General features: G+C 57.9%; 80 protein-coding genes and 1 pseudogene. 37 read left to right on the plus strand and 44 right to left on the minus strand.

Annotated elements, in window-relative coordinates:
* The coding region (locus tag LA5095_RS30440; protein ID WP_144436227.1) for an SRPBCC family protein at window positions 1–214 on the minus strand (214 nt) is incomplete at its 3' end.
* A 185-nt stretch (window positions 215–399) separates the two neighbouring features.
* On the opposite strand from LA5095_RS30440, the gene LA5095_RS30445 reads away from it, so the two are divergent.
* Both LA5095_RS30445 and LA5095_RS30450 read left to right on the plus strand, forming a co-directional pair.
* Window positions 400–1,596: an FIST N-terminal domain-containing protein gene (locus LA5095_RS30445; protein WP_055391801.1), complete on the plus strand. Its 1,197-nt coding sequence runs from the start codon at window positions 400–402 to the stop codon at window positions 1,594–1,596.
* Window positions 1,593–2,945 carry an ATP-binding response regulator gene (locus LA5095_RS30450; protein ID WP_055391740.1) on the plus strand — a complete coding sequence of 451 codons (1,353 nt, stop codon included), beginning with the start codon at window positions 1,593–1,595 and terminating at the stop codon, window positions 2,943–2,945. Before LA5095_RS30445 ends, LA5095_RS30450 begins: the two co-directional genes overlap by 4 nt.
* Before the next feature lie 17 nt (window positions 2,946–2,962).
* Here the strand turns inward: LA5095_RS30450 and LA5095_RS30455 are convergent, their stop codons facing one another.
* The gene (locus tag LA5095_RS30455) at window positions 2,963–3,691 is read right to left on the minus strand and encodes a response regulator transcription factor (protein ID WP_055391741.1); all 729 of its coding nucleotides are present in this window, start codon (window positions 3,689–3,691) and stop codon (window positions 2,963–2,965) included.
* A gap of 395 nt (window positions 3,692–4,086) precedes the next feature.
* Here LA5095_RS30455 and LA5095_RS30460 point away from each other — a divergent pair, with 395 nt between their 5' ends.
* Window positions 4,087–4,905: a CE1 family esterase gene (locus tag LA5095_RS30460; protein ID WP_055391742.1), complete on the plus strand. Its 819-nt coding sequence runs from the start codon at window positions 4,087–4,089 to the stop codon at window positions 4,903–4,905.
* 94 nt (window positions 4,906–4,999) lie between these two features.
* Here LA5095_RS30460 and LA5095_RS30465 read toward each other — a convergent pair whose 3' ends face one another.
* Genes LA5095_RS30465 through LA5095_RS30475 form a run of 3 tightly spaced genes read right to left on the minus strand, consistent with a single transcriptional unit; the run spans window position 5,000 to window position 7,874 of the window.
* Entirely contained in the window at window positions 5,000–6,313 is a 1,314-nt protein-coding gene (locus LA5095_RS30465; RefSeq protein WP_055391743.1) for a TRAP transporter large permease, read from the minus strand.
* On the minus strand, window positions 6,306–6,848 hold the full coding sequence (locus LA5095_RS30470) for a TRAP transporter small permease (protein ID WP_144436228.1): 543 nt from the start codon (window positions 6,846–6,848) through the stop codon (window positions 6,306–6,308). Before LA5095_RS30470 ends, LA5095_RS30465 begins: the two co-directional genes overlap by 8 nt.
* A 9-nt stretch (window positions 6,849–6,857) precedes the next feature.
* Complete coding sequence (locus LA5095_RS30475; protein ID WP_055391744.1) at window positions 6,858–7,874, minus strand: TRAP transporter substrate-binding protein; 1,017 nt, start codon at window positions 7,872–7,874, stop codon at window positions 6,858–6,860.
* A gap of 399 nt (window positions 7,875–8,273) precedes the next feature.
* On the opposite strand from LA5095_RS30475, the gene LA5095_RS30480 reads away from it, so the two are divergent.
* Window positions 8,274–8,696, plus strand: a complete 423-nt coding sequence (locus LA5095_RS30480; RefSeq protein WP_306362580.1) for an acyl-CoA thioesterase — start codon at window positions 8,274–8,276, stop codon at window positions 8,694–8,696.
* A gap of 5 nt (window positions 8,697–8,701) precedes the next feature.
* Here the strand turns inward: LA5095_RS30480 and LA5095_RS30485 are convergent, their stop codons facing one another.
* The 8 genes from LA5095_RS30485 to LA5095_RS30520 are packed head-to-tail and all read right to left on the minus strand — an operon-like array spanning window position 8,702 to window position 16,991.
* On the minus strand, window positions 8,702–9,427 hold the full coding sequence (locus LA5095_RS30485) for an SDR family NAD(P)-dependent oxidoreductase (RefSeq protein ID WP_055391745.1): 726 nt from the start codon (window positions 9,425–9,427) through the stop codon (window positions 8,702–8,704).
* The gene (locus LA5095_RS30490; protein ID WP_055391746.1) at window positions 9,424–10,197 is read right to left on the minus strand and encodes a cyclase family protein; all 774 of its coding nucleotides are present in this window, start codon (window positions 10,195–10,197) and stop codon (window positions 9,424–9,426) included. Before LA5095_RS30490 ends, LA5095_RS30485 begins: the two co-directional genes overlap by 4 nt.
* Window positions 10,194–11,450 carry an SDR family NAD(P)-dependent oxidoreductase gene (locus tag LA5095_RS30495; RefSeq protein ID WP_055391804.1) on the minus strand — a complete coding sequence of 419 codons (1,257 nt, stop codon included), beginning with the start codon at window positions 11,448–11,450 and terminating at the stop codon, window positions 10,194–10,196. The genes LA5095_RS30490 and LA5095_RS30495 overlap by 4 nt, the downstream gene beginning before the upstream one ends.
* Window positions 11,447–12,622 (minus strand): thiolase family protein, encoded by a 1,176-nt coding sequence (locus LA5095_RS30500; RefSeq protein ID WP_055391747.1) that lies wholly within the window; start codon window positions 12,620–12,622, stop codon window positions 11,447–11,449. Before LA5095_RS30500 ends, LA5095_RS30495 begins: the two co-directional genes overlap by 4 nt.
* Window positions 12,622–14,235, minus strand: a complete 1,614-nt coding sequence (locus tag LA5095_RS30505) for an AMP-binding protein (RefSeq protein ID WP_055391748.1) — start codon at window positions 14,233–14,235, stop codon at window positions 12,622–12,624. Before LA5095_RS30505 ends, LA5095_RS30500 begins: the two co-directional genes overlap by 1 nt.
* Window positions 14,232–14,705, minus strand: a complete 474-nt coding sequence (locus tag LA5095_RS30510) for an aromatic-ring-hydroxylating dioxygenase subunit beta (RefSeq protein ID WP_055391749.1) — start codon at window positions 14,703–14,705, stop codon at window positions 14,232–14,234. The genes LA5095_RS30505 and LA5095_RS30510 overlap by 4 nt, the downstream gene beginning before the upstream one ends.
* A complete protein-coding gene (locus tag LA5095_RS30515; protein ID WP_055391750.1) occupies window positions 14,705–16,015 on the minus strand; it encodes an aromatic ring-hydroxylating dioxygenase subunit alpha in 1,311 nt (436 codons plus the stop codon). The genes LA5095_RS30510 and LA5095_RS30515 overlap by 1 nt, the downstream gene beginning before the upstream one ends.
* Before the next feature lie 43 nt (window positions 16,016–16,058).
* Window positions 16,059–16,991, minus strand: coding sequence for a PDR/VanB family oxidoreductase (locus tag LA5095_RS30520; protein ID WP_055391805.1), 933 nt, complete (start codon window positions 16,989–16,991; stop codon window positions 16,059–16,061).
* A gap of 328 nt (window positions 16,992–17,319) precedes the next feature.
* On the opposite strand from LA5095_RS30520, the gene LA5095_RS30525 reads away from it, so the two are divergent.
* The gene (locus LA5095_RS30525; protein WP_350197147.1) at window positions 17,320–17,778 is read left to right on the plus strand and encodes a MarR family winged helix-turn-helix transcriptional regulator; all 459 of its coding nucleotides are present in this window, start codon (window positions 17,320–17,322) and stop codon (window positions 17,776–17,778) included.
* Window positions 17,779–17,860: 82 nt separating this feature from the next.
* On the opposite strand, the gene LA5095_RS30530 is transcribed toward LA5095_RS30525, so the two are convergent.
* Window positions 17,861–18,811 carry a LysR family transcriptional regulator gene (locus LA5095_RS30530; RefSeq protein WP_055391752.1) on the minus strand — a complete coding sequence of 317 codons (951 nt, stop codon included), beginning with the start codon at window positions 18,809–18,811 and terminating at the stop codon, window positions 17,861–17,863.
* Window positions 18,812–18,923: 112 nt separating this feature from the next.
* Here LA5095_RS30530 and cuyA point away from each other — a divergent pair, with 112 nt between their 5' ends.
* The 5 genes from cuyA to LA5095_RS30555 all read left to right on the plus strand — a co-directional run bounded on the left by cuyA (window position 18,924) and on the right by LA5095_RS30555 (window position 24,402).
* Window positions 18,924–19,967, plus strand: a complete 1,044-nt coding sequence (gene cuyA / locus LA5095_RS30535) for a D-cysteate sulfo-lyase (RefSeq protein ID WP_186009671.1) — start codon at window positions 18,924–18,926, stop codon at window positions 19,965–19,967.
* 60 nt (window positions 19,968–20,027) lie between these two features.
* Window positions 20,028–20,993, plus strand: coding sequence for an ABC transporter substrate-binding protein (locus LA5095_RS30540; RefSeq protein WP_055391753.1), 966 nt, complete (start codon window positions 20,028–20,030; stop codon window positions 20,991–20,993).
* A gap of 96 nt (window positions 20,994–21,089) precedes the next feature.
* Window positions 21,090–22,145: a quaternary amine ABC transporter ATP-binding protein gene (locus LA5095_RS30545; protein ID WP_055391807.1), complete on the plus strand. Its 1,056-nt coding sequence runs from the start codon at window positions 21,090–21,092 to the stop codon at window positions 22,143–22,145.
* Window positions 22,142–23,683 carry an ABC transporter permease subunit gene (locus tag LA5095_RS30550; RefSeq protein WP_208992924.1) on the plus strand — a complete coding sequence of 514 codons (1,542 nt, stop codon included), beginning with the start codon at window positions 22,142–22,144 and terminating at the stop codon, window positions 23,681–23,683. Before LA5095_RS30545 ends, LA5095_RS30550 begins: the two co-directional genes overlap by 4 nt.
* Entirely contained in the window at window positions 23,680–24,402 is a 723-nt protein-coding gene (locus LA5095_RS30555) for an alpha/beta fold hydrolase (RefSeq protein ID WP_055391755.1), read from the plus strand. Before LA5095_RS30550 ends, LA5095_RS30555 begins: the two co-directional genes overlap by 4 nt.
* A 57-nt stretch (window positions 24,403–24,459) precedes the next feature.
* Here LA5095_RS30555 and LA5095_RS30560 read toward each other — a convergent pair whose 3' ends face one another.
* The gene (locus LA5095_RS30560) at window positions 24,460–25,263 is read right to left on the minus strand and encodes a hypothetical protein (protein ID WP_055391756.1); all 804 of its coding nucleotides are present in this window, start codon (window positions 25,261–25,263) and stop codon (window positions 24,460–24,462) included.
* Window positions 25,264–25,633: 370 nt separating this feature from the next.
* Between LA5095_RS30560 and LA5095_RS30565 the strand changes: the two genes are divergently transcribed.
* Entirely contained in the window at window positions 25,634–26,275 is a 642-nt protein-coding gene (locus tag LA5095_RS30565) for a LysE family translocator (RefSeq protein ID WP_055391757.1), read from the plus strand.
* Window positions 26,276–26,303: 28 nt separating this feature from the next.
* The gene (locus tag LA5095_RS30570) at window positions 26,304–27,002 is read left to right on the plus strand and encodes an exonuclease/endonuclease/phosphatase family protein (protein ID WP_144436229.1); all 699 of its coding nucleotides are present in this window, start codon (window positions 26,304–26,306) and stop codon (window positions 27,000–27,002) included.
* A 150-nt stretch (window positions 27,003–27,152) separates the two neighbouring features.
* On the opposite strand, the gene LA5095_RS30575 is transcribed toward LA5095_RS30570, so the two are convergent.
* The 3 genes from LA5095_RS30575 to LA5095_RS30585 all read right to left on the minus strand — a co-directional run bounded on the left by LA5095_RS30575 (window position 27,153) and on the right by LA5095_RS30585 (window position 29,169).
* A complete protein-coding gene (locus LA5095_RS30575) occupies window positions 27,153–27,755 on the minus strand; it encodes a GNAT family N-acetyltransferase (RefSeq protein WP_055391759.1) in 603 nt (200 codons plus the stop codon).
* Window positions 27,756–27,839: 84 nt separating this feature from the next.
* The gene (locus LA5095_RS30580) at window positions 27,840–28,250 is read right to left on the minus strand and encodes a hypothetical protein (protein ID WP_055391760.1); all 411 of its coding nucleotides are present in this window, start codon (window positions 28,248–28,250) and stop codon (window positions 27,840–27,842) included.
* Complete coding sequence (locus LA5095_RS30585; RefSeq protein WP_055391761.1) at window positions 28,225–29,169, minus strand: homocysteine S-methyltransferase family protein; 945 nt, start codon at window positions 29,167–29,169, stop codon at window positions 28,225–28,227. The genes LA5095_RS30580 and LA5095_RS30585 overlap by 26 nt, the downstream gene beginning before the upstream one ends.
* Window positions 29,170–29,357: 188 nt before the next feature.
* Between LA5095_RS30585 and LA5095_RS30590 the strand changes: the two genes are divergently transcribed.
* Window positions 29,358–29,969 carry a TetR/AcrR family transcriptional regulator gene (locus LA5095_RS30590; protein ID WP_055391808.1) on the plus strand — a complete coding sequence of 204 codons (612 nt, stop codon included), beginning with the start codon at window positions 29,358–29,360 and terminating at the stop codon, window positions 29,967–29,969.
* Window positions 29,970–30,021: 52 nt separating this feature from the next.
* Here the strand turns inward: LA5095_RS30590 and LA5095_RS30595 are convergent, their stop codons facing one another.
* Genes LA5095_RS30595 through LA5095_RS30625 form a run of 7 tightly spaced genes read right to left on the minus strand, consistent with a single transcriptional unit; the run spans window position 30,022 to window position 36,450 of the window.
* Window positions 30,022–30,972, minus strand: a complete 951-nt coding sequence (locus LA5095_RS30595) for a branched-chain amino acid ABC transporter permease (RefSeq protein ID WP_055391762.1) — start codon at window positions 30,970–30,972, stop codon at window positions 30,022–30,024.
* A complete protein-coding gene (locus LA5095_RS30600) occupies window positions 30,972–31,862 on the minus strand; it encodes a branched-chain amino acid ABC transporter permease (RefSeq protein WP_055391763.1) in 891 nt (296 codons plus the stop codon). Before LA5095_RS30600 ends, LA5095_RS30595 begins: the two co-directional genes overlap by 1 nt.
* Window positions 31,859–32,578: an ABC transporter ATP-binding protein gene (locus LA5095_RS30605; protein WP_055391764.1), complete on the minus strand. Its 720-nt coding sequence runs from the start codon at window positions 32,576–32,578 to the stop codon at window positions 31,859–31,861. Before LA5095_RS30605 ends, LA5095_RS30600 begins: the two co-directional genes overlap by 4 nt.
* On the minus strand, window positions 32,575–33,348 hold the full coding sequence (locus LA5095_RS30610; RefSeq protein ID WP_055391765.1) for an ABC transporter ATP-binding protein: 774 nt from the start codon (window positions 33,346–33,348) through the stop codon (window positions 32,575–32,577). The genes LA5095_RS30605 and LA5095_RS30610 overlap by 4 nt, the downstream gene beginning before the upstream one ends.
* A gap of 17 nt (window positions 33,349–33,365) precedes the next feature.
* The gene (locus LA5095_RS30615; protein WP_082442597.1) at window positions 33,366–34,565 is read right to left on the minus strand and encodes an ABC transporter substrate-binding protein; all 1,200 of its coding nucleotides are present in this window, start codon (window positions 34,563–34,565) and stop codon (window positions 33,366–33,368) included.
* Window positions 34,566–34,609: 44 nt separating this feature from the next.
* Window positions 34,610–35,707 carry a cupin domain-containing protein gene (locus LA5095_RS30620; protein WP_208992925.1) on the minus strand — a complete coding sequence of 366 codons (1,098 nt, stop codon included), beginning with the start codon at window positions 35,705–35,707 and terminating at the stop codon, window positions 34,610–34,612.
* A gap of 35 nt (window positions 35,708–35,742) precedes the next feature.
* The gene (locus tag LA5095_RS30625) at window positions 35,743–36,450 is read right to left on the minus strand and encodes a GntR family transcriptional regulator (RefSeq protein ID WP_208992926.1); all 708 of its coding nucleotides are present in this window, start codon (window positions 36,448–36,450) and stop codon (window positions 35,743–35,745) included.
* Window positions 36,451–36,648: 198 nt separating this feature from the next.
* Between LA5095_RS30625 and LA5095_RS30630 the strand changes: the two genes are divergently transcribed.
* Window positions 36,649–37,785 (plus strand): aminotransferase class V-fold PLP-dependent enzyme, encoded by a 1,137-nt coding sequence (locus LA5095_RS30630; protein WP_055391811.1) that lies wholly within the window; start codon window positions 36,649–36,651, stop codon window positions 37,783–37,785.
* A 3-nt stretch (window positions 37,786–37,788) separates the two neighbouring features.
* Here the strand turns inward: LA5095_RS30630 and LA5095_RS30635 are convergent, their stop codons facing one another.
* Genes LA5095_RS30635 through LA5095_RS30655 form a run of 5 tightly spaced genes read right to left on the minus strand, consistent with a single transcriptional unit; the run spans window position 37,789 to window position 44,389 of the window.
* Window positions 37,789–39,342, minus strand: a complete 1,554-nt coding sequence (locus tag LA5095_RS30635) for an indolepyruvate oxidoreductase subunit beta family protein (RefSeq protein WP_055391767.1) — start codon at window positions 39,340–39,342, stop codon at window positions 37,789–37,791.
* Complete coding sequence (locus LA5095_RS30640) at window positions 39,342–41,492, minus strand: thiamine pyrophosphate-dependent enzyme (protein WP_055391768.1); 2,151 nt, start codon at window positions 41,490–41,492, stop codon at window positions 39,342–39,344. The genes LA5095_RS30635 and LA5095_RS30640 overlap by 1 nt, the downstream gene beginning before the upstream one ends.
* A 47-nt stretch (window positions 41,493–41,539) precedes the next feature.
* Complete coding sequence (locus LA5095_RS30645; RefSeq protein WP_196880085.1) at window positions 41,540–42,034, minus strand: MarR family winged helix-turn-helix transcriptional regulator; 495 nt, start codon at window positions 42,032–42,034, stop codon at window positions 41,540–41,542.
* Complete coding sequence (locus LA5095_RS30650) at window positions 42,031–43,587, minus strand: phytoene desaturase family protein (RefSeq protein ID WP_055391769.1); 1,557 nt, start codon at window positions 43,585–43,587, stop codon at window positions 42,031–42,033. Before LA5095_RS30650 ends, LA5095_RS30645 begins: the two co-directional genes overlap by 4 nt.
* A gap of 10 nt (window positions 43,588–43,597) precedes the next feature.
* Window positions 43,598–44,389: a cyclase family protein gene (locus tag LA5095_RS30655; protein WP_055391812.1), complete on the minus strand. Its 792-nt coding sequence runs from the start codon at window positions 44,387–44,389 to the stop codon at window positions 43,598–43,600.
* 111 nt (window positions 44,390–44,500) lie between these two features.
* On the opposite strand from LA5095_RS30655, the gene LA5095_RS30660 reads away from it, so the two are divergent.
* The 8 genes from LA5095_RS30660 (at window position 44,501) to LA5095_RS30695 (ending at window position 52,854) form a co-directional block, all read left to right on the plus strand.
* On the plus strand, window positions 44,501–46,069 hold the full coding sequence (locus LA5095_RS30660; protein WP_055391770.1) for a phytoene desaturase family protein: 1,569 nt from the start codon (window positions 44,501–44,503) through the stop codon (window positions 46,067–46,069).
* Window positions 46,070–46,118: 49 nt separating this feature from the next.
* Window positions 46,119–47,645: an ABC transporter substrate-binding protein gene (locus LA5095_RS30665; protein ID WP_055391813.1), complete on the plus strand. Its 1,527-nt coding sequence runs from the start codon at window positions 46,119–46,121 to the stop codon at window positions 47,643–47,645.
* Window positions 47,646–47,747: 102 nt separating this feature from the next.
* Window positions 47,748–48,758, plus strand: coding sequence for an ABC transporter permease (locus LA5095_RS30670; RefSeq protein ID WP_055391771.1), 1,011 nt, complete (start codon window positions 47,748–47,750; stop codon window positions 48,756–48,758).
* Window positions 48,751–49,602 (plus strand): ABC transporter permease, encoded by an 852-nt coding sequence (locus LA5095_RS30675; protein WP_055391772.1) that lies wholly within the window; start codon window positions 48,751–48,753, stop codon window positions 49,600–49,602. The genes LA5095_RS30670 and LA5095_RS30675 overlap by 8 nt, the downstream gene beginning before the upstream one ends.
* Window positions 49,599–50,465 (plus strand): ABC transporter ATP-binding protein, encoded by an 867-nt coding sequence (locus LA5095_RS30680; protein WP_055391773.1) that lies wholly within the window; start codon window positions 49,599–49,601, stop codon window positions 50,463–50,465. Before LA5095_RS30675 ends, LA5095_RS30680 begins: the two co-directional genes overlap by 4 nt.
* A 9-nt stretch (window positions 50,466–50,474) precedes the next feature.
* On the plus strand, window positions 50,475–51,278 hold the full coding sequence (locus LA5095_RS30685) for an ATP-binding cassette domain-containing protein (RefSeq protein WP_055391774.1): 804 nt from the start codon (window positions 50,475–50,477) through the stop codon (window positions 51,276–51,278).
* 311 nt (window positions 51,279–51,589) lie between these two features.
* Window positions 51,590–52,297 (plus strand): Crp/Fnr family transcriptional regulator, encoded by a 708-nt coding sequence (locus LA5095_RS30690; protein ID WP_029066330.1) that lies wholly within the window; start codon window positions 51,590–51,592, stop codon window positions 52,295–52,297.
* On the plus strand, window positions 52,294–52,854 hold the full coding sequence (locus LA5095_RS30695; protein WP_055391775.1) for a DUF4202 domain-containing protein: 561 nt from the start codon (window positions 52,294–52,296) through the stop codon (window positions 52,852–52,854). The genes LA5095_RS30690 and LA5095_RS30695 overlap by 4 nt, the downstream gene beginning before the upstream one ends.
* Here the strand turns inward: LA5095_RS30695 and LA5095_RS30700 are convergent.
* Genes LA5095_RS30700 through LA5095_RS30725 form a run of 6 tightly spaced genes read right to left on the minus strand, consistent with a single transcriptional unit; the run spans window position 52,844 to window position 58,300 of the window.
* On the minus strand, window positions 52,844–53,116 hold the full coding sequence (locus LA5095_RS30700; protein WP_055391776.1) for a hypothetical protein: 273 nt from the start codon (window positions 53,114–53,116) through the stop codon (window positions 52,844–52,846). The genes LA5095_RS30695 and LA5095_RS30700 overlap by 11 nt on opposite strands.
* Before the next feature lie 7 nt (window positions 53,117–53,123).
* Entirely contained in the window at window positions 53,124–53,687 is a 564-nt protein-coding gene (locus tag LA5095_RS30705; protein ID WP_055391814.1) for a cytochrome c oxidase subunit 3, read from the minus strand.
* 4 nt (window positions 53,688–53,691) lie between these two features.
* A complete protein-coding gene (locus LA5095_RS30710; RefSeq protein WP_055391777.1) occupies window positions 53,692–55,629 on the minus strand; it encodes a nitric oxide reductase activation protein NorD in 1,938 nt (645 codons plus the stop codon).
* 10 nt (window positions 55,630–55,639) lie between these two features.
* On the minus strand, window positions 55,640–56,449 hold the full coding sequence (locus tag LA5095_RS30715; protein ID WP_055391778.1) for a CbbQ/NirQ/NorQ/GpvN family protein: 810 nt from the start codon (window positions 56,447–56,449) through the stop codon (window positions 55,640–55,642).
* A 4-nt stretch (window positions 56,450–56,453) separates the two neighbouring features.
* Entirely contained in the window at window positions 56,454–57,824 is a 1,371-nt protein-coding gene (locus LA5095_RS30720) for a cbb3-type cytochrome c oxidase subunit I (RefSeq protein WP_055391779.1), read from the minus strand.
* A 23-nt stretch (window positions 57,825–57,847) separates the two neighbouring features.
* Complete coding sequence (locus tag LA5095_RS30725) at window positions 57,848–58,300, minus strand: c-type cytochrome (protein WP_055391780.1); 453 nt, start codon at window positions 58,298–58,300, stop codon at window positions 57,848–57,850.
* 316 nt (window positions 58,301–58,616) lie between these two features.
* Here LA5095_RS30725 and LA5095_RS30730 point away from each other — a divergent pair, with 316 nt between their 5' ends.
* From LA5095_RS30730 to LA5095_RS30790, 14 genes and pseudogenes are all read left to right on the plus strand, one after another.
* Entirely contained in the window at window positions 58,617–60,293 is a 1,677-nt protein-coding gene (locus tag LA5095_RS30730; RefSeq protein WP_055391781.1) for a cytochrome D1 domain-containing protein, read from the plus strand.
* 179 nt (window positions 60,294–60,472) lie between these two features.
* A pseudogene (locus LA5095_RS33365) lies at window positions 60,473–61,027 on the plus strand (NapC/NirT family cytochrome c); the annotation flags it as partial.
* A 90-nt stretch (window positions 61,028–61,117) separates the two neighbouring features.
* On the plus strand, window positions 61,118–62,272 hold the full coding sequence (locus LA5095_RS33370; protein WP_235808804.1) for an ethylbenzene dehydrogenase-related protein: 1,155 nt from the start codon (window positions 61,118–61,120) through the stop codon (window positions 62,270–62,272).
* 54 nt (window positions 62,273–62,326) lie between these two features.
* Window positions 62,327–62,749, plus strand: coding sequence for a cupredoxin domain-containing protein (locus LA5095_RS30740; protein ID WP_208992927.1), 423 nt, complete (start codon window positions 62,327–62,329; stop codon window positions 62,747–62,749).
* A gap of 117 nt (window positions 62,750–62,866) precedes the next feature.
* On the plus strand, window positions 62,867–63,664 hold the full coding sequence (gene cobA / locus LA5095_RS30745; protein ID WP_055391783.1) for a uroporphyrinogen-III C-methyltransferase: 798 nt from the start codon (window positions 62,867–62,869) through the stop codon (window positions 63,662–63,664).
* Window positions 63,657–63,962: a c-type cytochrome gene (locus LA5095_RS30750; protein ID WP_055391784.1), complete on the plus strand. Its 306-nt coding sequence runs from the start codon at window positions 63,657–63,659 to the stop codon at window positions 63,960–63,962. Before cobA ends, LA5095_RS30750 begins: the two co-directional genes overlap by 8 nt.
* The gene (locus LA5095_RS30755) at window positions 63,959–65,122 is read left to right on the plus strand and encodes a cytochrome D1 domain-containing protein (protein WP_055391785.1); all 1,164 of its coding nucleotides are present in this window, start codon (window positions 63,959–63,961) and stop codon (window positions 65,120–65,122) included. The genes LA5095_RS30750 and LA5095_RS30755 overlap by 4 nt, the downstream gene beginning before the upstream one ends.
* A gap of 3 nt (window positions 65,123–65,125) precedes the next feature.
* Window positions 65,126–66,115, plus strand: a complete 990-nt coding sequence (gene ahbB / locus LA5095_RS30760) for a siroheme decarboxylase subunit beta (RefSeq protein ID WP_055391786.1) — start codon at window positions 65,126–65,128, stop codon at window positions 66,113–66,115.
* Entirely contained in the window at window positions 66,112–66,567 is a 456-nt protein-coding gene (locus LA5095_RS30765; RefSeq protein WP_055391787.1) for an Lrp/AsnC family transcriptional regulator, read from the plus strand. The genes ahbB (LA5095_RS30760) and LA5095_RS30765 overlap by 4 nt, the downstream gene beginning before the upstream one ends.
* Window positions 66,564–67,052 (plus strand): siroheme decarboxylase subunit beta, encoded by a 489-nt coding sequence (ahbB, locus tag LA5095_RS30770; protein WP_055391788.1) that lies wholly within the window; start codon window positions 66,564–66,566, stop codon window positions 67,050–67,052. The genes LA5095_RS30765 and ahbB (LA5095_RS30770) overlap by 4 nt, the downstream gene beginning before the upstream one ends.
* Window positions 67,053–67,055: 3 nt before the next feature.
* Window positions 67,056–68,276, plus strand: coding sequence for a heme d1 biosynthesis radical SAM protein NirJ (gene nirJ / locus LA5095_RS30775; RefSeq protein ID WP_055391789.1), 1,221 nt, complete (start codon window positions 67,056–67,058; stop codon window positions 68,274–68,276).
* Window positions 68,251–69,783 (plus strand): nitrite reductase, encoded by a 1,533-nt coding sequence (locus tag LA5095_RS30780; protein WP_055391790.1) that lies wholly within the window; start codon window positions 68,251–68,253, stop codon window positions 69,781–69,783. Before nirJ ends, LA5095_RS30780 begins: the two co-directional genes overlap by 26 nt.
* Window positions 69,740–70,483: a CbiX/SirB N-terminal domain-containing protein gene (locus LA5095_RS30785; protein ID WP_055391791.1), complete on the plus strand. Its 744-nt coding sequence runs from the start codon at window positions 69,740–69,742 to the stop codon at window positions 70,481–70,483. The genes LA5095_RS30780 and LA5095_RS30785 overlap by 44 nt, the downstream gene beginning before the upstream one ends.
* Window positions 70,480–70,716, plus strand: coding sequence for a hypothetical protein (locus LA5095_RS30790; protein WP_055391792.1), 237 nt, complete (start codon window positions 70,480–70,482; stop codon window positions 70,714–70,716). Before LA5095_RS30785 ends, LA5095_RS30790 begins: the two co-directional genes overlap by 4 nt.
* A gap of 204 nt (window positions 70,717–70,920) precedes the next feature.
* On the opposite strand, the gene LA5095_RS30795 is transcribed toward LA5095_RS30790, so the two are convergent.
* From LA5095_RS30795 to LA5095_RS30830, 8 genes are all read right to left on the minus strand, one after another.
* Complete coding sequence (locus LA5095_RS30795) at window positions 70,921–71,964, minus strand: FAD:protein FMN transferase (RefSeq protein WP_055391793.1); 1,044 nt, start codon at window positions 71,962–71,964, stop codon at window positions 70,921–70,923.
* A complete protein-coding gene (locus LA5095_RS30800) occupies window positions 71,961–72,509 on the minus strand; it encodes a nitrous oxide reductase accessory protein NosL (RefSeq protein WP_055391794.1) in 549 nt (182 codons plus the stop codon). The genes LA5095_RS30795 and LA5095_RS30800 overlap by 4 nt, the downstream gene beginning before the upstream one ends.
* Window positions 72,506–73,336 carry an ABC transporter permease gene (locus LA5095_RS30805; protein ID WP_055391795.1) on the minus strand — a complete coding sequence of 277 codons (831 nt, stop codon included), beginning with the start codon at window positions 73,334–73,336 and terminating at the stop codon, window positions 72,506–72,508. The genes LA5095_RS30800 and LA5095_RS30805 overlap by 4 nt, the downstream gene beginning before the upstream one ends.
* Before the next feature lie 3 nt (window positions 73,337–73,339).
* Window positions 73,340–74,245 (minus strand): ABC transporter ATP-binding protein, encoded by a 906-nt coding sequence (locus LA5095_RS30810; protein ID WP_055391796.1) that lies wholly within the window; start codon window positions 74,243–74,245, stop codon window positions 73,340–73,342.
* Window positions 74,242–75,525 (minus strand): nitrous oxide reductase family maturation protein NosD, encoded by a 1,284-nt coding sequence (locus tag LA5095_RS30815; protein WP_082442598.1) that lies wholly within the window; start codon window positions 75,523–75,525, stop codon window positions 74,242–74,244. The genes LA5095_RS30810 and LA5095_RS30815 overlap by 4 nt, the downstream gene beginning before the upstream one ends.
* Window positions 75,526–75,528: 3 nt before the next feature.
* A complete protein-coding gene (gene nosZ / locus LA5095_RS30820; RefSeq protein ID WP_055391797.1) occupies window positions 75,529–77,439 on the minus strand; it encodes a TAT-dependent nitrous-oxide reductase in 1,911 nt (636 codons plus the stop codon).
* Between the two features lie 30 nt (window positions 77,440–77,469).
* Window positions 77,470–79,617 (minus strand): 4Fe-4S binding protein, encoded by a 2,148-nt coding sequence (locus tag LA5095_RS30825; RefSeq protein ID WP_144436230.1) that lies wholly within the window; start codon window positions 79,615–79,617, stop codon window positions 77,470–77,472.
* A 200-nt stretch (window positions 79,618–79,817) separates the two neighbouring features.
* The gene (locus LA5095_RS30830; protein ID WP_055391799.1) at window positions 79,818–81,047 is read right to left on the minus strand and encodes an NnrS family protein; all 1,230 of its coding nucleotides are present in this window, start codon (window positions 81,045–81,047) and stop codon (window positions 79,818–79,820) included.
* 200 nt (window positions 81,048–81,247) lie between these two features.
* Between LA5095_RS30830 and LA5095_RS30835 the strand changes: the two genes are divergently transcribed.
* Window positions 81,248–81,922 (plus strand): NnrU family protein, encoded by a 675-nt coding sequence (locus tag LA5095_RS30835; protein ID WP_055391800.1) that lies wholly within the window; start codon window positions 81,248–81,250, stop codon window positions 81,920–81,922.
* Window positions 81,923–82,067 lie beyond the last annotated feature (145 nt).

Consider the following 82,067-nt stretch of genomic DNA (forward strand, 5'->3'; position numbering starts at 1 on the left):
CGGGCGGGTTGAGATCCTCAAGCGTGACCGCTCCCTTGAACTTCGCCTTAACCGGTCCGATCTTTGTCGTCACCGCTGCATTCATTTCCGTCTCGGACGTTTTTTCCAAGCTCTCGCAACCAGGTATGCAGGCTTTCAAAACCTCAGGGTCGTTCAGCGCGCGCCATACCTCTTCACGGCTCGCCGGAATCAATTGGCTGCCCGAAATATCCATAGTGTCCTCCCACCTGAATATCTTAAAAAATCAGGATCACTAGAAAAGAACAGAGAATTGCGACTGTACACTGTACTTTAGGCCGGGTCGGGTCCCGCTTTACAAGTTTCGGATTCTAAAGCTACAAATTGAGCGTGGTGACGGATTGCCCGAAAACAAGGGACGCCGCACCGCGGGAGGAGAGATTGAACCCACACTTCGGGACGCGCCACGAGTGCGGCGTGGTGGTGCTGACCACCAGTCCGCAGGAAGAACATTCATTCTGGGTCGATATCGGAACGGCCGCCCGGTCGGGACGATACGCAATCGGACTGCTGTTTTTTTCACAAGACTGCTTCCCGGCCGATGCGATCAAGAACCGGATGGCCGAACACGCTCCGGAACTGACTTACGCCGCCTGTTCGACCGCAGGTGAAATCGGTGGGCCGGACGAAGAAGTCGGTCAATGTCTGGCCGTGTTGTTTCCAAAGGACCTTTTTCTGGCGACCGCGGTGCGCATCGACGGGATCCGTACCATCGGCTTCGACCGGATTGTTGCACAGGTCAAGGAGGCCCGGCAGACATTCGCAAATACCGGCGATGCGCTTTCGGGAACGAACGAACCCGGAGACGTATTCGCCATCTGCCTCATCGACGGCATGTCGGTTGTCGAGGAAATGGTAACGGCAGCGCTTCACTGGGCACTGGAGGATATCCCCTTGCTTGGAGGATCGGCCGGGGACAGCATGCGCTTCAAAAAAACGTCCCTGATCCTCGATGGTGAAATCGGAGACAATTGTGCGATCGTGCTTTTCTTCCGCAGCATAGTTCCATTCAAGATCTTCAAAACCGACAATTTCGTTCCGACCGATCGCAAGCTTGTCGTGACGAGTTCCGATCCCGAGCGCCGTATTATCTACGAATTCAACGCCACGGAAGCAGCTGCCGAATATGCCCGTGCCGTCGGCATCGATCCGGGAGCCCTGTCGCCGATGAGTTTTGCCTCCCATCCGCTGGTGGTGCGGGTCGGCGGCGAGTACTATTGCCGATCGGTCCAGAAGGTAAACCCGGACGGGTCGCTGTCCTTTTTCTGTGCGATCGACGACGGCATCGTTTTGACCGTTGCCGAGCCAACCGGCATGACAAGGTCGACCAACGAGGCCTTCGAGAATGTGGTTGGAGAAATCGGCGATATCGATTTCGTATTGGGGTTCGACTGCGTCCTTCGCCGGATCGACGCACAGAACCGTCAGGCAACACAGAGAATTCAGAAGATCTACCAGAAGTACAATGTTGTCGGTTTCAACACCTACGGCGAACAGTATCTGTCAATGCATCTCAATCAGACCTTTACCGGAATTGCTTTCGCACGCCTTCCTGAAGCTGCGGGAGAAGCATCATGAGCCTGTCCGACATTGACGACGTCATCCGACTGCAGAAGATCAACGCCGCGCTGGTGGACCGGGTCGAGCAGGCAATGGACCAGCAGAGAAACGCCTTTTCGCTGTTCCAGACCGCAATCTCCCTGGAAGGGCAGGTGCGGCGGCGCACGGACGAACTGACATCAACGCTCCGTACGCTCGAGGAAACCAATATCGAACTTGCCCGTCAAAAGGATATTTCAGAAGGTGCCAACCGATCGAAGACGCAGTTCCTTGCCGCTGCAAGTCATGACATTCTCCAACCGCTCAACGCGGCACAGCTGACGATATCATCCCTTTACGACCTGCAGGTTTCAGAGCAGGCCCGCCTGATGGTGAACCAGGTCGAACGGTCACTGGACACCATGAACGAGCTGCTACGTACGCTGCTGGACATCTCGAAACTCGACGCCGGCGTCACCACACCCCGTTTCGCGTCGGTGCCAATTCCGCCGATTCTTGCCAGTCTCCTGTCCGACCTGCGCCCCATAGCGGAAAAAAAGGGCCTTCGTCTGCGAGTCGCCGTGACCAACGATTGCGTCTACACGGACCGCCTGATGCTGCGGCGCGCGCTTCAGAACCTGATTACGAATGCCATTCGCTACACGGACCGTGGCGGCGTTCTGATCGGAACGCGGCGGCGTGGAGACGACATCTCGATCGAAGTCATCGATACCGGAGCGGGGATCCACGAAGACCAGCTAGAAATGATCTTCGAGGAATTTCACCGCGGACCGCTTCCTCAAGGCGACGCGGAGCACGGAACAGGGCTGGGCCTTGGTCTGGCGATTGTCAGACGATTGGTGACCGCGCTCAATCACAAGGTCTCCGTGCGCTCGGTTCCGGGAAAAGGGAGTGTCTTCCGTATCCGTGCCAGGCGGACAGACGCCCCTCCTTCGCTCGTCAGCACGGTTGCGGTTTCCGTGCCGTCTCCGGCAGCCAATGCAAATCTCGCCGGGAAAAAGATACTCGTGATCGAAAACGACCCGGCCGTACTGGAGGCCATGGAAGGATTGCTTGCCAAATGGGGATGTCACTACAGGATAGCGCGGTCAACGCCCCAGGCGCTTGAGGCGCTTGAAGGAATGACCTGGTTGCCGGATCTGATCATTGCCGATCATCATCTCGATTTCGGACATCTGGGGACGGACACGCTGGAGCGTCTGTTTGACGTTATGCCCTTACGGGTCCCGACGATTCTGGCAACAGCCGATTCATCGCAGACACTCGTGGAACACGCAAAACATCTCGGTGTCGAACATCTGCCCAAGCCGGTCAAACCTGCTCAACTCCGGGCTCTGGCAACTCACCTCATCAACTCGAACAAGTAACCTGTGCCTGCGTCGTTTCAACTGTGCTGCGACACCGGCTTTTCGCCCGGGTGCGCCGTTGCGCTGGTGTCGAACGGTTCTGCGGTTCCGAGAGCTTCCAGCTTCTTCACTTCGATGACTGCCTGCGTTCGGCTTGAAACACCCAGTTTGCGCAGGATTTCCGAAACATGCGCCTTCACAGTCGTCTCGCCGACCTGCAGCTCATAGGCGATCTGCTTGTTCAACAGTCCATTGCAGATCATCCGAAGGACCCGGATCTGCTGCGGCGTCAGACTGGACAGTCGCTCGATCATATCCCGTGTCACGTCATCAAGAGGTTCGTCATTCGTGGCACTGTATTTGTCGGGCAGATAGGTCGCGCCGTTCATGACCTGCTGAATAGCGTGCGCCAGCGTGGCCTTCTTGGAGGATTTCGGAATGAACCCGGCCGCGCCGTAGGCCATTACCTGGGCGACGATCGGCGCATCTTCCGATCCTGAGACGACGACAACCGGAAGCCTCGGATAATGCGCTCTCAAGTGCAAAAGCCCATCCATGCCTGTCACACCGGGAATCGACAGATCCAGAAGCGCAAGGTCAAATCCTTCATCGTCATCCAGCAGTTCACAGGCGTCCTCCAGCGACGCGGCGTCAAGCGCATCCGAATCGGGATAGGCAAGCTCCACGGCACTGTGAAGCGCTTCCCGGAAAAGGGGATGATCGTCAATGATCAGGAACCTCGTGGCGCTGCCACGCTCAATTGACATGCCTCTCTCCTCCAGGCTGTGGACAATTGCAGCGGTCGTTTCACATCTTCATGATCGTGCGGCAGCCGGAACGCGTCCGTCCGACAAGCCGCCGGATGTACCGAGCCGTGCCTTGTCAGGACATCACCGATCATGCGCGTTTCAAAACCCTGCATAATCCGTGCTGGTACGGGTTTGTGCCTCTCCCGCAGCATTACCACCCATGTCCCAGGCAATCGGTCGGGCGACGATACTCGAACCGGCCGGGAAGGACCAGACCCGGGATGGAATGACATGGACACTCCCCTGGCAACGGTCGCTTCATCAACCGCAACTAACGGCGTTTTGAGTTGGTCCAGTGGTGTGCGCACCTTAAGGTCCGATCGTCGATCCCAAAGGAAAATTGGTAACTGCCCATGAGATTTCTGACGGTCGCCGGTCTTTTGTTCATGACCTTTGGTTTTGCCGCCGGTCATGCCCAGGAACAAAAGGACCATCCCTGCGGGCTGGAAGCGGCATGCAGCGTTGACGAGCGATTGTATCGTGCAAAGCCGCCAGAGGGTTGGGACGGCAAACAAGCGCTGCCGGTTCTGATCCATTTTCATGGCTGGAAACGCGATTCCAAACATCCCCTGAAAAACCCGAAGGTTCTGAGCGCGATCAACCAGAACGGCGCACTGCTGGTGGCGCCGGAAGGTCTTGGCCGAACCTGGGACTTCTGGGATCGCGGCAACCGCGACGTCCCGTTTGTTCGCGCCGTGATCGAAGATGTGGCGAAACGGTATCCCATCGACAAAAGCAGAATCTTCGCAACGGGCTTTTCCTACGGCTCCGCGATGGCCTGGCGCGTGGCGTGCGATTCCGCGGATCTGATCGCGGGTATTCTGCCTGCCGCCGGCACGCTTTTCAGGCAGGAAAGCATGACATGCCCAACCGGACCGGTAAATGTCATGCATGTTCACGGTTTCAAGGACAATGTCATGGACCTGCCGCTCGGGCCAGACGGTGATCCGAACGCTGCCGTCGATCTCTGGCGCCGGACAAATCTTTGCGCGGCGGAGCCGGACGGACAGGAAACGCTGAACGGTCACGACTGCCGTACCTGGTCGACTTGTCAAAGCGGCAAGGAAGTCATGTTGTGCCTTCATCAGCGGGGCCATATCGTTCCCAAGGGCTGGATCGCCACCGCCCTGGAACGGGCCCTCAAGAAATACAGGCTCGGCGAGAACTCCTGACAGCATATTGCCGGATGAGCGCGTTGCCGGAAGCCCCGGACACGCCGGCCCTTTGCGTGCCGGATATGATCTGCCGGCTCTTGCCGGAACCGGGTCACATCTGGTTCGGAAGAAACAGGACAAGGGCGGGCAGCGACAGCAACAGAAGCAGCCTGACGATATCCACCATCCAGAACGGCGTCACGCCCTTGAAGATCGTTGCAGTCGGCACGTCTCTTACCACCGCCCTGAGCACGAACACGTTCAGGCCCACCGGCGGAGTGATAAGGCTGATTTCGGTAACGACCACCACGATGACGCCGAACCAGATCGGATCATAGCCAAGCCCCGTAACGATCGGAAAGAAGATCGGCACCGTCAGGAGCAGCATGGAGAGGCTCTCAAAGACACAACCGAGCGCAATATAGATCAACAATATGATGCACATGACCATCCAGGGCGGCAGGTCGTATGCGGTCACAAGGTTACTGAGGGCGGCCGGAAGACCTGCAACGTTGACGAAATTCGAGAAGATCCAGGCTCCGATCAGAACGGCAAAGAGACCGGCCGTCGTCATGGCGGTTTCCCGGAGCGCCTCGAAAGTTGTCGATATCGAAAGACGGCGCCGGGCTATCGCAATCAGAAAAGCTCCCATGGCGCCCATGCCGGCAGCTTCGGTCGGGGAGAAACTCAGGTTGAGAGGTGGAATATCAAAGACACCATACAACCCGCCGATCACCAGAAAGAATAGCAGCAGGACTGCCCAGACATCCTTCAGGGCGGACAGTTTTTGCGCGCCGGTTGCGCGCGGTCCGGCAGGGCCCGCATCCGGATCACGCCAGACCGTGAACTTCACGGCGACCAGATAAAGCAGGATACCGATGAGGCCCGGGATCACACCGGCAACAAACAGCTTGCCGATGGAGGTTTCCGTCAACAGGCCATAGATGACGAGGATGACGGACGGGGGAATGAGAATACCGAGTGTTCCGCCCGCTGCAATCGACGCAGTCGACAGCTTGTCGCTGTAACCGAAACGCCGCATTTCGGGCATCGCGACCTTCGACATGGTTGCAGCCGTCGCAAGGGACGAGCCGGAGATGGCGGCAAAACCACCACAAGCGACAATGGTTGCCATCGCCAGTCCGCCACGAAGATGACCGAGAAACGCGTTGGACGCTGCATAAAGCTCCCGGCTGATCCCGGCCTTGTTCACAAACAGGCCCATCAGGATAAACAGTGGCACAACGGACAGACCATAGTCCTGGCTGGTGTCGATGATCAGACGCGCCGCCATGGAGATCGACGCCCGATAGCTGGTCTCGATCATGAAGCCGATCATGCCGACAAAGCCCATGGCAAAGGCGATGGGAATGCGCAGCATCACCAGGGCCAGCACCGCTGCGAAACCGAGAAGACCTTCAAGCATGCGGTGCGCTCATCAATTTCGGGGCAAAAAGATATCCGAGACCCCGGACGATCAGGACAACGGATGTCACGGCAGTCACAGCAGCGATAAACCAGCCCACATAATGAAGGGACACGCCAAGATACTCCATGACATCACCGTAGGATCTGCTGCGCTCAGCCAGAACGAAGACGCGTATTGCCGGCCAGATCAGGATCACACCGCAAAAAAGGTTGGTAAATGCATCGCGCCAGCGCGCGAGGTGGTTCCGCTTGAAAAATCCATCAAGCAGATCAACGCTGATATGCCCACCTTGTGCCGAGACAACCGGCAACACTGAAAATACCATGATCGCCATCAACAATCGGGTCATGTCCGCGGCCACTTCAATCGGGGCGTTGAACACCGAGCGAAGCACGACATCGCAGAATGTCATGACCATGAGCACGAAGAGAGCAAGCGAAGCGAGGACGGCCGGCAGGCGGACCGCAAGCTTTAGGAAGTGCGACACAAGAGATCCCTTTGAAGCCGAAGGCCCGGCGCGAAGCCGGACCATCGGGTTTCGTCAGTTTCCGGCCATCTCTTTCTTGACCATTTCATAGGCGGACTTGGCATCCAGTCCGGCGTCCTGAAGTTCGGCCAGAACCTTGTCGGTCACATCCTTCGAGATCTTTTCGAAGGCAGCAACGTCGTCTTCGCTGGCAGGCGTTATCTTGGTTCCTTCGGCGTTCTTGGTCGCTTCATAGGCGATCTTGTCCGACTTGTCCCAGGCGGCACCCGCCATGCGGCTGGCCGGCTCTCCGAAGACTTTTTCATCGAGCGCCTTTTGAACATCTTCCGGCAGGCTGTCGAAAGTTTCCTGACTCATGATGATGGCAAAGGAGCCACGGTAAAGACCACCAGGCATGTCGTAAAGGTTCTTGGCAACCTCGTTCAGCTTGAAGCCGACACGCTCGCCCACGTTCATGGCGACGGCATCGGCAGCTCCTGAGTCCAGGGTTTCGTAAACCTTGGGTGCGGGAACGTTGATACCGATCAGTCCGAGGGCAGCGCCCACGTCGCCGGCAACACCACCGCCGATACGGGTTTTCAGACCGTTCATATCAGCCAGGCTTGCGACGTCCTTGCTGGAATGAATCTGTCCGGGACCGTGGGTATTCAGGGAAATGACCTTCACGCCGCGATGCTCGTCGAGAGCGGCAAGATGTTCGTCGTGAACACGCCAATAGGCGACGGAAGCCGCTTCTGCGCTGCCCTCGTATCCCGGCAGTTCGATCAGTTTGGTTCCTACAAACCGGCCCGGCTGGTAACCGTGAAAGATGATCGCCATGTCCGCTGCGCCATCAAGTACAAGGTCCATCTGCGCCGGTGGCGGGGCAAGACCGAAAACCAGTTCACCCGTTACTTCACCACCCGTCGCATCTTCCATCATGTCGACAAGGCCGGCAAATATCTCGGTATTGATGCCATGAGTTGGCGGCAGCCAGCTCGAAATCTTCAAAACGGTTTCGGCGGAAAGCGCCGATACGCTCAAGCAGAGCGAAACAGCCGTTGCCCCTGCAATCCTGACAAGCGAATTCATTTTCCTCTCCCTCGGAATGTGTGTCTCACTTCAGGGCTTTTCCTCCTCGCCCGAGACCAGACTTCAAATCTTCCCTTCAACCCGGCTGCTTGTCAAGAAATATGAAACTGCATATATTTTTTGCAACCTGTGAAGAGTCTTGTGACAAGAGACTACAACCCAAATCGTCAGTCGCGACAGTCGATCAGACGATGAAAACGTCAGCCGTCCCCTCGCTTTGCGCGATCATTCGGCGACCTGGCACGATTCTCTCGTTCGAAATTCACCGCATTCGTTTCGGCTGATGTATTATTGACCGACCGGACGATAAATGCAAACACAAATGTCGTGCATTTTCAATTCTTGTGCACCCGGCGCGCAATCCATTGTATATCTGGGAAATCAATTGGGAGGAAAGAATTGGAAATTCCCTTCAAAACCAAACGCATGCTCAATTTCGGCGATTGTGACATCTCCGGCACCGCCTATTTTCCATCATACCTCAACATCCTGAACGGTGTGAACGAGGAGTTCTGGCTGCATCTGGGCTTTCCGTGGCACAAGATCATCTGGGAGGAACGCTGGGGCACGCCGACGGTCCACATTTCGAGCGACTTTTCTAGTCCCTCGTTCTTCGGCGAAGAGCTGGAATTCGAGGTAACAGTCCAGCGCGTGGGCCGGTCGTCGGTCACCTTGCATCACGAGATCAACTGCAAGGGACAGAAGCGCTGGTCGAGCACTCAGGTGCTCGCGGCGAGCAACCTGGACGAACATACATCCATTCCGTGGCCGGACGACGTCAAGGAAGCCCTGCTCGCGTGCATCCAGGAAGACAAAACCTGAACGGGCTAGATCGCAAGTGTCCCGACGCTCGCGCCACCGCAGACATAAAGCGTCTGTCCGGTGACGAAGCTGTTCTCCGGATTGCAGAAAAACAGGAATGCATTGGTTACATCCTGCACCGTGCCAATACGGCCCACCGGAATGCGCTTTGCCAATGCCTCCTGCTGCGGACTGTCCTTTTCAACGATACCCCAGAAATTGTCAGTCAGGACCGGGCCCGGTGCAACCACATTTACGGTGATGCCGTGCGGAGCAAGTTCCAATGCCCAGGTGCGCGCCATTCCGATCATTCCGGCCTTGCTCGCGCTGTAAGCCGTCCTTGTAGGCGCTCCGAGCGCAGCACGGGAGGCATTGAACATCACACGGCCGAATTTGCGCTCTTTCATTCCGGGTAGTGCGGCCTGAAGAAGCGTAAGAGCCGACCCCAGATGCAGTTGCGCCAGGCCGGTAATGTCTTCTGGCCTTGCCTCCTCCACCAGGTTCGGCCAGATAAGCCCGGCATTGTGGATCAGGTGCGAGACCTGAAATTCGGCACCAATGGTTTCAGCTGCGGCTGCAACGGCCTCCGGATCCAGGAGATCCGCTTCAACCGAATGCAGGTTGGGATGGTTCTTTTCCGGAGCCGCGCGCGCCACCGACACGACGGTATAGCCCTGTCCGAGCAGCCTTTCCGCAAGATCGGCCCCGATGCCCTTGTTGCCACCGGTAATGACTGCCGTAAATTCACTCATTCGCTCACCATTGCCAGAACGCGGAGCGGGCTGCCGGTTCCGTTCTTGATTTTCAGGGGAGCCGCAATCAATACGGCACCGGTTGCAGGAAGCTGATCCAGGTTTGCAAGACACTGCAAACCGTATTTCCCGGCGCCGTGCAGGTAAAAATGCGCCGGATAGGGTGGCGTATAGTGAGCGCCCTGACCGCCATCGGTACCGACCGTTTCGGTTCCAAAGCCGCGAATATTCCGTTCTTCGATGAGAAACCGGATGCCGTCGGGGGTCGGGCCGGGGGAGTGCGGTCCATCTTCACGCATGTTCAGATAATCGGCACCGCTGCGTTTCGACCAGTCAGTCCGCATCAACACCCATGCATCTTCGGGAATTTCGCCATGCTCGGCTTCCCAACCGGCAATAAAATCAGGCGTCAGCTCGAAATCCTCGTTCTCAGCAGCGCCACTTGAACAGTCTATGACCACGACAGGACCGACGAAAGCCTCGATCGGAATTTCATCAACAGCCCCCCTGGGGACGTCCCGACCGGAAATCCAGTGGGATGGGGCATCGAAATGAGTGCCCGTGTGTTCGGACATCGAAATATTGTGCCATTTCCACGCGGGCCCACGATGATCATAAGCGCTGATTTCTTCCATTCGGAAACGGGCGCACTGATTGAACTCGGGCGGAAGCACGATTACCGGGAAATCCGGATCAAGAGTGTGCGTAAGATCGATGATCCTGACCGAGCCTCCAGCAAGGCCGGACACCAGGGTTTCCAGAGCCGTCATGCTCCCTCTACTCCTTGCGTGAGTTCACGTTCGAGAACCTTGGGATCCCTCCGCCAACGCTCACGGATTTCGTTTGCGACATCACCACACCAGACGTCTTCCAACCCCTGCTTCAATCCAGCAACCACAGCACGCGCAAGTGCGTTCGGAGCCACCTTGGGAGGTGGTAGTTCCTGATACCAATCGTCATCTGTCGGCCCGGTGAAGACGTTCATCACGCGGAGTCCCGATGTCCGGAATTCGCCGCGCAAGGACTGACTTAATGAATAGGCTGCAGCGTTGGAGGCGGTGAAGCACCCGTATTCTGGCGCGTTGGAAAGGGCATGAACGGACAGGATATTGACCCAGGCGGCAGCCGAATTGACACCGTCTCCGGTACGCGAGCACATTCCAGGTCCGAAAGCCTGTGCAAGGCGCATCGGACCAAGATAGTTGACGTCCATTTCTTCGCGGGCGAATGCAGTGTCGCCGCGATCCAGGGCCCCGCCCGGTCGCATGAAACGGGCGTTGTTGATCAGAATGTCGGTCTTTCCACCAATCTCACCCGCAAGTTTTTCGACCGAGGCCGTATCCGTCACATCAAGTGGAAGAATTTCAACATTCTCAAGTTCCGCGAGCGTGCTTCGGTTGGCATGCGGACGCCAGCTTTCAGATTCGCCCAAAAACACCGTTGCAGCGCCGGCATCAAGCAGAGCCCCTGCCAGCGCAGGCGTGTTGGGATTGCGCAGGTCGGTTATCAGGATACGGCGGTGCTTCGGGTCGGCAGACAGTGCGCGCAGTTGCGGGTCGTCGTCCATATTGTCCGTCCTTTCCGCCGGCACTGCCAGCAATACACCCTGGCCGGCTGCATCCAGCCGGTTGAGGATCGTCACTTTGTCGTCGCGGCGACAATCACCATGAAGGTGACAGAGGATCACCGGTCCGACATCCAGCCGGACAGATCCCATGCGCCAGGGCATGCGTTCGCGGAAATAGAGCTTTGTTGACGTGCGAACCGTCGTCTCCGCCAGCAACGTGCCGGACGAAGACTGATCCCGCCACACCAGGTCCGTCGACAAGCAGGCTTTACAGGCGTCACGCGGCGGATACTGGACGGTGGCGCACTCTTCGCAGACCTGTAACGCGAAGCGCCCCTCGGCGGCTGCGGCAGTCAGACCAAGCGCTGCACGAGACCGGGCCTCGGGTGGACGCAGTGGCGGCTTTGTTCGCTTCTGCGGATCCTTTTTGGAAGGCGGCCGGAGCGGTGGCGTCATGCAGACACTCCCGATTTCAGGATCGCTGCGCTGGTGCATACACCGCGATCATAGTTGATCATGCCGAAACCGGAGACCAACGCCTTACTGGCGTCTTTCACCTGGGTGCCGCCTGCAACGCCCTGAACCTGGCGGAGCGCTTCCACGAGCCCAATGAAGCCGCCCGCTGCACCTGCCTGCCCGGCGGACAATTGCCCACCGGACGTGTTGTGCGGGAAATCGCCCGTGACGGTCAGGTTCCTGGTGCGCACGAACTCGGGCCCACTCCCCTTGTCGCAAAAACCGAGATCTTCCATTTGCATCATGGAGATAACAGGATAGTCGTCATAGGTCTGCAGGAGATCGATATCGTCCGGCGTGCAATCAGCCATCTCATAAAGTTCGTCGATATCGAGCGTCCAGCCACCACGCAGCTGGATCGGGTCTTCCGCATGCGCATTGTGCCGCTCTATCGTGCTGCCGATGGTGGCAAAGGGAAGATTGCGACGCGTGGCTTCCTCCACGGACATGACAAGAAAACACTCCGAGCCGGCACACGGCATGACGCAATCAAACAGTGCAATCGGGTCCGCAATCGGCCGTGCAGACAGATACTGCTCAAGTGTCAGCTGTTTCTTCATCACCGCATTCGGGTTCTTCAGCGCGTTTTCGCGCTGAGCGACACAGATCCGGCCGAAATCCTCGCGGGTCGCGCCGAACTCCTGCATGTAGCGGTCGGTCATGAGTGCGAAGTTGGCGTTCGGCCCACCATAACCATAGGGATATGAGGCATCCTGCGCGAACCTTGAAAAACTCGAAAGCATATTCCGGAAACTGTCGATATGGTTTGTATCACCCGCCACGCAGGCAACGAAATCGGCATCTCCTGCCTGGACTGCCCGGGCGGCGCGGCGAAGTGCGACAACACCGCTCGCCCCACCCATCGGAATGTGGTCGAGCCATCTCGGAACGAGGCCGAGATGCTGCGTCAACCCGACCGCGGTATCAGGAAACAATGTGAAACTGGAAACGGAAAGGCCGTCGAGATCGGCAGGCTTCAACCCGGCAGCCCGCAAGGACCCGCGAAGTGCTCTTGCGATCCACCAATGCGCTGTCTCGATAGAATAACGCTGATAAGGCGTCGAAAACGGAGCGGTAACCGCGATCCCCTCATAACCCAAGCGCTTTCCCATCAACTGGCCTGCCGTTTCTTCAGGTACCCGGTGGCAACAGTATCGGGATCTTCAAGCAACTGCACAGCCAAATCTTTCAGAGCCGCCCGCTGAATTTTTTGCGTCGCGGTCAATGGCAGCTTGTCGACAAAGGCGATAAAGCCCGGAGCCTTGTAGTAAGCCATCTGTTCAAGGCACCAGCGGGTGATGGCTTCTGCCTTTTGCGGACTTGCGCCGCGAACCTTGAGGCAGGCAAACACTTCATCACCGCGAACAGGGTCCGGCACAGGTGCAATCCCGGCCGCCTCGATGTCCGGATGGCGCATGAGGATCGATTCAACTTCCACGGCCGCAATGTTTTCACCCGATCGCCGAATGACGTTCTTCTTGCGGTCGACGAAGAACATATTGCCGTCCCGGCCGCGTCGCACGATATCACCGGTGTGAAACCAGCCGCCCTGCCAGGCTTCGGCGGTTGCAGCTGCATCCTTGTAATATTCGGAAAAGAAACCGTAGCGCGGATCGCCACCCGCGCGGCGGACCAGCAACTCCCCCACATCAGAGGGGGTGCCACTGTCATCGACGATAAGACAATCGACGTCTTTCGCCGGCATGCCGATGCTTGCCTGGGCAACCAGCCGTTCCGTGGTTGACGCCGCAATCACGGCCCCCGCACCGGTTTCGGTCATGGCCCAGGCTTCCACAAGCGGAAAACCGAATCGTTGCTCGAATGCGACCTGCAGCTTCGGATCGACACCGGCCCCGAAGCCAAACCGGACGGAGTGCGCACGGTCGCCCGGAGATGGTTCGAAACCCATCAACATGGAGGGCATCACACCGAGATAATGCAGGCAAGTGGCGCTCGAGGCAGCGACATCCGACCACCATTGGCGCGGATGAAATCTGTCCAGGACCGTAAGGCAACCACCCACCGTCACCATCGCCATGAAGGAATAGGCCATGGCGTTCATGTGAAAGACCGGCAACGGCGTGATCATCCGCTCACCTTCTTCAGTGAGGTTTGCCAGACCACCAACACCGGCATACCAGCGCCCTGCGAGAAGAAAATAGGTATTGGGGAGAACGCACCCCTTCGGCTTGCCCGTGGTTCCGGATGTATAAAGAATGGCAGCTTCCCGCGCTTCTCCTGCATTCGGCCGCATCACCACCGCATCTCGCCTGGGTTCGGGGAACTCCTGCGATGGTCCGACAACAGCTGCCCTGACGCCCGCGGCCTTCGCTGCCGATCCGAGTTCAGCGTGACGGCTTTCGATCGCAACGATCAGCGCCGGCTCCGAGTGCCCGATAAGATATTCCAACTCTGCGGCGCGCAGATCCGGATTGATCGGCACAACGGAACCGCCGATACGATTGACCGCCAGCCAATAGAGAAAGAAGGAAGGGCGGTTCTCCAACAGAAGGGCAACGCGCATGCCTGCACCATATCCTGCACGCGCCAGGTCTTCTGCAAGGGCATCAATTTGCTGCAGGGCCGTACGGTATGACATTTCGCCAAGCGCAATGCCATAGACCTTCGCCGTTCCGGAAAGCACGTTCAGAACCGGGCGGTCTGGATACCTGGTTCCCGTTGCCGCAAAGGCTTCATATACAGTTGAAAGACCGGGCACGTTCATGGCAGCAGCTGAATATTGCCGAAAGCCGCATCGCAATTCAGGATATCGACACGCTTGTTCGCGATCCGCAGCACCCCGTCGACCACGGCAAGTTCGTGCACAGCAGTCAACGCCAGGAGAAACTGTTCGTCCAGCCGGGTTTCGACGTAGTGCATCGATGTGTTGGTCACGACCCGGTTGTCGGTCATCTCGTCTATGAAGGGGCGCTGAATCACGTGATGGCACCGGCTCTTCGGCTTCTGACTGAAGGTTCTGGCCCCATTCAGTCGCTCCACCCGCAGACGCAGCATGAACATGTCTTCGTAAAGCAGTGACGTCACCAGATGAGGGTCGGTCTGCTTGTAGTCAAGCGGCATCCAGTAGTGGCCGTCCTCCAGCCAGAGAGCCAGCCACTCGTCGTAGCGGCCCTCGTCGAGCATCCTCGCCTCTTCATAGAGGAAGTCGATGACCTGTTCCTTTGAAACGGCCATTACGCCTCCTCCATCGATACTGTCATGAATTTAACCCAGGCATCGAACTGGTTGCGCATCTGGCGTTCCGTTGTACCGTTCTCGACAGTCTCCTCGGAAAAGTCCTCCTCCCCGGTTCGCAGCCGCTGGATGTTGACCCATTCCATGCCGTTCGACATGAGGCCTTCCTGTGCCCGCTCGTACATTTCCAGATCGTCGTGCCCGACCATCGAGGTCGGAGCGTTGATCATCCGGTTGTACATGGCGGTACGAGACAGGAGTTGATCCGGTGCGCCGACCAGCCGGTAAATATAGCTTTCCACCAGCGTCTTGTTCGGCCCGAGCGGAATGAAGTTTCTGAGCTGCTGGATCGGTCCCTTGATCATGATGTTCGGAAAATAGACCGTGTTGTGCCGGTTTTCGTCGAGAATCTCCCTGGCACGCTCCTCGCCATGGGCCTCGCACAAGGCCTCGAAATAGCCGGGAACCGCCGAGTAGTCCGAATGGATCGAATGGTGGACGCCTGTGTGCCCGTGGCCGTTCGGCCAGGTGCGTATGCCCATCTTTTCGAAGAACTCGTAGGGTGACATGAAAGGAGCAATGATCTCCATCGCAGGTGGCCGCGGCTCTGGATTGCCCATTTCCTTCCAGATTTTCACCGCTGTGCCGGCAGAACTTTCGTGGGCAACCATCGGATGGCAGGTGTCCGTCTGGTTCTCCACCAGCATCTTCCAGTTACACTTGTGCATGTAGCGCAGTGGAGGCCCGGCAATCTCCAGTCGACCTGCCGGAGACCGGTCGACCATGTTGTCGATCGAACTCAGGCTGTCACCGAAGAACTCGTCGAAGTCGATCCCATCGGACGCGAGACGGGCAAAGACAAACCCCCGGTAGTTTTTGACGGCCCCGACCGGTGTCATGCCTTTGGCGCTTTCGCTTTCGGAAAAGCCGGTCTCCTCGTAGCCTTTCTTCAGAGGTATCGCGAGCAGGCATCCGTTCGTCTTGAACGACCAGGCATGATAGGGGCAGCGGAAGAATTTGCCCGTATTGCCATCCCGGTCGATTGCGATCTTGGTACCCTTGTGCGGACACCTGTTGAAGAGCACGTAGATTTCGCCATCGGAATGTCGAACCTGAATGACTGGCTGATCACCGATTTGCGTGGTGAAGTAGTCACCTTTCTTCGACGTCTGGCTTTCATGGCCGACAAACACCCAGGCATTCGCGAACAGGTGTTCCATTTCCAGCCTGTAGATATCAGGGCTGGTGTAAACGTCTCTGTGGACCTGCGGCCCGGTATACAGGGCGGTGATATCGCTAACTGTCCGCATGCTGGCTTCTCCTCCGGAATGCGACTTACTTCGGGCGCGTGACCTAGATGTCCAGAACCAGACGCGCCGATTTCGCACGACTGACACAAATCTGCATGACCTTCCCAGACGCCTTCTCGGCGTCAGACAACACGACATCCCGGTGATCGGGCGTCCCGCTGATCACATCCGTCTGACAGATGCCGCAATCACCTCTTTGGCAATCATACATGACATCGAGACCGGCTTCCTCGAGCGCCTCGATGATAGTCTGGTCTGGCGCGACGGAGACGACTTGCCCGGTATCGTGCACTTCAATTTCAAACGCTGAATCACCGGTCTGCACCTCCGGCGTGCTGAAAAGTTCGACATGCACGGCGTCGCCCGGAATTCCGGCAGCGGCTGCAGCGGTCCGCGCCGCATCGATCATGCCTTTCGGCCCGCAGATAAAAACATGCGAACCGGCCGTTTGAGCTTGCATGAGTTCGGACAGATCGAGGGGTCCGGTGTCGTCGAAGTAAAAATGTGAAGCTTCGCCAAACGCAGATTTCAGCTGATCCGCAAAGCCCATCCTGGACGAGGTTCTGGCTGAGTAGTGTAGTGCGAAGGACCGGCCTTGCGACTGCAGCCGCGTTGCCATGGAGATCAGCGGCGTGATACCGATCCCGCCTGCAAGCAAGAGGCTATGCGGTGCATCTGGTTCGAGCGGAAAGTCGTTTTTGGGCTCGGTTACGGAAACCGTCTGACCAACAGCGAGATCGTGCATGGCCTTCGATCCGCCCTTGCCATCATCCTCTCGCTGGACCGCAACGGTATAGAGATCAGTGGCTTCGGGCCAGTCGATCAGGGAATAGGCGCGGGTGCCTGCCGGTCCGAGATCGAATTCGATGTGAGCGCCGGGCTCATAGCCGGGCAAAGGTCCGTCCACCTTCGACCGAAACCTGAAGACGTCAATCTGATCCGTCTCCGGCTCCCTGCTTTCAAGAAAAAGTTTCACCGGCAGTCCCTCCTCGAAATAAATATGAAATTTCATATAAATTGAGTCAAGCCTCTTTTTTCCTGAAAGTTTCCGGGCTAAACGAATGAGGGGCGCATTTGTAGTCTCCCGGATTGCAGACGAGCAGGTTTTCGACCTGCCAACCTCGGTGTGAGGTGCGATGCGCTGTGAAACTTCGAGAGATGGGTTGCAAGCAAATCCACTTGCCGCGCATCCTTTGCAACGGACCTTGTTGTTCTTCCCGGGTTGAATTCCGGTCCGGTCTGACAACAATCAGGAAGGCCCTTGAGGGGACCTGAAGAGCAATTGCTCAAAACGGGGGGTGATGTTGGCTCAGACACCGGAAAAATTCGTTTCCTCCTACCTGCTTTATCTCCTGGCAGCGTCGAGTGAAGCGGCCAGCCATCAGTTTCATGCCAAGGTGCGCAAACTGGGACTTCGCGTACCCGAGTGGCGGGTCCTTGCATGCCTTTTCGATCAGGACGGATTGATGATAACCCAGCTGGCGCGGTTCTCGCTCATGGAACAGTCCCGCATGACGCGTATCGTCGACCAGATGGAAAAGCGCGGGCTTGTTGCCCGAAAGAGTGATGCGGGAGACGGACGCCGGGTCCGGATCTACCTTACCGATGACGGCCGTTTGATGAGCACTCAACTTGTCCTGGAAGCAAAAGACCACGAAAAAAGGCTGCTCTCGGCGCTCAGCCCTGCCGACGCGGAACGGATCAAGCCGTCATTGCTTCGGCTGCTGGATGCGCTCAACTCGTCGCTGATTTCCCAGGACTAGATCTGCCAACCTTGCTGTTTCACCGGAACCCATTGGATTTGCCGGGAGGCAAAACCATAGCCGGTCATTCAATTTACAACTGTTATGCGCCGGGTTTCAGCGGTTGAGACCGTTGGCTTTCCAGGAACGACCATATCGACCGCGTGACGCGGTTCGAGTTCGGCTTATGCCTGAACAGACGGATTTCGAGCGGCACTTCCCACTCCGGCGCGCCGGTCTGCACAAGGATCCCGGCTTTCATGTCCGGCGCGACCAGGCTTTTGGGAAGCCACGCGACGCCCATGCCGTCACGCGCCCGGATCCGCAGCGCACCTGCCATGGAGTTCTCATAGACAATCCGCAGACGGGCCGACAGACCCGCGCCTTTGAACAATGGCTCCAGGTGCCGTGCGATCGGTGCGTCTTCACCGAAACGCAGAAACGGCATCTCAATCTTGTCGGCGCTGAAACTGAACAGCGGATTCCCGTCCGATTGCGGTTTGGAAACCGGAATGAGACTGTCATATCCGATTACCAGGGACCCTGACTTGTCAGGATTACTTTCGGGAGACCCGGTTCCCTGTTCGCTGTAACGGACATGGTGGCTCTCATAGGCGATGACGAAATCGACATCGCCGTTTTTGAGATCCCGCAAACAATTCGGCAAGTCGTCCGCTCTCAGCCGCGAGAGAATGGGTCCGTACGTCTCCTCAAAGCCCTGAAGCCAGGTCGGGTAGAACCGCCAGCCAATCGAATGCTGAGCGCCGAACGTGACCACGTACTTGTCGGGAAGCGACTGAGCCTCGAGGATCTGGCTACGCTCCTGCTCGATCCGCTCGAGAGCCTGCTGGCCGGCCTCCAGTATCTGCAATCCCGCCGTCGTGAGACGCACAGGCTGTCGCGACCGGTCGACAAGGGTCACCCCAATCCAGCTTTCCAGCGATCTGATCCGGCGACTGAAAGCTGACTGGCTCAAATTGCTTTGATCCGCGGCCTGGGAGAAGTTCCCCGTGTTGTTGAGCCGGGCCAGATCCCGGAAGAGATATATGTCCATGAGAATCGAACATATTGCAAAAAACGCATAATGTCATGCAAACATAATATTGGATTTGAGCTTGGGTTTGCCTCAATTTTGAGCTTGAGGAAATTCTAATCAGAGCCATAAAATGTCTGTAGAAAAAATATTGCCGACCGTAACGACGCGTATTGAATTCGACCGGTTCCCAAGGGTGGATCTATGCCATCAGCCAACCCCCATCGAAGCCATGCCACGCCTGAGTGCGCATCTGGGCGGGCCACAACTTTTTATCAAGCGCGACGACTGCACCGGACTTGCGACCGGCGGCAACAAGACACGCAAGCTCGAGTTTCTGATGGGCGAGGCGCTCCGTGAGGGGGCCGACATCGTGATCACGCAGGGCGCTGTACAATCCAACCATGTACGGCAAACAGCTGCGGCTGCCTGCCGGCTGGGCATGAAGTGCCATGTACTGCTCGAACGCCGTGTCCCGGGAAGGACCCAGGCCTACGAGGAATCCGGAAACGTATTTCTCGACAAACTGTTTGCAACCACATTCGAATTCCGGCCGAGCGGCCTGGACATGAATGCCGAAGCACAGAATGTGGCGGATCGCATGAAGGCCGAGGGACACAAGCCCTATTTCATTCCCGGCGGCGGGTCGAATGCCACCGGCGCCCTGGGATATGTGAGCTGCGCCCAGGAAATCATGGACCAGTGCCTTGAGACCAATCAGCGTTTTCAATGGCTGGTCATGGGCACAGGCAGTTCCGGCACCCAGGCCGGCCTGGTCGCGGGATTTCATATCCTCGGCTATGATCTTCCCGTCATGGGGGTCAGCGTCCGCCAACCGCGTGAACGCCAGTTGAATGCTGTCCTCGCAACGACGCAGAAAACGCTGGCCAAACTGGACGGACCGCACATTGAACCGGGAACCATCCTGGTAGACGACGGCTATGTCGGAGAAGGCTACGGCCTGCCGACCACTTCCACCCTGGAAGCGATCCGGCTCACGGCCCGCCAGGAAGGCATTCTGCTGGATCCTGTCTATTCGGCCAAAGGCATGGCCGGGCTGATCGGCATGGTCCGCGAGGGTTTTTTCAAGCCCGAAGACAATGTCCTGTTCCTGCATACGGGAGGATCGACTTCGCTATTTGCCTATGAAGACCAGATAATCGGTAGCCTGGATTAAGAGAACAAACAAAATCAAAAAAATCCGGTCAACCGGCACCATCCACCAGAGGAGTGAATCATGAAAAACAGTTTGAAGTGTCTGACGGTCGCAACCGCAATGAGCGTGTTCGCGGTGCCTGCCCTTGCGGCCGAGGAAGTCAAGATCGGCGTTCCGTCCTGGACCGGCGCCCAGGCAATTGCACATCTGCTTGCCGCTGTGGTCGAAATGCGCATTGGCGGAAAAGCCGAACTGATTCCCGGCAACAACGCCACGATATTTCAGGCGATGGATCAGGGCAAAGGCGACATTGACGTTCATCCCGATGTTTGGCTGCCCAACCAGGAGAGTTTTACCAAGAAATACGTTGATGGCGCCGGCACCGTGACCCTGTCATCCAATCCCTATGAAGGTAATCAGGGCTTCTGTGTCTCCAAGGACTTCGGCGAGGCAAACAACATCACCGACATCGCCGACCTGGGACGCCCGGACGTCGCCGCTCAAATGGACAGCGACGGCAACGGCAAGGGTGAAATGTGGATAGGCGCACCCGGGTGGGCATCTGCCAACGTCAACGAGGTCAAGGTCCGCGACTATGGCCTCATGGATTTCGTTGAACCGATCCGTGCCGAGGAAAGCGTCAAGACCGCGCGTGTCAAGGACAGCATTGCCAAGGGTGAAGGCTATGCATTCTATTGCTACAAGCCTCACGCCATCTGGTACATGTTCGACGTCAAGATGCTGACGGAACCGACCTATGATCCGGCGAAATACGTCATGGTGCAGCCTTCGGACGACGCCGACTGGTTCGAAAAATCGAACGTGACAACCAAAGATGCACTGAAGAAAGTGCAGATTGCATGGTCCAACTCCCTGCCCGAACGGTCACCAGCCATTGCGGAGTTCTTTTCCAACTTCTCTCTTACCGCGGATGATGTAAGCGGTTTCGCCTTCGAGATCAGCGGAAATGGCCGGGAGCCAGAAGATGTCGCGCGGGAATGGGTGGAAGCCAACCCTGACCGTGTGGATGCCTGGCTGGGCCTCTAGTCCCGGACGCATTCGAGCATGACGTGGTGCCGGTTCTTCCGGCACCGCCTGATCTTGACGCAGCCAATGCTGCAAAACCGCGGGACGCCGTCAGCCATGAGCGATGAGACCGTCATAGAAATCTCCGATGTCTGGAAGATTTTCGGAGCAGATCAGCAAGGCGCGCTGAATGCGATCCATGAAGACGGTCTGACCAAGGCCGAAGTTCTGGCCCGCTACAATGCGGTGGTCGGTGTCGCGGATGTCAGCCTTTCCGTCAACAAGGGCGAAATCTTCTGCATCATGGGATTGTCGGGTAGCGGCAAATCCACTCTGGTCCGTCATTTCAACCGCTTGCTGGAGCCGACAGCCGGCCGGATCCTGATCGAGGGAACGGATGTGATGGCGCTCGGTTCAAAGGAATTGCAAAATTTCAGGAACCGGAAGATCGGGATGGTGTTCCAGAACTTCGCGCTCATGCCCCACCGGTCAGTCCTGGACAATGTCGCGATGCCCCTCGAAATTCGGAAAGTCTCCAAGAACGAGCGGATGCGGCAGGCGGCAGCTTTTCTCGATATTGTCGAACTCGGCGCCTGGGGTTCCAAATATGCGCATGAATTGTCGGGCGGGATGCAGCAGCGTGTCGGTCTCGCGCGCGCCCTGGCGGCCAATCCCGATGTCCTGCTCATGGATGAGCCGTTCAGCGCCCTGGACCCCCTGATCCGGCGCCAGTTGCAGGATGAATTCATCCGCCTCAGCAAGATCCTGAAGAAAACGACCGTCTTCATCACCCACGACCTGGATGAAGCTGTCCGGATCGGTGACCGGATTGCCATAATGCGGGACGGCAGGGTGGTTCAGATCGGCACTGCCGAAGACATCGTGATGCACCCGGCCGATGACTATGTCGCCGATTTTGTCGCCGGGATTTCCCGGTTGAAGGTCGTCAGGGCACATGCGGTGATGCAACCGCTGGCGGAGTACACACACGAACATGGCCCGCTACCGGAGAACACTCCGCGCGTTGCGGAAAGCGAAACACTCAGCACCCTCATCAACATGGCAATCGGCACGGACGATGCCATCATCGTTGAAGACGAGGGGACCGACGTCGGTGTGATCACAAGAGAAAACATCCTGCGGACGGTGATAGAGGGGACCGAGGTATCATGATGGACCAGAGCAACGTGCCCCTCGCCGATAACGAAGCCGAAGCTGAACGGGCCTATACCGAAGAGCGCCGGAAGAACATTGCCGAATTTGTTCGTACCAATCCGGATTACTATGTCACGAATTTCGACCGTATCGGCGAGAGCTCGAAATTCACGGCAACGCTCAATCTGATGGCAGGCCTGTTCGGGCCTGTCTGGTTCGGTGCGAGAGGGTTGTGGTCATGGGCCCTGCCGTTTCTGATCATCGAGACCCTGGCAATCGTCCAGATCGCGCGCGGATTGTTCGGCGACCTGGCTGCAGAAGCCATGGAACGGATTGCCTCGATCGAGGGAACGCTCGAATTGCGCCGCGAACAGCTTGCTGCGGCAATCGAAAGCGGATCCGACAAGGCGGATGTCTACAAGCGCACCGTGGATTCCCTGGAAGCCAATATCGGAGGAATACGCGCCGAAGCCGAGGCTCTTGCCGATCAGGGTGTATGGATCGCCCTGGCAGGCCTGGCGCTGCTCGTCCTGGCAAAAGGTGCACAAGCCATCTGCGCGAACTGGGCGCTGGAAAAGCGGTTCTCCGAATGGCTGTCCGACAACTCCATCCGTTCCGGAATGCCGGCATCCCAAATTGCTTTCAGCGCCGTTTTCATGGCGCTTATCGTTCTGGCTTCCGTTTTGCATTACAGCTTCCCCGGTCGGTTCTCGCTGCTTTCCGCTTTTCCGACCAATCCGGAATTCCGTATTGTCAGTATCGAAGCCGTGGAAGCCTTCTTTGCGTTCTGCGTCGCCAACGGTGAAGGACTGTTTGATGCCATCACCTATGTGATCCGCCTGCTGCTGGACGCTCTGGAACTGGTATTCGTCAGTACGCCGTGGATCGTGGTTGCCAGCCTGATCATCCTGTTGACCTGGCTGACGGCCGGCATTCGGACCGCGGTCTGGTCCGGAGCATTTCTCGCCTATATGGGATTGCTGGGCTTCTGGGACAAAGCAATGACCACCCTGGCTCTGCTGGGTACCGCTGCATGCCTGTCAATCATTATCGGCATCCCGCTCGGCATGTTCGCGGCCAGGCGCCCCCGGTTTTATTCCTTCATTCAGCCAATCATGGATTTCATGCAGACCATGCCGGCCTTTGTCTTCATGATCCCGGTGATCGCATTTTTCGGGACCGGCAAGCCGGCCGCCGTTGTCACGACCATGATTTTTGGCGGTACACCCGTCGTCCGCCTCACGGTGCTTGGCTTGCGAGGCGTTCCCGAGAGTGTTCGGGAAGCCGCAATCGCGTTTGGTGGCAACAAGTGGTACCTGCTGACCCGGGTTGACCTGCCGCTGGCAAGCCCGTCCATAAGGGCGGGGATCAACCAGACAATCATGCTGTCGCTTGCCATGGTGGTGGTCGCTTCACTGATCGGTGCCAAGGGCCTGGGTGAGGATGTGCTCGAAGCCCTGCAATATGCGAATGTCGGTCAAGGCATTCTCGCCGGTTTCTCCATTCTGTTCTGTGCCATGATCCTGGACCGGATCGTTCAAGGTGCCCGGAAATGATCCCACTGGTTCTGGTCCACGGGTTCATGGGTGGCAGCGAACAATGGAAAATGCAGGCACCGCTTGCGGACATAGGTCCCCTGGTGACGCCAGACTTGCCGGGTTTTGGGCAAAATGCGGGCGCTCCCCCGGTCAACTCGATCGGTGGGTTTGCCGATTGGGTTCTTCAGGACCTTCTGGACCAGGGCATTGAGCGGTTTCATCTCCTCGGGCATTCCATGGGAGGAATGATCGTTCAGGAAATGATGCGGCGCTCGCCGGAAGCTGTCGACAGGCTCATTCTGTACGGCACCGGACCCGTCGGAGTTTTGCCGGGACGGTTCGAAACCATTGAAACTTCCATGAATCGCGCTGCCAAAGACGGAGCGGCAGCGACGGCGCGCCGGATATCCGCCACCTGGTTCATGCGTGGGGAGCAGGCTGAAGAATACGCTGCCTGTGCAGCAATTGCCGAAAAGAGCGGCCTAGGCGCGATTTCGGCAGGTCTTGAGGCAATGAGGGACTGGTCAGGTGAAGACAGTCTTTCCGCGATCGAAGCCCCTTCGCTCGCGCTTTGGGGCGACGGCGACCGAACCTATGCCTGGCCACAGGTAGAAACTCTCTGGAAGACCGTCCCGAACTGCAAACTCGCCGTCGTTCCAGGATGTGCCCACGCCGTGCATCTTGAAGAGCCGGAAATTTTCAACCGCCTGATTGCGAAGTTTCTTAGCGACATGTGACGAACTTGGCCACATTCGTGACAACCTGACTGTCAAGCCCACCGCCGAACATTCGCCTCAGAAAAGATATCTGCTTTCCAACACCAGCCCGTAGCGCTGGTAGTTCTGTTCGAAGACCGCCTTGGAACCGTCGGAGACCCATCTGCGGTCAAAATTCGATTGCAGCCACCAGTAACGCCCCCCGACACCCACCTGCCAGTTTCTGGTCAGGTCGAGATTGAGCATCAAGTCGGTTTCAACGCCGTGTGTCCATTGGCTCTCCCAGGTTTCAACCCTGGTGTGGCTCCACGGTACAGCCGCCACATCAAATGACCAGCTGACCCTTTCGCTGATGTCTCCTTCCGCAGTCAGGCCGACGCGGATCGCATGCCATTGACGCGTCTGCTCAATGACCGTCCGGCCGTCCTCAGCGTCAATACTGTCATTCAGGTAGTGATAGCCGACGAAGCCCTTTAACCGGACCATCTCGTTCGCGAAGCTGGCAAAGCGCCAACCACCATCGACAACAACGTATCCAAGAGCACTTTCCTCCAGATCGCCGCTCGGATTGGTATAGAAGTCCCCTTCACCGCCAAAATTTCTGCCAAGCCCGACATATCCGCGCACAAAGGTGCTCGTGGTCAGGACTTCCAGCTCTCCGACAATCTCGGCGGTATGCGACGAGACGCCATCGACAGTGTTCCAGTTCAGGTCACCCGTATCCAATTCGGAGTTGTTCTGGCTATACCAGTACCGGAGCCCGATACTTCCCCGCAGCGTTGGCGCCTGATACTGCGGCGATCCCTTGATGTTGTAATCCGCTGCCTGAGCCTGAAAGCACAAGAAAGTCACGGTGAGAAGCGCGAAAAATCTTTTGAACATAGAACCTGTACTGCCGAGAATTGATGCGCGGAACTCGCGCTAAAGATGCAAATATCCATTGCAACTTATGGTTAATGGATGGTGAAAATTTCGCTTTCCAGCTCGGTTTTTCGCGAGAATCTCGACATGTCCATGAACCTGGGAACTGCAAATCCACAGCCGGCAGCCGGATTGGTGCCCCCAGTCTCGCCCGGTGCATCCGCCATCGCGAAAAGCTTTTTTATTATTAAAGTCAGATATTTGCGCAACCAATCTACCGACCGTCCGTCGACACCCCAATGAATAGGCCCTTTCCTGTTCCAGTTAAATTGCATTGCAATGCGCCTCATGTGAGAGTGAGCGAGTGCGGCCAGTATCTGAAGGGATATCCATGGAAAGCATCAATCTGTACCTGCCCGGAATCCTGCTCGCCTACGTGGCATTCCTGATGGCTATCGCGAGCCCGGGACCAAACATTCTGGCGGTGATGGGAACATCCATGAGCGTTGGAAGGTCTTCGGGGATCGCATTGGCGCTCGGCGTTGCGTCGGGCTCATTCACCTGGGCGGTCCTTACCGTGCTCGGTCTTTCCGCGCTTCTCGCTGCATATGCAAACGCGCTCATTGCAATCAAGATATTAGGCGGTCTCTACCTGTTTTGGCTGGCCTACAAGTCGTTCAGGTCGGCGATGTCGCGACACGACATTGAGGCCAGAGAGCTGGCTGGCGGCCGAAGGACACCGTTCGGATACCTGGCGCGGGGATACATCATTCAGATGACCAATCCAAAAGCCGCTCTGGCATGGATTGCGATCATATCCCTCGGAATGAAAGAAGGCGCGCCGATCTGGGTCGGTGCCTCGATTGTGCTCGGCACATTCATCTTGTCGATCATTATCCACGTAGTCTATGCGTTGGCCTTTTCGACACCTGTCATGGTGCACGTCTATGGCAGAGCACGACGCGTCATTCAGGGTACTCTTGGCGCTGTCTTCACGTTTGCAGGATTGAAGCTTCTGACCAGCCGGACGTGACGTGCGTCTGATCTTCTGGAACTGCAGCATGGCGCTTCATCGCAAGGTGGAGGCCCTGCTTTCGCAGAAACCCGACATTGCGGTCGTATCCGAATGTGCAAGGCCAGATATCCTGGCCGAACGCGGCGTCACCGACCTTGAAGCCTGCTCAGTGCTTTGGATGGGGGAAAACCCCCACAAGGGTCTGGGTATTTTCGCTTTCAACGACTTCACTGTATCGCGGGTGGAGCCTTTCTACCCGACACTCCGTTTTGTTCTTCCTGCACGCATCGAGGGGCCGCGGACATTCAACCTTTTGGCCGTCTGGGCCCAAAATGCCAGCGCAGGTATCACACGCAAACACCAAAGCGGTCCGCTACGCCGGGCCCTGACCAAATACAAGACTTTCATAGACTCCGGACCGACAGTCATCGGCGGGGACTGGAACAGCAACGCGATCTGGGACAAACCGGGGTGGCGGATAAATCACATGTCCAAGGTCAATCTGCTGGAAGGCATGGGCCTTTACAGCGCCTACCATGCCTTTCACGAAGAAGAGCACGGGCGCGAAACAATCCCTACGCACTACTGGCGCGACAGGCGCATCGACGGTCCGACCTATCACATCGATTATGTTTTTGCGCCTTTGCCGTGGCTTCGAAATACAAGGGAATTCGAGATCGGCACCTTCGACGACTGGATTGGAAACGGGCTGAGTGATCATGTGCCATTGATCATTGATTTTTAAGGCAAAGCGAGGTCGGTGCAAGCTTGCAAATTCTCACCGTTTGCTGATCCGTTTCATCAGAAAAGAGTTTCCCAATTCAAGGCCACCGCTTGTTGGCCCGCGACACGGGCTAACAAGCGGTGCATCAAAGAACCCGCAAAAACTGAAGCATTACACCTTGTTCAGGTCCTTGATCAGCAGCAGAACGTCTCCCGTGTAATAGGGCTGGCATGGATGAAGCCGAACGGGCGCGCTTTCCTTGAGATCATAACCAAGGCGCTGGTAGAGGCGAACGGCACCCGTGTTCTGGGCGTAAACCTGAATGCTCATCGTCGATTTGCCGTTTTCCCGCGCCAGGCTTTCTGCCGAGGCCAGCAACGTGGTGCCCAGCCCCCGGCCGCGATGCCCAGGAAATGTGGCCAGGGCATTGATATACCAGGTGCCGACCGAGTGTTTCTCTAGCTCCACAAAGGGCGCGATCGGTGCGGGAAGTGTATCGGGGTCATCTTCCGGTGCGGTATCGATAGGATAGCTCAGCACCATGCCCGTGACGAGATCCTTATCTTCCGTCACCAAAGCGTTCGTGAAGGAGAACCCTCCAGACGGTCTTCTTGCCCGGTCTGCACCGACATCAAGTGGCGCCTGATCGTTTTCGCAGGCCCGGCTCCAAAGCCAGTTCGGGATACCCTCGCCCGCGATATCGATGAGCTTGGCGAGCGGCTTCGCATCCAGTGCGGTGGCTTGCCGAATTGCACGGTTGGTTTGAATATTCATGTTTTCAACTCGAAAGTTACTATTTGGGAATTCAGTTGAGTACGTCCGGCAGATCACCGGCATGACGCCTGCGGTTCGCTGTTTTCAGTGCGCAGTGACCGGGCCCACCGGACCTCCTGAATCCCACTCCAGATGAGACTTTTCGACTTCCACGGGCGCGGTGTGATCATGTTGGTCCGAAGGAGCGGCCAATTCATTGATATTCAGTCTTGCGGCTCCAGCGAGCGGAACCACCAAATATTGGAAGCATTCGCCGTCGAGTGCTTTTCCGACCGCTGGCCGGACTTCATCAAGTAGCAGTTTGGTTGCTGCGAAAGAACGCTTCTGGTCCGCGGCAAGGTCGGAGGAAATGCTGGCCCCCGACTGAGCCTGACCGGCCAACGAGAGAACAAGCAAGGGCGATAATACAATTGATTTCAACATCTTGGTATTCCAATTCAAATAATGTGCAAATTCGAGACACGGCGGCTCAAGCTGCTGGTCGGAACTGATCATGTATAGCAATGCACCCGACATGCCTGTGATCCGTGCCACAGCACCCGCCAACGACACGAATGTTGGGCAGATGGCGCAAGAGGTCTGCACTCAACCGGCCGAGTTCGCCCGGGTTTCCGTCATCAAGGGTTTCCGCTTCATCCAGTTCGGCATGGCTCATCCGCGATGCGTTCGACCTGATGCCACCGACCCGCAGTTTCCACGATGCACCGGTTTCCAGCACCTCCCTGAAATGATCGGGGTGAGCACAGTTGATCATGTAGTAGTGCGGACTGCTGTCGGTGGCCTCATCAACCTCTTCGATGGCTTCACGCAACGGCTGGCCGGATGGCAACCGGCCATCGGTTTCCAGCGTAAAGGCGATCACGGCCGGTAGATCGATTTCCCTTGCGGCCTGCGCGATACCAACCGCCTCCCCGGCATGTGTCAGCGTCATTGCGCTGATCATGTCTACGCCGGCGCGTCCCAGGGCATGAATTTGGGGGGCATGGATCAAAAGCGCATCTTGATAAGAAAGTGTCGCGTCCGGGGCATAGGCATCGCCCGACGGACCTACGAGCCCGTTGACCAGGATCGGCAGACTGTCCGTTTCGTGCCGCATGCGGATCTCGGAGACAAAACCTACCGCCCGTTCGTTTGTCTGAAGAACGTCCGAGACCGATTTGCCCAATGGTCCTGCCCAGGCCACGCCCGCTCGCCAGGTCGGTGCATCCAGGATGAAACCACGACCCGACTGGCGCGCTATTTCGACAAAACGTTCATAGTATTCGACCAGATCCCGCCGCCCCTGATCGCTGTCCAGCAACACCGCTGCTGAAAAGCACGGCAGTTCATACCCCTTGTCAAAGATAAGATAGGTTTCCAGTCCGCCGTCGGATAGAAAGAAACGATCGGCCTGCATAAGCTCTTGAATTCGCATGAAAGCTGTCCTCTTGTGTTGATGACAAGAGACTTATTCGACGCCGCGCCAAGCTGATAGTTGTCGCGTGGTTCGGTTGCGCAGATAATTTTTTCGTTTTATTTTCAATGAGTAAGGGAAGATTTCCTCCAAAGGTGTTTGCTTTGGGGAGTGTCAACTGGACTCGCGGTACAGTCGGGATGCAGCCGATGAAAGAAAAAATCGACACACGAACGAGAATACTCGACATTGCGGAAGCCGCAGTTCTTGAGAAAGGTTTCGAGGCAACGTCCATAGAAGAAATTGTCGCCGGCGCCGAGATTTCACGCGGCGGTTTCTTTTACCACTTCAAGGACAAGAACGCGCTGGCACGTGCCATGCTGGAGCGATACATCGAAGTCGAAAATGCTCTCTACGACGATCTGTTTGCGCGCGCCCGCGAACTGAATGACGACCCGTTGCATTGTATGCTTATCGGCCTGAAGCTGCTGGCAGAAATGCTGGAAGAAATGCCGACCGGGCACCCCGGTTGCGTGATCGCGTCGACGGCCTATCAGGATCGCCTGTTCGACGAAGGTGTCCGGAACTTGAACCGGCAGGCCATTCTCGGATGGCGAAAGCGGTTCAGAGGCATGTTTGAAGACATCTCGGAGCTCTACGAACCCCGGGAACCGGTCAATCTCGACGCGCTTGGAGACATGGTATCAGGCGTGGTTGAAGGCGGTCTCGTGTTGCAGCGCGCCTTGCGGGAGCACAACAACGCTTCCGAACAGATCATGTTGTTCCGCACGTACCTGAAGCTGCTGTTTGCGCCCCGGTGATTGTCGCCGCCAACGACGCATCCCGAACGCGCGGCCCCAGCCGTTCCCGTTGCTAATCCTTCCGGAATCTGACCGGCGGCGACTTCTCAGGCAAGAGCCCCGAACGGAAGCGTTGCAGAACAAATTGCAACAGCAGGCCGACAAGCAGCATGCGGATGAATGAACTGCGGGTCGCCCATTCGGGTGGCAGGCGATTGGTGAAGATCTCCGTGACCGACCAGAGTGTCCAGATCGTCAGTGCGCCCAGAATGGCGCCCCTGTTGTTGCCCGAACCGCCGGCCATAAGCATCACCCAGACCAGGAAGGTCGTCAAAAGCGGGTCGGTCGCCGTTGGTGACAGGAAGCGGAAATAGTGGGCCGACAGACCGCCTGCAACACCCATGACCGCGCAACCAATGACGAAGGTCTGAATGCGGTATTTCTCGACATTCTTGCCGGCAGCCAACGCGGAGGCTTCGTTGTCCCGTATTGCGCGAAGGCTGCGGCCCCATGGGCTGTCGTAAAGCCGGGAGGTGGCGACATAAACCAGAAGCACGATCACCCAGACGAAGCCAAGAAAAACAACGTCCGACATGCGTCCCGTGGTGAAGTCGGAAAGTGGTCTCGGTATCCTGGAAACACCCAGGCTGCCATTCGTCAGCCAACTTTCGTTGACAAAGACGAGGCGCAGGATCTCGGCGATGCCGATGGACGCCATGGCGAGGTAGTCACTCTTGAGCCGCACGCAGATGCGGGCAACTGCCCAGCCCGTTATGCCCGCAACGAGCGCCGCACCGACAAGGCCGATCGGAACCGGCATTGAAAATCCGCCCAGGTGCCTGCCGGACGCCGCCGTCGAAAGGATCGCGGAGGTGTATGCTCCGACACCGTAAAAGCCGGCTATGCCTGCATTGAAGAGACCGCCCATGCCCCATTGGACATTGAGTGCAAGACAAAGCAGCGCGTAAATGCCGCCCATGATCAACAGGCTCACCACGTAGAAGAAAAGGCCGGTCAGTTCCATTACAAGAGCCTCCCCTTGAACAGCCCCTGCGGGCGGAAGATCAGCAGCGAAATCATGATCACGAAGGCGACTGCGGTCTTGTAAGACGGTGAGATCAGCGCTTCGTCGCCGATCCAGTGATAGGAGGACAATTCCTCTGCCATGCCGATGATGAAGCCGCCGGCCATGGCGCCCATCGGCTTGCCGATGCCGCCGAGAATGGCCGCCGCGAACATGGGCAGCAGCAGGTTCCAACCCAGGTTCGGGTGCGCGCTGGTGTTCAGCGCTGCGAAGGCTCCGGCGACGGCAGCGAGCGCGGCACCGATGATCCAGGTCCAGCGCACGACCTTCGCGGTATCGAGGCCGGAGACTTCTGCAAGTTCGGGATCATCCGCAACAGCGCGCATGGATCGGCCGGTCTTCGTCGCCGTCAGGAAAAAATGCAGCAAAACCGCGATCACCGCCGTCGTTACAATCGCCTGAAGGTGCAAAACCGATACCCGGAAGGTGTCGAACAGGATCAATGGCGGTCGAACCCCGGCGACAAGGACCTGGTTCTCCGAGCCCCAGACAAGCTGGATCAGAGAACGGAACACAAGCGCGATCCCGAAGGAGGAAATCACCGTGTAGATCGTCGGCAGGTCGCGGAGCGGGCGGTAGAAATAGCGGTCGACAAAAAGGGCGGCGAAAACCGTCAGCGCCATGCCGAACGGCACGAGCAGAAGCGGGTTCACCGGCATGAGCGCTGCGGCGGCCAGGATCCCGTACGTTCCGAGCGTCATCAGGTCACCATGGGCGAAATGCGCGAACCTCAAAATCCCGAAGATCATCGATATGCCTACGGCGCCGAGTGCATAGATGCTGCCGATGGTGAGTGCTGGAAACAGGTAGAAATTGATGAATTCGCTCATCCGGCAGCGCCTCCGAGAAAGAGACGGCGTACGTCTTTGTCGCCAAGCAGTTCCTCGCCTGTGCCGCTGACGTGGTTGCGGCCATTGACGAGGATGTGGCCGTGATCGGCGATCTGCAATGCCTGGCGGGCGTTCTGCTCGACCATCAGGATCGTGATCCCTGTCTTGCGGATATCAAGCAGAAGATCGAAAATCCGTTCCAGGTAGGCAGGGGAAAGGCCTGCTGTCGGTTCGTCAAGCAGCACCAGTTTCGGTTCGCTCATTAGGGCACGGCCCATCGCAACCATCTGCCTCTGCCCGCCCGAGAGTTCTCCTGCAGGCTGCCTGAGCTTGCCCTTCAGATCGGGAAACAGCGAAAGAACCCTTTCGCGCGTCGCCTTCTGATCGGCTGGCGGTGCCGCGTAGGTGCCGACATCGAGGTTTTCATCAACCGTCATGGAAGGGAACACGTTTCTGTTCTGTGGAACGGCGGAGACACCCAGCGGCACAAGCGCGGATGTCCTGCATTCGGTCAGCTCACGTTCACCAAGCCGGATGGTTCCGGCGGAAACGCTCGTGAGCGCAAATATGGTCTTCAAGAGCGTTGACTTCCCCGCGCCATTCGGACCCAGGACGACAGCAATTTCACCAGGCTCCACGCTCAGCGAAATATCCTCGATGATCGGCGGGCCGCCATATCCTGCCGTCAGCCCCGTGACGGAAAGCTGCTCGGTCATAGCTGGGCCTCGTACTTTCCGCCGCCGAAATAAGCTTCGATCACACGTTCGTCCTGCCTGACCTCGTCGACCGTTCCCTCGGTCAGCAGAGTGCCCTGCGCCATCACCAAAACGTGGTCGCACAGTTTGGAAACGTAATCGAGATCGTGCTCGATCAGGCAGAACGTAAGGCCCCGTTCCCTGTTCAGCATCAGGATCTTGTCAGCCAGTTTGCCGAGCAAAGTCCTGTTGATACCCGCACCAATCTCGTCGAGCAGAATGATCTTGGGGTCGCGCATCAGGGCGCGGCCGAGTTCGACCAGTTTCTTCTGGCCACCGGACAGGTTTCCGGCCTTTTCGTCAATCACATGTTCCAGTTCGAGCAGGCGAACAGTTTCGCGTGCGGTTTCATAGATCCCACGCTCTTCCTGCAAATACCGGCCACGCCGAAAAATGACATTGAATACGTTCTCGCCGTCTGGCGCCGCCGCAGACGCCATCAGGTTCTCAAGCACGGAAAGCTGCGAAAATTCGTGCGGGATCTGGAAGGTTCGTGCCAGTCCGGCCTGAGCCCGCTGGTACGGCTTCAGTCCCGTTACATCATGGCCATCGAAATGAACACGGCCAGACGTTGGCCGGATCGCCCCGGCAATGACATTGAATGCGGTTGTCTTGCCCGCACCATTGGGTCCGATAAGACCCGTGATGCGGCCTGCGCCGATCTCGAAGCTTGCATGGTCTACCGCCCGCAAGCCTCCAAAATCGACGCAGATCTCGTCCAGTTGGATCACGCTACGATCAATCCGGCTTATTCGATGATGGCTATCTGCTTGTAGCCGTCGCCGTCGACGACGAACTTGCCGATATAGCCCCCGACATCCCCGTTTTCGTCGAACTCCGCAGTGCCGCTGGCACCGTCATAGTCGATGTCCTTGCCTTCCTTGATCAGGGCGACGGCCTTGGCCCAGTCACCCGGCCCCACTTTCTCACCCGGAGCCATCGCGACTTGACGAAGAGCCTCGGCCATTTTGGCACGGTCCGTGGAACCGGCTTTCTCGATTGCCAGCAGAGCAAGGAATGTCGCGTCATAGGTCTGATCCACAAATGCCTTGTCGGCACCTTCGCCGTATTCGGCGTTGAAGGCATCGTGGAGCGTTTTCTGAGCCGGGTTTTCAGCCGGAGACGTCGGCGAAGAGAAGAATGACGTCTTGAGCGCATCGGCGCCGACATTCTGGATCAGGAGTTCGTCGCGCAGCCCGTCGGTTCCAACGAACCTGTCGAACAAGCCACCTTCGATCGACTGCCTGACGATCTTGCCGCCGCTATCTCCAGCGTAAGCAATCACGACGAGCGCCTGGGCATCCCCCTTGGCAAGGCTCGCCAGTTCAGAACGATAGGAATCCTTCTTTTCCTCATGCTTGTTTTCAGCAACGATTTCACCGCCGGCCTTCTTGTAGGCTTCCTTGAAGGTCTGGCCGATACCAACACCATAGTCGTTGTTCACATATGTGAGCGCGACTTTATCAAGACCTTCTTCAAGCACCATCTTGGCGAGAATTTCACCTTGATAGTTGTCGGAAGGAACAATGCGGAAAACAAGGCCATCATCCTGCAGTTCAGTCATGGCCGGCGAGGTTGCCGTTGGCGAGATCTGCGCAACACCTGCCGGGATAATCGCAGCTTCGGCTGCCGCAATCGTGGTTCCGGACATCAGCGACCCCATGACAATGGGGACGTTCTCGATGTTGACCAGTTTTTGGGCCGCATCGACGGCACCCTGCGCGGTCCCGGTGGTATCGCCATAGACTGCGACCACTTCTTCGCCCAGCAACCCACCCTGGTCATTCACGTGTTTGACAGCGAGGTTTGCCGCGTTTTGGAGCGGCGGAATGAAATTGGCGATCGGTCCGGTAATATCCATCAGGACGCCGATCTTGGTCTCCGCGTAGGCCAGAGAACTGGTGCCCAGCATCAACGTGGCGGCTGCAAGTGTAGTCAACTTCTTCATGCTTACTTCCCCTCATCGATTATTGTTATGTCCAATGCGCCCGTTCATTCCCTCCCAGACGAGCTCAGAACCTCGGTTTTGAACTGGCCCGGCAAGCTGACTTCAAGCAGCTCAAGGTCGGTTGTTGCGCCAGTGTATCGCGTCGCCATGTCCGGCGGGATCACGAAGGCGTCTCCGGCAGACAGGCGGTAAGGGTCTTTACCTTCGCCCTCCAGTGTCATTTCGCCTGCCAGCACAAAGTTGAAAAGAATGTCACAGTCGTGCCGCGTCCAGGGAGAAGCCTCCCCTGTTGCACGTGCAACCATAACAGATGCGACGCCCCTGGTGTTGTCCGAGATGCTTGTGTCCCGGACTTCGAAACCAGGAATACGGAAGGGTTCGAAAGTGCTCCCTCTGGCAAGATTGTGCACGAATTTCTGTCCTTGCCACTCCCTGTCCGGGCGTTCAACCGGCGTCGGCAGGGTCATTTCGTGATCAATCTCGGTAACATGCTCTGCCGGAACACCGATCTCGATCACCTCTATGCCGTCGGCAGCATGCATGACCCGGTGCCGGATTTCCGGCGGCTGAATGAAACAGTCGCCTGCCGTCAGCCGTCTCACATCACCCTGGTCCTCATAGAGAACATCAACCCAGCCCCGGACACAGAAGATCAGCTGGAAACCCACCTTGTGGAAATGGACCATATCGGGAACCGGACCGTCGGGCACCCGGATGTGCGAGGCGATCATTGCCCCACCCAGGCGAGTTGGCACGAGGTCCCGGTATTCCATGCCGGCACGGCCGATCACCCAGGGTGCCTGATCGGCCAGCCGGCGAACGACGAAGGCGTGTCTGGTCTCGGGCAAGACCAGCGGCGGATTGAGTTCATCGATCTCGATCCGCGTACCGTTGGGCGCGACAAGGACACGTTCACCACCTGCAAATTCGCCAGGGTCGTCCGTCAGGATCCGGATAGTGCCGGGTTTCTCCTGTGCACCCTTTTCAATCCGTATTCGCAAACCATGGCCGGAAAACACCGCGATCTCGGGACTGTCCGCCGGATAGATCATGTCGAGCCGCATCTTCAGCACCTTGGTAAAAAACGGCAGGTCCTTGCTGAGATCCTCGGTCGGCAATCGTATTTCCGCGCGTGTTTCCATCAATCCGTTTCCATCATCTTTTCCGTCTGCCAGCATCAACCGTTTCGAGCAGCAGTCGGCGTCTTGTGCTTCTGCGCTTCTTCGTGTGCGGCGAGATAGGCCGCCTCACCATCAAAAACGAAACGTAATATCCGGTCGGAAGCCGCAACGGCATCGCGTTGTCGAAATGCCTCAAAGAGCCGGGCATTGCCTTCCACGATGACCGGGTGATTTTCCGGATCGGCAAACGTCATCATGCGAACTGCCTGGACCTGGGTCATGTAGCGTTGCAGCGTCTTGCGGAGCGATGAATTCGAGACGGCATTCACCCAGCCGTTTCTGAATATCTCGCATGCCCGAAACAGGTTTTCCTGGTCACCTTCTTCCATTGCGAAACGGGCATCTTTCAGCGTCGCGTCCAGCAGCAGAATTTCCACCTCCGACAAGCCCTGTGCCGCCAGTGCCGCTGCCCTGGGTTCAAGCAGGCGTCGAAGGTCGAAAATCTCAAGAATCTCCTGGTGATCGATCCTCGGCAGAATGAACCCCTTGGTCGACGGCTCCAGATATCCTTCATGGGCCAGACGCATGAGAGCGTCACGCGCCGGCATCCGCGACACACCGAATTCCGCCGCAACCGCCGTGTCGACCAGCCGGTCCTTCAGACCGATTTCACCCTTTTGAATGCGCCCTACCAGAACGTCATGAATCTGAGCGCTGGTATTTTGCCCCACACCGGAAGACAGGGAAGATTTCAGATCAGGCAAATTCTCCCCCATACTTCGCTGCGGTGGCAAAATCGTATACTAATCTGGAGTGAAACTTGGCCTGATACTGCTTGTCAGCAATATTTTCGGCGCCATTCCAATCCTTTAAGCTTGAACTATTTCGAAAACTGTATACGAATAATCACCTACCGGTCAATACCAGCCGACCCGCAAAAACGCATCGCCCGAGAGACACGCATGACCGACAGGAAAGAGGGTTATTTCCTCTATCATTCCATAGGACAGTATCCTGGCAAGGAAGCCGACCTCAGCAAGGCGATGGCGGAACTTGCATCTGTGTGGAGTGCCCCGGATGATCAGCAGTGGTCCTATATGCTCGGCAAACGGGCCGAGTTCATTGACCTGTGGCGCGCGCTGATCGATGCTCGCGAAAGATCGACGACGACCTGCGAAAACGTCACGCAAGGGGTTCATATGCTGCTGACGTCCCTGCCGGCCGACCGATTGCGCGGCCGGACGGTTCTTGTCGCAGCGGATTGTTTTCCCTCCAATCACTTTCTGCTTTCAAGGCTGCAGGAGCGTTTCGGATTCGATCTCAAGACCGTCCACCCGAGGCAGGGTGCAAGCTGGGTTGCCGATGACGACATGATTGCCGAATGGGACAGCGATGTAGCATTGGCGCTTGTCACCTGGGTCAGTTCAACCACCTCGCACAAGACCAACCTGGAAAATCTCGCCACGCACGGCCGTGCGATGGGCAGCCTGATCGGGGTCGACATCACGCAAGCAGCTGGGTTGCTGCCGTTTTCGGTTGAGGAGCCGGAGATTGATTTTGCGGTTTCGACGAGCCTCAAGTGGATGTGCGGCACACCCGGTGCCGGCATGCTTTACGTTCACCCCAACCTGATCGCGGAGTGCCGGCCCGAACTGCGCGGCTGGTTCAGCCAGGACAACCCGTTCAACTGGGATATCGATGCATTCGACTATGCTCCCGATATCCGCCGTTTCGACAACGGAACACCCGCCATTCTGCCCGCGGCAGCAACGGTCCCCGCCCTCAAATGGCATGCGACGATCGACACGCGCGCCCTTCTGCATCACAACAGATTGCTGTGCGACATTGTTATCGAGGGCACTGACGAGTTGGGGCTGACCCTGCTGACTCCTCGTAATGAGCAGGAGCGGGGCGGTAGCCTGATGATTGACCTGACATCGGAAGGCATTGCATCAAAAACGCTCGCCACATTGAACGCGGCCGGATTTTCCGCCGATATCCGCGGCACAATCCTTCGGTTGTCGCCAGGCATCCAGACAACGGAAGAGGCAACGCGAGAACTGGTCAACTTGCTCGGCAAGTCACTCTCTGGTCGTTGAAATTCAGGCTGCGAAACTCTCGACAGTCTTAAGCGCCCCGTCCAGTTCACCACCCTTTTCCTCCTTGAGTGCTGCTTCCCGCAGCCGCGCGACCCACTGTGGACCGTCGTCCCGGTTTTCAACCATGCGTGCGCCGGACAGGACCTTGTCGAATTTCGACAAGCCGCGTGCATGGGTATCGGAATATCCCTTGATCAGGCGCCGGCAGCGCAGGATCTCAACGGCCATCCCGTACCGGTCAGGCAGATAACCCGACACCATCTGGAGCCATGCGTTCAGGTGATCCTGCTCCATTTTATGTCTCAGGGTCTTCAGCCGCCACTTTCGCAACCCGCCGAGAAAATACAGCATCGCGAAGCCGCGCAGGCTGTCGGTGCGGATGCGGCGCCCGCGATTGAACCAGCGGTCGATCCTTTTCATCCAGGCCGGATCGTTCTCCAGTTTCCGGCCCGTCTTTTCCGGCAGCAGCCCGACAATCTCTTCCGCGCGCGGATGAAGATAGTCGGTCAATTGCAGAACATTGCCGTCTCCAAGACGCATCTCGTCTTCGATCCTGTCAATGCGCTGCGCGCGTGTCTTGAGGTCGGCGACGCGGATCACATCATCATAAGCCATTGCGTTGGCGATATATTTCGCCGCCTCGCTGGACAATTCGAATTTGTTGTCTTCACTATCGGCCTCGATCAGGGGCGCCAGGCGGTCAAGGTATTCGGCCCCATAGGTGCAGTCCTGAAAGTCCACGACCTTGGTCAATCCGGCGGTTGCCATTTTACGGACTGGTTCGGGAAACGCCGCGATACGGGCTTCAAGGCTTGCCCACGCGGCCTGGCCGGCATCGGGTCCTCCGGGAGCAACGAGCTCCTGTTTTGAAACAACCGGTTCTGCCGGTTGTTCCCTTGCGCCGTTTTGCGCCAGGTCATAGCCCGCAGCAAAGGCGCGCAGGCTCGCTTCAACTCCCTTGCCACCCGCTCGGATTGCGTCCTCGAAGGCGGCGCGTTCGAATGGCAACGCCCCGGAGCCTGCGAGGGCACCAAAAAGCGAGGCCGATATCACCGAGCCGACCTTGACCGCTGCGGTGTCCATGTCGGCGAGTACCAGTTTCTGCGATGCAACTTCGGCCGCGGCTTTGACTTCTTCGGACGAGGCCATGCCGTCTCCCGGCACGGTTTTCTCCGAGACCGCCAGCATCCGGTGGGTCGAGGCGATCAGCGTGGTCCTGTCAGGGGTTACAAAACCGCGCATGATTGCACGACCCGCTTCCATCATTTCCGCGGCGATAGTGATGTCCACGTCACCAGCAGACGGCGCCAGCGAAAAGACAGGGGTTGTTACATCGCCGGGAGCCATCTCGATATAGTAGATGGTCGCACCTGTCCTCTGGGCAACGCCGGCAACACTGGTCGCCTGACAATGATAGCCCTGGGCACGTGCCAGAGACTCGATCCAGTTTGTCAGAACACCACCGCCCTGGCCGCCGACGGCCATGACGGCAAGCTTAATGATGCCATCCAGCGCCGGATCGGTGGGCTGCGCATCAAGTGGCAACACCAGCGACATCAGATGCCCTCCCGGGAAAATGTTAGACGTTTGCTCGTGCGCCGATCTTGCAGCCAGGTGATCACCTTCCTGCGGATCCCGGCGAGCCAGGTTTCAAATCCTCCAGGGTTATGGACCACTTTCGCCTCGTAGAAGGACGGGCACAGGATCGCGGCATCTGCCACTTCGCCGCAATTGCCACAACCGACGCAGGACTGGTCGATGTGGGCAACGGGGTCGTCCCTGAGCGGATCGTCCAGTTTCTTGAGCGACAAAGAGGGACACCCGGACAGGCGGATACAGGCGTGATCTCCCGTGCAGACATCCTGATCGACACCGAAACGCGGCAACTCCACCCTTCGTCCGTCTGCAATCGCCTTGTTGCGCTGTGGCTTTTCCCGTCTCTGGCGGTTGAGCATGCATTCCGAAGACGCAACAATCACCTTCGGTCCCTTGTAGTCCGTCGTCAGGGCCTCACGAATGGTTTCACGCATCTTGGTGACATCATAGGTTCTGTCGATCTGCCGGATCCACTCCACCCCGGCACCCGCCAGCGCCTTGGAGATCGGATTGTTGGTCGACTTTGACTTGTTCAGGGCACGGCTGGACGGGACATCCTGACCGCCGGTTGCCGCTGAATAGTAGTTGTCGACGATGATTGCGACACTGTCCGACTTGTTGAACACCATGTTGCCGATCGACGAACTGAGGCCATTGTGCCAGAAACCGCCATCGCCCAGGATCGAGATCGCCCGCCGTTCGCCACCGCCATCGAAGGCGGCATTCGAAGCAGGTCCCAGGCCGTAGCCCATCGTCGAACCTCCAATTTCGAACGGCGGCAGGCAGGCGAACAGATGACAGCCGATATCTCCGGTGATCTGGCGTGCGCCGAGTTCCTGTTCGGCAAGTTTCAGCGAGGCGAAAATCGGTCGCTCCGGGCAACCGGTGCAAAAGCCGGGCGGGCGGATCGGCACTGTCTTGCTGAGATCGGGCAATTGCGGCTTGGGAGAATTCGGCGCCAGCACCTTTGCCGGCAACAATTCCGGCGCGTATTGACGGACAAAGGCTTCAAGACCATCGAACATGATCTGGCCGGTATATTCGCCTGCCTTCGGGAAGATGCCCTTGCCTTCCAGCTTGGTGGACGCACCTTCCTTGTAGAGCATCGCGCCGATCTGCTGCTCGATGAATTCCGGCTGACCTTCCTCCACCAGAAGCACGGCTTCCTTGTTCCGACAGAAATCGAGAACATCGGATTTGACGACCGGATAAGTCACGTTCAAGACGTAGAGCGGGACAGAAGTGTTGCCGCTGATATCGGCGAGGCCCAGCCGTTGCAGAGCGCGGATGACACTGTTGTACATGCCGCCAAGGCACATGATACCGACCTTGCCCGCGTCCGGTCCGAACCGCTCGTTGAGCCCGTTTTCAAGAATGTATTTCTCCGCGGCGGGCCAACGGTTGTCGATCTTGTCATGCTCATGCGCATAGGACATGGGCGGTAGAACCACGCGCTTGAAATCCCGCTGCGGATTGGCAAGCGCCGTCTTGACCGGCAATGGCGGCGGGACATTGTCCGTGGTGTCGAAACTGCCCGTCACGTGACATGAGCGGATCCGTACCATCAGCATGACGGGAGTATTGCTTGCTTCCGACATGTTGAAACCGTCACCAACCGCCTTGACGATGGACGGCAGGTTCGGACGCGGATCCAACAGCCAGAACTGTGATTTCATGGCGAAGGCGTATGACCGTTCCTGCATGATGGAGGAACCTTCGCCGTAATCTTCCCCGACAATGACAAGCGCGCCGCCATTGACACCGGAAGAAGACAGGTTCGCCAACGCGTCCGACGCCACATTCACGCCGACGGATCCCTTGAAGGTCACGGCACCTCGAATGGGATAGTGAACCGAAGCTGCCAGCATGGCCGCTGCGGCGGCTTCGGAGGCGTTGGCTTCAAAACGAATGCCCAGTTCGCTCATCAGATCTTCTGCGTCAGCCAGGACATCCATCAGATGCGATATGGGCGCACCCTGGTAGCCGCCAACATAGCCAACGCCGTTTTCCAGAAGCGCCTTGGTGATGGCAAGGATGCCCTCCCCTGTGAAGACGTCTCCCGATCCTTTGCGAAGATGCTCTACCTCAGCCTTGAACGACCTTTCGGCCATCGGCTCCTCCCTCAGCGGTCTCTGGATCCCTTTCGAAGAAAGCGGATCTAAATCGGATGCTTGCGCACGTTTTTCAAAATGGTCTGCAATGTCGCAACAAAGGTTCGCTGATCAGCGTCGCTGATCCCGCGAAACATCTGCTGGTGGGCCGTTGCCAGATGCGGCCAGAGCATGTCATGCGTGTGCCGTCCCTCTGTCGTCAGGTGTATCCGAACAGCCCTGCTGTCGTCCTTGTCGGTGACCCTTTCCACCAGGCCGTCGCGCTCCAGCGCATCAAGGGCACGACTGAGCGTCGATGTTTCGACCACGGCGTAAATCGACAGATCCCGGATCAGCAATCCATCAAGCACGGAAAGGACCGCAAGCGCGCGCATCTTTGGCGTCGTGAGCCCGAGCTTTGCCATTTCATCGCGCAGCGCGGCATTGTAGCGCCCCATGATGCGGTTCATCAGGTAAGGCGGAAAATTCTCAAGTCCGATCTCACCCAGGCGCGGGACGCGGGCATTCTGCTCCATCAGCTCCAGCCCGTCTTCCTTTTTCATGCACCCATCCTTTTTGCCAGGTTGTAGCCGGACCCGCCGCCAAGCCCCGGACCCGGATGCGTCGAGGCACCGATCATGTGAAGGTTTGCAATCGCGGTGGCGCTGTTAACGGATTGGGTGAAGGGGCGCCAGACGAAAAACTGGTCAATGCTACAGGCACCGCCATAGGGATCGCCGCCCACAAGGTTCATGTTGAGATCATTCAGGTCGGCAGGTGAATAAGCGCGGTGCGCGAGCCTGATCCCGTCAAAATTCCGGATGTGCCTTCGCAAAATTCCCTCAAGCCTGTCGGCGAAGGCTTCACGCGAAGCCTCTGTCCATTCCGGGCCCGTCTCGATCTCGCCTGCGGCATCTCCCTTGATCACGCGCGGTGCATCGGGGATCTGGAGCCACAACACTGCTTTCCCATCCGGCACACGTGACGGATCCAGCCTGTGCGGCTGGCCGACACAGATTGTCGGCGTTACCGGCAACAGGCCTCTTTCGGCCTCGTTTGAGGATTTCGAGACACTGTCGATCCCGTCTGTCAGGTGGATCAATGCAACATCTTCAAGTCCGTCAGCAATCCATTCCGGCTCGCCGCTCAACGCGTAGTGCAACTGGAAATTTCCGCGCCCGTACCTGTAACGCTCCGCATGTGCCGGCGGCGGCGCGTCTTCGAGCAGCCGTTGGTGGAGTTGTGTCGGTGTGACCGAGGCAATGACGGATTTCGCTTCGATACTCTGACCGCCGACTGTTTCGACTCCAACTGCCTTGCCGTTCGTGACGGTGATACGCTCGACATCGACACCGGTGCGGATCTCGCCCCCATTTTCCTCGATCAGGCTTCGAAACACCTCTGGAACCTTTCCCGCGCCCCCCTTGGCAACGGGAGCCCCGGCGGCTTCCAGGGCAAACGCGATGACCCGTCCCATCTGGCCGGAATAGGTGCTTTCCGGAGTCAAGCCGGTGTGCAATACCCACGGCGCCCAGAGTGCCTGCACTGTTTCGCTGTCGTAACCGTGTTCCAGCCAGGCTCGTGCAGGCTGAAGGGCATCACCGAACCAGGTTTTCAACCCGTTCAATCCGAGTTTCCAGGCCTGTCTGGCCATGAGCCGCGCCATCTTGCCTGACCAGAGCGGACTGCCCAGCAGGGCAAACAGAAAATCCGCGTCCGCCTCAATGCCTCCGACATCTGCTGCATGCTGACTGCCATCTCCCGGCCCAAGGGCATCAAATGCGGCGACATTGGCTGCACGGTCCATCGTGAGGACGGCCGTCTGGCCGCCTGGGCGCAATACGGCGGTGGGATTGGCAGAGTGACAGAACTCAAGGCCGTGGCGACCGAGGTCCGCGGCGAGTTCACCGTAAGCCGGAGACGTCAGAAACAGAACGAAGGTGGCCGCCATCACATCATGATGAAAACCGGGTAGCGTGATCTCTTCGGTCCGCATGCATCCGCCAATGCGATCCGCTCGCTCGAGCACCAGAACAGGTTCGCCCTTGCGCGACAGCAATGCTGCCGCGACGAGTGCGTTGATCCCGGAACCGATAATCACATGCGGTGCGGACACGAAACCGGCCTCAGTTGCGCGGAACCAGGGCCAAAGCGCGGATCGGGCTGCCCGTGCCGCGTTCGATCTTCAATGGCGCTGCAATGAGGATAGCGCCCTTGGCCGGGAGCTTGCTCAGATTGGTCAGCGACGCAAGACCGAAACAATTGTCCCTGTGAAGAAGATTATGAGCCGGGTAGGGTGGCTCCATGCCACCGGCCTGGCCGGCATCCGTACCGATACACTGGGTCCCCCAACCGACAATCTTCTTCGACAGCAGATATTCGATTGCGTCCGGGGTCGGGCCGGGGCTATGCGGACCGGTCTCGTCGGTATTCAGGAACAGGTTCTCATCATGCGCCCGGTTATCCCAGTCGGTGCGCATGACGACCCATTCGCCGGCACCGATCGCACCATGCTCCGCTTCCCACGCCTTGATGAGGTCAGCAGTCAGAAGGAAATCGGCGTTTTCCGTGCTTTCCTTCGAGCAATCAATCACGTTTACCGGGGCGACGAGGCGCTGCACACTGAGCGTGTCGGTAAAGCCGTCTTCGTAGTCCTTACCCGTGATCCAGTGATGCGGCGCATCGAAATGCGTGCCGGAATGCTCACCCAGAACCATCCAGTTCCACGCGAAAAACGGTCCGTCTGAATCATATTCGCTGATCTTGTGGATTTCGACCTTGGGCGTGTTCTTGGCGAAATCTGGCGGCAGCTGAATGATCGGCGTGCCCGGTCCCAAAACGCCCGTGCAGTCCACCACTTCAACTTCGCCGGACAGAATTTTCGACCCCAGTCCGCTGAGTGCGCTCTCTGCTGACATCTCTTGCTCCCTCTGTACCACTTGGCCTGTCGGCTCGTTTTAGCAATTCAATGCTAGACAGATTTAGTTGTATTTGCAATTATCTATTTCGAGGGGACAAGGATTTGCGCGATGGATGAGACTCTGGACGGCGTGATCATCGGCAGCGGACACAATAGCCTGGCCTGCGCAGTCCATCTTGCTGCGAATGGCTGGAAGGTCGGCGTCTTTGAACGCGCTGCAACGCCCGGCGGGGCTGTAAAAACGGGAGAGTATACTCTTCCCGGGTATCGTCACGACTGGGCGGCAATGAACCTCTCCCTTTTCGCCGGATCCGGATTTTGCAAGGAGCATGGCGACGAGCTGCGAAGCAATGGGCTGGAATTTGCTCCGGCATCTGATTGTTTCTCTTCCGTTTTTCCTGACGGCTCCTGGTTGGGCGTCAGCAATGACCTCGAAACGACCGCAGGCAGGATTGAGGCGATCAGCCCGGAAGACGGGAAGGTCTGGCGAGAATTGACCAGAGAGTTTCCCGCCACCGCAGAAGCGCTGGTCGGTCTACTCAGCAGCCCGGCAAAAAAACGTGCATTTGCATATATATTATATAAAAAGTGGCGACAGTCCGGAACGGCTGGCGTCCTCGACCTTGGCCGATTCCTGCTGTCGTCGCCACGCGACTGGCTGAACGAGACCTTTGAATCCCCGAAAGTACGCGCGTTGCTCGGCGCCTGGGGAATGCATCTGGACTTCGCCCCCGACATCTCTGGCGGCGCGCTGTTTCCCTATCTGGAAGGCATGGCGAACCAGGCATTCGGAATGGTTCTGGGCAAAGGTGGCGCCGGAACCGCGACGTCCGCCATGATGTCGACGCTCGAAGCACGCGGCGGCACGGTAACCTGCGATGCAGAGGTTACCCGCATCATCGTCGAAAACGGCGAAGCAAAAGGCATCGAACTTGCCGATGGACGCAAGATCATGGCGAGCAAGGCGGTAATCGCGAATGTTGCCCCCAAGGCCCTTCTGAAACTCGCCGGAGAGACCGGCAACACACACTACGACGACGGGCTGAGGAAATTTTCCCATGCTCCGGGAACGATGATGATGCATCTTGCCGTCGACGCTCTTCCCGACTGGCGGGCCGGCGACGAACTCAAGAAGTTCGCCTACGTTCATCTGGCGCCCGAAATCGACCAGATGGCCCGCACCTATGCCCAGGCACAGGCAGGCCTGCTGCCTGACGAGCCGATCATCGTCTGCGGTCAGCCAACCGCGATCGATGCAAGCCGTGCGCCCGAGGGAAAGCACGTGTTGTGGCTGCAGATCCGGATGGCGCCGGGGAACATCAGGGGCGATGCCGCAAACAAGATCACGGCAACAGACTGGGAAACGGCGGCCGAACCTTTTGCGGAGCGGGCACTTGATATCGTTGAACGCTATGCGCCGGGAACACGCTCGAAAATTCTGAAATCGCATATTGTGACACCCGCCATGATGGAGGCGGACAATCCAAATCTGGTTGGAGGAGATCAGATTTGCGGAAGCCATCACCTGACCCAGCACTTCATGTTCAGACCTGTACGCGGCCATGCCGACGGAAGCACGCCGGTGGGGAACCTGTTCCATACCGGTGCTGCCGTTTGGCCGGGAGCAGGCACGGGAGCCGGGCCCGGATATCTTCTCGCTCGAAAGCTCGCCGGATAGCGAAAACGAAAACACGCACGGCGTTCAGATAAAAATGGGGAACGTAACAATGAAGGTTTCAAGACGCACGCTTCTTAAAAGCGCGGCCGCCAGCGGAGTGCTGACAGCCGTGGGAACTCCCGTATTTGCAAGCGATATCGATGAACTGGTTATCGCCTACAACGTCAATCTGCCGAGCTGGGACCCGACTGTCGGCCCTTCTGCGGTGAACCCGACAATCCAGGGTATCTACCAGTCCGTTTTCGACATGTTCATTCATCAGAACCCGGATCTGAGTTTCGGACCGGGCATCGTGACCGAGTGGGGCTGGAACGACGACAAGTCCAAGATCTGGATGGATGTGCGCGAAGGCGTGACCTGGCACAATGGCGATCCGCTGACACCGGAAGACGTTGTCTGGTCGCTTGAAAGGGCCGGCAACCCGGAAACGGGCAATCCAATCCAGTTCATCTGGGGCAAGATCGGCAATTTCCAGATCGACGGCAACCGGATTACGGCGGATGTGAAGGAATACGAACCCACGATCTTCAAATGGATGAGCTTCCTGACAGGCTACGTACTTCCGAAAAAATACTATGAAGAAGTCGGTGCGGAGGGCTTCGAAGCCAATCCGGTCGGAACCGGTCCCTATATGGTCGACAAGTTCGAGCGCAACGCGTTCGTGCGCTTGAAAGCCAACGAAAACTACTGGGGCGGTGCGCCGGAATTCAAGACGGTTACGATAAAATTTGTCACGGATGCTTCCAGCCGTACCTTCGAGGTCAGCTCGGGCAACTCTCACGTAACCCTTGAAATGCCTTACGAGGAATTCGACCGCCTGAAACAGCAGGACGGCATCGAGGGAACAGCGGCTCCGATCTCCGATATCGGCATGATATTCATCAATGATGTCGAACCGATGAACGATCCGAACGTGCGCATGGCAATGGCACACGCGATCGACAAGAAGACCATCATCGAACGGCTTTTGTCCGGCTATGGTGTTGCTATCGATACGCTTCAAACGCCTGACTACACCGCCTACGATCCTTCCGTCACGGTTCCCTATGACCCGGAAAAGGCAAAGGAACTGCTTGCTGCATCCGGATATGGTCCGGACAATCCGGTCAAGTTCAAGATCCAGACCACACGCGGTTTCAAGCCCAAAGACTACGAGATCATTCAGGTCATCGTCGGTCTGTGGCGCAAGGTCGGTATCGAAGCCGAAATCGAGGTCTACGAGATCGCCAAGCACTACGAACTGCGCGCGGCAGACACGCTCGCACCGGCTGCGTTCTACAACTGGGGCAACGCGATCGGGGATCCGACCACGTCGACAGGGTTTGCCATGTTCGGCCCGTCACCACATTCGGTCTGGGACGGGGAAGACCTGATGCAGATGATCATTCCGCTCTGGGGTGAAGCCGACGAGCAGAAACGCATCGACGGCTGGAAGGAAGTGGACAAGCACATTGCCGAAAACGCACTTGTGCTGCCGCTGATCCAGTATGTGCAGCCGATCCTGCACAGTGACAAGGTCAAGGTTACGCCGCATGCCTCCGGTGCCTTGCTGCCGCATCTGATGACCCGTTCGTAAGTCCGGGAAAGATCAACTCCGTCTTCGCCGCTGGACCTGTTCCCACCCTTTCAACGGGTCCCGCGGCGGTTCTCTTTTCCGAACGACAGGCCTGAACCTCACATGCAGATCGTGCGTGCGCTGCTGACGCGCCTAGCGACAACACTGGTAACCCTGTTGGGTGCAGCCATCATCGTATTTGTCGTGATCCGGGTCGTCCCAGGCAATCCGATTGCAATGATGTTGCCACCCGGTGCCACAGAAGCGGATATCGAGCGCCTGAAAACGCTTTACGGCCTGGACAAGAGCATTCCGGAACAATTCTGGATCTGGATCGTCAATGTCGTTCAAGGCGATTTCGGAACTTCGATCACCTTGCGCCAACCGGTCTTCGATCTTGTGATCGGCCGCTTGCCGGCGACACTGGAACTCTCGCTGATGGCCCTTCTGATCGCGGTACTCATCGGCGGAACCGCAGCACTGACCGCGACACTTTACCGGGATACCAAGATCGAGGGCGGCATCGATGTGGCGGGCGGCGTCGCCCTGTCGCTGCCTGATTTCCTTTGGGGACTGGCGCTCATCCTGGTTCTCGGCGTCCTCTGGCCGCTGTTTCACATCTCCGGGCGTGTGTCCCCGTCACTCGGCTTCGACTTCCAATCCAATTTCTTTCTGCTCGAGGCCCTGCTCAGATTTCGTTTCGACGTCGTTTTCGATCTGCTCGGACACATGCTGCTGCCGGCTTTTGCCCTGGCAATCCCGCTCGCCGCCATCATCCTGCAATTGCTCAAGCAGTCGTTGAAGGAATGCATGCATGACGACTACATCACACTCGCCCGCACAAAGGGCTATTCCGAAACGTCGATCATCACCCGCGATGCATTGCCGAATGCGATCCTGCCGACTTTGACTCTCATCGGTGTGCAGTTCACCTTTCTCATCGGCGGCACGGTGATCATCGAGAGGCTGTTTTCCTACGAAGGCCTCGGCAACATGGCGATCGATGCCGTCATCAACCGCGATCTTCCGCTCATTCAGGGCATCGTTCTGGTGTTCGCCCTGCTGTTTACTCTCGTCAATCTTCTGGTGGACATGACCTACGCCGCATTGAACCCGAGGTTGCGCCATGCGTGATGCCCGCGGAGACATTCGCCAATTGCCCGGTCTTCGGCTCTGGCTGAGCGGCGGCTGGCTGCTCCTCCTGGTGCTGGCGGCCATCTTTGCGCCGATGCTCAGCCCGCATGACCCGCTGGAGCAGGATCTCTTTGCGGCACGGCTTCCCCCTTTCTGGGAGCAGGGTGCCGACCCTGCCTATCTCCTGGGGACGGACTCGCTCGGCCGCGACCTGCTGAGCCGGATGCTCTATGGCGCGAGACTGGCGCTGACCGTTGCCCTTGTCGCCGGCACACTCACCTGCCTGGTGGGTGCGACGCTCGGGCTGATCGCAGGCTATTATCGCGGTTGGGCAGATCTGGTGATCTCACGCCTGGTCGATATCTGGATGGCATTTCCACCGGTCCTCTTCGCCATCCTTCTGATTGCCGTTCTTGGCACCGGCCTGACATCGATCATCATCGCTATCGTGGTCATCGACTGGACGCGGTTTTCCCGTGTCGTGCGGGCCGAGGCCATGAGCCAGGGCGCGATGGACTACGTTGCCTCTGCACAAGTGGCCGGCCGCAGCCGGCTCGGGATCGCGCTCGCGGAAATCCTGCCCAATGTGTTGCCGACCATCGTTGCGCTGCTGACCCTCGAAATGGGGATTGCAGTGATCGTCGAAGCAATCCTGAGCTTCGTCAACCTGTCCATTTCGACCGACGAACCGACCTGGGGCGGCATGATCGCGGAAGGCCGGACATCAATCTACCAGGCCTGGTGGGTGCTGGTATTTCCCCTCTTTGCGCTCTTCCTGACGGTGCTCAGTTTCTCGCAACTTGGCGAAGGCCTCAAAGAATACTTCGATCCGGTGCTGCGATGAGCTACCTCTCCATTCAGGATCTGTCGGTCCGGCTGAGAAACGGCCTCCCCCTGCTGCGCAAGGTCTCGCTCGATGTGAAGGCCGGGGAGGTTCGCGCCCTGGTCGGAGAAAGCGGCGCCGGCAAAAGCATGATCGGCAAAGCGGTGCTGGGTATTCTGCCGAGGGCAGTGCGCCTTACCGGCGGGAAAATCCTCCTCGATGGTGAAGATCTTCTGGCGTTGCCGCCAAAGACAAGACGTCAGAGGATCGGCGCAAAGGCCGCGCTGATCCCGCAGGATCCGCTGACTGCGCTGAATCCGTCCCGACGGATCGGACCACAGATTACGGATCGCCTCGTCGACATTCTCGGCTGGAAGCGTCCCGAGGCCGAAGCGCGCGCGCTTGAGTTGCTGGAAGAGGTCCACATTCAGTCGCCCGGGCGCGTGATGAAGTCCTATCCGCACGAACTGTCCGGCGGCATGCGGCAACGGATCCTGATTGCGTCCGCCTTTGCCGCCGAGCCCAAACTCATCATCGCGGATGAACCGACGACTGCGCTCGATGTAACGGTTCAAAAACAGATCCTTAAACTGATCCGCGAAATGCAGGAACGGCACCAGACAGCGCTCCTGTTCGTGACGCACGATCTCGGCGTCGTGTCAAAAATCAGCCAGTCTCTTTCTGTTCTCTATGCGGGAAAGGTTATCGAGGACACCGATGTTCGTGCCTTTTTCGATGCCCCGCGCCACGCCTATTCGAAGGCGCTTCTGGCAGCCACCCCCAAATACACCGATCCGGATGGCTCGCTGATGCCGGTCCCGGACAACATCATCGCTGCGGTGGAACGCGAAGTCGCCGCTTTCGATGCGCAAATGAACGAGTGATGAGAAGCCGTGAGTGACCTGATCTACCAGCTCAAGGACTTGAAAGTCTCCTTTCCGGACCTGTCGCAAAAACCGCTTCTAGGCGCCGCCCCGCGAACACAAGTCCTCAAGGGCCTGACATTCGATGTCGCAAAGGGCGATGTCCTCGGCATTGTCGGCGGTTCCGGCTCGGGCAAATCGACCCTGGGACGCACCATGATCCGTCTGCTGGAACCGGATTCGGGCTCGGTCCTGTTCGAGGGCAGTGAAATCGCGCATATGAACGAAGACGATCTGCGCCCCCTTCGCAAGAAGTTCCAGATGATCTTTCAGGATCCGATGTCCTCGCTCAACCCGCGCCGACAGGTCGGCGGTATTATTGCCGGGCCCATGCGTCTGCAGGGGTTCGACAACCTGTCTGCGCGCGTGAACGAAGCGCTGGAGATGGTCGGACTGCCGAAAACCTTCACGAACCGCTATCCGCACGAGCTTTCAGGCGGCCAAAGACAAAGGGTGGGGATCGCCCGCGCCATTGCACTCAGGCCAGATTTCATTCTGGCCGACGAAATCGTCTCCGGACTCGATGTCTCCTCCCAGGCCCAGGTCCTGAATCTTCTGGAACAGCTGGTTCGGGATCTGGGATTGACACTCGCCTTTGTCAGCCATGACCTGTCCGTAATCCGGCGCCTGTGCAGTCGCATTCTCGTTCTCCATCAGGGGGAGATTGTCGAAAACGCACTGACAGCAAATCTCTTTTCCAACCCGCAGGCCGACTATACCAGGACGCTGCTCGATGCCATTCCGCTGCCAGATCCAAATCAGGTCTGGGAATAAAGCAACCGGTGGCCGATCCAAGATCAAATCCATATCCCGACTTCTCTCTGGTTCGCGGTAGACTTTAGGCAGCAAAGCTTTGTCTGCAATGAAAGCTGTACACTGTTCCGTACATGACTTGAGTCAAACCCAACAATTCGAATTCCTGCTAGAAAACTTCCGGAGACTTCGAAGGAACACGTTTCGCTTCGAAACAGCAAAGCACTCCAAATCCGCATTTCGAAGTGCATGACCGCAACCGGCAAACGTGCACCAGACGGATCTAGGGGGGGCAGATTTACCTAGGTGAATCTGGAAGGGATCTTGGAAAAATGCCGAATGAACGCCGCAGGAAAATTGCGCAGAACTCTCTGCTGTTGAAAAGCTTCTCACAGGACATTCAGGACATGATCCTCAGCATGTCGAGCTGGCGCGAATACGACCGCGGCGAGACGCTGTTCCTGCAGGGTGAAACGGCCCACGCCATTCACATCGTGACGGGAGGGTGGGTGAAACTCTACCGGATCGCGCCGAATGGCGGCGAAGCGGTGGTGAATGTTTTTGCCAAGGGCGAAAGTTTCGGCGAGGCCGTCGCGTTCCGTGGCCATGCCTATCCGGTTTCCGCAGAGGCCGTGACAACCTGCGAGGTCATGCGCATTCCGAGCGTTGCGCTGGTCGAGGCGATGAGGAAAGATCCCGAGATCGCGGTTTCCGTGCTTGCCTCGACATTCACTCACCTGCACTCACTTGTCTCGCAACTTGAACAACTCAAGGCGCATACGGGTCCTCAAAGGGTTGCGGAATTCCTGCTCGGCCTTTGCGAACAGGAGGAGGGCAGTTGCGTTGTTACCCTGCCCTATGACAAGTTTCTGATTGCCGGCCGTCTCGGCATGAAGCCGGAGAGCCTGTCACGCTCTTTCGCGAAACTGAAGACTGTCGGCGTTCATATCAACCGGAACAATGCAGCCATAGAAGACATCGAGCGGCTTCGCGACTTCTCCGAAACCGACCCGGTCGAAGCCTGGCACAAGGCGCAATGACAGACCTAGAAAAAGCACTGAGAACCATAGACGAAGCCAACGCTGCCGACCCAGGTCAGGAAGAGGGTCAACCTGCCGCCCTGCTCTACGGACAGCGGATGAGTTCGGAGCTGGGACGGCTTTATCCCGGCGCACCGGATACGCTCCGGATCGCAGCACGCGGCCAGCATATCGAACGGTGGACCCTGCCCAGAGCTTCGTATCCGGAAGGCAAGGCCGGCTACCATGCATGGCGCGGCGCTCTTGCCAAACGCCATGCGGAAAGAGTTGGCGCAATCATGACGGACGCCGGGTACGGAAAGGAGGATATCGACGCTGCGCAGCGCATGTTGCGGAAGGAAGGCATCAAGCGCCACGACGATGTCCAAACGCTGGAAAACGTGATCTGCTTCGTGTTCCTCAAATGGTATTTCGCGCCATTTGCCGCCAAGCACACCGAGGAAAAAGTGCTCGGGATCGTTCAGAAAACGGCTCGGAAAATGTCAAGTGACGCCAGGATCCGTGTTCTGAAGGAATTCGATCTCCCGGAACCGCTCGCCGCGGCCTTCAGGGACTGACTTCGGGGATCAGAAACAATCCGAGCAACAACAGGCAAAACAGCCCGAGCGCCCAGTTGAAACCCGATAACCAGACCGGTGCCTGCCAGAGCCCGAGGTAGCGGGACAGGATCACGCGCGCCTTCATCCATGCAAAAACCAGCACCAATCCGCCAGTCGCGCCAGCACCAAGTGTTTCGGTGAATCCGGCGGCGATCAGGACGGATGCGGCGCTGAGAAAGAGCAGACCGAACCAGGCACGGGTTATTGTGTCGAATGTCATTTTTCTCTCATGCCAGCAGATAGATCACCGGAAACAGCAACACCCAGACAAGATCCACCATATGCCAGAAAGCGGTGCCGACTTCGACATTGCGGGACGTCCTTTTCCAGGACACCAAAGCCAAAATCACCATACCCGCCAACACGTGCAGGGCATGAAACCCTGTCAGAAGGTAGTAGAACGTGAAGAACGGATGTGTCTCCGTTGAAATGCCCTGCCCAGCGACGTCGGCATATTCATAGATCTTGATCGCCAGGAAGACTGCGCCAAGCAATCCTGCCCACAACAGGTTCCAGCGAACGCTGGATTGCCTTTGACCTTTGCTGAGATCGAGCGCGCGGGCGGCGAAATAACCGCTTGTGATCAGGACAATCGTGTTTAAGCCGGCAAGGGCCGGATGAAGATAGTTCCGTGCGGCGGCAAACCCATCCGGATCCACGACCCTGACACCCAGAAATGCAGCAAGCCCTGCCCCGAAGACCAGAAGCTCGCTTACAATCAGGACCCACATCATCAGGTCCCCGGGCAGTTCATCGAGCACTCCGGAATTATTCGTTTCCCCGGCCCTCATCTGCTCACCCACCGACGAGCTGGCGGTAGATCTGCGGCAACGCCTGGGTCAGCTTGTCGGGATGCGGGATCAGCGCGAAGCCACCCTGGCCAAACAAGCGCGGAAACCATGATTTAGCCGACTTGTCGATGGTAACACCGAACACGGCCTGCCCTGCCCTTCGGGCTTCCCTGACGGCCATTCGCGTATCCTCGATACCGTGACGGCCTTCATAATGATCGAGATCGTTGGGCTTTCCGTCGGTGATCACAAGAAGCAGTTTTCGCTTTCGGGACTGTTTTTCCAGTTCCCGGGAGGCATGGCGCATGGCAGCTCCGAGCCTTGTGTAGAATCCCGGCTTCAAACCGCTGATCCGGTGTTCGACGGTCCGGGACATGGGTTCGTCGAAACGCTTGCAATTTTGCAGGTAGACGCGGTGACGTTTCAACGACGAGAAGGCGGATATCGCAAAATCGTCGCCGCAGGCATTGAGTCCCCAGGCAAGCGCAGTGAGGGCTTCGCGTTCGATTTCAATCACCGCGCGACCAGATACGGCACTTTCGGTCGACCTTGAAACATCGAGCAGGATGGAGACTGCAAGGTCCCTTGCTTCTGGCCGGGTCTGCAGCCAGATCCGGTCATTGCCAACGCCGGAGGCAATCCGCTCAACCTGTGATCTGACAGCGGCATCCATGTCGAGGCCATCGCCTTCCAGATGGCCACGCGTCGTGACCCTGCCGGGCCTGAGCGCCTCGAATTGGCGTTTGACAGACCGGATACGCCGCGCGGCCCTGGGGTCCCTGGCAGCAATATCCTGTTCCGGATCAGCATCCGCGACGCTGGTGAGCACGCAAACGTGGTCGGACAGATACTTTCCGGTGCGTGTGTCCCATTCCGGATACAGGACACGACCGGACAGCCTTTCCCGATCAACGTCTTCCGGCGCAAGATCCAGATGCAGTTTCAGACGCGTCGCGGGTGCTTTTGAGATCTGCCCAAGGCCGATTTCTTCCTGATCTTCGGCAGCCTTCCTCGCATTGTCGTTGTCGTCGTCATCGACGCGGCGATTGAGATTCAGGAATTCGGTCCAGCTCAGGATCGCTTCGAACTTGTGAAGGATCAGGCTGTCTTTTCGTTCCGCCTGTTCGGATTTGCGACGTCTGGCGCGGATGGTCTTGCCGGTCGCCTGTTCCGGCGTTCCTTCCGTGTCGCGGTTTTCGACCGCATCTCCGGTTGAAAAGACGACATCACGCAGGCGCGGCCAAACCGGTACGGGCCGGAAGGGGTGATATCCTCGAGGCGCGGTAAATCCCGTCAGATCATCCTCTTGAAGAGCTGCCTTCATTGCTTCCGCGTCCGGCGGGAGTTCGGCCGGATCGCCAAGCAAGTGGCGCACGAGTGTTTCCACTGTCGCTTCAATGGCCGGCAGGGAGGCGGCATTCCGTTGCGCGAGTGCGCCGTGACCGAGTTCTCCATAAAGAGCACGCAGCCCGGGTGCCGCCGACAGCGTATCGTGAACCGTCTTTTCGATGAGTTGCAACGCACGCAAATCGGTGCGCAGGAGATCGTCCTCCACAAGATGTTCAGGCGCGTGCGCAGCCATGGCAGTCAGCCAGACATAAAGCGCGGCATTTGCTTCCCTGAACGGGAAAACGGCTAGCTTTTCCGGCAATCGGAGGGTCTCTCCGTCAAAGCTCGCCTGGGGAACGCTTTCTGCTTCCGTGCCGAGGCGCCTCAGGAATCCCAGCCGGTGGCGCGAGACTTCTTCGGAGACCGGGCGAACGTCCACACTGTGGCTTCCGCCCAGTCCCCGAAAAAGCACAGCAAGCCGCCCGCCGACCTCGGAGAGGCCGACCGCGGCTCCATGATGCACCTCAGGTGCATCGAGGCGGCTTGCAAATGCGTGCCACAGTTTCCCGACCGTTTCTTCGGGTTCCCATGGCTCGAAGTCGATCTTGCCCATCGGTCTGGCCTCACCCAAACACGGCCGTGACAAGATCTAGGAGCCCGCGTTTCACGTCTTCATCGTCGGTCAGCGGTTCGATCATCGCGGCCAGTATGGCCCGATCCACCGGCATGCCCTGTGCGACCAGGGTTGCGGCGTAAACAACGAGGCGGGTCGAAACCCCCTCTTCCAGGTCCTGGCCCTTGAGCGCCCGCAATTTTCCGGCAAGGCGGACCAGCGCGGTGACCCGATCCCGGTCCAGTCCGCTTTCTTCAGCCACGACCTCTACTTCAAGATCAACCGGCGGGAATTTGAATTCGAGTGAAATGAAGCGCTGCCGCGTGGACGGTTTCAACGTCTTCAGGATGTTCTGATACCCGGGGTTGTAAGAGGCAACCAGCATGAAACCGGGTGCCGCGGCCAGTTCTTCACTGGTCCGGTCGATCGGAAGCGTCCTGCGGTCATCCGTCAGAGGGTGCAGCACGACGGTGACGTCCTTTCGCGCTTCGACCACTTCATCGAGATAGCAGATTGCGCCTTCCCGAACCGCTCTTGTGAGTGGTCCGTCAACCCAAACCGTTTCACCGCCCTTGAGAAGGTAACGGCCGATCAGATCCGCCGCAGACAAGTCGTCGTGACAGGCAACGGTGTAGAGCTTGCGCCCAAGTTTTTCAGCCATGTGAGCGACGAACCGGGTCTTGCCGCAACCCGTCGGTCCCTTGAGCAGAACCGGCAGGCCATTTTCATAAGCAGCTTCGAATACCGAGCATTCGTCTCCCTGAGGGAGGTAGAAAGGGGCGTCGGCCGCCCCTTTTGCCAAGGATACAGAACCTTCCATGGTCTTACTCCGCAGGAACGTGGTCGGCTTCGCCGGGTTCGATGACTTCGTGTTTGGGCACGGCGATCGCATAGATGAACAACAGTGCACCGATCACGAAGACCGCCCCAGCGCCGAAGCGCATCCAGTAGAACAGGGCGATCTGGTCCTGGACGTCCATGAAGTAATCACCGTTGACCCTTTGCAGGTGGGTCTGGATGGTTCCGGCAAATGTCAGCACGAAGGTCATGAAGGTCATGCCGCCCGCCATCAGCCAGAAGGATGCCATGTTGAGCACCTGGTTATAGGGATCTCGGCCCCGCAGGATAGGCATGGCATAGGTGATGATCGCCAGGTTCAGCGAGACATAGGCGCCGAAGAAGGCCAGGTGGCCGTGAGCCGCGGTGATCTGTGTGCCGTGTGTATAGTAATTGACACCGTGCAACGTGTGCAGGAAGCCCCAGACGCCGGCACCAAAGAACGCGAGCGTCGCGCAACCGAGCGACCACAGCAGTGCCGCCTTGTTGGGGTGATCCCGCCGGCCCTTCCAGACCATGACAAAGGCAAAGGCCATCATTGCGAAAAACGGAATGACTTCCAGCGACGAGAAGATCGAGCCTATCCACTGCCAGTAGCCGGGTGTTCCGATCCAGTAGTAGTGGTGGCCGGTTCCCAGGATACCGGAGAACAGGGCCGCGGCGACGATGACATAGAGCCACTTTTCGACAACTTCCCTGTCGACGCCTGTCAATTTCAGCATCAGGTAGGCCAGGATGGATGCCATGATCAGTTCCCAGACACCTTCAACCCAAAGGTGGACGATGTACCACCAGTATTGTTTGTCCAGAGCCAGGTTGCTCGGATTGTAGAAACTGAACAGGAACAGCAGGGCGAGGCCCCACAGGCCCAGAAGCAGGATGTTGGTGATCGCGGTTTTCTTGCCCTTCAGCACCGTCATGGTGACGTTGTAGAGGAACATCAGCGCGGCAACGACTATGCCTACCTTGACCCACTTGGGCTGTTCGATGAACTCACGCCCTTCCTTGCCAAGCAGAAAGTTGCCTTCAAACGGGTTGAAGACATAAGTGACGACCGCGCCGAGCGTGCCGATCACCAGGATCGCAAGCTGAAGATAGGCGAGCCTGGGCGAATGAAGTTCGCGCTCCGTTTCTTCCGGAATGAGGAAATAGGCCGCTCCGAAGAAGCCGAGCAGCAGCCACACGATCAGGCTGTTGGTGTGCAACATCCTGATAATGTTGAAGGGCAGGACTTCCGAAAGAAAGTTTGGCTGAACATAGACCCAGCCGGCCAGCAATCCGCCCAGTACCTGGATGGCAAAAAGACCCAGGGCGACGGCGAAATACGCCAGGGCGACCTTTTGTGATTGATATTTCATCGTTCGTTCCCTTTGCTTTCAGATCAGCCGGCATCGTTCGGCGGCCAGTCCTGGGCGTCGATCTTGTCGGTCCAGATCAGGAAGTTCGTGAGATCACGGATTTCCTCGTCTGTAAGGTTGAAATTCGGCATCTGCCTGCGGCCTTCGATGCCGGTCGGCATGGATTCCATCCAACCCTTCAGCGTTTCGAAAGCTGCGTCCGGATCGTCCAGAACGCCCCAGCGCGTCATCACGTTCCCGACTTCGGGAGCGAAATAGGCCCCTTCTCCGAGGATCGTGTGACAGTTGATGCAGGCCTTGTCTTCCCAGACACGTTTGCCGGCGGCAACGCTATCGGTGATGCCGGCATGGTCTGTCGATGTCCCTGTAATATAGAAGTGACTGTGGACCGACAGTCCCAGGAAGATGATGATGAAGAACAGTGACCCGCCATAGAAAATATTTCGGGCCATGCTTTTGGTCATGACTTCGCGCATCGCGCGCTCCTTTCCCCCGAGTTGATCGTGGCCACGAGGGTGACAGGCAGTGCCTTTGTTTCCTTAACCAAAGTCAAGCCGATCCAAAGGAGGTCCGGATCACGGCACGCGGGCTGCGACAATGCGGTACAAGAATACCGCCCCCCCTTAAGGAAACTTGTTTATTTACAAAATCTTATCTTCTTGTCAGCAGACAAGGCCTCAAATTATTAATGCGAAAATTACGCCGCGGTGGCTCGTCTTAACGAAAGTCAAGGAAGCGGGCCGGTGATTGCGCAAACTCGCGAGTGCCTCACCAGCATTTGGAGTTTGGAGAATGTCACATCCAGGAAAACGAAAAGGGACAGGCTACGCGTTAGCGACCTGCCTCGCACTGCTGATGGGCAGTGTGACGGCGCCTGCCTTTGCTGAAGGCCCCACGTTGAGCGAGGAGGCCTTTGAAAGTTCCAAACAGCTCTATTTCGAAAGATGCGCAGGTTGCCACGGCGTCCTGCGGAAGGGAGCAACAGGTAAGAATCTCGAGCCGAAATGGAAAAAGACAGCAGCAGACGGAACCGTTACGGAAGGCGGTACGCTGCAACTGGGACAGGAGCGACTTGAAAAGATCATCTCCTGGGGGACTGAAGGCGGCATGAACAACTTCTCGGACATCATGACCGAGCAGGAAATCAAGGACATGTCGACCTACATCATGATGGAGCCGCCTACACCGCCGGAAATGTCACTGGCGCAAATGGAGGCCACCCGGAAGGTCTATGTCGACCCGAAGGACTATCCAACCGAGCCCCTGCACGGCCGGAACTGGGAAAACTTCTTTGTCGTCATCGAGCGTGACGTCGGCAAGGTTGCAGTTGTGGATGGTGACACCAAGGAAGTGTTGGCGCATATCCCGACCGGTTACGCGGTTCACGTCCTGAAAGCCTCCGAGCACCACTCGGTCACCGAGCCCGAGCATCCCGGCCGTTTCTGGTACACCATGGGTCGCGACGGCAAAATGACCAAGATCGACCTCTGGCAGAATCCGGAGAACATGCTGGTCGCTGAAGTCAAGATTGCGTATGACGCACGTGACGTTGCCGTCTCCGGCGATGGCAAATACGTGATCGGCGGCGGATACTGGCCACCTCATTTCGCGATCGTCGATGCGGAAACCATGGAGCCGAAAAAAGTCGTCTCCACCCGCGGCGTGAATGTCGATGGCGAATATGTGGAAGAAAGCCGCGTGGCCGCCATCTACACGACCCCGAACGAGCCCACCTGGATCGTTGCGGTCAAGGAGCTCGGCCAGCTGTGGCAGGTCGACTATACCGATCTCGACAATCTGCGTATCGACAAGATCGATTCGGCGAAGTTCCTGCATGACGGCTTCTTCGACCCGACCGGCCGCTACTTCCAGATCGCCGCGAATGCGTCGAACAAGATGGTGGTGGTCGACACGGAAACGCACAAGCTGGAAGCGATGATCGACACCGCAGCTCTGCCGCACCCCGGCCCGGGCGCCAACTGGGTTGATCCCAATTGCGGTCCGGTCGGTGGCACGACACACCTCGGTGAAGGCACGGTGACGGTCTGGGGCAATGATCCGGCTGAACATCCCGATCAAGCCTGGAAGATCTGCTACGAGGTGGAAACCGATGGTGCCGGGCTCTTCATCCGGACCCATCCGAATTCGAAATACATCTGGGCCGACCAGACCAAGCATCCGGAACCGGAAGTGCAGCAGTCCGTTCAGGTCATTTCGAAGGAAACCGGTGAAATCGTCAAGACGATCCAGATCACCGACGAAGAGGGCAGCGCTGCTGTTCATTTCGAATTCAACCAGGATGGTTCGGAAGTGTGGGTCTCCAAATGGAACCGGTCCACTTCACTGGAACCGAACGGTGAAATCGTGATCTTCGACGCCGAAACGCTTGAAGAAAAAGGCAGGGTCAAAGGACTCTTCGCCCCGACAGGCAAGTTCAACGTCTACAACCGTTCGAACCACGTCACCTGATGTGAGCCAGCACTCCGGAAGGGCGGGCACAACGCCCGCCCTTCCCATTTGCCAGCGGTGAAGGGACTGCATTGACCAAAGGTCGCCCGGAACAGGGCAAACGCTCCCCGCATCCGCATAGCGATCGCTGATGGCCCGGTCACAAGGGCCGGCGGAGAAATCCAAAACGGAGCCTGGTCATGACCGAGAGCAGCCAAGGTGACAAGAAAAAGCCGATCTGGCGCAGATACCTTATCTGGGGAATGCCGATCGGTGGTGTCGCAGCCGTGTTTGTTGGCGGCATCATTTTCTGGGGCGGTTTCAACACCGCAATGGAAGCCACGAATACCAAGCAATTCTGCATTTCCTGTCACGAGATGCGCGACTTCGTCTACGAAGAATACAAGGGTACGATCCACGACGTGAACCGGTCCGGTGTCGGTGCAATGTGCTCCGATTGCCACGTGCCCAAGGACTGGACCCACAAAATCATCCGGAAAGTTCAGGCCTCCAAGGAACTCTGGGGCAAGATGGTGGGAACCATCGACACGCTCGAGAAGTTCGAAGCCAAGCGCCTCCAGCTCGCCAAGAACGAGTGGGAGCGCATGAAGGCCAGCGATTCGCGCGAATGCCGGAACTGCCACGATTTTGAATCGATGATGCCGGAATTCCAGAGACCTCGCGCGCGCCAGCAGCACCTGAACGCCATGTCCAATGGCCAGACCTGCATCGACTGTCACAAAGGCATCGCGCATTCTGACCTGCGTGACCGGGCCGACGAGGAGTATCTGGAAGAACTCGAGGCTCCCCATCCCGGCTTCATTCGTGAAATTCCGCAAGAGTACATGGCCAGCCTTGCCCGTATCGAGGCAAAGGAAGCCGGAGAGGCAGAAGCTGCGAAAGCTGCGCAAAAGGCGCAGCAGGAAGCCGTTCAGACCCAGATCGCAGCGGCTGTGGAGGCCGCCGTTGCGGAGGAACGCGCCAAGTCGGAAGGAAACGGTGCGAGCCAGACCGCAGCAGCCGGTGATGGCGGTGGCAATGTTGCCCCGGATATCGACTGGAATTCGGTCGCAGCAACGGATTTGACGCTGTTCTATCCGGGTCAGGCCTCCTTCGAATGGGTCCAGAACGGAAAAACCCATGGCGGTGCGCGTCCGCTTACAAAGGGGGGCGATGCCTGCACGACCTGCCACGAGAAGGAAATAGAGGCAATCGGAACCAAGATTGTTGCCGGCGGCGAGATCGAACCGACCCCGATCCCGGGTAAGCGCGGCACGATCAATGCCAGCATTCAGGCTGCCCATGACGACGAAAATCTTTATGTGCGGATCCAATGGCCGGACGGCGGCCATAACCCGGCGCCATTCGTCGACGGTGGCAAAATGGATCCGGACAACCAGATCAAGGTTGCCATGATGATCACCGGAACCGGCATCGAAATGGGCGAAACGACCGGATGCTGGTCCTCATGCCATGCGGACAACACGTATATGCCATTCGATCCGGGGGCGGAGGCAATCGCCGCGAATGCCGATGTTGCAGCACAACTCGAAGCGAAGGAGACGATCACCAAATATCTGACCGAAAGCCGGACCAAGGTCGAGGTCAAGGGCCGGCGCGGCAAGGCCCAGGGTGGTTGGGACAAGCTGAAGACAGCTGAAGAGATCGACCAACTGCTTGCGGACGGCACCTTCCTTGATCTGCTGAGGGTCTATGCGGACGGAACGGCTTCCAACGGTTATCTGCTGGACCGCCGTGTTGCCAACGACGGTGAAATGTCCGCTGAGGCAAACCTCTCAGGTGGTGTGTGGACCGTCGTGTTCGCCCGGCCACTTGCTTCCGGGGCACCTGGCGACGTTCCGCTGGAACCGGGAAAGACCTACACGGTCGGGTTTGCGATCCATGACGATTTCGCGGCGGCCCGCTTCCACCATGTAACGCTGAACACCAGTTTCGCGCTGGATGACGACGCGACTCAGATCAATGTGATCAAACAGTAGCCACACGGGCGGCCGGGAAACCGGCCGCCCGTTTGTTCAAAAGGGAGAAATTGCATGTTGTTGAATACGGCCCGTCTTCCCGCTTTCCTGCTGATGTCACTATTCGCCTTTCCGGTCCTTGCGGATGATGAAGACACCGCAGCAATTTGTGCCGAAGCCGAAGCGCGCTACGTCGACATGTTCGGACACCCGTCAGCGGACGAGGACGGCGTAACAGTCGTCAAAATGTACAAGTACAAATTCTGCCCGGAAAACCTTTCCGTGCCGGTCGGAACCACAGTCCGCTGGGTGAATGTCGACAAGAGAACCAGCCACAGCGTGATCCTGAAAGAAGAAGGTGTACCGGAATCCGATCGCCTCTTTCCCGAAGAAAACTTCGAATTCACATTTCTGACGGCCAGACCGACACAGAACTACCTGTGCGGCCCTCATTGGGAAACCCAGAAGATGATCGGCATGATCACCGTAACACATTGATTAAAAACATCTTATTTCGATGAAAAAAGTGGCGGAACCCTTGACAATTATCAAGCAGATCGCAAGCGAAGTAAGAGACCATAAGCCAGAGAATTTTGAGGAGAAGCGAGGTCTTTCATGACTGGAAAAGTCTTTCTCATCGGAGCAGGTCCAGGCGATCCTGAATTGCTGACCGTCAAGTCTGTGCGCATGCTGCAGGACGCCGATGTGGTCGTGTATGACCGTTTGGTCTCTCCCGAAATCCTGTCCATGGCGCCAGCCGGTGCGCAAATGGTTCCGGTCGGCAAATCGCCGGACAACCATCCTGTTCCACAGGAACGGATCAACGAGATCCTGCTTGAATTTGCCCGGAAGGGTCAGATCGTGGCCCGGCTGAAAGGCGGTGATCCACTGATCTTCGGAAGGGGGTCGGAAGAGGCCGCGCATTTGATGGCCCGGGGAATATGCGTTGAGTATGCACCCGGTATCACCGCTGCACAGGGGGCAGCTTCCGTCAGCGGTGTCCCGCTGACACATCGGGGTCTGGCTTCAGGTGTACGCTATGTCACTGGCCACAGGCAGGCCAACGGGTCTCTCGACCTGGACTGGAAGAGCCTTGCCTGCGAGGACACCACGCTCGTCATCTACATGGGTGTTGCCAATATCGGACAGATCGCAATGCGTCTGGTTGCCGAAGGTCTGAGTGACACGACACCGGTCATGGCGATCGCACAGGCAACCACCCCGCGTGAGACAAGACTGTTTTCACAACTCGGCAGAATTACGCTTGATGTTCGTGCGTCGGCCCTGAAAGCCCCAGTCCTCTTTGTCATTGGCAAGGTCGTTACACTCAGCTCGGAATGGCCAGCTTCCGAATCCGACCTGCTGACGGTTTCAAGCCGCACAATCGCCGCCGGACAGCAGGCCCATGCCTAGACTGTTCGCCATCGGCCTTTTGTGTTGCACGCCTGCTCTGGCGGGAGAGACCAGTCCGTCGGCTGACCTGGTCGATCTTGTCCACCAGGACTGCGGGTCTTGCCACGGGCTGACACTCAAGGGTGGGCTTGGACCGGACATCAGGCCTCAATCACTGTCCCACTATGACGTCGAGACTCTTTCCACAGTCGTTTTGGACGGAATTCCGGAAACCGCCATGCCGCCCTGGCGTCCCTTGATGAGTGAAGCGGACGCGAAACGGGTTGCCGAATATCTCTTGCAGGGAGAATTGAAATGAATGCTCTCAGGGGTGTCTTTCTCGCAATTGCGATATCGGGAGCTGTGTTCTCAGGTGCCGCCAAGGCTGACACAATCGTTGCAACCGGTGACCTGGGGCTGGTGGTTGAACGCGCCAGCGGCTCACTCCTTCTGGTGGATCAGTCCGAACGCGCCGTGATTTCTCGGATAGAAGGCCTGGGTGACCTGTCTCATGCGAGTCTCGTCTACTCCCCGGACCAGCGATACGCCTATGTCTTCGGCCGGGATGGTGGCCTGACCAAGGTCGATATCACCGAAAAGAAGATCGTCAATCGCGTCGTCCAGTCCGGTAATGCCATCGGTGGCGCAATCTCGGATGATGGCCGGCTCGTGGCTGTCTCAAACTATGAACCGGGCGGCGTGCGGATCTTCGATGCCGAAACGCTGGATCTCGTTGCCGACATTCCGACCGGCTCCAAGACAATCGGCCTGGTCGACGCGCCCGGCCGGAAATTCGTCTTCACGCTTTGGGATGAAGGGGAAACATGGATCGCGGATCTTTCTTCCCGGGAGCTCAAGGTCACAAAGATCACGGAAATAGGCACCAATCCTTATGACGCCCTGATTACCGGCGACGGCCGTCTCTATATTGCCGGACTTTTTGGTGAGGACGGGCTGACGGCGATCGATCTTTGGGACCCCGAACCAAAACCAATCCGCGTCCTGCCGGAATATGGCCGCGGCCAAAAGGATCTGCCGGTCTACAAGATGCCGCATCTTGAGGGCTGGGCCCGCGCGGGACAGGAATTCGTCCTGCCGGCGGTCGGACATCACCAGGTGCTCTGGATCGACGCGGGCAATCTTTCGGAGACAGGACGGACCGACACATACGGGCAGCCGGTGTTTGCCATGTCCCGTCCGGACGGTCGTCAGGTATGGGTGAATTTTGCTCACCCACTCAACGATACGATCCAGGTCATCGACACGGTCTCGAAAGACATCGTCCACGAGTTCAAACCGGGCAAGGCGGTTCTGCACATGGAATTCACCCCGCGCGGCCACGAGGTATGGGTGTCGGTGCGCGATGCCGGAAAAGTCATGATCTACGACACGAGGACCTTCGAAAAGCGAGGCGAAATCGACGCGGAAAGCCCGTCGGGCATCTTCTTCACCTCACGGGCGCACAGAACGGGACTTTGAGCAATGGAACGGATCGGCGATCCCCTTGATCTGAAACTCCTTGACGACTGGCAGCGAAACTTTCCGCTTGAGCCGCGACCGTTTTCACGGATCAGCCTGGAACTGGGCTGCAGTGAAGCGGACGTTATCGGCAGGTATGAAAAACTGAAGGCTTCCGGACGAATAACCCGGGTGGGTGCGACCTGCGCGCCGAACTCGGTCTCCGCGAGCACACTGGCAGCGCTCGCGGCACCAGGTGAAAGACTGGAAGACATTGCAGAAATCGTCGGCGGCCAGCCCGGCGTCAACCATTCCTATCAGCGGGAAAATCACTGGAACCTCTGGTTCGTGGCCACCGGGCCCGACAGGGATCATGTGAACCGGGTCTTGAACGACATCCAGAAACAGACCGGATTGCGCGTTCTCGACCTTCCACTGGTCAGACCGTTCAACGTTGATCTCGGATTCAGATTGAACGGAGAAATGGACCGGCCACCAGCGTCCCGGCCGGTTCGTAAAGAGCGCCTGCAGGAGGGTGACAACGATCTCCTGCAGGCGCTCACTACCGGGATGCCGCTGTCCAGGCGCCCTTATCTTCAGATTGCCCAGGCTCTGAACCGGAGCGAAGAGGAGGTGCTTGAGCGCATTTACGTGCTGCAGGAGGCGGGAATAATTTCGCGTCTGGGCGTGATCGTCCGGCACCGTGCCCTCGGCTGGCGGTCGAACGCCATGGTCGTCTGGGACATTGAGTCTGGGCACATAGACAAGGCAGGTCCGGCTCTTGCCGCACATCCCGGTGTCACCCTTTGTTACGAGCGCCGCCCGGTGGAAGGCATCTGGCCATACCGGCTCTATTGCATGATCCATGCGCAAAGCCGCAACAAGGCGCTCGAAACACTGACGCAGGCCTCCGGACTGCCCGAACTGGCGGGGGTTCCCTATCAAATCCTGTTTTCCAGCCGCTGCTTCAAGCAAACCGGGGCGATGATTGCCCCGCAAGGGAGGGCAGCATGACCCGGGACCTCTCCAAGCTGGACAGGCAGCTGATCAACCGCCTCCAGGATGACCTGCCGCTTGTCTCAAACCCGTTTGCGACGATCGGCGACGACCTTGGCCTGTCAGAACAGGACATCGTCGACAAGGTGCGGCAACTCAGGGATGACGGCTTTCTTACCAGATTCGGCCCGTTTTTCGACGCCGAAGCGCTCGGCGGCGCCTTCTGCCTCTGTGCCATGTCGGTTCCCGAAGACCGGTTCGAAGACGTCTTAACCAAAGTCAATGCCCATGCGGAAGTCGCGCACAATTATGAGCGGGACCACAGGCTGAACATGTGGTTCGTGCTGGCGACCGAAAGTCGTGGCGACATCATGAGAACGGCCAAGGAAATCGAGCACGACACGGGACTTGAAGTTCTCCTGTTTCCCAAGAAACGCGAATTCTTCGTAGGCTTTCGGGTAAACGCATGACACTGGACACAAAAGACAGGGCTATCATTGAAGCCACACAGGCCGGACTGCCGCTGGTGCCACAACCGTTTGCGGTCGTCGCCGAAACCCTCGACATGAGCGAAAACGAGTTACTGGCGCGTCTGAAGTCTCTCAAATCCCAGGGGATCATCCGACGGATCGGTGCCGCGCCCAATCACTACCGGCTTGGAATGACGGCAAATGGAATGTCGGTCTGGGACATCGACGACAAAGTGGTCGATGAGCTTGGTGAGCAGGTCGGATCATTGTCGTTCGTCACCCATTGCTATCGCCGCCCGCGGGCGCTTCCGGTGTGGCGCTATAACCTCTTTGCCATGGTGCACGGCAACAGCCGGGAAGAGGTTCTGATCAAACGGGACAGGATTGCGGACCTGCTCGGCGAAGCCTGCAGGGCAAGCGATATCCTGTTTTCCACCCGGATCCTGAAGAAGACCGGAATGCGGCTGAGCGGCCAGAAAGGTTGAACCATGTTTCGCCTGACGGAATACATGCAGCAAATTGCCAATCCGACACCGGTTCGCGTCCGGAGAACCGACAGACCGGTGAAACCGGTGGTGATCTGGAACCTGACGCGTCGCTGCAACCTCAAATGCCGTCACTGCTATACAGTTTCCGCAGATGTCGATTTTCCGGGAGAGCTGACCCACCAGCAGGCAATGGAAACGCTTGAGGACCTCGGGCGGTTCGGGATTCCTGCCCTGATCCTTTCCGGCGGCGAGCCGATGGACCGGCGGGACCTTTTCGACATTGCCTTCAGGGCCCGAGACCTTGTGCACATGCTTGCACTGTCGACCAACGGGACGAAGCTCCATGGCGAAACGGCCGATCGGGTCGCCGAGGTCGGCTTCGACTATGTCGGCATTTCAATCGACGGTATCGGTGCGACCAATGACTGGTTTCGCGGCGTCGAGGGCGCCTATGAAGACGCATTGCGCGGTGTGCGGGAGTGCAAATCCCGCGGCATCAAGGTCGGGTTGCGTTTCACACTCACGGAAGGCAATCACAAGCACCTGCCAAACCTGCTGAAACTCTGCGATGACGAAGGCGTCGACAAATTCTATCTTTCTCACCTGGTCTATGCAGGGCGCGGAGACAAGAACCGCGGTGAAGACGCCGAGCATCAACGCTCCCGCTGGGCGATGGATCTTCTGCTCGAGAGAGCATGGGCCGGTGTCAATGGTGGACGAAGACTTGATATCGTAACCGGCAACAATGATGCCGATGCGGTCTATTTCCTGAACTGGGTCCGCGAAAAGTTCGATGATGCAACGGCAGATCACGTCAGGACACATCTTGTGGCCTGGGGCGGCAATTCCGCAGGTCTCGGCGTCGCGAACATCGATACGCTCGGCAACGTGCATCCGGACACCTACTGGTCCGATTACACGGTCGGCAGCGTCAAGACCGATCCTTTTTCAGCGCTCTGGACCGGCGACGATCCCATGTTGGCGCAACTCAGGACGCGGCCGCGGCCACTCAAGGGCCGGTGCGGTGCCTGCGCGCTCAAGGATGTCTGTGGCGGCAACACGCGCATTCGTGCGCTTCAGCTCACAGGCGATCCCTGGGCCGAAGACCCGGCCTGTTATCTCAGCGATAGCGAGATCGGCGTGCTGGACGATGCTTTCGACCGCCTGACCGTGACCCCATTCAGAGGAAAACGCCATGATCCGGCTCATCGTTTCGCTTAGCGCGCTCCTGATCGCGGTTTCCACACCTCTGGCGGATCCGGCACAGGACTATGCGGACAACTGCCAAGAGTGCCACGGTTCCGGCCGTCTGGGCAGCATTGGTCCCGCATTGATCCCGCAGACGCTTGGCCGGATGCGCGGCCCCAATCTGATCTCGGTGATCCGCGATGGCCGCGAAGCAACGCAGATGCCTGCCTTCGGCGACCTGTTGAGCGACAAACAGATTGACGCGCTTTCGGCTTACCTGAAACAACCGCTCGACGACGTCCCCCCCTGGGGTACCGAAGAAATCATGGCAAGCCGCGAACTCAATCCTGAGTATCGGCCGGCGGACGAACCTGTCTGGTCGTCCGATCCGTTCAACATCACGCTCGTCGTGGAAACAGGCGATCATCATGTCAGTGTGCTGGATGGCGATACTTTCGAAACGCTCGACCGGTTCCCGACACCTTTTGCCGTTCACGGCGGACCGAAATTCAGTCCGAACGGCCGATATGTCTTCATCATGTCCCGGGACGGCTGGGTCCAGAAATACGACCTCTACTCTCTTCAGGAAGTCGGACGCATCCGGGCGGGTCTTAACAGCCGCAACATCGCCATGAGCCATGACGGCAACTGGGTGGCGGTAGCCAACTATCTGCCGAACACGCTCACAATTCTTTCAACTGAAGACCTGAGCGTCGCCGCCGTTCAGGAGATCAAGGGCAAGGATGGAACTCCGAGCAGGATCTCCGCCGTCTATCAGGCCCCGCCACGCGAAAGCTTCGTACTGGCCCTGAAAGACGTGCCGGAAATCTGGGAAGTGTTTTATGGCCCCAACCCGCCACATTACGGCTTCGCCCACGATTGGCGCATCGAGGGTCCGGCACGTCACACGAAGCCGTTTCCGGTTCGCAAAATCACCACTCCAGACTATCTGGACGATTTCTTCTTCGACCAGAGCTACGAGTATGTCATGGGCGCATCGCGAAGTGGCGACGGCGGTCAGGTGATCGACCTTGTCATCGGACACAAGATCGCCGATCTGGATCTGCCCGGCATGCCCCATCTGGGATCGGGTATCACCTGGAAATACGGCGACACGACCGTCATGGCGACGCCGCATCTCAAGGACGGCACGGTCTCGGTGATCGACATGAAGACCTGGAAAACGGTGAAGCAGATCGAGACGCTCGGTCCCGGCTTCTTCATGCGCAGCCACGAAAACTCACCCTATGTCTGGGTGGATGTTTTCTTCGGTCCGAACAAGGACGTCATGCACGTGATCGACAAGGGGAGCCTGGAGATCGTCAAAACGCTCCGGCCGGAAGAAGGCGCGACCGTGGCCCATGTCGAATTCACGCGCGACGGCAGCCATGCACTGGTGTCCATCTGGGAGGATGACGGCGCGGTAATCGTCTATGACGCGGACACGCTGAAAGAAGTCCGGCGTCTGCCCATGCGCAAACCTTCGGGAAAATACAATGTCTGGAACAAGATCACCTTCTCCGAAGGAACCAGTCACTGAGGCCCTGATCGTATCGCACGGTCAGCCTTCGAGGCCGCAGGCGGGCGAGGATCATCTGAACGTCCTTGCGCGACAGGTCGCTCGTCAACTCGATGGCTGGGTGATCCGTTCCGCGACCCTGGCGGCACCGGACACGCTGGAACGGGCCATCGATGCATGCGCGGGCACACCGCTCGTCTTTCCCCTTTTCATGACCGATGGCTGGTTCACCCAAACCGCCCTCCCCGCGCGTCTTGCCAACTTCAGCGCCTACCAGCTGCCGCCTCTGGGAACACTTCCTGAATTGCCCGGACTGACTGCAAGGATGTTATGCAGAGCTATCGAACGGCGAAACTGGTTGCTGGAGGCTACCGATATTCTCATCGCAGCACACGGGTCCCCGAACGGTTCACGTGCTGCAAGATGTACCTACCGGTTTGCAACCGCATTGCGCCGGGTATTGCCTGTTCGGGACATCAGAACCGGTTTTCTCGAAGAGCCGCCTCATCTAGCGTCAGCTGCAGCGGGCAGTCATCAACAGACAGTTGAAATACCGTTCTTTGCGGCACCCGGTGGGCACGTGCGTGAAGATATCCCCCTGGCGCTGGATTCGGCCGGCTATCAGGGCGTACGGCTGCCCTGCATCGGACAGGCCGCGTTTATCCCCGAACTGATTGCAAACTCGCTGCGCAACGCGTCAATCAGGAGCGAAGCCGCATGACCGAGGTCGACAATACCTGGTCTGTCAAAAAATTGGCCATTGTGTTTTATCCGTTTGCAGCCGGAGCGGTCGCGATCAACCTGTTCCTCCTCGGTCTGATCGGAATCGCGCTCGGCTTTCCGGCAATCTCACCCGTCATGTCCGTTTGGCTCAGCATACCGCTGGGCATACCCGCTACGTGGTGGGCCGCAAAATGGATACGTGGTCTCATGGACGAAGCCGACGGCAAATGAGTATCCGCGAAATGCCCTCCACTGGTGCGGACCCCGCAAAATTCAAGGGATTTCTTGAACTCTCAATCTTAACGTTAAAATTAGGAAACTGTTTACTAACGCAACGTAATGATGTTTTTAGAACATGTTTCCAAGCAGAAATTTATTAGCCCCAGAAGCCGTCCCGGGAAACGGCTTTTGGGGTAAGTTCTTTCAAGCGTGATTTCAACCGCTTCGCCCGTTCAGCCAGCCTGCCGTGCCGGTGCTTCTCACAACAAACGCCTTCGCTTCCTGAACATGACCGAGCGCATCGGCAAGTCGCTGCTCACCACAAACGAGGGCTGCCGTGGAAAGCCCGTCGGCAAATGCGGCCGAACGCGCGATCACGCTCGCTGCTTCCAGATCACTTCTGACCGGAAGACCCGTCCTCGCATCGAGAATGTGAGATGACCTGCCGGTCTCGTCGAACGTCGTTCCCGTTCTGGCCGAACTGGCCACAGAGGCATCAACAAGCTCGACCCTGACCTGTGCCGATGGACGTGCCGGATCGGGGCGGAGTGTCAATGGCCAGCCATTTCTGGCCGGTTCTCCTTCAGCCCCGGCATGTCCGGTTGCCGAAATCTCGCCAAGGTCAACGACCAGGTCCCTGCATCCCCTCGACCTCAACAAGGCGGCGACCTTGTCGGTGATGTAGCCTTGAGCGATGCCATTCAGGGTGAGTGCCATGCCCTTGCGACGGAATTCGACAATTCCCGGTTCATAGTTGACGTGCTGAAAGCCGATGTTGTTCAGGATTGTCTGCAGCCTGCCGTTTTCTGCCTCTGCACCTTCCGGCGTGACGCCATGTGCTGCCAGTTCCGCATGGTATGCCCACAGCGGCTGTACTGTCGGATCAAACGCGCCGCCCGTCAGCGTGTGGATGCGGTGTGCCTGCCCGAGCAGGGTGACCATGTCCAGGGATGGAGCCTGCAGGCGGCCGTTGCTGTTGAGCCGGACAAGCTCGCTGTCCTGACGATAGAGGCTGAAAACCTGCTCCAGCCGCCGGATTTCAGCTTCGACAAGCCGGAACAAATCCAGCGCTTTCGCGCGATCTTCGTGAACAAGATTGATTTCCGCACCCGCCCCAAGAGCGATCCCTTTCCAGCGATGCAGGTCAGGTGCGGACCGTGCAATCGTCGATGGCAGGATTGTGCCTGCAGAAACCACGGCACAGATCTTGATGAAACGCCTTCTGTTCATGCGCCCTGCCGATGCGGGTTCCCCTGTCATTTTGCCGCCTCGCCCGATGTGCCGTGCGTCAACTGGTCGGCCGACGAGAGTTCGACCGGCGCCAGAACGTAGTCAACCGGGATATCATCAAGCCGAAGAACCCGACCGCCATTGGCCGCTGCAAATCCCTGTGCGCCTTCTTCAGTTCCGAACGGTATCGTCTCGGGCGCGCCCATGCCCCCGGCCCGTTTGCTTTCCACGACGAACCAGGCCGCCTCGGCTTCAATCCAGTTGTCAAATCCCGGCTCCTTCCAGCTGTCCGCATTGTCCATGTCATTTACATAAATTGCGGCAATGTTCTTCGGTTCCTCAGGTGAATGCATGAATGCGACCGCATCCCTCACCTGGGTGAACCAGAAGGGAAACGGGTTACCGGTCAGGTGGATCTGCGCCTTGGGACCATCGTGTTCCAGAACCGTCATCTGGCAATAGTGCCCCGCCGCCTCCGGGGTCAGCTCCAAAGCTGCCGGTCTCGCAATTTCCACGTCTTCCTGGCATCCGGCCAGCAACCCGAGTGCGAGGAACAACAGAACGTGCCGTTTCATGGCGTTATCCTCCGAATGAGAACTGCCGATGCCGTCAATGCCATGCCGGCAAACAAGACGAGAGATGCGAGAGCCAAAACAGGGTCGAATGGCAACGCCTCGGAGACACCGGCCATGCCGCCGACCAGATCGCTCGCACCCAGCGCTGCGAGATTGAAAAGACGGAACGCATCTGCCGGATTGAGCAGCACGGCATATGGAAAGACCTGGGAAGCAAAGATCCCGCTGGGATTTGCCACCAGCGCACCGAGGAGCGCCAGGTCATACAGGACGACAAGAACAAGCCAGGCGGCGATCGCGGCAGCCGCAGCCGTACCCGATTGACGGGTCAACGAACTCAGCACGTAACCGATTGCAAGGAAGCAGACGCCAAGCAACACAGATGTTGCAATCAACCGGGAAAAGTCTGCGAGCCCGGCCAGCGAACCGGTTCCCGTCGAAACCAGCAGAGCAGCGGTCATGCCATAGCCAATCACCAGAGCGAAGGTCAGGACCAGAGTATGACCGATGGCCTTGCCCAGCAGGAACTCCGGCCGTGATATTGGACAGGAGAACGTCATGAGCAGCGTGCCGCGCTCGATCTCTCCGCAGATCGCGTCAAAGGCAAGGAGCAAGGCGATCAACGGCACGAGATAAACCGAAAGGCTCGCCAGCGAAGCGACTGTGATCGTCAGGCGGTCCACGCCAAGCGATCCGGCCGGCGCAGAGCCGAGCAGGGCGAGTGCCAGGGAAAAGACCGCCAGGATCAGGGTTGCCAGGAGGATCCAGCGATTGCGGATGCCAATCCGGATTTCCTGGGCAGCAATTGTCAGGACACGGGAGAGCATGTCTTATGCCTCCTTCTGGGCTGTATTTGAAAAATGACGATAGACATCGTCCAGGCTCGGAGCGTGAACATCAACGTCCTCGACCAGATTGCCGAGTGCACTTATGGCCGACAGCGTGCGAACCTTGTCGTCGAGGCCGCAATCGAGTTCCACGGACGTGCCGTTCATCTTGCCTGCACCAAGTTGCTCGGCGACTTCCCGGACCGCCCCCGGTTTGGTCCAGACCTTCAGCCGGATCGGCAGACCGGCCTGTGCCCGCAGTGTCCCCAATTCATCATCGGCGACCAACTGTCCTTTCGAAAGGATCAGGATCCGGTCAGTTCGAGCTTCCAGTTCGGTCAATGCGTGGGAAGACAAGAGAACCGTCGCACCCTGTTCAGCGACCTCACCGATCAGTTCATAAACGTTCTGACGGGATATCGGATCAAGACCGGTTGTCGGTTCGTCAAGGAGAACAAATTTCGGCTTCCCGATCAACGCCTGGGCCAGACCCAGCCGCTGGCGCATGCCCTTTGAATAGGTGCCGACCCGCCTCCTGGCGGCATCCTCCAGTCCCACCCGTTCCAAAAGTTCAAGGGCACCGCCGGCATTTGCACCTTTCAGACGCGCATAGAACCGAACGATTTCCTCACCCGTCAATGCAGCTGGAAACGCAACGGATTCAGGTAGATAAGCTGTTACCCGGCGGGCCGAATTGCTGCCGGGAGCGGCTCCCATGACCGCAATGTCGCCTTCGTCACGCTTTAGAAATCCGAGTGCCATCTTGAACAAGGTGGTCTTGCCGGCTCCATTGTGGCCAAGCAGCGCAACACGCTCGCCCGGCCTCAGCGCAAATGACACCCGATCGACTGCGATATGGCTCTTGAAGCGCTTGGTGACCGACTGAACGGTCAGCGTGGAATTCGTCATCCCTGAACTCCTGAAATGGGGTCTTTGCGGTCCGGCGGCTGCATCAGTGGTGCATTGTCGACAATTCCGCCGGGCAGAAGCGCCGGGAACTGGGACTGAGTCCAGCGCAACAATTGCACTGCGGGACTGCCCATCAACAACTTGGCGGAAGGTTGGGTCCACAAGACCTGATCGATCAGATCGTTCGGCCGGTAGGCCGTATCGGCAAGCCCGTCACCGTTCATGTCGAAGGCGGCGTGGTCACTCCAGAAATTTCCGCGTCCGTCGGTGCTCCAGTCCAGGTCGCGGCTGCCCACATATTTGACCTGCGTCCTGTTGCGGATGAATGCATTGCCCTGAAACAGGTTCTTGGCGGACCCGGCCGTGAAATGCACACCAATCGGACACCCCTCGAACCGGTTGTCCGTAACTGTGTTTTTGTTGGCATTGTACATGAAGAGGCATTTTTCACCGCCGCCCGAGACCATATTGCCGGCGATCTCGGCCCGGTTGGCGTAGTTCAGCATCAGCCCGTGGTTGCGGTCTCCGATAGAAACGTTGTTTCTAATCTTCAGGCGATCGGAAAACATCAGCGCATAGCCGATATCATTGTTCCGTGAGACATTGCCCTCGATCACACCGCTGTTGCCATGCATGTAGTGGACAGCGAACCGCAGATCTTCGAAGCGGTTGTTGCGGAACGTATCCTTGTGACTGGTATTGACGAAGACCCCGTCCCGGCCAAAACGGATGGTGTTGTATTCCGCCAGCAGGTGCGGCGCGTTCCACACGTAAATGCCGTTGCCACGTTCGTTGACGCGCAGGTCTCGACGACCTTCAATCAGATTGTTCGAAACAGTCGCCTTGCGGGCTCCGTGAACATCCACTCCCGTCAGATTGTTGAGTATCCTGTTGTCACGAACGACCGCCCGGTGAGCCTGTTTCGTGAGTTTCACCCCGGCGTCAAGCGTCTCTTGGGAAAGACCCGAGCCGGTCAGCGTCAACCCCTGGACAGTGACGTCCGGGGCGGTGACCGTGATCACGCTGCCGGTTCCATTGCCGACGATGCTTGCCAGGCCCTCGCCAGTCAGGGTGATCGATCTGTCCACCGTCACCGGACCGGAGTGATCTCCCGGAGCAAGCCGGAGAACGTCCCCGGCCTGCGCATTTTCGATTGCCTCGCGCAAGGCGCCCTGCTCTGCCGGAACCAGCTGTTCAGCGGCAGCCAGCGATCCGCAGACCGCCAATGCCGAACAAAACAAAGCCAGTCCTCCGGTCAGGACATTCAGGGCGCGTTGCATGGATCAGGCTCCTCTTGGCTCAACGAACATGCGACCACGCATTTCCATGTGAAGCGCATGGCAGAACCACTGGCAGTAGAACCAGTGCACGCCGGGACGTTCTGCAATGAACGTTACCGAAGCCGTTGCTTGCGGGGCCACTTCCATGGCCACGCCATAATTCGACAGGCAGAAGCCATGAGTCAGATCATCGATGTCGTCGATGTTCGTGACATAGACCGTCACTTCATCACCCTGCTTCACCGTGAACTTTTCAAGACTGAAGGTAGGAGCGACCGAGTGCATGTAGACCCGGACCTTGTTGCCGTCGCGGATGACGTCTTCGGCATATTCCAGATCGACACCATCGGCCTCGGCCTGCTTGATTGCGTCCTGGAAGATCGGATCGGACCGGTCCCACACGATTGCCGGATTCACCTTGGACCGGTGAACGATGATGCTGTCATGCGGCTCGGCGAATGTCGGGCCGTCGTGAACGACCTTCATGTCATCGCCGGAGATGTCGATCAACTGCTCGTTCTCCGGTTTCAGCGGGCCGACATTCAGGAAGCGGTCCTTGGAGAACTTGTTCATCGAAATCAGCCATTTGCCATCCGCTTCCGCGGTTTCACCCATGGAAGTGGAGTTGTGACCCGGCTGATAATGCACATCGACCTTTGATATGATCGGGTCGACTTCCTCACCGGCATAGGCGCGTATGGCCTTGTCGATGTTCCACTTCGCAACCTGGCTGTCCAGGAACAGCGTCGTGAAGGCATTGCCCTGACCGTCGAAAGCGGTGTGCAGCGGACCGAGGCCGAGCTGCGGTTCGCCCACGACCGCGGAGCGCGGGTCGGCATCGTCGGCAAACAGTGCGTCCACCTTGGTGACATCGATGATGGAAACCGTCGGGGACAGCTTGCCGTTGATGACGATATGCTTCTTGTCCGGTGCCGCGTTACAGCCATGCGGACTGTTGGGGATCGGTATGTATCGTGTGAACTGTGACTTGGCTTCCTTGCGGCCATCAACCACAGGGACACCCTTCATTTCCTGATAATCGCCGGCCGCAACTGCTTTCTCGATCGCCTTGATGTTGAAGACAACAACATGATCCAGTTCGCTCTCGGTCATTTCGGCAAGGTTGGTGCCCATTTCCGAGTTGTAGCTGGTGGAAAACGCGTATTTGCCCTGATAGTCGGCGTCGGTGTTGTCGAGGTTACCCGACACGATCACCTGCCATGCGACCTTCATCTCGTCGCCGTCGATGGCGGTGAAAATGCACGAGTATTGTGACGGATCATCCAGGATCTTGCCGTCGTTCACGAGCGGCGCTTCATGCTCGCCGTTGGCGAAGATGTAGCCCGTGCGCGGATATTTCTGCGGCCGCATTCCGTGGATGTCATGCGCATTGGGGATCTCGATGATCTTGTCGCATTTCATCGTGTTGCAGTCGATGCGGGCAACGCGCGTATTCGCCTTGTCGTTGGCGAAGATGTAGCGCCCGTCATACGTGCCATCCGTGAAAGACATGTGCGGATGGTGCAGATCGCCGTTGTCGTAGGTGACCTTGCCCTGAGCCGCGAGATAAGCCTTCGTTTCGGGAAGGAGACCTTCGGTCAGGATTTTCAGGGACTCGTTGGTCTGTCCCCAACCTGTCGCCGAACAGCGATTGAAAACCGGTACCCGCATCAGCTCGCGCATCGACGGAACACCGAGAATACGCAACTCTCCCGCCTGCCCGGAGGACCAGAAGCCGTAGTATTCGTCGAGTTCACCCGGCGCCATTTCGAATTTCTGATGATCACCCTGGGCAAAGGCGGGATTGGCGCCGCTAACAGCAACCGCTCCCACGCCTGCCACCACGGCTGTCTTTGCGGTACCGCCCAACAGATCTCGGCGGGACATGCCCAGATTATTTTCCTTCTCCTTCATGGCTAATCTCCTTATGGCCTGTGAAGGTGTTTATCGAACCGGAGCCGGCTCTTCCGATTTGGCGGACGCCTCCGGCTGTACAAGCCCGGTTTGCTTTTCGAAACGCCGCCTCTTGGCGAGCTTCTTGATGCAGACGGGACATTTCTGATCGTGCTGATAGAGAACCTGGCAATGCAGGCAGTTCAGACACTCGTTTGGATTGATGTTGCCTTCCGGATGAATGGCCTGGACCATGCATTCCTTGGCGCAGCGGTGGCAGGGATTGCCACACTCGCGGTAGCGCTTCAGCCAGTCGAACATCCGAAGCCTTGCCGGAATGGCAAGTGCCGCACCCAGCGGGCACAGGTACCGGCAATAGAAACGCTCGATGAACAGTCCTGCGACCAGCAGGGCAACCGCGAACAGGACAAATGGCCAGGCACGCTGGAACTTCAGGATAATCGCTGTCTTGAACGGTTCGACCTCTGCGTAGTGTTCGGCAACGTCCAGCGAATAGAGGGACAGTCCGAACAAGCCGAGGAAGATCATGTATTTGAGTGGCCACAGACGTTCATGCAGACCCCAGGGAACCTCGATCTGCGGAACCCTGAACAGTTTAGCGAGACGGTTTGTCAGCTCCTGCAGGGCACCGAAGGGGCATAGCCAGCCGCAATATGCGCCCCGTCCCCAGAACAGAAGTGCCGCTGCCACCGAGAACCAGAGAAGAAACACCAGCGGGTCCATCAGGAACGCATCCCAGCTGAATTCACTGGTTATCGAGGAGAAAAATGCAAGGACGTTGACGACGGAAAGCTGCGCATTTTCAAACCAGCCGAGCCAGACAAGCGTGAATGTCAGGAAACCGATGCGGAACCAGAACGTGAAACGTTCGTTTTTCGTCACCTGCATCTGGAAAAAGAACACCAGGGTCAGCACGCCCATCGCTGCTGCGAGCACGCTGATGTCGAATACGCGCCCCTTCCAGATCCGTTTCCAGAGTTCCTCCGCACCACTGACTTTGGTCGTATCGTTTCCGGCAGTCGTCTGCTGGACCGTCTCCACCGTCTCCGGGACGGTTTTCAGGTAAACGTCCGGCAACTGGTATCCGAGGTCGAATGTCAGAAAAACCTTGTCGATCGGCCCGACAGCACGCTGCACGAGGAGCTGCAGGCGGAAATCCCTGGCCGGGTCAAAGCCGATATCTGCCGGGATGATGAAGAGGTCCATCTCGGTGAAAGTGGGCGCACCTTCGGCGACAACCCCGCCGACACGGGCCTGCTGTTTGTCGAAGAACCGGGCAGAAACGTCGTGCTGGATCATCTGGATCCTGTCGAAGATGCCCCCCCGGACATAGCCAGATCCCTTGAAGGAATACCGCCCGCGCCCCATTACCAGCAGCGCGTGCTCACCTTCCTTGAGGCGCTTCTTCAAATTGGAGTATTCAGCTTCCCCCAGCAATGACAGGCCGATCGTGGGCACATCGGCAAGTGCCATGTAGAGATCAATGAAAGTGTCTGTTTCAGGCCCGGGTTCCGGGCGGGCGACTGCGCGCGGATCGCCCTGCCTGGAAAAGGCTGCATTCACCTGGGCAACATCGAGTGACATGCGGCGCACGGAGCCGTCGCCCGTTAATGTCATCCAGTCAAGAATGTCCCGGTGGCCGGTATCAATCTCTTTCTTCGGGCCCTTGTCGGCAATTTCAGGAGCAAGGCCACCAAGACCGAGAGCACGGGCAACCTTTAGCCCGGAGCGAACGATGGAATCGTCGATCACCATGATCGTGACAGTGGCACCGGAAATGATATCGAGTTCGTGCGCGGAGCCACCGCTTTCGGCTTCCTGCCTGAGATCAAGACCCGCGTAACCTTCCGTAACCGCCCTGATTTTCGAGTCCGGAATACCGATCAGCACGATCGGTTCGGAATGCTTGACCAACCGGACACCGGTGACGAACGCATCCTGATCCACGCCGACGAGTGTGTGAATCGGCTTGCCTGAATATCCCGTGGTTGAAACAAAGTCGGATGTCAGGAAAACCCAACCGATGGTTTCCCCGCGCTTGAGAGCGGGGACGACCGGAACATCTTCCCGCAAAGCGCCGAAACTGTCGGCGCCAGGGACCATATCCTCCGGCTGAACCTTGGCCAAAAAGGTGGCGACCAGTCCATCGGCGGCAAGGGCAACAGAGCCATGCGACATCGGCAATGCCAGGCCGGCAAGCAGTATGAAGAGACCGAGTATGTGAAAAAGTGGACGCACTTCGAGCGCTCCGACATGTGTCTTGTCTGACGTTGCCGCGATATTCCGCTTTCGCGCCGGAGAGAGTCTTGACGATAGTCAAGTGCCGCTGAATTTGACCTGTCCGCCGCACCACCGTCCGCGGCGATACCGTACCCGGGTCAATCAGACCGGCTTGCAGGCCTGGGCATGGCAAGGATCGGAAAGTAGACCCAGGCGAATAGTGCAAAAGCTCCGGTCCACAAAAAACCGGACACCAGCATCACCGGGAAATAATCGAAAGCGAGCGATCCAAAACTGCGGGTGAGAGCTGCTGCGACGACCATCAGGTAGGCAAGTGCGATCGGTCGGGAAACCTTGAGCGGCCTTCCGCTGTGCCCGAGCGATGCCCGGGTCATCATGGCGAGTGTCATGCTGCCGATTGCGCCTGCCGCAAGCAGATGAAGAGCCGCGGTTTCGCTCATAAATGACAGCATCAGCGCGCTGCCATAAAGGAGATAGCCAACCGCCAGCAGAAGATAGGCAACATGCAGGATCCACAGGATCGGGCTCTTGCGCACGGCCCATCCCCGCCAACCCGACAAACGCACCAGGTTTACTCCTCCGGCTGCAAAACAGACCGATCCGAACAGAACCTCCGGTACGAAGGGAAGGCTTCCAAGTGTCGCCAAAAGCGCAAGGAGAATACCGGCCCGATCCAGCCAGGCATTTGATTGCGGCAGGGAGACCCCGTAGCCCTCACGGTTGAGCGCGTTGCGGGTAAAGGCCGGAACAACCCGGCCGCCGACAATTGCGATCATTGCGGCGCTTGCGAAAATGCCAACCCGTACACCGGCTTCCGCAGTATTGTTGCTCCAGCCGATCCAGTCGAGATGCATCAGAAGATTGCCGAGGAAGAGCGCCGTGAGCAGAAACAGGAAGATCATGTTTCTCGCCTGGGACTTTTTTGCAAGGCGCCCGAGAATTGCAGTCGACAATATCGGAATGAAGGCAAGATCAACTAGGCCTACGGCGACCGGATCGAAAACCCCTGAAAACCAGATGCCCAGACGCCCCGACAACCAGACGCAACCACTGGCCGTGACAAATACCCTGCCTGCCTCCCTGGTGCCTGTCCAGTTCGGAACAGCAGTGATAAAGAAGCCGGCCATGACCGCAACCGTATAGCCGTAAAGCATTTCGTGGGCATGCCACAGATGCGGAGCCATCGACATCGGAACCGTCGCAACATCACCACCGGCCGCTTGTGCTGCCAGCCAGAGCGTCCAGGCGAGCATTGAGAATACTGCAAACAGGCCGGCAGACAGAAAGTAGAATCGGAAACCGGCCGTCAGGACCGTTGGGAACCGGCGCGGTCCTTTGACGTCTGGTGAATGGAGGGCTGCGGCCATGAACGTGCCTCGTGGTGGAATTCCAGCAATGAGGTCACCTGCCCGTCATGCGAGCGACAACCTGGAGAGAGGCATGGTCACAGGCTTGAGGCGCGAATGTCTTGACAATCGTCAAGTCTGCCCAAAAAACTTGACTGTAACATTCATAAAACATTCCCTCCCTGAATCTGCACCAACACCAGTCAAATCCGGAAAACGCAATGCTTGAAAATGGTTGGATCAACTATACGGCTGCCTTCGCAGTCTTCTTTGCCTCGCATATGGTGCTCGTCCGGCCACCGGTCCGCCCGGTTCTGGTAAGGTTTCTGACCCCCCGCGGCTTTTCCGCTGCCTACTCGCTGCTTTCCCTGGCAATCCTGTGGTGGATGATAGAAGCGGCGCAAGCAGCGCCTTATGTCGAGCTCTGGAGTTGGGAGCCCTGGCAAAACTGGGTTCCGATCATCGCGATGCTACCGGCCTGCCTGATTGCGGCATTCGGTGTTGCCGTACCAAATCCGTTTTCCTTTGGCGGTGCACATAACGAGCGCTTCGATCCGCAAAGGCCGGGTATCGTCCGATGGATGCGACATCCTATTCTTGTCGCACTGTTCCTGTGGTCGATCGCACACCTGGTTCCAAACGGAAATCTTGCACATGCGATCCTGTTCGGAGCGTTCGCCATATTCTCCCTTCTAGGCATGAAACTCATCGACAGGCGGCGCAAGCGGGAAATGGGCGAAGACTGGTCACGGCAGTTGAATGCCGCCAGGGCCGCTCACCTGACCCAACTTTCAAACCCCGGCGGCACCTTGATCAGATTGCTCGTCGGTCTGTTCGCCTATGTTGGTCTGGCGCATCTGCATCCCTATTTTGCCGGCGTTTATCCGTTTGCATAACAATGGCGCCTGCAAGAAACCCAAAAAAAACGCCCGGTGCCGGGAGAGGGCACCGGGCGACTGCTTCAGGAAGACTGAAAGGTCCTACCTGAAGATTTCCCTGAACCGGTCGATACAGAGCCGGAAACCGGCCTCGAAATCGCCG

The organism is Roseibium album, assembly GCF_001404515.1.
Taxonomy (GTDB): Bacteria; Pseudomonadota; Alphaproteobacteria; order Rhizobiales; family Stappiaceae; genus Roseibium; species Roseibium album.

Coding starts and splice junctions, on each gene's coding strand:
- LA5095_RS30450 (WP_055391740.1), top strand. CDS start 1,593: ATGAGCCTGTCCGACATTGACGACGTCATCCGACTGCAGAAGATCAAC.
- LA5095_RS30455 (WP_055391741.1), bottom strand. CDS start 3,691: ATGTCAATTGAGCGTGGCAGCGCCACGAGGTTCCTGATCATTGACGAT.
- LA5095_RS30460 (WP_055391742.1), top strand. CDS start 4,087: ATGAGATTTCTGACGGTCGCCGGTCTTTTGTTCATGACCTTTGGTTTT.
- LA5095_RS30465 (WP_055391743.1), bottom strand. CDS start 6,313: ATGCTTGAAGGTCTTCTCGGTTTCGCAGCGGTGCTGGCCCTGGTGATG.
- LA5095_RS30470 (WP_144436228.1), bottom strand. CDS start 6,848: ATGGTCCGGCTTCGCGCCGGGCCTTCGGCTTCAAAGGGATCTCTTGTG.
- LA5095_RS30475 (WP_055391744.1), bottom strand. CDS start 7,874: ATGAATTCGCTTGTCAGGATTGCAGGGGCAACGGCTGTTTCGCTCTGC.
- LA5095_RS30485 (WP_055391745.1), bottom strand. CDS start 9,427: ATGAGTGAATTTACGGCAGTCATTACCGGTGGCAACAAGGGCATCGGG.
- LA5095_RS30490 (WP_055391746.1), bottom strand. CDS start 10,197: ATGACGGCTCTGGAAACCCTGGTGTCCGGCCTTGCTGGAGGCTCGGTC.
- LA5095_RS30495 (WP_055391804.1), bottom strand. CDS start 11,450: ATGACGCCACCGCTCCGGCCGCCTTCCAAAAAGGATCCGCAGAAGCGA.
- LA5095_RS30500 (WP_055391747.1), bottom strand. CDS start 12,622: ATGGGAAAGCGCTTGGGTTATGAGGGGATCGCGGTTACCGCTCCGTTT.
- LA5095_RS30505 (WP_055391748.1), bottom strand. CDS start 14,235: ATGAACGTGCCCGGTCTTTCAACTGTATATGAAGCCTTTGCGGCAACG.
- LA5095_RS30510 (WP_055391749.1), bottom strand. CDS start 14,705: ATGGCCGTTTCAAAGGAACAGGTCATCGACTTCCTCTATGAAGAGGCG.
- LA5095_RS30515 (WP_055391750.1), bottom strand. CDS start 16,015: ATGCGGACAGTTAGCGATATCACCGCCCTGTATACCGGGCCGCAGGTC.
- LA5095_RS30530 (WP_055391752.1), bottom strand. CDS start 18,811: ATGGACATATATCTCTTCCGGGATCTGGCCCGGCTCAACAACACGGGG.
- cuyA (WP_186009671.1), top strand. CDS start 18,924: ATGTCTGTAGAAAAAATATTGCCGACCGTAACGACGCGTATTGAATTC.
- LA5095_RS30540 (WP_055391753.1), top strand. CDS start 20,028: ATGAAAAACAGTTTGAAGTGTCTGACGGTCGCAACCGCAATGAGCGTG.
- LA5095_RS30545 (WP_055391807.1), top strand. CDS start 21,090: ATGAGCGATGAGACCGTCATAGAAATCTCCGATGTCTGGAAGATTTTC.
- LA5095_RS30550 (WP_208992924.1), top strand. CDS start 22,142: ATGATGGACCAGAGCAACGTGCCCCTCGCCGATAACGAAGCCGAAGCT.
- LA5095_RS30555 (WP_055391755.1), top strand. CDS start 23,680: ATGATCCCACTGGTTCTGGTCCACGGGTTCATGGGTGGCAGCGAACAA.
- LA5095_RS30560 (WP_055391756.1), bottom strand. CDS start 25,263: ATGTTCAAAAGATTTTTCGCGCTTCTCACCGTGACTTTCTTGTGCTTT.
- LA5095_RS30565 (WP_055391757.1), top strand. CDS start 25,634: ATGGAAAGCATCAATCTGTACCTGCCCGGAATCCTGCTCGCCTACGTG.
- LA5095_RS30570 (WP_144436229.1), top strand. CDS start 26,304: ATGGCGCTTCATCGCAAGGTGGAGGCCCTGCTTTCGCAGAAACCCGAC.
- LA5095_RS30575 (WP_055391759.1), bottom strand. CDS start 27,755: ATGAATATTCAAACCAACCGTGCAATTCGGCAAGCCACCGCACTGGAT.
- LA5095_RS30580 (WP_055391760.1), bottom strand. CDS start 28,250: ATGATCAGTTCCGACCAGCAGCTTGAGCCGCCGTGTCTCGAATTTGCA.
- LA5095_RS30585 (WP_055391761.1), bottom strand. CDS start 29,169: ATGCGAATTCAAGAGCTTATGCAGGCCGATCGTTTCTTTCTATCCGAC.
- LA5095_RS30590 (WP_055391808.1), top strand. CDS start 29,358: ATGAAAGAAAAAATCGACACACGAACGAGAATACTCGACATTGCGGAA.
- LA5095_RS30595 (WP_055391762.1), bottom strand. CDS start 30,972: ATGGAACTGACCGGCCTTTTCTTCTACGTGGTGAGCCTGTTGATCATG.
- LA5095_RS30600 (WP_055391763.1), bottom strand. CDS start 31,862: ATGAGCGAATTCATCAATTTCTACCTGTTTCCAGCACTCACCATCGGC.
- LA5095_RS30605 (WP_055391764.1), bottom strand. CDS start 32,578: ATGACCGAGCAGCTTTCCGTCACGGGGCTGACGGCAGGATATGGCGGC.
- LA5095_RS30615 (WP_082442597.1), bottom strand. CDS start 34,565: ATGAAGAAGTTGACTACACTTGCAGCCGCCACGTTGATGCTGGGCACC.
- LA5095_RS30620 (WP_208992925.1), bottom strand. CDS start 35,707: ATGGAAACACGCGCGGAAATACGATTGCCGACCGAGGATCTCAGCAAG.
- LA5095_RS30630 (WP_055391811.1), top strand. CDS start 36,649: ATGACCGACAGGAAAGAGGGTTATTTCCTCTATCATTCCATAGGACAG.
- LA5095_RS30635 (WP_055391767.1), bottom strand. CDS start 39,342: ATGTCGCTGGTGTTGCCACTTGATGCGCAGCCCACCGATCCGGCGCTG.
- LA5095_RS30640 (WP_055391768.1), bottom strand. CDS start 41,492: ATGGCCGAAAGGTCGTTCAAGGCTGAGGTAGAGCATCTTCGCAAAGGA.
- LA5095_RS30645 (WP_196880085.1), bottom strand. CDS start 42,034: ATGAAAAAGGAAGACGGGCTGGAGCTGATGGAGCAGAATGCCCGCGTC.
- LA5095_RS30655 (WP_055391812.1), bottom strand. CDS start 44,389: ATGTCAGCAGAGAGCGCACTCAGCGGACTGGGGTCGAAAATTCTGTCC.
- LA5095_RS30660 (WP_055391770.1), top strand. CDS start 44,501: ATGGATGAGACTCTGGACGGCGTGATCATCGGCAGCGGACACAATAGC.
- LA5095_RS30665 (WP_055391813.1), top strand. CDS start 46,119: ATGAAGGTTTCAAGACGCACGCTTCTTAAAAGCGCGGCCGCCAGCGGA.
- LA5095_RS30670 (WP_055391771.1), top strand. CDS start 47,748: ATGCAGATCGTGCGTGCGCTGCTGACGCGCCTAGCGACAACACTGGTA.
- LA5095_RS30675 (WP_055391772.1), top strand. CDS start 48,751: ATGCGTGATGCCCGCGGAGACATTCGCCAATTGCCCGGTCTTCGGCTC.
- LA5095_RS30680 (WP_055391773.1), top strand. CDS start 49,599: ATGAGCTACCTCTCCATTCAGGATCTGTCGGTCCGGCTGAGAAACGGC.
- LA5095_RS30690 (WP_029066330.1), top strand. CDS start 51,590: ATGCCGAATGAACGCCGCAGGAAAATTGCGCAGAACTCTCTGCTGTTG.
- LA5095_RS30695 (WP_055391775.1), top strand. CDS start 52,294: ATGACAGACCTAGAAAAAGCACTGAGAACCATAGACGAAGCCAACGCT.
- LA5095_RS30700 (WP_055391776.1), bottom strand. CDS start 53,116: ATGACATTCGACACAATAACCCGTGCCTGGTTCGGTCTGCTCTTTCTC.
- LA5095_RS30705 (WP_055391814.1), bottom strand. CDS start 53,687: ATGAGGGCCGGGGAAACGAATAATTCCGGAGTGCTCGATGAACTGCCC.
- LA5095_RS30710 (WP_055391777.1), bottom strand. CDS start 55,629: ATGGGCAAGATCGACTTCGAGCCATGGGAACCCGAAGAAACGGTCGGG.
- LA5095_RS30715 (WP_055391778.1), bottom strand. CDS start 56,449: ATGGAAGGTTCTGTATCCTTGGCAAAAGGGGCGGCCGACGCCCCTTTC.
- LA5095_RS30720 (WP_055391779.1), bottom strand. CDS start 57,824: ATGAAATATCAATCACAAAAGGTCGCCCTGGCGTATTTCGCCGTCGCC.
- LA5095_RS30725 (WP_055391780.1), bottom strand. CDS start 58,300: ATGCGCGAAGTCATGACCAAAAGCATGGCCCGAAATATTTTCTATGGC.
- LA5095_RS30730 (WP_055391781.1), top strand. CDS start 58,617: ATGTCACATCCAGGAAAACGAAAAGGGACAGGCTACGCGTTAGCGACC.
- LA5095_RS33370 (WP_235808804.1), top strand. CDS start 61,118: ATGGCCAGCCTTGCCCGTATCGAGGCAAAGGAAGCCGGAGAGGCAGAA.
- LA5095_RS30740 (WP_208992927.1), top strand. CDS start 62,327: ATGTTGTTGAATACGGCCCGTCTTCCCGCTTTCCTGCTGATGTCACTA.
- cobA (WP_055391783.1), top strand. CDS start 62,867: ATGACTGGAAAAGTCTTTCTCATCGGAGCAGGTCCAGGCGATCCTGAA.
- LA5095_RS30750 (WP_055391784.1), top strand. CDS start 63,657: ATGCCTAGACTGTTCGCCATCGGCCTTTTGTGTTGCACGCCTGCTCTG.
- LA5095_RS30755 (WP_055391785.1), top strand. CDS start 63,959: ATGAATGCTCTCAGGGGTGTCTTTCTCGCAATTGCGATATCGGGAGCT.
- ahbB (WP_055391786.1), top strand. CDS start 65,126: ATGGAACGGATCGGCGATCCCCTTGATCTGAAACTCCTTGACGACTGG.
- LA5095_RS30765 (WP_055391787.1), top strand. CDS start 66,112: ATGACCCGGGACCTCTCCAAGCTGGACAGGCAGCTGATCAACCGCCTC.
- ahbB (WP_055391788.1), top strand. CDS start 66,564: ATGACACTGGACACAAAAGACAGGGCTATCATTGAAGCCACACAGGCC.
- nirJ (WP_055391789.1), top strand. CDS start 67,056: ATGTTTCGCCTGACGGAATACATGCAGCAAATTGCCAATCCGACACCG.
- LA5095_RS30780 (WP_055391790.1), top strand. CDS start 68,251: ATGATCCGGCTCATCGTTTCGCTTAGCGCGCTCCTGATCGCGGTTTCC.
- LA5095_RS30785 (WP_055391791.1), top strand. CDS start 69,740: ATGTCTGGAACAAGATCACCTTCTCCGAAGGAACCAGTCACTGAGGCC.
- LA5095_RS30790 (WP_055391792.1), top strand. CDS start 70,480: ATGACCGAGGTCGACAATACCTGGTCTGTCAAAAAATTGGCCATTGTG.
- LA5095_RS30795 (WP_055391793.1), bottom strand. CDS start 71,964: ATGACAGGGGAACCCGCATCGGCAGGGCGCATGAACAGAAGGCGTTTC.
- LA5095_RS30800 (WP_055391794.1), bottom strand. CDS start 72,509: ATGAAACGGCACGTTCTGTTGTTCCTCGCACTCGGGTTGCTGGCCGGA.
- LA5095_RS30805 (WP_055391795.1), bottom strand. CDS start 73,336: ATGCTCTCCCGTGTCCTGACAATTGCTGCCCAGGAAATCCGGATTGGC.
- LA5095_RS30810 (WP_055391796.1), bottom strand. CDS start 74,245: ATGACGAATTCCACGCTGACCGTTCAGTCGGTCACCAAGCGCTTCAAG.
- LA5095_RS30815 (WP_082442598.1), bottom strand. CDS start 75,525: ATGCAACGCGCCCTGAATGTCCTGACCGGAGGACTGGCTTTGTTTTGT.
- nosZ (WP_055391797.1), bottom strand. CDS start 77,439: ATGAAGGAGAAGGAAAATAATCTGGGCATGTCCCGCCGAGATCTGTTG.
- LA5095_RS30825 (WP_144436230.1), bottom strand. CDS start 79,617: ATGTCGCATGGCTCTGTTGCCCTTGCCGCCGATGGACTGGTCGCCACC.
- LA5095_RS30830 (WP_055391799.1), bottom strand. CDS start 81,047: ATGGCCGCAGCCCTCCATTCACCAGACGTCAAAGGACCGCGCCGGTTC.
- LA5095_RS30835 (WP_055391800.1), top strand. CDS start 81,248: ATGCTTGAAAATGGTTGGATCAACTATACGGCTGCCTTCGCAGTCTTC.